This window comes from Luteimonas granuli (assembly GCF_007795095.1).
GTDB lineage: Bacteria > Pseudomonadota > Gammaproteobacteria > Xanthomonadales > Xanthomonadaceae > Luteimonas > Luteimonas granuli.
Window position 1 is genome coordinate 1,922,315 of record NZ_CP042218.1, and the last position, 100,186, is coordinate 2,022,500.

The window sequence follows — 100,186 nt, forward strand, 5'->3', positions numbered from 1 at the left end:
TCACGGAGGCCGCGTGATGGACACGATCGTCGATGCATCCGCCGCGCCTGCCGCCCACCCACGCTTCGCCCTGCGCAGCTACCTGCTGGAGGCGAAGTACGAGTTCCTGGGTCTGATGCGCACGCCGATGTTCGCCCTGCCCACGCTGTTGTTCCCGGTGATGTTCTACCTGCTGTTCGGCGTGGCCATGAACCGCGGCGGCGGCGCCAGCCAGTACCTGCTCGCGACCTATGGCGTGTTCGGGGTGATGGGCGCGGCGCTGTTCGGTTTCGGCGTGACCGTGGCCATGGATCGCGAACGCGGCCTGCTCGCGCTCAAGCGCGCGTTGCCGGTGCCGCCGGGCGCGTACCTGCTGGCGAAGATGGCGACGGCGCTGCTGTTCTCGGCCCTGGTCTGCCTGCTGCTGGCGACGATCGCGGCGACCCTGGCCCGGGTGGCGCTGTCTCCCTCGCAGTGGCTGCTGCTGTGGGCGGTGCACGTGGCCGGCGCGCTCCCGTTCTGCGCGCTGGGCCTGTATATCGGCAGCCTCGCCGGCGGCTCGGCCGCGCCGGTGGTGGTCAACCTGCTCTATCTGCCGATGTCATTCCTGTCCGGCCTGTGGCTGCCGCTGTCGGCGCTGCCCGATGCGCTGGCGCGGCTGGCGCCGGCGTGGCCGTCGTACCACCACGGGCAACTGGCGCTGAAGGTGGTGGACATGGATGCCGGACAGCCGGTGGCGATGCACGTGGGCGTACTGGCCGCGGTCACGCTCGGCTTCTTCGTCCTGGCGCGCGCCAGGCTGGCGCGGCGCGGTTGAGCCCACCACATGAACCGCTGGCCAGAGATCCTCGCCGCAAGTGCCATCGCTGCCGCCATCACCGGCGCCGTGGTGCTTGCACAGTCCCCGGCCCCGGCCCCGGCCGCCGCCGCGGCCGACCAGGCCATCGTCCTGCCTTCCGGAGGAGAGGGCGCGGCGTTCGCGCTCTCCGGCGTGCGCGTGTTCGACGGCGAGCGCGTGCTGCCCGTCGCCAACGTCATCGTCCGTGATGGACGCATCGAAGCAGTGGGCGCGGACGTCGCGATCCCCGAGGGCATCGACGTCGTCGACGGCAGTGGTCGCACCCTGTTGCCGGGCTTCATCGATGCGCATACCCACAGCTGGGGCGACGCGCAGCGCGATGCCCTGCGCTTCGGAGTCACCGCAGAGCTGGACATGTTCGGCGACTGGAACCGGATCCCGGAGCTTCGTGCGCAGCGCGAGTCCCTGGCCGCGACCACGCAGGCGGACCTGTGGACCGCGGGCGCCACCGTCACCACCGAGGGCGGGCACGGCACCCAGTTCGGAATCGCGGTGCCCACGCTGCCTGTCGACGGAGACGCCGCCGCCTTCGTCGCCGCACGCGTGGCCGAGGGCTCCGACTACATCAAGCTGATCGTCGAGGACTTCAGCACGCACTCCGGGACGCGGCGGCTGCCGACGATCACCCCGGCGCAGGTGGGAGAGGCGATCGCCGCCGCGCAGGCGGGTGGGCGCCTGGCTCTGGTCCACGCCGCGTCGCAGGCCGATGCCCTGCACGCAGTGGCGTCCGGCGCCGATGGCCTGGTGCATGTCTTCCATGACGTCCCGGCCTCGCCGGCGTTCGTCGCCGCGGCGCGGGACGCGGGCAGTTTCGTGGTGCCGACGCTGTCGGTGATCGCCGGCTTCGCCCGGGACGACAGCGGTGCCACGCTCGCCGGCGACGCGCGCCTGGCTCCCTGGGTCGGTGCCGACCAGCGCGCGACGCTCTCCGCCACTTTCCCGGGTCCGGCGCGTCCGCAGGCGCTGGCCAGCGCACTGCGCAGCGTCGGTGCCCTGCATGCCGCCGGCGTGGACGTGCTTGCGGGCACGGATGCCGGGAATCCGGGGACGGCCCACGGCGCCAGCATGCACGGCGAACTCGCGCTTCTGGTGCGCGCCGGGCTGTCGCCGACCGACGCCCTCGCCGCCGCGACTTCGGTCCCCGCGCGCCGCTTCGGTCTCGGCGACCGCGGCCGCATCGCGCCCGGACTGCGCGCCGATCTGCTGCTGGTCGAGGGCGATCCGACCGCCGACATCACCGTCACCCGCGCCATCGCCGGCGTCTGGAAGAACGGCCACGCCGTCGCGCGCCCGCGCATGGACCGTGTCCTGGCCGTGCCCATGATCCCGGAAGGCGCGTTGGTGGCGGACTTCGAGGACGGCGGCACGAGCGTCCGCTTCGGCCACGGCTGGCAGCTCACCACCGACGCCATCGTCGGTGGCACGTCCATCGCCGACCAGGCCTGGACCGGAGGCGGCGCGGCCGGCTCGCACGGCGCGCTGCGCGTGCACGGTGAGATCCGCCCTGGCTTCGCCTTCCCCTGGGCCGGCACCATGTTCCATCCCGGCGCGGAACCGATGCAGCCGGTCGACGCCTCGGCGCGCACCGAGCTGGTCTTCCAGGCGCGCGGCGACGGCCGCGTCTACCAGGCGATGCTGTTCTCGGGCCCTTCGATGCAGTCGATGCCGGCCATGCAGTCCTTCACCGCCGGCCCCGCGTGGAGCGAAGTGCGCATCCCGCTGTCGACCTTCGCCGGCGCGGATCCCGCGACCCTGCGCGCGGTGGCGATCGCCGCCGGTCTTCCCGAAGGCGGCTTCGAACTGTTCATCGACCGGGTCGAGCTGCGCTGAGTGGTGCATCATCGCGCCATGCTGCAGGAAGGTACTCCAGGCAGGGCGAAGCCGGGCTGGCGCGCGTGGTTCGCGCCGGCGCCGGATTCGCTGATGGCGGCGACCCTGCGCCAGGGTCGACCGCAGTGGGTGGAATGGGTGCACCTGATCTGGTCGGCCTGGGTGTTCATCACCCCGCTGTTCACGCCGGCGGGCCACAGCCTCCGATGGCTGCTGCTGACACTGGCGTCGTATCCCCTGTTCCTCTGGCTGTATGCCATGGCACTGCTGCGCCCGCAGCGCGTCGCGCCCCGCCATGCGCTGGCGATGGTCGCGCTGGGCATGATGCTCCTGCCGTGGTACCCGTCGGGGATGAGCTACTTCATCTTCGGCTGCGTGATGCTGCGGACCTGGCGCAGCGCTTCGCTGCGCGACTACATGCTGGTTCTGGCCGCGCTGGTCGCGGTGTTCATGGGGCTGGCGCTGGCGATCGGCTATCCGTGGCAGGCGGTGGTGTGGCTGCCGATGGTGACCATGACGGTCGCCCTGCTGGTCCACGCCGACCACGTCGCCCAGCGCAAGGATGCCGCGCTCCGGCTGTCGCATGACGAAGTGCGCAGGCTCGCCGGGCTTGCCGAGCGCGAGCGCATCGGACGCGACCTGCACGACCTGCTCGGGCACACGCTGTCTCTGGTGGCGCTGAAGTCGGACCTTGCCGCGCGCCTGGTGGAGCGCGATCCCGCTGCCGCGCGCTGCGAGATCGACGCCGTCAGCCGGGTCGCGCGCGATGCGTTGGCGCAGGTGCGGTCGGCGGTCAGCGGCATCCGCGCCGCGGGCATCGCCGCCGAGCTGGCCTCCGCGAAGCTGCTGCTGGAGTGCGAGGGCGTGGTCCTGCGGCACGACTGGGAAGAGGGCGGGCCGGGCGGCGGTGCGTTGCCGGCGGAGGTCGAGACGGCGCTGGCACTGGTCGTGCGCGAAGCGGTCACCAACATCCAGCGGCATGCCGGCGCCGCCAGCGCCGAGGTGGCGCTGCGCAGCGGTGAGGGATGCGTGGTGCTGCGCGTCAGCGACGACGGTCGAGGTGGAACGATCGCACCCGGAAACGGCCTGGTCGGCATGCGCGAACGCGTGGAATCACTCGGCGGGCGGCTGGCGGTGGAGTCCGACCCTGGCCGGGGCACCGTGGTCGAGGCCTGGCTGCCGCTGGATGGCGACCCGGACGATGGCATCGCGGGAGCCGATGGCGATCCACCGGCGGCGGCAGCCCGATGATCCGCATCGTCCTTGCCGAAGACCAGGCCATGCTGCGTGGCGCGCTGGCAGCGCTGCTGGGCATGGAGCGGGACATCGAAGTCGTGGGCGTGGCCGGCGACGGTGAAGAAGCATGGCGGGAACTGCAGCGCGCCACCCCGGATCTTCTGGTCACCGACATCGAGATGCCCGGCCTGACCGGCCTCGAGCTCGCGCAGCGCATCCAGCGCCACGGCCTGGCGACGAAGGTGGTCATCGTCACCACCTTCGCCCGCGCCGGCTACCTGCGCCGCGCGCTCGACGCGGGGGTGCTGGGCTACCTGCTGAAGGACGCGCCTGTCGAGCAGCTCGCGGGCGCGCTGCGCACGGTGCACGGCGGCGGCCGCGCGATCGATCCGCAGCTGGCGCTCGAAGCCTGGTCGGACGCCGATCCGCTCAACGAACGCGAACGCCAGGTGCTGCGCCTGGCCGGCGAAGGCCGCTCCTCCGGCGACATCGCCGTCGCGCTGAATCTCTCGCAGGGCACCGTGCGCAACTATCTGTCGGAAGCCATCGGCAAGCTCGGCGTCGGCAACCGCATCGAGGCCGCGCGCCTGGCCCGGCAGAAAGGCTGGCTGTAGGAACGGCTTGCAGGAGCGGCCATAGCCGCGATAGCCGACCCTGCGCCGGTCCATTCGCGGCTGTAGCCGCTCCTGCAGGGTTGCGGGGGCGGTCAGCGGCCGGCGCGGGCCTTCAGCATCGCGTACGCGGCGCGCAGGCCCAGGGCCTCGCCGCCGGCCGGACGGCCGGGGCGGTCGGTGTCGTTCCAGGCATAGGTGTCCAGGTGCGCCCAGGGCAGGCCCTCGGGCACGAAGCGCTCCAGGTACAGCGCCGCGGTGACGCTGCCGGCCATCTTCGATCCGGCGTTGGCGAGGTCGGCGACCTTGCTGGTCAGGTAGCGCAGGTACGGCCGCCACAGCGGCATCCGCCACAGCGGGTCGCGCACCTCCATGCCGGCGTCCAGCCATGCTTGCGCCAGCGCATCATCGTTGCTGAAGAGCGCCGGCAGGTCCGGGCCGAGTGCGATGCGCGCGGCGCCGGTGAGGGTGGCGAAGTCGAGGATGAAGTCCGGCGTGTGCTCGGCGGCGTAGGCCAGCGCGTCGCCGAGGATCACCCGGCCCTCGGCGTCGGTGTTGTCGATTTCGACACTGACGCCGGTGCGGGTGGAGATGACCTCGCCGGGGCGGAAGGCCTCGGGACCGATCGCGTTCTCCACCGCCGGCACCAGCAGGGTGATGCGCAGCGGCAGCTTCCGCGCCATCACCAGTTCCGCGAGCGCAATCGCGTGCGCGGCGCCGCCCATGTCCTTCTTCATGTTGCGCATGCCGTCGGCGGGCTTGAGGTCCAGGCCGCCGGTATCGAAGCACACGCCCTTGCCGACGATGGCCACGTGCGGGTGCGCGGCGTCGCCCCAGCGCAGCACCAGCAGGCGCGGCGCGCGGTGCGAGGCGCGGCCCACGGCGTGGATCGCGGGGAAATTGCGCTCCAGCAGGACGCCGCCGGTGATCGCGACGAACTCGGCCCCGTGCGCCCGGGCGATGTCGCCCGCGACGTCCTCGAGCTGTTCCGGACCCATGTCCTGGGTGGGCGTGTTGACCAGGTCGCGGACGCGCGCGGTGGCGGCGAGCAGGTCGACGGTCTCGGGGTCGGCTTCGGACAGCACCAGCCGCGCGCGCGGCGGCTTCGGCGTGCGGTAGCGGTCGAAGGTGTAGCTGCCCAGGCCCCAGCCGAGCTGCAGCGCGCGCAGTGTGTCCGCGGCCGGGTCGCCTGCGGGCGACCAGTCACCGGCGGCCAGTGCGCGCGGCGCGTGCGCATACGCGCAGGGATCCAGCCGGTCGCCGACGCCGAGCACGGCGGCTCCCGGGCCGCCGTCGTCGCCGGGCAGCACCAGGCTGCTGGCAGGCGCGGCGTCGAAGCCGTGCGCGTCCAGCCAGGCCACGACGCGGGCGGGCTGCGCGGTGCGCCAGGCGGCGTACCCGTCGCGGTCGACGATGTGCAGCGGCCGCGTCTGCCCGGCGTCGGCGGCAGCGAGGTAACAGGCGGGAAGCTTCATGCGCGGGAACTCCGGAGGCGGTCGCCCGGCGCGGCGGGCGCCGCGTCGAGCCAGTCGGCCAATGCGGCCAGGGAATCGAAGTGGAGGTCGGGCACGACCTCGGCGTGGCGCCATTCCGCGCGGCGGCCGTCGTCGCCGGCGCGATTGATCCAGCAGCTGCGCAGGCCCGCGCGCGCGGCGCCCGCGACGTCCGCCTCGGGATGGTCGCCGACGTGCAGCACCTGCGCCGGCGGCACGTCCAGCCGCGTGCAGGCGGCAAGGAAGATGGCGGGATCGGGTTTGGCGGCGCCGAAGCTGCAGGCGCTGAGCTGCACGGTGAACAGATGGTCCAGCCCGATGCGCGCGAGATCGGCGTTGCCGTTGCTGAGCGCCGCAACCGGCAGCCGGGCACTGATGCGCTCGAGCGCGTGGATCGCGTCCGGATAGCACTCGACCCGGTTGCGCTCGGCGAAGAAGGCGTCGTAGGCGGCGTCCACCAGAGCCACGTCGCCGCCGCTCTCGCGCAGCGCCGCTTCCAGGGTCAGCCGCCGCAGCGCCGACATGTCGTGCGCCAGCGCCGGGTTTTCGGCGCTCACGCGCGCGCGCAGCGCGCGCATCGCCTCCACGGGGAACATGTCCGCGGTCGCCGGGCTGTGGGTGCGCATCCACGCGTCGAGCACGCGCTCGATGCGCGCGCCGATCGGGGCGAACGGCCACACGGTGTCGTCGAGGTCGAGGGTGATGGCGCGGACGGTGAAAGCCATGCGCTCATTGTACGGCGCGCTACTCCAGCAGCCGCGCCCAGCCTTCCAGGCCCTCGATGCGCGCCAGCACACGCTTGACGCAGACCAGCAGGGGGACCGCCAGCAGCAGCCCGACGATGCCCCACAGCCAGCCGAACACCAGCAGGGCAAGGATCAGCACCAGCGGCGAAAGCTGCATGCGCTGGCCCAGCACCAGCGGCGTGACCAGCTGGCCCTCGAGCGTGTGCAGGCCGAGGTAGATCGCAGCGGGGAGCAGCGCGGGCCCGACCCCGTCCCAGGTCACGAAGCCCATCAGCAGCATCGCGGTGACGCCGATCGCCGGGCCCACGTAGGGCGCGAAGTTGAGCAGGGTCGCGATCGTGCCCCAGAGCAGCGCCTCCGGCAGGTCCAGGCCCAGGCCCCAGTGCAGGATGGCCGCCAGCAGCACGCCCACGCCGACGTTGATCAGGGTGATCGTGAATACGTAGCGCGAGAGGTCGCGCTCGATCGACTGCATGATCTCCACGGTGACCCGCTGCCGCTGGCGGGTCGGCAGCAAGGCGATGGCGCGCTTCTGCAGGTCCTCGCCGAAGACCATGAAGAAGAACGTCAGCAGCACCACTGCGAGGATGCCGCCCGCCACCCGCGGCGCCGTGGCCAGGGCGGCATAGGGGTCGTCGACCTGGGTGCGGACCACCTCGACCCCGCCGTCGCCCTCGCCGCTGGCCTGGCGGGCGATGTCCTCCGCGGCGCGGTTGGCCTGTCGCACCGGTTCGGCGAGCCTGCCCAGTTCCCGGCCGAGCTGGCGCATCTGCCGCGGCGCCTCCTGCATCCAGTCCACCGCCGGCGCCAGCAGCTGCTTGCCCAGCATCGCGGTGCCGGCGATGCCCACGGACAGCACCAGCAGCGCGGCGAGGAAGCGGGGCAGGTGCAGCCGGCGCAGCGCGCGGATCACCGGGTTGCCGACCAGGGCGAAGAACATCGCCAGCAGCACGGGCAGGATCACGCCCTGGGCCGCCCACAGCGTGTAGCCGACCGCGAGCACCGCCAGCACCAGCATGGCCAGCGAGGCACGCGGTCGCTGTCCAGGGGCGGGCCCGTCTGCGGCGGGGGCGTCCACGCCATCGGGGGCGGGGGTCCGGTGGTCGCCATGGACCGACGGGGCCTCAGCGGTGTTCCGACAGTTCGGTCGCCGCTTCGGCGGGGCGGGGAGGCGCGTCCCAGGCGGGATCCTGCCGGCGGGCGCGGTCCGCGGCGGCCGGGGGCCTCGCGGCCGTCGCGGCCGCAGGGGCCTGGCCGACAGTGGCACCGGGAGCGCGGGCGGCATCACCGGCGTCCGCGGCCGCCTCCTGCGCCTGGCCGGCGGCGAACGCCGCCTGCACGGAGCCGACGAGTCCCGCGATGCTGCCCATCAGCTGCAGCCAGCGCGCCGGCTCCGCTCCGGCGATGGTCCTCCCGGGGCGCAGCCAGCCCATGAGGAAGCCGCCGGCCAGGCCGGCCACGATGATGCGTGGCGGGGTCCATCCATCGCGCCAGATCCCGCCGAACACGCGGAAGTCGGCAGCGGTCTCGCGTTCGCGCGCCTCCAGCGCGGCCTCGGCCCGCGCCACCTTCGCCTGGAGTTCTTCGAAGCTCATGCGTCGACTCTCATGGCGGGGTCACGCCCGCGGCGGTGGAGTCCCCCGGCACGCCTTCGCCGCGCGGCTTCGCCCGCTCTTCGGCGCTGTGGGCGCTTTCCGCCGAGCCCGGGCCCGGCATGAAGTCCGCCAGCTCGCCGATGCCCAGGCGGGCCAGCTGTCGCCGCGTCGCCTTCATCCGGGTGTGTTCGAAGGAGGCCGTGGCGCGGTGCAGCGCCAGCCATGCGGCCAGGGCACTCGCGCCACCGCAGATGGCGAGCGACACCGACCAGGGCAGTCCGGCCCGGATGCTCAGCACGACCACCAGCGCGGTCATCAGCAGGAGCCAGGCCGAAGCCCCGAAGACCACCGCCACGCAGGCGAGCACCACGGCGCGTCCGGCGGCGCTGCGCGCCAGCGAGAGGTCGGCGCTGACCAGGGTGCGCAGCGCGCCCGCGGCTTCGCGCGCCGCGCCCAGGCCCGCCAGGCCGCTGTCGCGCAGCTCGCGGACCGTTTCGGCGACGCCCGGCGACGCGTCCGCTTCGGTGGGCGGCTGACCCTGCACGCTCAGCGGTCGCTGCCGCGGGCCAGCCTGGCGATGATCCAGCCCGCCGCGAAGGCCACGCCGAACGAGGCGATCGGGCGCTCACGGATCAGGTCGGCGGCGCTGTCGATCAGGTCGCGGCCCTTGTCGAGCAGCACGTCGACCTGTTCGCTGCCGGCGCCTGCGGCTTCTTCCAGCGCGGACAGGCCGGCGTGTGCGGTATCGGCCAGGTCGGCCTTCAGGTTGGCGCGGCCCAGCCGCATCTCTTCGCCCGCGGCCGCCGCGGCGCCACGAACGGCGTCGGCGGTATCGGCGGCGGCCTGCTTCCAGGTGGCCGCCGGCCTGGGACAGGTTGGCTTTCAGGTTGTCGGTATGGGTCGGGCTCATCACGGTCTCCTTCGGGGGGCGGGGCGGATCATTCCAGAACCAGGCTGCCCTGGCCGCGCCCGCGCTGGATGTGCAGCACCAGCCGGCGGGGCGGATCGGACAGCGCCGCGCGCAGCGCGGCGAGGTCGGCGGCGCGCGTGTTGCCCGCGCCCAGCACGATGTCGCCAGCGCGCAGGCCGCCGCGTGCGGCGCGGCTGGACGGTTCGACGGCTTCCACCAGCACGCCCGAGACTCCGCCGCGGCGCAGGGCCTCGGGCAGCTCGGCCAGGCTGGCGCCGGCCAGGCGCGGATCCAGCTGCTGCCCGGCGAGCGTGCGCGGCTGCTCGCGCAGGGTGGCCTGGATCTGCATCGCGCGGCCGTCGCGGCGCAGGTCGAGGGTGATGCGCGCATCGGGCGCCTGCAGGCCCTGGAAGTTGCGCAGCGATTCGCCGTCGGCGATGCGCTCTCCGTTGGCGGCCACGATCACGTCGCCCGGCCGCAGGCCGGCGGCCGCACCCGCGGAATCGGCGTGCACGCGCGTGACCACGGCACCGCGCGTGCCGGCGGCCAGGCCAAGGGTGGCCGCCAGGCGGTCGTCGAGGTCCTGGGTGTCGATGCCGAGGGAGCCGCGACGCACTTCGCCGGTGGACGCCAGCTGCTGCATCACGTTGCGCGCCAGGTTGGCGGGAATGGCGAAGCCCAGGCCGATGTTGCCGGCCATGCTGCCGCGCGGATTGAAGCTCGCGGTGTTGATGCCGACCAGCTCGCCGCGCAGGTTGACCAGGGCGCCGCCGGAGTTGCCGGGATTGATGCTGGCGTCGGTCTGGATGAAGTTCTGGTAGCCCACCCCGGGCACGTTGGCACGACCGACCGCGGACACGATGCCCGAGGTCACGGTCTGCCCGACGCCGAACGGATTGCCCACCGCGACCACGAAGTCGCCCACCTGCAGCGTGCTGCTGTCTGCCAGCGCGATCGCCTGCAGCGGCGCGCCGCTGTCCGGGACCGGGATGCGCATCAGCGCGACGTCGGTGTCCGCGTCGGAGCCGACGAACTCCGCGGACAGGGTGCGGCCGTCGGCCAGCGTCACCGAGACCTCGTCGGCGCCCTCGATCACGTGGTGGTTGGTGAGCACGTAGCCACGGGTCGCGTCCACGATCACGCCGGAGCCCAGGGACTCGTTGATGCGTTCCTCGGGGATGTCGGGAAACATGCGCCGGAAGAAGGGGTCGCCCGCAAACGGGTTGTTGATGCGCACCCGCTGCCTGGAGTGCACGCTGACGACCGCCGGGGTGACTCGGCGCAGCATCGGGGCGAGCGAGGGCAGCGCCTGGCCGTCCACGGTGACCGGGAGGGACGCGGCCATCGGCACGGACACCGCCGGCACCGGTTCGGCGCGGGCAGGCGCCTCCAGGGCGTCCCGGATGAGCGTCGCTGAGAAACCGCCGAAGGCGGCGGCCGCGACGAGGGCGAGGAGGGTGGTGCGGGTGGAGGCGCGCATGTCCGATCGTTTATCCCGTTTCCGCGGTGGCTGATACGTGAAGCCGGACCGGTGCGAACGGCGCCGCGCGCCCACCGGCCGGCCATTCATCCTAGCAACCGGAACCCGAACGGGAACCGGAACCGGCACAGTGCCTGCGCATGCGTCGAGGCCGGTTGACATCGCTCCGGGCCGCGCGTAGCGTCAACGTCCGCTTTCCACTACATCTTGGGTGGGTAAAGTGGAAATGGCCCAAATGGTGGGGATTGGACCATTCAAGGCACCCGGCGCCGCGGGTGTCTCCGGCGCAGGCCGGGGGTGATCGGCGACACAGACCAGACGGAGGCAAGGTCGCGACGTGCGCGGGCGCGCGGCCGGGCTTTGCCGTCGGTGCGGATGCCCCAGGGCCCGCGCCGGCACCAGGACAGACAACAACCGGTTCGCGCGCGGCCGGGCAGGATCAAGGAGATGGAAGCAGCATGAGCACGGTTCGCCTGGAGGCTGTGAGGAACACGATGGCTGGCACCGAGCGGGAAATCCCGATGCAGCCTGCGTCGGTCGACATCTGGGACAAGAAGTACCGGCTGAAGACCAAGCAGGGCGAAGCGCTGGACGCCGATATCGACGGCACCTGCCAGCGCGTCGCGCGCGCCCTGGCCGACGCCGAGCCGACGGCCGAGGCGCGGCGCTACTGGAACGAGCGCTTCCTGTGGGCGCTGCGCCGCGGCGCGATCCCGGCCGGCCGCATCACCTCCAATGCCGGCGCGCTCGAGCACAAGCCGGCCACCAGCACCATCAACTGCACCGTGTCGGGCACCATCGAGGATTCGATGGACGGCATCCTGCAGAAGGTCCACGAGGCCGGGCTGACGCTGAAGGCCGGCTGCGGCATCGGCTACGAGTTCAGCACCCTGCGGCCGCGCGGCGCCTTCGTCGCCGGCGCCGGCGCCTACACCTCGGGCCCGATGTCCTTCATGGACATCTACGACAGGATGTGCTTCACGGTGTCTTCGGCCGGCGGTCGCCGCGGCGCGCAGATGGGCACCTTCGACGTCAGCCACCCCGACGTGCGCGACTTCATCCGCGCCAAGCGCGAGGACGGGCGCCTGCGCCAGTTCAACCTCAGCCTGCTGATCACCGACGGCTTCATGGAAGCGGTCAAGGCCGACGCCGACTGGCCGCTGGTGTTCCCCTGCGCCGACAAGGAGGTGGACGGCGTCGACCTGGCCGACCCGGCGCAGGTGGTGTGGCGCGAGTGGCCGCAGCACGAGGGCTACGTGGTGCGCGACGACGGCCTGGTGGCCTGCCGTGTGTACGGCAAGGTCAAGGCCCGGCATCTCTGGGACATGATCATGGTCTCGACGTACGACTACGCCGAGCCGGGCTTCCATCCTCATCGACCGCGTCAACGAAATGAACAACAACTGGTGGTGCGAGAACATCCGCGCCACCAATCCCTGCGGCGAGCAGCCGCTGCCGCCCTACGGCGCCTGCCTGCTGGGTTCGATCAACCTGACCAAGTTCGTGCGCGACCCGTTCACCGACCGCGCCGAGTTCGACTGGGAGGAATACAAGGAGGTCGTGCGCGTGTTCACGCGCATGCTCGACAACGTGGTCGAGGTCAACGGACTGCCGCTGCAGCAGCAGCGCGACGAGATCATGCGCAAGCGCCGGCACGGCATGGGCTTCCTCGGCCTGGGCAGCACCATGACCATGCTGCGGATGAAGTACGGTTCGAAGGAGAGCTGCGAGTTCACCGAGCGCATCGCCCGCGACATGGCCGTCGCCGGCTGGGAAACCGGCCTTGCCCTGGCCCGGGAAAAGGGCCCGGCGCCGATCATGGAAGAGCGCTTCACGGTCACGGCCGAGATGCTTCGCAAGCGTCCGGAGATGGCCGCCGACGGCTGGAAGCCCGGCCAGGAGATCCCCGGCAAGGTGCTGCACGCGCGCTACTCGCGCTACATGCAGCAGATCGCCGGGGTCGCCCCGGAGCTGGTCGAGCAGCTCGCCGAGCACGGTGCGCGCTTCACCCACCACAGTTCGATCGCGCCCACCGGCACCATCAGCCTGTCGCTGGCCAACAACGCCTCGAACGGCATCGAGCCTTCGTTCGCGCACCACTACAGCCGCAACGTGATCCGCGAGGGCAGGAAGTCGAAGGAGAAGGTGGACGTGTTCTCCTTCGAGCTGCTGGCCTACCGCCACCTGGTCAACGCCGGCGCGATGCCGTTCAGCGACGACCCGGCCACGGCACTGCCCGACTACTTCATCAGCGCCGACGACATCACGCCGAAGGAGCACGTCGACGTCCAGGCCGCGGCGCAGAAGTGGGTCGACTCCTCGATCTCCAAGACCGCCAACGTCCCGACCGACTATCCGTACGAGGACTTCAAGGACATCTACATGTACGCCCACGCGCAGGGGCTGAAGGGCTGCACCACCTTCCGCTTCAACCCGGCCGCGTTCCAGGGCGTGCTGGTGAAGGACTCCGACCTCGCCAACACCACCTACCGCTTCGAGCTCGAGGACGGCAGCACGGTGGAGGTCAAGGGCAACGAGGAGATCGAGTACGACGGCGAGACCCACACCGCCGCCAACCTGTTCGACGCCCTGAAGGAGGGCTACTACGGCAAGTTCTGAGCGCGCTACATTCCGCCTGCGGGCGCCCCGCCCGCGACCATGACGACGAGGGACCAACGATGAGCAACGGCAATGGGGTCGCGGCGACCCTCGGCACGGCCGTCGAGGCAGTGGCCGACACGGCAAAGGCGGTTGGTGGCGCGGTGTCCAGGCGTGCGTCCACCGCGGTGAAGCAGGCGAAGCAGGCCGCCGGCGACACCGGGAAGGCGGTGGCGAAGACCGCCGTCAAGGCGAAAAAGGTGGCGGGCAGGGCGAAGAAGGCCGTAGGCAAGGCGAAGAAGGCCGTGGCGAAGCGCGTCGCGGGGGCCAAGGAAACCCTGGCCGCCACCAGCGCCAGCGCCCGGGCCGAAGCCGCCGCGCTCAAGCGCAAGCGCGCGGCGAAGAAGGTCGCCAAAAAGGCCGCGAAGAAGGCCACCGCGAAGAAGGCGGTGGCGAAGAAGGCCGGCACCCGGCCATCGGTGGCGAAGAAGACGGTGTCGAAGAAGGCCGTCGTCAGGACGTCCGCGGCGAAGAAGGCGACCGCGAAGAAGGCGCCGGTGAAGAAGGTCGCCGCGAAGAAGGTCGCCACGAAGAAGGCCCCGGCAGGAAAGGCGGCCGGCGCGAAGTCGACCGCCCGCAGGGCGGCGCCGCGCAAGCCCGCCGGAAACTAGCAACCGGCCCGGCCTCCCCGCCCCGCGGACAGGGGGAGGCCGGGCACCCACGAACACCAGGAAAACGCGTCATGGCCGTCAGGATCGAGAAGAAAATCACCGGTTACTCCGTCGCCACCGAAGGCGACAGGCCCGCGCCCGCGCCGGCCGCGGACAGCGCCCAGCAGGCTGCCCCGGGGCGCCCGAAGGCTGAAGTCATCCAGATGCACGAGCGCATCGAGCGCCCCGAGGTGCTGATCGGCAGCACCTACAAGATCAAGTCGCCGCTGGTGGAGCACGCCATGTACGTGACCATCAACGACATCGTGCTCAATGCCGGCACCGAGCACGAGTCGCGGCGCCCGTTCGAGATCTTCGTCAACTCCAAGTCGATGGAGCACTTCCAGTGGATCGTCGCGCTCACCCGGATCATGTCGGCCGTGTTCCGCAAGGGCGGCGACGTGACCTTCCTGGTCGAGGAGATGAAGGCGGTGTTCGACCCGCGCGGCGGCTACTTCAAGGCCGGCGGCGTGTACATGCCCTCGCTGGTGGCCGAGCTCGGCGCGATCGTCGAGGAACACCTGAAGTCGATCGGCATGATCCACGACCCGGAGCTGAGCCCGGCGCAGCGCGCGCTGATCGACGAGAAGCGCCGCCAGTACGAAGCCCGCTCGAAAAAAACAGTGACGCCGGCGTAGCCGCGGCCGACGCCGGTCCGGTGGGGGCACTGCTCGCCGACCAGGGCGCCGACCGCAGCGGCGAGGACGTCGCGGTGACCGGCGAAGGCACCAGCTTCCCGCCCTCGGCCACCATGTGCCACAAGTGCAGCACCAAGGCCGTGGTGATCATGGATGGATGCGCGACCTGCCTGAACTGCGGCTATTCGAAGTGCGGATGAGGACCGCCGCGAGCCAGCTCGCAGCGTAGTACTCCGCTCCAGCGCGGGCGGCTCAGGCCGCCCGCGCTTCCTGCGCCAGCGCCGCGCCCACCAGCCGCTCCAGGTAGTCGAAGTACCCGCGCAGATAGCCGCCGCCGGCGCCGCCTGCATCGAGCAGGAAGGGGTTCATCAGGGTGTGTCGCAGGACCACGATGCGGTCGCGGTCCTCGCCGCCGTCGTCGAGCGCGTCCGCCTCCAGTCCCAGCGCGGCGAGCACGCGCGCGGTGTCCTCCGCGCCCATGGCCTCCGGGCGCAGCGTGGTCATCGAGCCGAAATATTCGCCGCGCTGCAGCGGCTGTTCCGGGCTGGCGCGCAGCGCGTCGTGCAGGCCGCGCATGAAACGGTTCATCCGCGCCACGTCGCGGTTGCCCTGTGGATTCATCGCCAGGCAGACCAGGTTGCAGTCGGGCGCGAACGGCACCGCCACCGTGGCCAGCGGCGCGATGCGCGCGATGAAGCCGCGGGCCTCGTCCATGAACGCTTCGGCGGCCAGGATGCCCTGCGCCTGCAGGCGGCCGAAGTTCCCGTGGTCGAGCGGCAGCACGCGGTGGGTGACGTAGACCGCCGCCGCGTTCGCGCCGGGCTTCGAGCCTTCCGGGATGTAGCGGCCGAGCTGGCGGTGGCGCTGGAAGAAGTCCGTGGCCGGTGCGCCGTCGAAGACATAGTCGGCGTCCTCGGCCAGCAGGCCGATCGCGCGCTGGTCGCGGCACAGGAAGGCGCCCGAGCCGTAGGGCAGGTAGCCCAGCTTGTGCGGGTCGATGGTGACCGAGTCCATGCGCGGGATCGCGGCGAAGGCGCGGTGCACCTCGGGCCGCGGGAACTCGCGGAAGCCGGCGCCGACCTCGTCGCGTGTGCGCAGCCCGCCGTCGGCATTGCGGAACAGCGACGCCAGGTAGCCGCCCCAGGCCGCGTCCAGGTGCAGCGAGAAGCCGAGCCCCCGCGCCTGCATGCCGTCACGCGCGTCGGCGAGGCGGTCGAGCGGGTCGATGGTTCCGAACTCGGTGCTGCCTAGCACGCCGACCGCCATCAGCACCGGCTGCCGCAGGCGCAGGCAGTCGTCGAGCGCCTCCTGCAGCGCGTCCACGTCCAGGCGCATGGCCTGGCCGGGGATCAGGGCCAGCTGGGCGCGCCCGAGGCCCAGCATCTTCATGCCCTTGCTCCAGGAATAGTGGGCGGTGGCAGGTGCGAAGACGCAGGGCGTGGAGAGCTGTGGATGGCGGTCGAGGAAGTCGGACAGGCCCAGGGTTTCGATGCGCTGTGCGTCCACCCGGCGTTGCCATCCTTGTCGCTCCCGCGGTGCGAGCGCGTCGCGCCAGTCGCACCAGGCGGCGAACAGGGCGGTGGCGACGGCGGGACCGGTGTTGAACGCCTCCCAGTCCTCGTCGGGCACGCCGGGCAGGGGCACGCCGGCCGCGCGCAGTGCCACCGGGAAGGCCTTCAGCGCCAGCGCCAGGCGCAGGCCCTGCAGGTTGGCCAGGGTCCCGCCCGAAGTGAGGTGGCCGAAGGCGCAGTCGTCGTGCGCCGGATCGGCCGGCCAGCCGAGCATGGCCGCCAGCTGCAGCCCGGCCTTGAGCTCCAGGTCGATGGTGATGGGCGCGGCGTCGGCGCTGACGTTGTTGGGGTTGTAGGGCAGGGCCAGCATCTGCGCCGCCAGCCCCGGGATCAGCAGGTCGCTGACCATGTGTCCGAGGTAGCGCGGGCTGTGGAAGGGCACGCTGCGCTTGAGCGCCGCCGACAGCAGGTGGAGTTCGCGCCGCAGGCGCGACTCGAACTCGATGTAGTCGGGGCGCCGGTTGGCGCCGGTGGGGATCGCCGGCAGGTCCTCGGGATGCAGATTGCGCCGCCAGTAGACGTGATCGCGCAGGAACTCGACCACGAGCGATTCGAGCAGCTGGTCGTTCTCGCCGTAGGGACCGAGGAAGCAGGGGTAAAGGGCAGGCTGGTTCATGGCGGCGGCCCCGCGGCCGTGACTGGAGCGCCCAGCTTGGCGTCCCGTCGCGGACCCCGCCTTGAGCGGGATCAAGTGCGGGGCGTACGCCGGATCTCGCGCGACGCGACGCTCAGCCCGGCGGCAGGGCCGGGAACTGCGTGGTCATGCGCGGGCCGTCGGCCAGGCCCCAGCGGATGGCGATGCGGCGCAGTCGCGCCTCGGTCTCGTCGCGCAGGCCCGCCGGAGCCAGCCGCATGATCGCGTCGTGCCGCTCGGCCCAGGCGTTGGCATGGGCGAACAGGTCCCGGTGCCTGAGCTGCAGGTCCGCCATCTCGTCCTCGAGTTCGGCGATGGCCTGTTCGAGCACGGGATCGGTGGGGGTGGCGGACGGGGAGCCGGTCATCGCGGTGCTTCGGGATAAAACGAGTGAATGTGCCTGCCGACGGATGCATCGCCCATGAACATCACCCCTCGGCCGCTGGCGGGACGAGCTTCAGCAGACGGCCCTGCCCGCCCTCGCCGCCGCCGTCCTCCAGCAGCCACAGGCCGCCCTCCGGGCCCTGTCGGACCGCGCGGATGCGGTGTCCCATGTCGAAGCGCTCGGCCTCGCGCGCCGCCGTGCCGTCGAACTCGATCCGCACCAGCGACCGCGAGGACAGACCGCCGACGAACGCATCGCCCTTCCATTCCGGGAACACCTCGCCGTCGTAGATCACCAGGCTCGAGGGCGAGATCACCGGCGTCCAGCTGATCGTCGGCGCGATGAACTCGGGGCGCGTCGCATGGTCCGGGATCGAGCGGCCATCGTAGTGGTCGCCTTCGGACACGATCGGATAGCCGTAGTTGCCGCCCCGTTCCACCAGGTTGAGCTCGTCGCCGCCGGCGGGGCCCATCTCCACCTCCCACAGCCGCCCCTCGGCGTCGAAGGCCATGCCGAGCACGTTGCGGTGGCCCAGCGACCACACCTCGGCGGCCACGCCGCCATCGGCCTCGAAGGGGTTGCCCGCGGCGGGGCGGCCGTCGTCCTCGAGACGCAGGATCTTGCCCATGTTCGAAGTCATGTCCTGGGCGGGGTCGAACTTCTGCCTCTCGCTCGAACTCAGCCACAGCCGGCCCTCGTCGTCGAAGGCGATGCGATGGCCGTAGTGGCCGCGGCCGTTGACCTTGGGCACCTGGCGCCAGATCACTTCCAGGCCTTCCAGGCGCCCGCCACCGGCCTCGTCCGGCACGAGCCTGGCGCGCGCCAGCGCCGCGCCGCGGGTGTCGTTTTCGCCGGCTTCGGCATAGCTGAGGTAGACTAGGCCGTTCTCGGCGAAACGCGGATGCGGAAGGACGTCGCCGAGGCCGCCCTGGCCGCCGTAGGCGACCGCAGGCACGCCGGACACCTCGCGGGTGGCGCCGCTTTCGACGTCGACCAGCTGCAGCCGGCCCTTCTTCTCGGTCACCAGAAGGCGGCCGTCGGGAAGGAAGGCCATCGCCCAGGGCTCTTCGAACACGGCGATGACATCGACTTCGAAGGGGCGACCGTCGGCCGTGGAGGCGTCGCCGTTGGCTGCGATGCTCACGGTGGAGCCTCCTGCGGCTGGAGCTTCCGCTGCCGGGTCGACCCCCGGACGCGCGCCACAGGCGGTGGCGGCCAGGGCAAGCGCGGAAGCGGCGGCAAGGGCATGCAGTTTCATCGTGGTCTCCGGACAGGGCAGCCGCCAGTATCCGGCAGGCGGCGGCCGTGCGCACGCCCTGGCAGGCAGGACCCGCACAGCCGCGGAAGCGATGCCGCCGCCGTGCCGTTTCCCGGATAATCGCCCGATGGCCAGTATCAAGATGGTCGGCTTCGACGCCGACGACACCCTCTGGCGCAGCCAGGACTATTTCGACCGGGCGCAGCGCGATTTCGAAGGCATCATCGCCGCTTACGTCAATGGAGATGCCCGCACCGCCGAGCGCCTGTACGCGGTGGAGAAGGCCAACCTCGCCGTGTTCGGCTATGGCGTGAAGGGCATGGCACTGTCGATGATCGAGGCCGCGATCGACATCACCGGTGGCCGCATCAGCGCCGCCGACGTGCACCGCATCGTCAGCCTCGCGAAGGACATGTTGCGTCACCCGGTGGAGCTGCTGCCCGGCGTGCGCGAGGCGGTCGAGGCCGTGGCCGCCGAGCTGCCGGTGGTGATGATCACCAAGGGCGACCTGTTCCACCAGGAGGCGAAGGTGCGCGATTCGGGGATGTCGTCCCTGTTCAGGCGCATCGAGATCGTCAGCGAGAAGGACGTGCCGACCTACCGCCGGCTGCTGGAAGAGTTCGCGATCGCCCCGTCGGAATTCGTGATGGTGGGCAACTCGCTGCGTTCCGACATCGCGCCGGTGCTGGAGATCGGCGGCTGGGGCATGCATCTGCCCTACCACCTGACCTGGGAACACGAGCGCGAGGCGGTGGTCAGCGCCGCCGATGGCACGCGCCTGCGCACGCTGGAGTCCGCGGCGGAGCTGCCCGCCGCACTGCGTTCGGTGGCGGCCGCCTGATCCGCCCGCGGCCATGTGCATCACGCCCGGCTGCGGCACAATCGGGCGATGCCCCGCCTCCCTGTCATCGCGCTCGCACTGCTGCTGGCCGCACTCGCCGCCGGCTGCGGGCGCGGCCAGGATGCGGACGGCGCGCACCCGGACATGGACGCGGCCGGGAGCGTGCTGGAATGGCGCGGCAGCCTGCCCTGCGCGGACTGCGAGGCGATCGACACCCGGTTGCTGCTCGAGCGCCGCGGCGACGAGCGCGTGTACGAGCTGATGGAGGTGTACGTGGCCGTGGACGGGGACATGAGCTTCGAGGAATCCGGTCGATGGAGCCTCGACGACGGGCTGCTGGACCTCGAGGCGGCCGGCGGCGGAGTGCGCCGCTACGGGCTGGTGCAAGGGGGCGCGCTGCAGGTGCGCGATCCGCGCGGGCGCACCTATCCCGGCCGCGAACACGATCTGCTGCTGCCCGCGGGCCATCACCCGTGAATGGAGACCCCATGATTCCCCGCCTGTCCCTGCTGCTCGCCGGCCTGCTGTGGCTGCCGGCCTCCATCGCCGCCCCGGTGCGGGACCAGGCCGCCGGCCCGGTGCCGGTCGCGGGCCAGGCCAGGGACCAGGATCCGGACCAGGGCCAGGGCCAGGGCCAGGGCCGGCCGGCACCCTGGGCGCCGCGCACCGGCGACGCCGTGGTCGATGCCCGGCTTGCGGACATCAACCTGTACGCGCAACGTTTCCCCGACGCCTTCGTCGACGAACTGGTGCGTTATTTCGACGCGCCGCGGCCGCTCATGGAGGAGCTGCTCGGCAAGGGCACTCCCGGCGGCGACCTCTACTACGCCTGCGCCCTGGCCAGGGTGACCGGGCGGCCCTGCCGCGGAGTGATCGAGGGCTGGCAGGCGGACGGTGACCAGGGCTGGGAGGCGGTGGCGCGCCGTTTCGGCGTCGAGCCCGGCGACGAGCGCGCGCGGCGCCTGCGTGCGGGCATCGGCCAGAGCTACGCGCGCTGGGGGCGGCCCCTGCCCGGAGGCTGAACCGGAGCGGCGGTCGGGCGGGCTTGACCTTCCCATGATGGGAAGGTCTAGGCTTGTCACCGGTTTCTCTCCTTGAAGGATGGCCGGGCGATGGCGCATCGGGACATCGAACTCGCGGTCGAAGGCATGAGCTGCGCTTCCTGCGTCGGCCGCGTGGAGCGGGCGCTGCAGGCGGTGCCGGGAGTCTCGGGCGCCAGCGTCAATCTCGCGACCGAGCGCGCGACGGTCCAGGGCGCCGTGCCGGCGCAGGCCCTGGTCGAGGCGATCGGCAAGGCCGGCTACCGCGCCACCCCCATCGACCGCGCCGCCCCCGTGGGCGAAGACGAGGGCGCCGCCCGGCGCGAGGCCGAACGCATGGCGCTCGGCCGCGACGTGCTGCTGGCCGCCGCGCTGGCGCTGCCGGTATTCGTCCTCGAGATGGGCACGCACCTGGTGCCGGCGATGCACGATTGGGTGACCCAGCACATCGGCATGCAGCGCAGCTGGTTGCTGCAGTTCGTGCTCACGACCCTGGTGCTGCTGTTCCCGGGCCGCCGCTTCCACGCCGCCGGTTTCCCCGCGCTGCTGCGCGGGGCGCCGGACATGAATTCGCTGGTGGCGGTCGGCACCCTGGCGGCCTGGGCCTATTCGGTGGTCGCCACCTTCGCGCCGGGCCTGCTGCCGGCCGGCACCGTCAACGTGTACTACGAGGCCGCCGCGGTGATCGTGGTGCTGGTGCTGCTCGGTCGCTACCTCGAGGCCCGCGCCAAGGGCCGCACTTCGGAGGCGATCAAGCGCCTGGTGGGCCTGCAGGCGACAGTGGCCCGCGTGGTACGCGACGGCCGCGCAGTCGACATCCCGATCGCCGAGGTCGCGGTGGGCGACCGGGTCGAAGTGCGCCCCGGCGAGCGCGTGCCGGTCGATGGCGAAGTGATCGACGGCCGCAGCTGGGTGGACGAATCGATGATCACCGGCGAACCGGTGCCGGTGGAGAAGTCTCCCGGCAGCGAAGCCGTCGGCGGCACCGTGAACCAGAAGGGCGCCTTCACTCTGCGGGCCACCGCCGTGGGCGGGCGGACGGTGCTGGCGCAGATCATCCGCCTGGTCGAACAGGCGCAGGGCTCCAAGCTCCCGATCCAGGCGATGGTCGACCGGGTCACGATGTGGTTCGTACCCGCGGTGATGGTCGCGGCGCTGCTGACCTTCGTCGTCTGGCTGCTGCTCGGCCCCGAGCCCGCGCTCACCTTCGGCCTGGTCAACGCGGTGGCGGTGCTGATCATCGCCTGCCCCTGCGCCATGGGCCTGGCCACGCCGACCTCGATCATGGTCGGCACCGGCCGCGGCGCCGAACTCGGCGTGCTGTTCCGCAAGGGCGAGGCGCTGCAACTGCTCAGGGACGCGCGCGTGGTCGCGGTGGACAAGACCGGCACCCTCACCGAGGGACGCCCGGCGCTGACCGACCTGGACGTGGCGGACGGCTTCGAGCGCGGCGACGTGCTGCGGCTGGTGGCGGCGGTGGAGTCCAGCTCGGAGCATCCCATCGCGCGCGCGATCGTCGATGCGGCCGAAGCCGAAGGCATCGAGGTGCCGCGACCCGGGGGCTTCGAATCGATCACCGGCATGGGCGTGCGTGCGATGGTCGACGGCCGTCGCGTGGAGGTCGGCGCCGACCGCCACATGCGCTCGCTCGGCCTCGACGTCGCCGGCTTCTCACCCGTCGCGGAACGGCTGGGCAGGGAAGGAAAATCGCCCCTGTACGCGGCCATCGATGGCCGTCTGGCGGCGATCATCGCGGTCGCCGATCCCGTCAAGCCCGACACCCCCGCCGCCATCGCGGCCCTGCACGGGCTGGGCCTGAAGGTCGCGATGATCACGGGCGACAACGCCCGCACCGCGCAGGCCATCGCCGACCGCCTGGGCATCGACGAAGTGGTCGCCGAGGTGCTGCCCGAGGGCAAGGTCGAGGCGGTGCGCCGGCTCAAGGGGGCGCACGGCCGCCTGGCCTTCGTCGGCGACGGCATCAACGACGCGCCGGCGCTGGCCGAGGCCGACGTCGGCATCGCCATCGGCACGGGAACCGACATCGCGATGGAGGCGGCCGACGTGGTGCTGATGTCGGGCAGCCTGCACGGCGTGCCGACCGCGATCGCGCTGTCGAAGGCGACCATCGGCAACATCCGCCAGAACCTGTTCTGGGCCTTCGCCTACAACACCGCGCTGATCCCGGTCGCGGCGGGGGTGCTGTACCCGGCCTTCGGCATCCTGCTGTCGCCGATCCTGGCGGCTGGCGCGATGTCGCTGTCGAGCGTCTTCGTGCTCGGCAACGCGCTGCGGCTGCGGCGGTTCCGGCCGCCGGGGATGGCGGGATGAAGCGCGCGGATCCGCCGCGCGGGACGGGCCGCGCATGAACATCGGCGAGGCCGCACGCGCCTCCGGCGTGTCGGCGAAGATGATCCGCTACTACGAACAGGCCGGCCTCGTTCCCGAGGCCGATCGCAGCGAGGGCGGCTACCGCATCTACGGCCCTTCGGACGTGCACCGGCTGCGCTTCATCCGCCGCGCCCGCGACCTCGGCTTCCAGGTGGCCGAGATCGCCGAGCTCCTCGACCTGTGGGACGACCGTTCGCGCCGCAGCGCGGACGTCAAGCGGCTGGCGCAGGCGCACATCGACGACCTCGAAGGCCGGATCGCGAAGCTGCGGCAGATGGCGGACACGCTGCGCACGCTGGCCGACTGCTGCGCGGGCGACAGCCGGCCGGACTGCCCGATCCTCGCCGGGCTGGAGGACGGTGAAGCCCCCCTGGCTGGCGACGCCCCGTGAACGCGTCCCGCAGCCTGTCAGGGATCCCGGGCCGGCTGCGGCGGAAAGCCGGCGTCGACCAGCGCGGCCTCGATCTCCTCGCGCGTGGCGGTCGAGGTGACCTCGACGGTGCGGGTGGGCGGGTCGGCCTCGATCACGGCATCGGGATCCACCGCGTGGATCGCAAGGGTCACGCCGCGGACGCAGCCGCCGCAGGTCATGTCTTCGAGATGGAAGCGCATGGGAGTCTCCTTGGGGGATGAGGGCACCAGTCTGCGGCCTGCCACGGTGGCAAGGTCAAGGCGAGGCCCGCGCCGACCCTTTGCCGGCAGGACGGCGGACTAGAATGTGCGCATGACCCCCGTCGATCCGCGACCGGGCGACCCCGTCCCGGTGGAGTCGCCCTACGCCGCCTCCATCCGCCTCTCCGTCGCGCCGATGATGGACTGGACGGACAGCCACTGCCGCGTCTTCCACCGCCTGCTCGCGCCGCATGCGCGGCTCTATACCGAGATGGTCCACGCCAACGCGGTGATCCACGGCGACCGGGCGAAGCTGCTGGCGAGGGATCCCTCCGAGCATCCCGTGGCCCTGCAGCTCGGCGGCAGCGAGCCGGCGCTGCTGGCTGAGGCCGCGCGCATCGGCGCGGACCACGGATTCGACGAGGTCAACCTCAACTGCGGCTGTCCTTCCGACCGCGTGCAGGCCGGCCGCTTCGGCGCCTGCCTGATGCGCGAGCCGGCGCTGGTCGCCGACAGCGTCGCGGCGATGATCGCCGCATGCGACGTGCCGGTGACGGTGAAGTGCCGCCTGGGCGTGGACGACGACCACGACTACGGCCGCTTCCTCGACTTCGTCGACACGGTGGCGTCCGCCGGCTGCGGCATGTTCGTCGTCCACGCCCGCAACGCCTGGCTGAAGGGCCTGTCGCCGAAGGAGAACCGCGAGATCCCGCCGCTGCGCTACGACTGGGCCTACGCGCTCAAGCGCGACCGGCCGGGGCTCACGGTCGTGGTCAACGGTGGCATCGCGGACGCGGCCGAGGCCACCGCGCACCTCGACCATGTCGACGGCGCCATGCTCGGCCGTGCCGCCTACCACGACCCCTGGCTGCTGCACCGGCTCGACGTGGCCTTGTACGGCGGCGAGCTGTCCACGCGCGCCGACGTGCTGCGCTCGATGCGTCCCTACGTGGAAGACCAGCTGGCGCGCGGAGCGCAGCTCAAGCACATCAGCCGCCACCTGCTCGGGCTGTTCCACGGCGAGCGCGGCGGCCGCGCCTTCCGCCAGGTGCTGAGCGAAGGCGCGCACCGGCCGGGCGCCGGCTGGGCGCTGCTGGAGGAGGCGATCTCCCTGACCGCCCTGTTGCCCGCGCCCACGGCCGAGTGACCCGCGCGGATGCCTTGCCGAGGACTCTTCCCATGCTGACCCGCGACATCGGAACCTTCCTGGCCTTCGCGCGCGATTGCGCGCCGGACTTCGGTCCGGCCACCGCGCGAGCCGCGTTCCTGGTCGCACCGGATGGCTTCGGCCGGGCCGAAGAGTCGGCCACCGACAACCTCTACATGGCATCGGCCGGTTTCGACGCAACGCGCGCCTCGGCCCAGCACCGCGAGCTGCAGCGGGCACTGTCGGCGGTGGTGCCGACGCTCTGTTTCCCGGGCGATCCGCACGCGCCGGACGCGCTGTTCCCGAACAACGTCTTCGCCACCGCGCCGGGCGTGCTGGTGGTCGGCCGCATGCGTCATCCGGTGCGCCGGCGGGAGGCCGAGCGGCCCGACATCCGCGGCTTCTTCCGCGACGTGCTGGGCTATGCGGTGCGCGACCTGTCCACCCAGCCGCATCCCTGCGAGCTGACCGGGGCCCTCGTCATCGATCGCGCGCGCGGACTCGGCTTCTGCGGGCTGTCCGAGCGCTGCGATGAAGAAGGGGCACGCCTGATGCACGAGGCGCTCGGCCTGCGCGCCACGCTGGTCTTCGACCTCGCGCCCGGCGAGTACCACACCAATGTCCTCCTGGCCGTGCTGGCGGGGCGTGCCGCGCTGGTCTGTCCTGCCGGCTTCGCCGACCCCGCGGTGGCCGCGGCGGTGGCGAGCCTGTACGCGCCGCATGCGATCGAACTGTCGGTCGAGGAGCAGGCCGCCTTCGCGGGCAATGCCATCAGCCTGTCGAGCGACGTCGTCTGGATGAGCGAGCGCGCGTCGAAGGCCCTGTGTCCGGGCGGCCGCGGGGCGCTGGCGGCGGCAGGCTTCGAACTTCGGGCGCCGGCGCTGGATGCGATCGAAGCCGCGGGGGGTTCACTGCGCTGCTGCGTGGCCGAGATCTTCTGAGGGAGGGCGCTCCGGACCAGCCTGCCTGAACGGGGCGGGACCGCATCCGGAAAAGTTAAGGGGTAATTCACCGCCTGCTTCCGAGAATCATCCACTGCTTCCGCGATCCCGGCTGCCCGGGCTCGTAACTTTCTGTATTCTTTCGGAAATGGCCGTCATGACCCCTCGTCCACTGCTGCCGGCACTGTGCCTTGCGGCCGCATTCACGCTGGCGGCAGGTGCGCATGCCGACGACGGCCGCCGCCAGGGCCGCGGCAACGGTCCTGGAGCGCAGTCCGCCGAGGCTCCCCGCATGCGCGCGGCGCGTCATGACGCACTCGCCGACTCGGTGCGCCGCGTGCAGAGCCGCACCGGCGGCCAGGTGCTGAGCGCCGAGCGCGTGCCCTTCGACGGTCGCGACATCAACCGCGTCAAGGTGGTCGACGAACGCGGGCGGGTGCGGGTCTACATGGACGATCCCGCCTCACGCCGCCCGCCGCGCCCTACACGTGGCGACGACGACTGAATGCGGCACCCTGTCAGCAATCCAACTCCCGGCGGCGGCGCGTCCGCCGCGGGACATACCGGAGAAATCGATGCGCATCCTGCTGGTTGAAGACGAAGCCCCGCTGCGGGAGACCCTGGCCGCCCGCCTGAAGCGCGAGGGCTTCGCCGTCGACGCCGCGCAGGACGGCGAAGAGGGCCTGTACATGGGCCGCGAGGTGCCCTTCGACGTCGGCATCATCGACCTCGGCCTGCCGAAGATGTCGGGCATGGAGCTGGTCAAGGCGCTGCGCGACGAAGGCAAGCAGTTCCCCGTGCTGATCCTTACCGCGCGCTCGAGCTGGCAGGACAAGGTGGATGGCCTCAAGCAGGGCGCCGACGACTACCTGGTGAAGCCCTTCCACGTCGAGGAGCTGCTGGCGCGGATCAACGCGCTGGTCCGCCGCGCCGCGGGCTGGAGCAAGCCGACGCTGGAATGCGGTGCGGTGGTGCTCGACCTGGCCGCGCAGACGGTCAGCGTGCACGGCCAGAACGTCGACCTCACCAGCTACGAGTACAAGGTGCTCGAGTACCTGATGATGCACGCCGGCGAGCTGGTCTCGAAGGCCGACCTGACCGAGCACATCTACCAGCAGGACTTCGATCGCGACTCCAATGTGCTCGAGGTCTTCATCGGCCGGCTGCGCAAGAAGCTCGATCCGGACGGCACGCTGAAGCCCATCGAGACCGTGCGCGGCCGCGGCTACCGCTTCGCGATCCCGCGCAGCAACGAAGGCTGAGCCCGGAGGGCGCGCCGCGCGCGCGCCCGACGTGCGTGGAGGCGGCGTGGGGCAGGCGCGCAGGGAACGGACACTGGGGTGGCGGCCGCGCTCGCTGCAGGCGCGACAGCTGCTGGCCGCGAGCCTGGGTCTGCTGGCCTTCCTGGCCGCGGCCGGCTACGCCCTGGACCGCGCCTTCGTCGACGTCGCCAGCCAGCTCCAGCGCGACCGGCTCCGCAGCTATGCATCGGCCTACGCCGGTGACATCGAGTTCGATCGCGGCGGCAACCTGATCCCGCCCTACACCCAGCCCGACGAGCGTTTCGACCGCCCCGGAAGCGGCCTGTACGCCGAGGTGGTGCTGCCCGGAGGCGGCTGGTCCTCGGAATCCACGCGTGGCCCGCAGCTGCCCGAGGCGGAACTGCTGGAAGGCGGCGCGGAGAAGTTCGAGGGGCCGCTGCCCATCACCCGCGCCGACGGCACCTATGGCGAGGTGCTGCGCTACGGCAAGGGCTTTGTGTGGGACCTCGAGCAGCGACCCGAGGCCGAGTTCCCGTACACCATCTACATCATGGAGGACGCCGGCACGCTGCCGCAGCAGGTGCGCGTGTTCCGCGCCGCCCTCTGGGGCTACCTCGGCATCGCCGGCCTGGTGCTGCTGCTGGTGCAGGCGCTGGTGCTGCGCTGGAGCCTGCTGCCGCTGCGGCGCGTGGTGGCCGAGCTCAAGCGCGTGCAGGCCGGCCAGGCCAACCGCATGAGCGAACTGCATCCGCGCGAGCTCGAGCCGCTCACGGAGAGCATCAACGCGCTCGTCGAGAGCGAGCGCCAGAACCTCGAACACCAGCGCAACACCATGGCCGACCTTGCGCACAGCCTGAAGACGCCGCTGGCGGTGCTCCGCACGCGCCTGGAAAGCGACGCCACCGAGGCCGAGTTGCGCGAGGAGGTCGCGACGCAGGTGCAGCGCATGAACGAACTGGTCGGCTACCAGCTCGGGCGCGCGGCCTCGACCGGGCACGCCCTGTTCGCCGCCCCGGTCGAGATCGAGCCCCATGCCGAGCAGATCGTGCGCGGCCTGGAGAAGATCTACGCGGACAAGGGCGCGGTGTGCGAGTTCGAGATCGATCCCGCGGCGCGCTTCCACGGCGAACCCGGCGACCTGCAGGAGCTGCTGGGCAACCTGCTCGAGAACGCCTTCAAGTGGGCGCATTCGCGCGTCCTGCTGACCGCGGAAGTCGGAGAGTGCGCGCCGCGGCGGCCGGGGCTGGTGCTCGCGGTCGACGACGACGGCCCGGGCATCCCGCCCGAGCGCATCGCACACGTGCTGCAGCGCGGAGTGCGAGGCGACGAGCGCGTGCAGGGCCATGGCATCGGGCTGTCGATCGTGCAGGACATCGTGCGCGGCTACCGCGGCGAACTCGAGGTCGGCGCATCGCCGGAGCTCGGTGGCGCGCGCTTCCTGGTGCGGCTGCCTCCGGGGCTGTAGCGGTCAGGCGGTCGCGAATGGCGACCGGCCATAGAGCCGCCGCAGGTGCGCCGCGACCACGGGCTGCTCGCGTTCAAGCAGCGCCGGGTCGCTGAAGTGGTATTCGCTGCAGACCGCGAAGAACTCCTCCGGGGCCTCGGCGGCGTAAGGGTCCAGTGCGGTGTGCAGACCGCGGTCGACGCGCGCGGCGAAGGCGTCGTAGGCCCGCTGGAAATCCCGCGCCCACTCGCGCTGCCAGGCGCGCGGCAGGGGCGGGGTGCCGTCGAGCACGCCGTCGAGCGCGTCGAGCTTGTGCACCATCTCGTGCACCGCCACGCAACAGCCGTCGCGGGGGCTCTCGAGGTCGGCGGCCACATCCGCCCAGGACAGCACCAGCGGCCCGCGCTCCCATGCCTCGCCGGCCAGATCGTCCTCCCACTCATGCATCACGCCGGCGGCGTCGACGTGGCTGCGGTCGACGCGGAACGCGTCCGGGTACACCAGCAGCTGCGACCAGCCGTGCAGGCCTTCGGCGCCGAACTCCAGCAGCGGCAGGCAGCACAGCGCGGCGAGCGTGGTGCGCTCCACGTCGCCGAGCGCGAGTTCGCCGAGCGGAGTGATCTCCTTGTCGCGCAGGAAGCGGGCGGCCAGTGCGCGCAGGCGCGCGGAGCGGGCTTCGTCGAGCGCGGCCACCCATGGGACGCCGGCGCGGAGGGACTGCCAGATGTCCGGGGCGACGTCAGGGGGCGGGCGCCGGAACAGGCGCCTGATCATGCCGCGCTCCTAGCGGAACATCCCCGGCAGGAAGCTGTGCCAGCGCGGCGGGCGAGACGCTTCGGAGTCCGCGCCGCGCGGTGACACCGGCTTCTCGGGTTCGATGCGCCGGGTGGTGCGGACCGGGTCGACGTCGGGTTCGGCGCCGGTCGCGTAGTCGGTGCTGCAGCTCGAGCCGTCGCCGCCGGGCCCGGCCATGCGTGCTTCGCGGGCCTCGGCCGGAACGGCGAGGGAGAGCAGGGTCATGGCGATGAGGGCGCGGACGAACATGGCGTGGGCCTGTACGGTGACCGGGTCAACTCCCCGATCATACATGGACTGCGGTGGCGCCATGCGCCGGCACCGGGGCCGGCGGCCAGGTGCGACAATCGCTCGATGTCCGCCCACGCCGACGTCGATCCGCCCAGCGAAAGTGCCGCCGCCGAGAAGGCGCTGCTGCTGCGCCTGCGTGCCGGCCCGGTGTCGGGCGATGCGCTCGCCCGCGAGGTGGGACTGACCCGGGCGGCGGTGTGGAAGCGGATCCAGGCCCTGCGCGCGGCCGGAGTCGCCATCGCGGCGCAGCCGGGACGCGGCTACGCGCTCGAGGTGCCGCTGGACCTGCTCGATGCCGGCGGCATTGCCGCCGCCCTGCCGGCCGCCCTGCGCGCGGCCGTGCACGGGCCGGAGGTCGCCTGGAGCATCGACTCCACCAACAGCGCGCTGATGCGCCGGCGTACGCCGCCACGCGGGGTCGAAGTGCTGCTGGCCGAGCGCCAGTCCGGCGGTCGGGGGCGGTTGGGGCGCGACTGGGCCTCGCCGCTGGCGGCCAACCTCTACCTCTCGCTGGCGCGCGCCTTCGAAGGCGGTCTCGCGCGGCTCGGTGGCCTGGGCCTCGTGGCCGGCGTCGCCACGGCGGAGGCGCTGCATGGACTGGGCTACGGCGCGGTGCGGCTGAAGTGGCCCAACGACCTGGTGGTGATGGATCCCGCCCGCGGTGCCCTGCGCAAGCTCGGCGGCCTGCTGGTGGAGGGCGGCGGGGAGCAGGGCGGCCCGGTGCGGGCGGTGGTCGGCATCGGCCTGAACGTGCGCATGCCGGCCACGGCGGCCGCGACGATCACCCAGCCCTGGTGCGACCTCGCGGCGCTGCCGCATCCCGCGCCGCCCTCGCGCAACGCCATCGCCGCCGCGCTCGTCGCCGGCCTTGTGCCGGCGCTGGACCTGTTCGACCGCGAAGGACTGGCGCCGTTCCTGTCGCGCTATGCGGGGCTGGATGCGCTGGAAGGGTGCGACGTGGAGGTGCGGGCCGGAACCATGGCCTGTGCGGGAACGGCGCTGGGCGTGGCGGGCGACGGCGCGCTCCGCGTCCGGATCGACGGCGTCGAACGCCTGTTCCACGCCGGCGAGGCCAGCCTGCGCGTGCGAGCGGAGACGACATGAGCGACTGGCTGTTCGATCTGGGCAATACACGGCTGAAGCTGGCGCCGTTCGATGGGGACGGCCCCGGCGCCGTGGTCGCACATGCACACGTGCACGAGGGCCTCGACCCGGCCTGGACCTCGACCCTGCCGCCGCGAATCGAGATCGCCTGGCTGGCCAGCGTCGGCCCGCCGGCGCTGCGCGCCGCGCTGCTGCAGGCGCTGGTGCCACGCGCCGCACGCGTGGTCGAGGTGCGGGTGGAGCGGCGGATGGCGGATGTGGTGATCGGCTACGCCGAGCCGACGCGACTGGGCGTCGATCGTGCGCTGGCGCTGGTGGGTGCGCGCGGGCGCACGCCCGGCTGGGCGCTGGTGGTCGGCGTCGGCACCGCACTGACCGTCGATCTGCTCGATGCCGGAGGACGCCATCACGGCGGCAGCATCGCGCCGTCGCCGACGCTGATGCGCGCGGCGCTGCACGCGCGGGCGCCGCAGCTGCCGCCCGCGGGCGGCGTCGACGGCATCTTCGGCACCGATACCGCGGACGCCCTGGCCGCGGGCTGCACGGGCGCGGCGCTCGGCCTGATCGAGCGCAGCCGGGCCGCGGCCGCCCGGCTTGCGGGGACGACGCCCGCGGTGCTGATGCACGGAGGTGGCGCCGCCGCGCTGTTGGACGGGGTGGACGCCGCGGTGCACGCACCGTCGCTGGTGCTCGAGGGCCTGGCGCGGCTGGCCCGGCAGCCGGCGGCCGCGGGCTAGAATCCGCGGATGCCTGCGCGCGCGCTGCTCGTCCTCCTGGTCATGCTCAACATCGGCATCGCCCTCTGGTGGGTGCTTCGTCCGGCCGCGGAACCGTCCGGGTCCTGGTCGCCCCCGGCCGGGGTGCCGCGGCTGCGCCTGTTGGGCGAACAGGAGGGCGCGATGGTGGATGTGGCGCGGCAGGTCGAGGCTGAGTCTGTCGCTTCCGCTTCCGCTGTCGCTGGCGCCGGGCTGCGCTGCGTGACCTTCGGTCCGTTCGACGGCGCGGTCGCGGCGACCGGTGCGCGCGAGGCGCTGCAATCCCTGGGCGCGTCACATATGCGCGTGCGCGAGGTGCCCGGGACACCGCGGGGCTGGCGCGTGCTGATTCCGCCGCAGGCCGACCGTGCGCAGGCGGACGCGCTGGCCGCGCGGATCCGGCAGGCAGGCTTCGACGATCTGATGGTCATGTCCTCGGGCGAGGACGCCAACGGTATCGCGCTCGGGCTCTACCGCAGCGAGTCCGCTGCCGGGAGACGCGAAGCGAACCTGCGCGCCGCCGGCTTCTCCGCGCAGACGCAGCGCTGGGGTGACGCGGCGACCACGCACTGGCTGGACGTGGCCGCGGCCCCCGGCTTCGATGCCGACGCGGCCCGCCGCGCCGCCTCCGCACCACGGCTGCAGGAGATCGAGTGCGCCGGCGTCGTGGAGTCCGCCGCCGCGCGCTAGAATGCCGCAGGTTGCCCGCGGCGCATCGGGCCGGCATAGCTCAGCTGGTAGAGCAACCGCCTTGTAAGCGGTAGGTCGTCCGTTCGATCCGGACTGCCGGCACCACTCGTCCTGCACGCCACACCGGAGGCATCCATGTCCCTGAAGCCGCAGCCCGTTTCCGTGTTCGGCGCGCCCACCGACGTCGGCGCCGGCCGGCGCGGTGCGTCGATGGGGCCGGAAGCGCTGCGCGTGGCGGGTCTGGTGGAAGCACTGGTCAGGCGCGGCGTGGATGCGGTGGACCGCGGCGACGTCGCCGGGCCGCGCAATCCCTGGCAGAAGCCGGTGGACGGCTACCGCCATCTCGACGAGGTCGTCGCCTGGAACCGCGCCGTCATGGCGCTGGCCAGCGCCGAACTCGAGGCCGGGCGCATGCCGGTGATGCTCGGCGGCGACCACTGCCTGGCGGTGGGCTCGATCGCCGCGGTCGCCCGCCACTGTCGCGCCACGGGCAAGCGCCTGCGGGTCCTGTGGCTCGACGCGCACGCGGACTTCAACACGTCGGCGATCACGCCCTCGGGCAACGTCCACGGCATGCCCGTGGCCTGCCTGTGCGGCCTGGGCCCCGACGCGCTGGTCCATCTCGGGGGGCCGGGGCCGGCGATCTCGCCTTCCGAGGTGCGGCAGATCGGCATCCGCTCGGTGGACGCCCAGGAGAAGCGCCTGGTCCGCGAGCACGGGCTGGACATCTACGACATGCGCTACATCGACGAAGTCGGCATGAAGCAGGTGATGGAAGAGGCGCTCGCCGGCCTCGACGCCAACACCCATCTGCATGTGAGCTTCGACGTCGACGTGCTCGATCCCGCCATCGCGCCGGGCACCGGCACACGCGTGCCCGGCGGACTCGACTACCGCGAGGCGCAGCTGATGATGGAGATGATCGCCGACGCCGGCGGCGCCGATTCGCTTGACCTGGTCGAAGTGAACCCTGCGCTGGACAAGCGCAACCGCACCGCGCGCCTGGCGGTGGACCTGGTGGAAAGCCTGTTCGGAAAATCCACGCTGATGCGCGACTGAATCCGCGCCTGAATGGATGCCCGGACGCGGGTGCCACCGCGTATCGTCCTCAACGCGGATTTCACCGATGGCTGCGTCTCATGGCGTTACCGCGGGCGCCGCCCGGCGGATCCTACGAGGAGACTCCCATGAAGCGCATTGCAATCCTGATCCTGGCTTCGATCTTTTCCGCCGGCATGCTCGGAGCCTGCAACACCGTCGCGGGTGCGGGCAAGGACGTACAGAAGGTGGGCGAGAAGGTCGAAGAGGCCGCCGACGAGACCGGTGCCACCGATCCGCTGTAAGCGCGGTCATGGAAGTGAAGGCCGGGGCAACGAATCCTTGATCCGATCGATATGGCGCCCTACCCGATGATGAACGTCGATCCACCGCAAGGCGGAGATCGATCCCCCAACACGAAGAGGTGACACCATGAACAAGGACATCATTGCCGGCAAGTGGACGCAGCTGAAGGGCCAGGCGCAGGCCAGGTGGGGCGACCTGACGGATGACGTGTTCGACGTCGCCGAGGGCAACAGCGAGTACCTGGCGGGCAAGCTGCAGGAGCAGTACGGCTGGGAACGCGACCGGGCCGAACGCGAGGTCCGCGAGTTCGAGAAGACCCTCCACTGAGCGTCACCGCGACGCGTCCGCACCAATATGCGAAGGGCCGGCAAACGCCGGCCCTTCGCATGTCCAGGGGCACCGGCGCTCGCACCGCGGGCTAAAATGTGGCCATTCCCCTCTTTCCGGCCACTGAATGAGCCTGCGCGTCCTCACCGGCATCAAGCCCACCGGCGTCCCCCACCTGGGCAACTACGTGGGCGCGATCCGCCCGGCGGTCGCGGCCAGCGCGGCGCCCGGCGTGGAGAGCTTCTTCTTCCTGGCCGACTACCACGCCCTGATCAGCACCCAGGATCCGCAGCGCGTGCAGCGCTCGACCCTGGAGATCGCCGCCAGCTGGCTGGCCTGCGGGCTGGATCCGGAGCGGGTCGCGTTCTACCGCCAGTCCGACGTCCCCGAGACCACCGAGCTGACCTGGCTGCTCTCATGCGTGGCCGGCAAGGGCCTGCTCAACCGCGCCCATGCGTACAAGGCGGCCGTGGACCGCAACCGCGCCGAAGGCGCCGACGACGATGCCGGCATCACCGCCGGCCTGTACATGTACCCGGTGCTGATGGCCGCCGACATCCTGCTGTTCAATGCGCACAGGGTGCCGGTGGGGCGCGACCAGGTGCAGCACATCGAGATGGCGCGCGACTTCGCGCAGCGCTTCAACCATCTTTACGGCGAGCACTTCACCCTGCCGGAGGCGGCGATCGAAGAGCAGGTGGCCACGCTGCCGGGTCTCGACGGACGCAAGATGTCGAAGAGCTACGACAACGTGATCCCGCTGTTCGCGCCGCGCGAGCAGCTGCGCAGGCTGGTCTTCTCGATCGTCACCGACTCGCGCGTTCCCGGTGAGCCCAAGGACGTCGAAGGCTCGCCGCTGTTCCAGCTCTACCAGGCCTTCGCGTCCGCGGACGAAACTGCGGCCATGCGCGCTGCGTATGCCGACGGCATCGGCTGGGGCGAAGCCAAGGAGCGTCTGTTCGAGCGCATCGACACCGAGCTGGCGCCGCTGCGCGGGCGTTACGACGCACTGGTGGCCGATCCCGCCGCGATCGAGCGTGTGTTGCGCGCCGGCGGCGAGCGCCTGCGGGACGAGCAGGCGCGGCCGCTGCTTGCCAGGCTGCGCGAGGCGGTCGGGCTGCGCGACCTCGGTGCGCGCGCCGCGGCGGCGGCGGAAGGCGAGGCCGCGCAGGCGGCACCGCCGGTATTCAAGCAGTACCGCGAGGCCGACGGTCGCTTCCGGTTCAAGCTGGCCGATGGCGAGCGCCTGCTGCTGCAGGGCGAGGACTTCGATTCGCCGCGCGACTGCGGTCGCGTCGTGGCTGCGCTGAAGTCCGGTGCCGCCGTTCCGCGGATCGACGCGGACGGCCGTGCATGGCTGGAGGATGCGCCCATCGGCGCGCTGGGCGAGGGCGTCGACGCGCCGGAGCTGCTGCAGGCGCTGCGGCGGTTCGCGGAGGACGCTGCGTGAGTGCCCTGGTCGAAGTCAACTTCACCTTGATCCTGTTCCTGCCCTGGTTCCTGATCCTCGCGACGCTGTTCTGGGTCTATCCGCGGCAGCCGCGCGGCCTCCCGCGCCGGCTCTACGACCTGGCCGCGATCCTGGCGTCGCTGGCGCTGTTCGTGGCCAGCCTGTACTGGTCGCACGACATCGCCGATCCTGCACACGGACGGATGTGGAAGCAGATCCTGTCGACCGCGCTCGGGTACGGCGTCTTCCTGGGCGCGATGCTGGTCGCGCTCATGCTGCGGACGATGGCGTTCCGCCGCCGCTGAGCGGCGACTACGGCCAGGCCGCAGCGGACTGCCGATCGCCGGCCACCGGACTGCGGCATGGTCCGCAAAGGGAAGGAAGGACGTGCAGGCGAACGACGGCATCACCATTATCGACACCGGTTTCGGCGACCGGCCGGCCTTCTGTGCCGCCTACCTCCTGGTCGAGGCCGGGCGCGCGGCATTCATCGACTGCGGCACCCTGCACAGCGTGCCGGTCATGCTGGCGGCGCTGGACAGGGCCGGGCTGGCGCGCGAGGCGGTCGATCACGTCATCGCCACCCACGTGCACCTGGACCATGCGGGCGGAGCCGGTGCGCTGCTGCGTGAGCTGCCGTCGGCGACGCTGGTCGTGCACCCGCGCGGCGCACAGCACCTGGTCGATCCGGCGAAGCTGATCGGGAGCGCGCGCGGGGTGTACGGGGACGCGCTGTTCGAGCAGACCTATGGAGGCATGGTGCCGGCGCCCGCCGAGCGGGTCGTCGAGGCCGCGGACGGGCAGGTCCTGGACCTTGCCGGCCGGCCGCTCCTGCTCGCGCATACGCCGGGCCATGCGCTGCACCACCTCTCGGTCTGGGACGAACGGACGCGCGCCTGGTTCACCGGCGACAGCTTCGGCATCTCCTACCGCGAGTTCGACGCCGGCGGCCGGCCGTTCGCGATCCCGAGCACTTCGCCGGTGCAGTTCGATCCGGTGCAGATGAAGGATTCGGTGCGACGCCTGCTGGCCGCGGAACCGGAAACCTGCTACGTGACGCACTACGGTGGCGTGCGCGACGTCCGGCGCGTGGGCCTGCGGCTGATCGAGCAGGTGGATGCGATGGTCGCGCTGGCGCAGTTCCTGGACGAGGCGCCGGGGCGCCACGAGGCCTTGAAGCAGGCGCTGACGAAGCTCTACGTCGATCGCGCGCGCATCCACGGCGTGGCCGAGCCGGAGCGGGTGGTGCCGGAGCTTCTGGAGATGGATATCGAACTCAATGCCCAGGGGCTGGCCGCCTGGCTGGAGCGCGAAAGGAAGAGGGCGGGCGAAGGAGCCTGACCGCGCCCCGCCGGCGCCGGGCGCGGCCCGGCGGAGCCGCGAGTGTCCCGTGGTCCGATCAGTCCCAGACGTTCGGCTCGGCGCGCGCGCCGGGGTCGTCCATCGGCACCACGCAGAAGCGTTGGCCGTCGGGCGCTTCCATCACCCACCAGCGCTTGACGAAGGCGATCCGGATCGCGCCCAGGGCCTCCAGGCGCGCGACTTCGGCGTCGATGTCGTCGGTCTCGATGTCCAGGTGCACCCGCGACGGGTGCTCGACCTTCTGCACTTCGATGTGCAGGTTTCCCGGCGTGCCGCCGAGCTCCGCGTAGCGGCCCGTTCCGCCCGAGTCCGGGTCGGCGATGGCCAGGCCCAGGGCCCGGCTCCAGAAACCGGCGGACGAGGCGAGGTCATCGCCCTGCGAATCGATGATGAAACCGGCGAGGCGACTGCGATGGGCCATGTCGATGCTCCGGGCGAGGTGGTGGTCCCTCAGTGGGCGAGCGCCAGGTCGTCGAGGATCGCCTTCAGGAAGCGCGCGGCCTCGCCGCCCGTGGCGGCTCGATGGTCGAAGGTCAGCGAGATCGGCATCCGGCGGTGGACCTCGATGCCGCCGATGACCGCGACCACGTCCTGGCTCAGCTTGCCTGCGCCGACGATGGCCACGCACGGCGGCACCACCACCGGCGTGGCGTAGCGGCCGGCGAACATGCCGAAGTTGGACAGGCTGATCGTGTAGCCGGAGAGCTCGCTGGCCGGGATGCTGCGGTCCTCGACCTGCGCGCGCAGGCGCTGGATGCCGGCACGCACGCCGGCCGCGTCGAGCACGTCGGCGTTGCGCAGGGCCGGCACGAACAGGCCGTCGTCGGTGTCCACGGCGATGCCGATGTCGACCTGCGGATGCAGGGTGCGGGTCAGGCTGTCGCCGTCGAACCATGCGTTCAGCGCCGGCACGGCCTTCGCCGCGGTGCAGATCGCGCGGATCAGGCGGGCGGTGATGTCCTGCTTGCCGATCCAGGCGTGCAGGTCGGCGTCGTCGACCAGGGTGGTCGGCACGACCTTGCTGTGCGCATCGGCCATGACGCGCGCCATGTTCCGCCGCACGCCCTTGAGCTGCTCCGGCTGGCCGCTGGCGGTGACCGACGGCGGCTGGGTGCGCATCGGCCTGCCGGAGGCGGATAGGGCGGTGCGGTCGGTCGCGGCGCGCGCGCCTGCGGCGGAGCCTGCTCCAGTGGGAGCGGCTACAGCCGCGATCGGCGCTGCGGGCATCGCGGCTGTAGCCGCTCCCACAGGCGCGCTGCCTTCAGCCGCCGCGCGCTTCACGTCGGCCATGGTCACGGTGCCGTCGGGGCCGGTGCCGCGCACCCGGGTGATGTCGACCTTGAGCTTGCGGGCCTGCGCGCGCACGGCGGGCATGGCGCGCACGCCGCCCACGGCCACGGCCTGTTCGGTATGCACGGCGTCGGAGGACTGCATCGCGCCGACCACGGTGCCGCTGTCGGCGCGCTCGCCGGCGGCGGCGGCGCCCTTCGGCGCGGGCTCGCCGCTCTCCTCGATCGCGCCGCCCTCGTCGGAGGCGACGACGCGGTGGTCCGGCGCGGGGTCCTGGCTGCCGACACCGTGGCCGCCGCCGTGGTGGTGGCCGGTGTCCTGGCCCTCGGCGCGCTGCGGCAGGCTCGGGTCGATCTCGAACTCGGCCAGCATCGCGCCGGTGATGACCACGTCACCGGCGGCACCGGCCAGCTTCAGCACCTTGCCCGAGACCGGCGAGGGCACCTCGACCACGGCCTTGGCGGTCTCCATCGACACCAGGTTCTCGTCCAGGCGGATGGTATCGCCCACCTTCACGAACCATTCGACGATGGTCGCGTCGGGCAGGCCTTCGCCGAGGTCGGGAAGGTGGAAGGTCTTCTTGTCGGCCATGGTGTCCTCGGAAATCTGTGCTCTGTCGAGCGGTTGCGTGCTGTGCGCGGGCGTTGCCTGGTCGACGGGCCTCAGCCCGCGGCCACCGCCCGCTTCGCCGCGGCGACGATCTTCTCGACGCTGGGCAGGTACTTCATCTCGAGCCGGAACAGCGGGATGTGCGTGTCGTAGCCGGTGACGCGCTCGACCGGCGCCAGCAGGTCGTACATGCATTCCTCGGCCAGGCGCGCGGCGATCTCGCCGCCGAAGCCGGCGGTCCTGGGCGCCTCGTGCACGATCACGCAGCGGCCGGTCCTGGCGACGGATTCCGCGATGGTCGCGAAGTCCAGCGGCTTGAGCGTGGCGACGTCGATGACTTCGGCGCTGATGCCGTCCTTCGCCAGCGCGTCGGCGGCTTCCAGCGTTTCCTTCACCTGCGCGCCCCAGGTCACCAGGGTCACGTCGGTGCCGTCGCGCAGCACGAAGCACACGTCCAGCGGCAGCGCCTCGCCGTCGTCGGGCACCACTTCCTTGTACTGGCGATAGATGCGCTTGGGCTCCATGAAGATGACCGGATCCTCTTCGCGGATCGCCGCCAGGAGCAGGCCGTAGGCGCGGGCCGGCGACGACGGCAGGACCACGCGCAGGCCGGGCACGTTGGTGAACAGCGCCTCGTTGGCCTCGCTGTGGTGCTCCGGCGCGCGGATGCCGCCGCCCCACGGCACGCGCAGCACCATCGGGCAGGTGAGCCGCCCGCGGGTGCGGTAGCGGAAGCGCGCGGCGTGGCAGATGATGTGGTCGAGCATCGGGTAGACGAAGCCGTCGAACTGCGCTTCGGCCACCGGCTTCATGCCCTGCGCGGCCATGCCCACGGTGAGGCCGGCGATGGTGGTTTCATCCAGCGGGGTGTCGATCACGCGCAGGTCGCCGAACTCGGCGTGCAGCCCTGCGGTGGCGCGGAACACGCCGCCATTGACGCCCACGTCCTCGCCCAGCACGACGACCGAGTCGTCGGCGCGCATCCGTAGGCGAGCGCCTGGGTGATGGCCTCGATCAGGGTGATGGGGGCGGGCGCCGCGTCCTTGGCCGCGGCGCTCACGGACGCTTCTCCGCGGCGATGGCGGCGGCGCGCTGCTCGAGCAGGTCGGCCGGCGGATCGGCGTAGAGGTAGTCGAACATGGCTTCCACGGGTTGCACCTTGCTCTCCAGGTAGGCGTTGATTTCCACGTCGACCATGCGGCCGCACTCCTCGACCCAGGCCTTTTCCTGCGCCTCGTCCCACACGCCCTGGGCGGTGAGCCAGGTGCGCAGGCGGGTCATCGGATCGCGGGTCCAGGCGTCCTTGACCTCGGCCTCGTCGCGGTAGCGGCGCGCGTCGTCGGCGGTGGTGTGGTCGTGCAGGCGGTAGGTCATGAACTCGATCACGCTGCCGCCGCCGCCGGAGCGCGCCCGCTCCATGGCTCGGCGCATGCCCTCGAGCACGGCGAACAGGTCGTTGCCGTCCACCTGCAGGCAGTGCAGGCCGCCGGCCAGGCCCTTCTGCGCCAGGGTCTTCGCGCCCGTCTGGGCGGAGCGCGGCACGGAAATCGCCCAGCCGTTGTTGATGATGCACTGGATGAAGGGCAGCGCGTAGGCGCCGGCCGAGTTGATCGCGGCGTAGGTGTCGGTCTTCGACGAGCCGCCGTCGCCGCAGCAGGTCACGGCCACGCGGTCCTCGCCGCGGAGCTTGAACGCCAGGGCCGCGCCGGCGGCGTGCAGGCACTGGGTCGCGATCGGCACGCACCAGGGAAAGTCGTGCTTCGGACCGGAGAAATCGTTGCCGCGCTCGTCGCCGCCCCAGTACATCAGTACGTCGCGCGGCTTGACGCCCCTCATGAACTGGGCGCCGTACTCGCGGTAGCTGGGCGCGAACACGTCCTCGGGGCGCATCGAGGCGCCGATGCCGACGTGGGTGGCCTCGTGGCCCAGGCAGGCGGCGTAGGTGCCGAGCTTGCCGGTGCGCTGCAGCGCGATGGCCTTGGCGTCGAAGGTGCGCACCAGCAGCATCTGCCTGAACAGCGGCAGGATGTCCCTGGCGGACGGGGCCTCCGGCGGCAGCTCGGCCACCAGGGTGCCGTCCGGGCCAAGGTACTGGAGGTACTCGATTTCGAAGGTCGCGGCAACGCTCATGAAGTCACGGACTCGGTCATCCACGGGAGCCGGCCATGATACCCGGAGGCCGTTCCGGGGCCGTTGCGCGGTGCGGCAACGTCCGTCTGCGCTACCCTTCGCCCATGGGCAACGACCACAACGAGCGCGCGCTGGAAGCCGGCATCCATACCGAACTGTCCGGCCGGATGACCTATGGCGGCTACCTGCAGCTCGAGCGCCTGCTGTCGGCGCAGCGGCCGGTCTCCGAGCCGCCGCACCACGACGAGATGCTGTTCATCATCCAGCACCAGGTCTCGGAGCTGTGGCTGAAGCTGCTGGTCCACGAGCTGCGGGCCGCGCTCGGGCACCTGCGCGCCGGTCGGCTCGACCCCTGCCAGAAGATCTTCGCGCGCTGCAAGAGCGTGCTGCGCCAGTTGACCGCGATGTGGTCGGTGCTGGAGACGCTGACGCCGTCGGAGTACGCCGAGTTCAGGGACCTGCTGGGGCCGTCGTCGGGCTTCCAGTCCGCGCAGTACCGCACGGTGGAATTCCTGCTGGGCAACAAGAACGCCGGCATGCTCAAGGTCTTCGCGCACGACCCCGCGGCCCAGGCCATGCTGCGCGACGCGCTGGAGGCGCCCAGCCTGTACGACGAGGCGCTGCGCTACCTGGCCCGGACCGGGTACGCAGTGCCCGCGCGCCATCTCGATCGCGACTGGACCCGCGCGCACGCGATGGATCCGGACCTGGTGACGGTGTTCGAACACATCTACAGCGATACCGCCGCCCACTGGGAGGCCTACCACCTGTGCGAGGACCTGGTGGACCTCGAGAGCGAGTTCCAGCTGTGGCGCTTCCGCCACATGCGCACGGTGATGCGGATCATCGGTTTCAAGCGCGGCACCGGCGGCTCCAGCGGCGTGGGCTTCCTGAAGCAGGCGCTGGACCTGAGCTTCTTCCCGGAGCTGTTCGAGGTGCGCACGCGCATCGGCGGAGCGCCCGGCGACGCGTCGTACTGAGGGCGCGGTGGGCGCCCCCGCCGGACTTCCCGCCTGGGCTCCGCCGGTGGCATGGGCGCTGGCGCTGGCGGTGCTGGCGGCGTCGGTCCGCGGAATCCGGCTCGAACACTGGCGCGGCAGCGGCGAAGCGCGCGGTGTGTTGCTGGGGGCCACGCTGGCGATCGTGGCGCTGCGCTGGATCAATACTGCCGCGCTGCAGGGCGTGGTCCTGCATTTCCTGGGCGCCACCATCGCCACGCTGATGTTCGGTGGCCGCATCGCCTGCTGGGTGATGGCGCTGGCGAGCCTCGCGGGCGTTCTGCTCGGAGTGGTCTGGCAGGGCGGCTGGGCGGCGGATTTCCTGCTGTCGGGAGCGCTGCCGGTAGGAGTGACGGTGGCGGTCGGTGCCGCGGCGACGCGCTGGGTGCCGCCCAATGTCTTCACCTACGTCATGGTGAACGCCTTCGCCGCGGCCGCGCTGGCGATGGCCGCGTCGTCGCTGGCCAAGGCGGCGGTGGCCGCCGCGCTGGGGGGGCCGGAGACGGTGTTCGGCGGCCCGGCAACGGCCTACCTCGCGGCCACGCCGCTGCTGATGTTCGGCGAGGCCTTCCTGAGCGGCGGCGTGATGGTGCTGGTGGTCGTCTACCGGCCGCAATGGTGCGCGAGTTTCGACGACCGCACCTACCTCGGGCCCGGCCGGAAGATGTAACCGCGCGGGGCGTCCCGCGCGCGGCGGGATTCCCAAAGCCGCCCGCGCCGGGATAAGGTTCCGCCCGGACGACCGGCGAACGCGCGGCCGTGGCGCCGCCGGACCCCGTGTGGGAAGGCGGCAGACCGAACCATCCTCGGGGGAGTGCAATCCATGAGTTCGAACCGCGTCGAGCCCGCAGGGCCTGGCATGGAGCAGCCGGCGGACGCAACCGCCATTCCGGAATTCGCCCAGGTCATGGGCCACCCGCGTCCCTTGTGGATGCTGTTCATGACCGAGTTCTGGGAGCGCTTCGCGTTCTACGGCATGCGCTGGGCGCTGGTGCTGTACATCGTGGCCCAGTTCCACGGCGGCGACGCCTCGGGCGAAGCGCCGGCCAGCGAGCTCTACGGCGCGTACCTCGCGCTGGTCTATGCGGCGGCGATCTTCGGCGGCTACGTCGCGGACAAGCTGATCGGCTACCAGCGGGCGATCCTGCTCGGCGCCGTGTTCATGGCCACCGGCCTGTTCCTGATCACGGTGCCCAGCGATGCCTGGCTCAAGCTCGGCCTGGCCACGGTCATCGTCGGCAACGGCCTGTTCAAGCCGATCATCTCGACCATGGTCGGCAAGCTCTACGCCACCGGCGACGAGCGCCGCGATTCCGGGTTCACCATCTTCTACATGGGCATCAACATGGGTGCCTTCATCGCGCCGATCCTGACCGGCTGGCTGGCCGAGAAGGTGTTCGGCAGCGACGGCATGCCGGCCTACAAGGTGGTGTTCATCGCCTCGGGCATCGGCATGGTGGCCAGCCTGCTGTGGTTCTGGTTCGGGCGCGCCCAGCTCAAGGGCATCGGCGCCGCGCCGGCGGAGGCGCCCGGCCTCGGCCGGGTGCTGGCGGTGGCCGTGGGCGCGCTGGTCGCGATCCCGGCCTTCTACGCCCTGCTGACGATCGAGGCGGGCGTGCTCAACTGGATCCTGCTCGCGCTGTTCGTGGTGCCGGCCTTCATGCTGCTGGTCGAAGGCATCCGCGAGGGCTCGCGGCAGCGCGACATGGTGATCGCGATGCTGATCATCTTCGGCTTCAACGTGCTGTTCTGGATGTTCTTCGAGCAGGCCGGCAGTTCGTTCAACTTCCTGGCGCAGAACATCGTGGACCGCGACCTGGGCGGCTGGATCTTCCCGGTGGGCTGGTTCCAGTCGGTGAACTCGATCGCGATCATCACCCTGGCGCCGGTCATCGCGTGGCTGTGGGTGAAGATGGGCAGCGCCAATCCGTCGATCCCGCGCAAGTTCGGCCTCGGCCTGATCTTCAACGGCCTCGCCTTCCTGCTGCTGATGTTCGCGCTGTCCAGCCTGGTCGATCCGGCCACGCTCAAGATCCCGTTCTGGACGCTGTTCATGGTCTACGTCATCCAGTCGGTGGGCGAGCTGTGCCTGTCGCCGATCGGGCTTTCGATGACCACCAAGCTGGCGCCGTCGAAGCTCACGGGCCTGGCGATGGGCGGCTGGTTCCTGTCGATCGCGATCGGCAACAACCTGTCGGGCATGTTCGCCTCCAGCGTCAGCGGCGAGGGCGGCATGACCGTCGCATCCGCGCATGCGGGCTACACCTTCGGCTTCTGGGCGTTGCTCGGCGCAGGCGTGCTGCTGTTCCTGATCGCGCCGCTGATCCAGAGACTGATGCATGGCGTGAAGTGAGCGACGCGGCGCCGCGCGCGCCCGTCAGTGCGTTCGCAGCGGCGGCCAATGGCCGCCGCTTGCGTTTTCCGTGCCCCGTTCAGCTTCCCTCGAAGGTGCGCACGCGTTAACTTCGCGGATTCGGCCCGGGAAATGCGGGCGCAATCACGGAGCATCGAGTGTCCCATCCAGACCACGCCGTCGAGGCGCAGAAGACCCTGCTGGGCCATCCGCGCGGCCTGTTCGTGCTGTTCTTCGCCGAGATGTGGGAGCGCTTCTCCTACTACGGCATGCGCGCCCTGCTGATCTTCTACCTCGTCCAGCACTGGATGTTCTCGGACTCCGAGGCCTCGGTGATCTACGGCGCCTACACCGCGCTGGTCTACATCGCCCCGGTGGTCGGCGGCTACCTCGCCGACCGCTACCTCGGGCAGCGCAAGGCGGTGCTGTTCGGCGCGGTGCTGCTGACCTTCGGCCATTTCCTGATGGCCTTCGAGGGCGACGGCGGCCAGGGCGCGGCCGAGATCAACATCTTCTGGCTCGCGCTGTCCTTCATCATCGTCGGCTCGGGCTTCCTGAAGGCCAACATCTCGGTGATGGTCGGCCAGCTGTACCCGCGCACCGACATCCGCCGCGACCCGGCGTACACGATCTTCTACATGGGCATCAACCTGGGCGCGATGCTCGGGTCGCTCATCGCCGGCTACCTGGGCCAGACCTACGGCTGGAAGTACGGCTTCGGCGCCGCCGGCATCGGCATGCTGCTGGGCCTGGTGGTGTTCGTCGCCGGCAAGCCGATGCTGATGGGCCGCGGCGAGTCGCGCGTGCCGGAACGCCTGGCGAAGCCGGTGCTGGGCGGCATCACCTTCGAGTGGGTGCTGTACGCGCTGGCCTTCCTGTCGGTGGGCCTGGTGTGGTGGCTGATCCAGCACCAGTCGATGGTCGGCTACCTGCTCGGTGGCGCGGGACTGGTCCTGGTGCTGTACGTGCTGTTCACGGCGGTGTTCCGCCTCGGCCGCGAGGAGCGCAACCGGATCATCGCCGCGCTGTACCTGATCGTCGGCTCGATCCTGTTCTGGGCCCTCTTCGAACAGGCCGGCGCCTCGCTGAACCTGTTCACCGACCGCTCCGTCGATCGCCACATCTTCGGCTGGGAGGTCCCGGCCTCGATGTTCCAGTCGCTGAACTCGATGTACATCATCGCGCTGGCGCCGCTGTTCGCGATGTTCTGGCTGTGGCTGGCCAGACGCGGCTGGGAGCCGTCGGCGCCCGCCAAGTTCGCGCTCGGCGTGGTGCTGGTGGGCGCGGGCTTCCTGGTGCTGGTGGCCGGCGCCGCCGCGGCGGGCGCGGGCGCGACGCCGGTGGTCTACATCTTCCTGATCTACCTGATCCACACCATGGGCGAGCTCTGCCTGTCGCCGGTGGGCCTGTCGGCGATGAACCGGCTGGCGCCGGCGCAGATGGCCAGCCTGATCATGGGCGCGTGGTTCTTCGCCTCGGCCACGGGCAACTTCGCCGCGGGCCTGATCTCGGCCGCCACTGGCGGCGAGGGCGGAGGCGTGGAGCGGGTGATGAGCGTCTATTCCAACGTCGGCTGGCTGGCCGTGGGCGTGGGCGCGGCGATGCTGGTGATCTCGCCGCTGATCCGCCGCCTGATGCACCTGGACACGCTGCGCGACGACGACCTCGCAGGACAGAAGGAGCTGGCCGAGGCCCAGGCCGCGGGTATCGACATCACCGAAGAGCGCCGCTGACCGGCGCGGGACCGCCCGGCGCCGATGCCGGGCGGCCTACAGGCCGTAGCGTTCGCCCAGCCGTTGCAGCATGCGCATGAACTGCGCGCGCTCGTCCTCGTCCAGCGGTGCCAGCAGCTCGCGCTCGTAGGCCAGGGCCAGCGGCGCGACCTGGGCGTGGACCGCGCGCCCGGCGTCGCTGAGTTCCAGCACCGAGCGGCGGCGGTCGTCACCGTGCACTTCCCGATGCAGCAGGCCGCGCTCGAGCAGACGCGCCACCGCGCGGCTGACCGCGACCTTGTCCATGGCGCTGCGCTCGGCCACGCCGACCGCCGAGAGCCCCGGAAAGCGCCCGAGCACGGCGATGACCCGCCATTCGGTGACCGCCAGGCCGAAGCGTTCGCCGTAGGCCTGCGCGATCTCCTGGCTGACCACGTTGGACAGCACGCTGAGCTGGTAGGGGACGAAGCGCTCCAGGTCGAGGCCGGCGGCGGCGTCCCCGTCGTGGACGGGAGTCACGGGAGAAGGGCTCATTGCTGCGCTGCGCCTTGCAACTGGTTTCATCTGAAACTATAACAACAGGCCTCTCCCGTCCACTGCAGGAGCCGCCATGAGCGCACGGACCCAGGCCAGCACCCAGCCCAACCTCGGCATGGAGGTCACCACGTTCGAGAATCCGATGGGCATCAACGGCTTCGAGTTCGTCGAATTCGCCGCGCCCGTGGGCCAGGGTGCGCGCATGCGCGAATACCTGGAGAAGCTCGGCTTCTCGGCGGTCGCGAAGCACCGCCAGCGTGCGATCACCCTGTTCCGCCAGGGCACGATCAATTTCCTGCTCAACGAGGAGCCGGATTCCTTCGCCTCCGACTTCGCGGCCAGCCACGGCCCCTCGGCCTGCGGCTTCGCGATCCGCTTCCGGAAGGACCCCTCCGAGGTTCTCGAGCACGTGCTCGCCAGCGGCGGCGAGAAGATGGAGCACCTGGCCGACACCCGCGCCGTCGACTTCCCGGTGATCAAGGGCATCGGCGACTGCATGCTGTACCTGGTCGACGATTCGGCCGACAACGTCTACGCGGACTACGAGCCACTGCCGGGCGTGGACCAGAACCCGAAAGGCTTCGGCCTGACCTTCATCGACCACCTCACGCACAACCTGTTCCTCGGGAACATGCAGAAGTGGTCGGACTACTACGAGAAGCTGTTCAACTTCCGCGAGATCCGCTACTTCGACATCAAGGGCGCGAAGACCGGCCTGCTGTCGAAGGCGATGACCGCGCCGGACGGCGTCGTGCGCATCCCGCTCAACGAGTCCTCGGACGAGAAGAGCCAGATCAACGAATACCTGCGCGACTACAAGGGCGAGGGCATCCAGCACATCGCGCTGTTCACCGACGACATCTACGAGTCGGTGGAGAAGATGCGCGAAGCGGGCATCGATTTCCTCGATACGCCCGACACCTACTTCGACGTCATCGACCAGCGCGTGCCCGACCACGGCGAGGACGTCGAGCGGCTGCGCCGCAACGCGATCCTCATCGACGCCGATCCCGAGACCAAGCAGCGCAAGCTGCTGCAGATCTTCGGCAAGAACGCCTTCGGCCCGATCTTCTTCGAGATCATCCAGCGCAAGGGCAACGAAGGCTTCGGCGAGGGCAACTTCCAGGCGCTGTTCGAGTCGATCGAGCGCGACCAGATGAAGCGCGGCGTGCTCTAGGGCGAACGAGTACTTCTCTATCCGTGTGAATCCGCGCCCATCCGCGTAGATCCGTGGCAACAGTTTTCAGGGTCGGGAGAGAGCCATGAATACCGGGTACATGTCGGGGTTCGGGAACGAGTTCGCCACCGAGGCGGTCGCCGGCACGCTGCCCGTGGGGCGCAATTCGCCGCAGAAGGTGGCGCACGGTCTGTACGCGGAGCAACTCACGGGCACGGCGTTCACCGCGCCGCGACACGCCAACCGCCGCAGCTGGCTGTACAGGATCCGGCCGGCGGCGATGCATGGCGCGTTCGAACCGTATGCCCCGGGGAGTGCGGAAGCGCCCACCTTCCATGAGGATTTCGGCGACGGTCCGGTGACGCCGGACCAGCTGCGCTGGGATCCGCTGCCGATGCCGTCCGGCGACGCGCAGGTCGACTTCGTCGACGGTCTGTTCACCATGGCGGGCAACGGCGGGTCAGCGGCCGGTACCGGCGTCGGAATCCACATGTACGCGGCCAATGCGTCGATGCGGGGCCGCTTCTTCTACAGCGCCGACGGCGAGCTGCTCATCGTCCCGCAGCAGGGCCGGCTGCGGCTGGCGACCGAGCTGGGCGTACTCGACCTCGAGCCGCAGGAGATCGCGGTGGTCCCGCGCGGCGTGCGCTTCCGCGTCGAGCTTCCCGATGGCGTCGCGCGCGGCTACGTCTGCGAGAACTACGGCGCCCTGCTGAAGCTGCCCGACCTGGGGCCGATCGGCTCCAACGGCCTGGCCAACCCGCGCGACTTCCTCACCCCCGTCGCCGCCTGGGAGGACGCGGAGGGCGACTTCTGAACTCATCGCCAAGTTCCAGGGCCACCTGTGGCGCGCCGGCATCGGCCATTCGCCGCTGGACGTGGTCGCCTGGCACGGCAACTACGCGCCGTACAAGTACGACCTGCGCCGCTTCAACGCCATCGGCTCGATCAGCTACGACCATCCCGACCCGTCGATCTTCCTGGTGCTGCATTCGCCCAGCGACACGCCCGGCACCAGCAACATGGACTTCGCGATCTTCCCGCCGCGCTGGCTGGTGGCGCAGGACACGTTCCGCCCGCCGTGGTTCCACCGCAACGTGGCCAGCGAGTTCATGGGCCTGGTGCACGGCGCCTACGACGCCAAGGCCGAGGGCTTCGCGCCCGGCGGCTGCAGCCTGCACAACTGCATGACCGGGCACGGCCCCGACGCGGCCACGTTCGAGAAGGCGTCCGCCGCCGACCTGTCGAAGCCCGACGTGATCGTCGACACCATGGCCTTCATGTTCGAGACCCGCGCGGTGATCCGGCCGACCCGCCAGGCCATCGATGCGGCGCACCGGCAGCGCGGCTACCAGGCCTGCTGGGCGGGGTTGCGCCGGCACTTCCGGGCCGGCGGCTGAGTCCGCGCCCGCCTCCACACCGCCTCTGCACGGACCTGTCGTAGCCTTCCGGAAGACACACCGGAGTCCGTCCATGCGCGCTGCCGATTCCATCGCATCGCTGGCCCTCGTCCTGCTCCTGGCGAGCGTCCCGGCCTGCGATGCCGAACGCACGGCCGAGGCCGGCGCGACGGCGGCGGCCGACGCCATCGAGGCGATCGAGCCGGCGACCGAACCGGCCGCAGCGGCCGCGGCCATCCCCGCCTCGGGCCTCGCGCGGATGGACGGCTACGGCAACCTCCGCTTCGGCATGTCGGCCGCCCAGGCCCGCGCGGCCTGGAACGGCAATCCTCTGCAGCCGCCGGCCGGCGGGGACGACGTCATGGCCTGCCATCACCTGTCGCCGGAGGGACAGGCGACGCCGGCGGAGCTCGCCTTCATGTTCGAGGACGATGCCTTCGTGCGCTACAGCGTGGAGTCCGCGGAGCTCACCGCCCCCGGCGGCGGCCGCGTGGGGATGGACGAAGCCACGCTGCAGGGTCTGTATGGCGACCGCCTGGTGCCTTGGCCTCACAAGTACGTGGAAGGCGGCAAGGTCCTGTCGAGCCCCGAGGACGACGGAGCCGTGCCCTCGCGACTGATCTTCGAACTCGACGCCGACGGGCTGGTCACGGAGTGGCGTGTCGGGCTGGCCCCGCAGGTCGCCTACGTCGAGGGCTGCGGCTGAGGTCGCGGCAGGCTGTGATCGCTCCGCGCCGCCGGCAGCGGCGCGGCCCGTGGGACGCGTGCGATGGAGGTGCGGATGCTCGAGTCGATCGGATGGGCCCTGCTCGGTCTGGTGCTGCTCGCGCTGGGAGGCGATTCACTGGTCAAGGGCGCGGCGGGACTGGGCGAGCGCCTGCGCATACCGCGGTTCACCGTCGGCCTGGGCCTGGTCGCGGTGGCGACCTCGCTGCCGGAGCTCGCGGTCAATGCCCGCGCCGTGCTTGCCGGCGACCGCGCGCTCGCGCTCGGCAACGCGGTCGGCAGCAACATCGCCAACATCGGGCTGACCCTGGGCGCCGCCGCGGTGGCGGCACCGCTGGTGTTGCGCTGGCGCGCGCTGTCGCCGCTGCTGGCGGCGCTGCTGCTGGCCACGGTGGCCGTCGTCGTGTTCAGCCTGGACGGAGGGCTGTCACGCCTGGAAGGCATCCTCCTGCTGCTGGCGTTCGTCGCGGTGGCGGTCTTCACCGCGCTGCGCGCCGACGACGAATCACCCGCGGTGCGGGCGGAAGTCGATGCCTTCGCAAGCGCCCGTGGCGGAGCCGGCCTGCACCTGCTGCGGCTGCTGCTCGCCGCGGTGCTGATGTGGCTGGGCGCGGGCCAGGTGGTGGCCCATCTGCCCGTGATCGGCCACGCGCTGGGCATGGATTCGCTGGTCGCGGGCCTGCTGCTGGTGGCGATCGGCACGGCGCTGCCCGAAATGGCGGCGGCGGTCGCCGCCGCGCGGCGCGGGCAGGGCGACATCGTCGCCGGCCATGTGATCGGTTCCAGCCTGTTCAACCTGCTGGTGGTGCTGGGCGGCATGGCCGCGATCGGCGGCGCGGTGCCGGTGCCCGCCTCGTTCGTCCGCCTGGAGCTGCCGATCGCCTTCCTGTTCGCCCTGCTGCTGGTGCCGCTGCTGCGCGGCACGACCACCGTCAGCCGGGGCGAGGGCGGGTTGCTGCTGGGCGCGCTGCTGGCCTGGGTGGTACTCGAGTCCGCGCTGCTCGGCTGAGCCGCGTCCGCGTCCGCGCCTGCGCCGCGCCGCGCCCTGCTCGCGGCGCGCTCAGTAGCCTTCGTCGTCGCCGCCGTCGGGGCGCGGCGGAACGTGGGTGTCCTCGTCGGACTTGCCCGGCAGCTGCGGCCATTCGTCCATGCGCAGCGACAGCGCCGCCTTCGACATCAGGTGCGCGCTGATCGGCGCGGTGATCAGCAGGAAGGCGACGATCAGCAGCTCGCGCGGCTGCGGGTCGCTGCCGACGAACAGGTGGTAGCCGACCGATGCGGTCAGCACGCAGCCCACGCCCAGGGTGCTGGCCTTGGTCGGTGCGTGCAGGCGCTTGAAGAATTCCGACAGCTTCACCAGGCCGATGCCGCCCATGAGGACGAAGAAGCTGCCGACCAGCAGCAGCGCGACCAGCAGCAGTTCCCAGACGACGCTCATTCGACGATGTCCCTCCGGATCACGTATTTGCTGAGCACCACGGTGCTGACGAAGCCGAGCATGGCGATGATCAGCGCCGCCTCGAAGTAGATCGCGCTCTGCAGGTGCATGCCCAGCAGCATCAGTTCGGCGATGGCGGTGACGTTGAGCGTGTCCAGCGCCAGGATGCGGTCGGGCACGGTAGGGCCGCGCAGCAGCCGCCACAGCGCCAGCAGCATGGCGATGCCGACCACGTACATGGCGATGCCGATGGTGGTCTCGATCAGGCCGAAGCCGAAGATCTGGATGCCGGCGAGCTCGGGCGTGTTCACGGGAAGATCTCCATCAGCGGGCACTCGTAGCGGCGCTTGATGTCGGCGACGAGGGCGGCCTCGTCCGCGAGGTCGAGCACGTGCACGAGCAGGTAGCGGCGGTCGTCGGACAGCGCCGCGGTGACCGTGCCCGGGGTGAGCGTGATGCAGCACGCCAGCGCGGTGATGCCGTGGATGTTGCCGATCTCCAGCGGATACCAGATGAAGCTGGAGTGGATCCGCTCCTCGCGCGAGAGCACCTGCCTGGCCACGCGGACATTGGACATCAGGATGTCCCATAGCAGGACCACCAGCAGTTTCGGCAGCGGGCGCAGCGAGCCGAAGCGGGCGAACTCGCGGTCGATTCGGGTCGCGTACAGGGGGATGACGAGCCCCAGCAGCGCCGCCATGGCCAGCTGCGCGGCGTTGAGCTCGGACACCATCAGCAGCCAGAACACGATGATCGCCAGCGTGAGCGGCAGCGAGGGCAGGAAGCGACGGCGCCATCTCATGGCCGCCTCCCCTGTGGCATGGCCGCGCGCACCTGGTCGATGTAGGTGGAGGGTGCCAGCAACTGCTCCGCGGCGGCGCGGGTGTAGGCGGTCACCGGGCCAGGCGCCACCGACATCGCGACTCCCAGCGCCAGCAGCACCATCGTGGCGATGGTCTCCGGCAGCCGCAGCTGCCCGCGCACCGGGCGCGGGCCGTCGGGGAGTGCCGGCAGTACCGGGACCGGCTTCCAGAAGATGCGCGTGCCGGCGCGGGTCAGCCCCACGATCACCAGCATGCTGCTGCCGAGGAGGGCCGGCCAGGCCCATCGGATGTCCGCCTCGGGGATCGCCTGCAGCAGCATGGTCTTGCCGATGAAGCCCGACAGCGGCGGCAGGCCGGCGACGGAGACCGCTCCGACCAGGAACATCGCGCCCGCCACCACCCGCACGCCGGGGGCCGGCGGGAACGCGCGCAGCACGTCGCCTGCGTCGCCGCGTCCGCGGCGCACCAGGTCGGCGATCAGGAACAGCGCCGCGGCGACGAAGGTGCTGTGCACCAGGTAGTAGAGTCCCGCGGCGATGGTGCCCGCCGAACGCAGCCCGAAGGCGATGAACAGCGTCGTCGCCGACACCAGCACCACGTAGGCGACCAGCACTCGCAGCCGTGAGGCCGCCAGGACGCCGAGGGTGGCCAGCGCCAGCCCGGCCACGGCCGCCGGCAGCATCCAGTCCCAGCCGTAGCCGGCAAGCGGGCCCGCGTCCTCGCCCAGCATCAGCGAGCCCACGCGGAGCACGGAGTAGATGCCGACCTTGGTCATGATCACGAACAGCGCGGCGACCGCGGCCGGCGCGCGGGTGTAGGCCTCGGGGAGCCAGAGGTACAGCGGCATCAGGGCCGCCTTGGCGCAGAACACCACCAGCAGCAGGCCGATGGTCGCCTTGGCCAGGGGCAGGGAGCCCGCCGGGATGCCGGCCACGCGGGTCGCGATCTCGACCATGTTGAGGGTGCCGAACACGCCGTAGACCATGCCCAGCGCGATCAGGAACAGGGTCGAGGCGGCGACGTTGAAGGCCACGTAGTGCAGGCCCGCGCTCATCCGTACGCCGCGGCCGCCGGACAGCAGCAGGCCGTAGGAGGCGATCAGCATCACTTCGAAGAACACGAACAGGTTGAAGATGTCGCCGGTGAGGAAGGCGCCGTTGAGGCCCATCAGCTGCAGCTGGAAGAGGGCGTGGAAGTGCGGCGCGCGCCGGTCCCAGCCGGAGCAGGCATGCAGCAGGCAGGCGCCGGCCAGCAGCGAGGTGGTCAGTACCATCAGCGCCGAGAGCCGGTCGACCATCAGCGCGATGCCGATGCGCGCCGGCCAGTCGCCCAGCAGGTAGACCAGCACCGGACCCTCGTGCGCGCGCAGCGCCAGCAGGATCGAGGCTGCGAGGGTGGCGAGCATGAAGACCCAGGCCACCGAACGCTGGACCACGGTGCCGATGCGCCGGTGCTCGACGAACAGCGACAGCGCGCCGCCCAGCAGCGGGATCAGGATCGGGAGGATGGGCAGGTGGCTCATCCGCGGTCCTCCCGGCCGTCGCGCACGTCGCCCGCGTCGACGTGGTCGCTGTCGTTGTCGGCGCGGCTGCGCATGGCGAGCACGATCGCGACCGCGGTCATCGCGAACGAGATCACGATCGCGGTCAGGACCAGCGCCTGCGGCACAGGGTCGGTGTGGTTGGCGAGCGTCGCCTCCATGCCCTCCTGCAGCACCGGGGGCTTGCCCACCACCAGCCGGCCGCTGGAGAAGATCAGCAGGTTGGTCGCGTAGGACAGCAGGGTGAGTCCGAGGATCACGTCGAAGCTGCGCGCGCGCAGCACCAAGTACACGCCGGCGAAGACCAGCACGCCGATGCCGCTGGCGATGGCCATTTCCATCAGCTGGCCTCCCCGGTGAGGGCCGAGCGCGTGGCCGGGTCGATGGTGCCGCGGTGGGCGATCATCGTCTTGGAGGGCTTCAGCGTGCCCATCATCGACAGGATCAGCATGGTGCTCCCGAACACGACCAGGTAGACACCGAGGTCGAAGGCGGCGGCGCTGGCCAGCGGGATGGTACCCAGCACCGGCAGCACGAGGTCGTAGTGGCCGCTGGCCAGGAAGGGCCGGTCGAACAGCATCGCCGCGGCGCCGGTGCCGAGCGCGATCAGCAGCCCGGCGCCGATGGCGCGGATGTAGTCGAAGCCGAAGCGCGTCTCCACCGAAGCGGCCCCTTGGATCACGTACTGGATCAGCAGCGGCACCGCCAGCGTCAGGCCGGCGATGAAGCCGCCGCCGGGCGAGTTGTGGCCGCGCAGGAACAGGAAGATCGAGACCACCAGCGTCAGCGGGAACATCATCTGCGCCAGGTCGGCCGGCACCGGCAGCTTGATCGGCGGTCCCGGCATGACCTTCTCCGGCGCCATCCGCGCGCGGCGCAGCATGGCGTGCACCGCCAGGCCCGCGATGCCGAACACCGTGATCTCGCCCAGGGTGTCGAAGCCGCGGAAGTCGACCAGGATCACGTTGACGACGTTGCTGCCCCACGCTTCGGGCAGCGAGCGCGCGGTGATCTCGGCGGCGGCGGCGTTCGCCGGCGGCCGGGTCATCATCGCCCAGGCCAGGCCGGCGGTGCCGGCGCCGGCCGCCAGCGCCACCGCGCAGTCGCGCAGGCGCCGGGGCAGCGAGCGCAGCCGCGGGGAATCCTTGGGCAGGTAGTGCAGGCCCAGCAGCATCAGCGACACCGTCACCAGCTCGACCAGCAGCTGGGTCAGCGCGAGGTCCGGCGCCGACAGCGCCACGAAGGTCATGCTGACCGCCAGCCCGCAGCCGCCCATCACCAGCACCGCCAGCAAGCGGTAGCGGTACAGCGCCAGGGTGCCGAGCGCGCACGTGACCAGCAGCCACCACAGCACCCAGGCCAGGCGCACCATCGGCTGCGAGACGAAGGCCACCGGTTCGCGCGGCTCGCCCCATGCGGCGACGAAGGGCGCGGCCCCGGCCGCGATCGCCACCAGCACAAGCCACAGCAGGCTGCGCTGCATGCTGCCGTTCGCGACGGCATGGGTGAAGCGGCGGCCGAGGCGGAACAGCGCCTCGATGTTCAGGTGGAACAGCATGCGGCCCTGCGACTGGCGGACGATGGCGTGCAGGTCGAGTACGCGTTTGAGCCCGAGATACAGCAGCACGCCGCAGAGCACGCCACCGAAGCTCATCAGCAGGGGGGTGTTGACGCCGTGCCACACCGCCAGGCTGTACTCCGGCAGGGCGTCGCCGAGCACGCCGCGCGCCGCGGTTTCCAGGAACGGGCCGATGGTCCACTGCGGCGCGATGCCCACCGCGACGCAGGCCACGACCAGGATCGCCACCGGCACCTGCATGAAGCGCGGCGGTTCGTGGACGTCCTGGTCGACCGCGCGCGGGCCGCGGCCGAAGAAGGTGTCGTGCACGAAGCGCAGGCTGTAGGCGACGCCGAAGGTCGCGAACAGGAAGGCGGCGATGGTGACGAACCAGCGCATCTCCTCGTGGCCCTCGATCTCAAGCGCCTGGGCGAAGAACATCTCCTTGGACAGGAAGCCGTTGAGCAGCGGGATGCCGGCCATCGCCAGCGAAGCGATGATCGCCAGTGCGCTGGTGTAGGGCATCAGCCGGCGCAGGCCGCCCAGCCGTCGCATGTCGCGAGTGCCGGTCTCGTGGTCGATGATGCCCGCGGCCATGAACAGCGAGGCCTTGAAGGTGGCGTGGTTGAGGATGTGGAACAGCGCCGCGACCACCGCCATCGGCGTCGACAGGCCGAGCAGCAGGGTGATCAGGCCCAGGTGCGAGATGGTCGAGTAGGCCAGCACCCCCTTCATGTCGTGCTGGAAGATGGCGTTCCATGCGCCGACCAGGAGCGTCAGTGCGCCCACCGTACTGACCACGTAGAAGAACAGGTCGGTGCCCGCCAGCGACGGATGCAGCCGCGCCAGCAGGAACACGCCGGCCTTCACCATGGTCGCCGAGTGCAGGTAGGCCGACACCGGGGTCGGCGCCGCCATCGCGTGCGGCAGCCAGAAGTGCACCGGGAACTGCGCGCTCTTGGTGAACACACCGGCCAGCACCAGGCCGAGGATCCAGGGGTAGAGCTCGTGCGCACGGATCGTCTCGCCCGCCGCCAGCACCGCGTCGAGCTCGTAGCTGCCGACCACGCGGCCGATCAGCACCACGCCGCCCAGCAGCGCCAGGCCGCCGGCGGCGGTGATGGTCAAGGCCATGCGCGCGCCCTCGCGGGCATCGTCGCGATGAAACCAGAAGCCGATCAGCAGGAAGGAGCTGATCGAGGTGAGTTCCCAGAACACCACCGTCAGCAGCAGGTTTCCCGACAGCACCATGCCCAGCATGGAGCCCATGAACAGGAGCAGGAAACAGAAGAATCGCCGGTACTTTTCCCGTGGGCCGAGGTAGTAGTAGGCGTACAGCACCACCAGGGCGCCGATGCCCAGCACCATCAGCGAGAACATCCAGCCCAGGCCGTCCAGGCGCAGGCTGAAGGCCAGCCCCGCCTGCGGCAACCACTCGTGCATCGTCCGCGGGATCTGTCCGTCCATCACCGCCGGCGTCAGCCAGGCCAGCACCGCCAGCGCCAGCACCGGGGCCAGGCCTGCCAGCCATGCGACCGCTTTGGCGGGTGCGTCGCGCAGGATCGCGAGCACCAGCGCCAGCACGAAGGGCAGGGCCAGCATGAGTTCGAGCATCGGGGTCCTTTCTTGCCGGGGGAACCGCGCTCCGCGCGGCGAGCACCGGATTCTAGCAGCGCCCGGCGTCGCTCCCGGCGTCGCCTGGCCTATCCTTTGCCCATGCGTGCCGTCTCTTTTCGTGTCGCCATGCCGCCGCGACCGGTCCCGTCGCGATGACCCGCGGCGCGGGCCGCGTGCTCGTGTTCGGCGGCAGCGGGCAGATCGGGGAGGCCGTGCTCGCGCGCCTGCTGCGGGCGGGCTGGGACGTGGACGCGGTGTCGCGCACGGCGCAGTCGGCATCGCCGGGACTGCGCTGGCTGCGCGGCGGATTTCAGGAGATGCCGCCGCTGGCCCGCGGTTACGACGCGATCCTGAGCTGCGGGCCGCTGGACCACTTCGCCCGCTGGCAAGCCGGCGGCAGCGTCGCCTCGCCGTGCGTGGTCGCGTTCGGCTCCACCAGCCTGGCGGCCAAGCACGCCTCGGCCGACCCCGCCGAGCGCGATCTGGCCGCGCGCCTCGAGGCCGCCGAGGACGCGCTGTTCGCTTCGTCGGCGACACGGGGCAGCCGGGCGATCGTGCTGCGCCCGACCCTGGTCTATGGAGCCGGACGCGACCGGACCCTGACCCGCATGGCCGCGCTGGCACGGCGGTCCGGCCTGTTCGTGCTGCCGCGCGGCGCGACCGGCCTGCGCCAGCCGGTGCACGTGGACGATCTCGCCGCCACCGCGGTCGCGGCCCTGACCGCGAATGGCGCCGGCGGTCGCGGCTACGACCTCCCCGGCGGGGAGACCCTGGCCTACCGCGACATGGTCGCGCGCGTGCTCGCTGCGCTGCGGCCACCGGCGCGGCTGCTGGAGCTGCCGCCGCCGCTGTTCTCGATGCTCGCGGCGACGCTCCGAGCGACCGGGCGTCTGCAGGGCTTCGGAGCCCAGGCGCAGGCGCGCCTGCGCGAGGACCTGGTGTTCGACGCCGCGCCGGCGGCCACGGCGCTGGGCCATGCGCCGCGCGCGTTCCATCCGGAGGCGGCGATGTTCGCGCCGCGCTGAGTCAGATTTCGCGCGCGGGTGGCAGCGGCCGCGCCCTGGCCTTCGCCCGCAGCGCGATCGTGGCGACGCCGCCGAGAACCAGCGCACCACCGACCCACAGCTGCGTGCCGGGGCTGTCGCCCCAGAACACGATGCCCAGCACGACCGCCAGCAGGGGCGTCAACAGCAGCCAGGGCGTGAGTTCCGCCACCGGATGGCGCTGCAGCAGCAGGAAGTACACGCCATGGCCGAGCAGCGAGGCCACCAGCGCCGAGTAGGACACGCCGATCCACGCCCGGGGAGAGGCCGCAGGCAGCGCGGCCAGGCCCCCGGGCTCGAGCAGCAGGCTGATCGCCAGCAGCGGCAGCACCGCGACCAGCGCGCTCCAGCCCTGCTGGGTGACCATGCCGATTCCGCCCAGTCGGCGCATCAGCACGGTGCCCACCGCGAGGAAGGCGGCCGATACCAGCATCGCCAGCATGGCCGAAGGCCTGTCGACGATCGAGGGGTCGAAGCCGATCACCAGCACGCCGGCGAAGCTCACCGCGATCGCGGTGCCGGTGCGCCAGGCGAAGCGCTCGCCCAGGACCGCCCAGGCCAGAAGCGCCGACATCGGCACGTAGCTCTGCATCACGATCGCCACCGCCGACAGCTCGCCGGCCAGGCGCAGGGCCCAGAAGCTCAGCCCGAAGTGGAACACGTTCATGCACAGCGCTACCGCGAGCAGCCGCGGCCACTGCGCCCGCGGCACCGGCTTCACGAACGGAAGCAGCACCAGGGCCACGATCGCCATGCGCAGCGCCGTGTACAGGAAGGCGGGGATCTCGAGCAGGGCATAGGCCGAGAACAGGAAGTTGCCGGCCCAGGCCAGGCAGATGGCCAGGATCAGGGTGAGGTCGCGCGGGGACATGCGCCATTGTCGCCCGGCCGCCGCCCTGGTGGCCCACGTCGCGCGGCCGCCGGGCCGGCACGCAGCGTCCCACCGCACACCCGGGACACCCCGGGGTCACATCGGCCTGCTACCAGCGCCACCCCATCCGCCGATAGAGCTTCGCCAGCACCCACGAAGGCCCGATGAGCAGGTACACCAGGTCGGTGAAGAAGCTCGGCTTGCGCCCCTCGAGCCTGTGGCCGATGAACTGCGCGATCCAGGCGAAGACGAAGACCGCGATCGCGAGTTTCAGCAGGCCGCCGCGTCCGAGCGCCCCGAACAGCCACCAGGTCAGCGCCGACAGCGCCACGAACACCAGCAGCATGCCGACGCCCAGCCGGCGCGAGCTGCGCTGGTAGAACAGCCAGGCCGCGAACATCGGCAGCGCGGCCCAGATCCCGGGCTGGAACAGCGTGCCCGGCGCCGGGATGCACCACAGCAGCGCGATCACGCTCCACAGGATCGCCGGCACGGCGACCACGTGGATCGCCTGGTTGGTGTCATTGCGGTGGTCGCCCGAATAGCTGGCGAACCAGCGGTCGATCGGACGGCCTGCGTGACCGGTGTCCGCCATGATGGAGCCCTCGACGCGTCGTTCCGGAAGCATAGGGCAATCCACCCGCCGCCGCGCGCGACCGCTCAGGGAAGGCCGAGGCGCGCACGCACCTCCGCGGCCACGCGCGCGGTCTCGCGCAGCGGTCGCGCATCGAAGCCGGCCGCCGTCCCGTCGAGCGGGCGCACCCGGCCGCGGGCCAGCAGCTCCTCGACGAAGGCGCGCGGCCGCCCGCGCACGGCGTCCGGACGATGCACATGCACCGGTGCCGCGGTGGCGCAGGCTTCCGAGAGCATGTTCACCGAGTCGGCGGAACAGACGATGCGGTCGGCCCAGCCGAGCAGGCCCGCATAGGGATTGTCGCCGTCGTCGGCTCCGGTCCAGGTCCGGACAGGCACTGCCCATGGCCGCGCGCGCAGCGCGTCGCGCACCGGCGCCGGCGTGCGTCGCGAGGCCGTGAGCATCAGGCTGCCGCCTTCGCGGAGGGCCATCGCTTCGGCGGCGGCGGCCAGCGCGTCGAAATCGCCGATGTCGAAGGCCGCGTGTGCGCTCGGGCCGCCGACCAGCACCGCGATCCGCGGCGCCGGCAGCGTGGCGAGGTCCGCGAACGCCGCGCGCCCGCGGGCCAGCCAGGCATCGTCGACCGGATGCAGGCTGCCGGCCAGGGTGATGACGTTGTCGCCGCGCAGGCCATCGTGCGCCGGCGCCACCACCAGGTCCCAGTGCCGTGGCGGCAGTCTCGGATCCAGTACCTGCACCACGCGCGCACCGCGCGCGCAGCAGGCGCATGGCCAGCGCGGCCTGGCGCCCGCAGCCCACGGCCAGCCGGGGAGGCGCCGCCAGCGCGTCCGCGAACGCCGCACCGAAGGCGTGGCGATCGCCGGGCAGCCTCCGCGGTGCCAGCCAGCGCCAGGGGGCCCGCGGTTCCAGCACCAGTTCCCGCGGCGCCGGCGCCAGCGCCGCGGCCAGGGCCTGCGCCTGGCGGGCGTTGCCGGCGCGGCCGTCGCTCACGGCGAGGACCTCGGCCGGTGCGCCGGTGGTGATGGCGTGCAGGACCATAGCGTTGCGTCGGAGGGTCGGTGGAATCTCCGACGGGACTCTACACTGCGCGATCCGTCACATGATCCACGAGGTTTCCCGATGCACGACGCGCTGCCCCAGGCCATGCTCGCCCGGCTGTTCCGCGAAGCCCGCACCCACAACGCCATTGGCGGCGACGTCGAAGACGACACGCTGCGCGCGCTCTACGACCTGGTGAAGTTCGGTCCCACCGAAGCCAACAGCTGCCCGGCGCGCTTCGTCTTCGTGCGCTCGCCGGAGGCCAAGGCCAGGCTGGCGCCGGCGCTGAGCGACGGCAACCGCGACAAGACCCTGGCCGCGCCGGTGACGGTGATCGTGGGCCACGACCTGGCGTTCTACGACAAGCTGCCGGTGCTGTTCCCGCACACCGACGCGCGCTCGTGGTTCGCCGGCTCGGACGAGGCCCGGCTGGAGCGCGTCGGCCTGCGCGGCTCGAGCATGCAGGCCGCCTACCTGATCCTGGCCGCGCGCGCGCTGGGCCTGGACTGCGGGCCGATGAGCGGTTTCGACAACGCGATGGTCGACGAGGCCTTCTTCAAGGGCACCGCGATCCGTTCCAACATCCTCGTCAACCTCGGCCATGGCGATCCGGCGCAGCTGTTCCCGCGCTCGCCGCGGCTGCCGTTCGACGAGGCCGCGCGCATCGAATGAGCGCCGCGGGAGACGGACCCGGCGCGCCGCGGCCGCGACCTGCGGCCGCGCGTTTCCATTCGCGCGCCGGCGGCATCGAGGCCGTGGAGGCGTTTTCCCGCGGCGATGCGTTCGACCGGGAATGGATGGGCTGGGGCGCACTGCGCGTCCTGTCGCGCCAGGACTGGGCGCCGGCTGCGGTGTGCGACGAGGGCAGGGTGGCCAACATGGAGCGCCTGCTGCTGGTCCTGGAGGGCGCGCTCGACGCCGACTGCGGCGACCTCGGCCGCGTCCGCGTCGACGCCGGCGGCGCGCTGTGGATCGGCGCCGGCCACGGCCTGGCCGTGCGTCTCGCCAATGCCTCGATCTCCGCGCGGCTGCGCCTGGTCGAGCTCTGGATGCGGCCGGAACACGTCAATGCCGTGCCGGCTGTGGCGGTGCCGGTGCCGGCGGCGGATCCGGGTGATGCCGCTGCGGGCGCCGGGGCCGCCTGGGCAGCGCTTCCCCTGCACCGGCGTGCGCGGGTGGCGCGCGCGCGACTGGCTCCAGGCCAGGCCCTCGACCTGCCCCCGTCCGAGGGCGCGCACTGCTGGCTGGAGGTGCTGGACGGCGAGGTCGCTGCGGACCCGCCCGGCCTTCGCCTGGGCCCCGGCGACGGCATCGCCTGGCGCGCCGGCGACGCGGATGTGCCCGCCACGCTCGCCAACCCCCGCGGTGCCGGCCATGCCGACGTCCTGCTGCTCGCGCTGCCGGCCTGAACCGAGCCACGCGCGCCCGGGCAGGCTAGACTGTCGCGGTCACAGCAAACCGGTCACTTCGCGATGTCCAGCCACCAGCCGCAGCCCGCCAACGCCCAGAAGCAGTACGAAGTGCGCCGCGCCGACCTGCCGCTGAGCTGCCCCTTGCCCTCGATGGCGCTGTGGAACTCGCATCCGCGGGTCTACCTGCCGATCGAGAGCGAAGGCGGGGAGTCCGACTGCCCCTACTGCGGCGCCCACTTCGTCCTGGTCGACTGAGCCCGGCGCCGCGCGCCGCCGGCGCATGCCCCGGCCGCTGACCGTCCTGCAGCTGCTTCCCGCCCTGGAATCGGGCGGCGTCGAACGTTCCACGCTGGAGATCGCCGAGGCTCTCTCCGACGCCGGGCACCGCGCGCTCGTGGCATCGGCGGGCGGCCGCCTGCTGCCGGCGCTGCGCGCCACCGGCGCGGAACACTTCGAACTGGACATCGGCCGCAAGTCGCTGCTCACCCTGCGCCTGGTGCGTCCGCTGCGCCGCTTGATGGCGGAGCAGGGCGTGGACATCGTGCACGCGCGTTCGCGGTTGCCGGCATGGATCGGCTGGCGTGCGTTGCACGGCCTGCCGACGGCGGCGCGGCCCCGCTTCGTGACCACCGTCCACGGCCTCAACACGCCCTCGCGCTACAGCCGGATCATGGCCCGCGGCGAGCGCGTGGTCTGCGTCTCGGACACGGTGCGCGAGCACGTGCTGCGGCATTACCCCCGCACCGATCCCGACCGTCTGCGCGTGATCCCGCGCGGCATCGATCCGGCCGCGTTCCCGCGCGCACCGTGGCCGGATCCTGCGGCACGCGCCGCGGCCGCGGGCGCCGAATCGGCGCTGGGCGGCAACGGCCCGCTTCTGCTGCTGCCGGGTCGCGGCACGCGCCTGAAGGGCCATGCCGACGCGATCGGCCTGCTTGCCGCGCTGCGCGCCGACGGCCTGGATGCGCGGCTGTGGATGCCAGGCGCCCGCGACCCGGCGCGCGCCGCCTATGTCGCCGAGCTGGAAGCGCTGGCGCGCACGCTCGGCGTCGACGCCGCGCTGGCGATCACGCCGCCCACCTCGACCATCGCCGCCGCCTATGCCGCCAGCGACCTGGTGCTGCAGCTCTCGCGCAAGCCGGAAGCCTTCGGCCGCACGGTGATCGAAGCCTTCGCCGTGGGTCGGCCGGTCCTGGGCTGGGACCATGGCGGCGTCGGCGAACTGCTGCGCGAGCTGCAGCCCGAGGGCGCCGTGCCGGTGTTCGACGCTGGCGCACTGCAGGCGCTCGCGGCCGCGCTGCTCGCGCGCGACCTGCGGCTTCGGGCTACGATTCCCGCCGTTCCCGTCCGCTACTCGCTCCGCTCGATGCAGGACGCCACGCTCTCGGTCTATGACGAACTCCGCTGACATCGCGCCGCAGGCGATGCCGCACGCCACCGCCGCCGGCTGGCGCTGGGCGCCGCACTGGGTGCTGGCCTTCGTGGCCCTGTGGCCGGCACCCGGCTATGCCGAGGCCGTCGTCGTGCTGGGTGCGCTGGCGGCCATCGTCAAGCTCGCGGCCAGCCGTTTCCGCGGCGGCGCACAGTTGCTCAGCGGCCCGGCCTGGGCGCTGACCAGCGTGCTGTTCTTCGCCTACTGGCTGCCCGAGCTGCTGTCGGCGGTGGGCGCCGTGGATCCCGGGCGCACCCTGCGCGAGGCCCTGGTCGACCTGCGCTACCTGCCCTTCCTGTGGCTGGTGGCGATCGCCGTTGCCGATGGCCGCGGCCGGCGGCTGACCTTCGGCGGACTGGCGGTGATCATGGGCATCTGGACGCTCGACGCGCTGGTCGAAGTGGTCTTCGATACCAGCCCGCTGTTCTGGGGCATCGACGCCGCGAAGCAGCTGATCAGCGGCCGGCCGATGTGCGACCTCGACGCGCTGGCACGCGCCGACCGCCTCGGTGGCGTGCTCGGGCCATGCAACCTCAAGCTCGGCCTGGTGCTGGCCAGCCTGTCGCCGTTCGTGCTCTATGCCGCGGGACGCCGTTGGCGTACGCCGGGCTGGGTGGTGGCGGCCGCGGCCGTCGGCATCGTGATCATATTCGCGGGCTCGCGCGCCTCCTGGCTGACCTATGCGCTGGTGCTGCTGCTGTCGGGCTGGCGACTGCTCGGGTGGAAGCGGCTGCTGGCCGTGTTCGGCGCCGGCATCGTGGTGATCATCGCCGTCAGCCTGGCCTCGCCGGAAGTGCGCGAGCGCCTGCAGCGCACCACCCAGGCCCTGCAGGCCGACCCGGCCGGCGTCGACGTCGCGCTGTCGGGCCGCACCCGCATCTGGGGCGCGGCGCTGTGCATGGTGCGCGAGCATCCGATCAACGGCGTCGGCGCACGCGGCTTCCGCGAGGCCTTCCCGGACTGCGATCCGGAAGCGGGCGCGGTGGCCGCCTGGGGCGAGGGGCCGGCGCTGCACGCGCATCAGATCGTGCTCGAAGTGCTCAGCGAGACCGGCATCGTCGGCCTGCTGCTGTGGCTGTCCGGCGTCGCGCTGGCGCTGCGGGCCTGGCGCTTCGCCGGGCCCTCGGCGCGCGAGCGGGCGCGGCCGGCAATGCTGGCGCTGGCGGTGACGGTGTTCCCGCTCAACACCCACCTGGCGTTCTATTCGACTTTCTGGGGCGCGCTGACCCTGATGCTGGCCGCGCTCTACGCCGGCAGCCTGCTGGCGCACGCACCTGCGCCGGCCGTGCGCACGGACTGAGTCCGCGGCGTCAGTACGCCGAGCTGCCGTCGGGACGCCGCTTGAAGCGGCGATGGATCCACAGGTACTGCTCGGGCGCCGCGCGCGCCATGGTCTCGATCGCCGCCATGACCTCGGCGGTGTCGGCGGTGGCGTCGGACGTGGGATAGCCCTCGCTGGCTGGGAACAGGCGCAGGGTATAGCCGCCGTCCTCGCGCCGCGCGTGCTGGTAGAACAGCACCGAGGCGCCGGACATGCGCGCCAGCTGGTGGGTCGAGGTCAGGCTGTGCGCCGGTTGGCCGAAGAACGGCACATACACGCTCTCGCCGCGGCTCGGATCCTGGTCGGGCGCATACCAGAGCAGGCCGCCGCGCTTGAGGTGGCGGACGCTGCCGCGCAGGTCCTGTTTGGGGAACATGGCCGCGGCGTAGCGCGCGCGGCCGCGGCGCACCGCCCACTCCATCGCCGGCTGCGCATGCGGGCGGTACATCCCCGCCAGCGGCGCGTGGTCGCACATCAGCCGGCCACAGACCTCCAGCGTGGTGAAGTGGCCGCTGACCACGATCACCCCGCGGCCGCCCGCGCGCGCGGCCTCCATGTGCTCCAGACCTTCCACCACCAGTCCGCGGCGCAGCGGCTCCACCGAGCCCCACCAGGCGCGGGCGAATTCGAACAGTCCGATGCCGATGGCCTCGAAATGGCGCCGCAGCAGTGCTTCGCGCGCGTCGGCGGACAGTTCCGGGAAGCAGAGTTCCAGATTGCGCGCGGCCACGCGCCGGCGCGCCGGCAGCGCGCGTCGCAGCAGGCGGCCGATCGTGCGGCCCAGCGCCCGCTGCACTGGCCAGGGCAGCCGCGCCAGCAGCGCCATCGCGCCGATGCCAAGCCATGCCGGCCAGTGGCGGGGCCCGAGTGGCGGCGTGTCGTCGTGGGGTCCGGCCATGCCGACGATTCTACCGGCGGCACGACCACACGCGCCCCCTCGCACGGCGGCTTCGCTATCCTTGACGCATGGCCGCATCCCGGGACCGCGCCGTCGAACGCCTGCTGCGCGGCCTGTATTCGGCCGTGCTGTACCTGCTCGTGCCGGTGACGGTCTATCACCTGATCTGGCGCGGCTTCCGCCAACCGGAATACCTCGAGCGCTGGGGCGAGCGCTACGCCGCCTACAGCACTCCGCCGCTGGACGACTGCGTCTGGGTGCATGCGGTCTCGGTGGGCGAGGTCAATGCCGCCGCGCCGCTGGTCAACGCCCTCCTCGAAAGCCGTCCGGACCTGCGGCTGCTGGTGACCACCATCACGCCAACCGGCTCGGCGCGCGTGCGTGCGCTGTGGGGCGAGCGCGTGGAGCATGTCTATCTGCCCTACGATCTGTCCGGCGCCGTGCGCCGCTTCCTCGCCCACTTCCGGCCTCGGCTGGCGCTGGTACTGGAAACCGAGCTCTGGCCCAACCTGCTGTTCTGCTGCCGCGACCATGGCGTGCCGGCTTACCTCGTCAACGCGCGCCTGTCCGAACGTTCGCTCCGCGGCTACGCCCTGCTGCGCCCGCTGATCGGCCGGGTGCTGCGCACGCTGGCCCGGGTCGCTGCGCAGTCGGAGGCTGATGGCGCGCGCTTCGTGCGCCTCGGCGCGGAGCCGGGTGCGGTCTCGGTGCTCGGCAACCTCAAGTTCGACGTGAAGGTCGGCGATGCTCCGCGCCGGGTCGCGGCCGCGTTCGCGGCGCACAGCGGCGGGCGCAAGGCCTGGATCGCCGCCAGCACGCATCCGGAAGAAGAAGCCGCGGTGATCGCCATCCACCGGCGCCTGCGCACGCGCTGGCCGGACCTGGTGCTGCTGTGGGCGCCGCGCCATCCCGAGCGCTTCCGGCCGGTGGCGCAGGCCTGCGTCGAAGCCGGCTGGCGGGTGGCCACGCGCGAACTCACGCGCTGGCCCGACCGCGAGGATGGTGTGTTCGTGATCGATACGCTGGGCGAGCTGGCCGACTTCTATGCCTGCGCGCAGGTGGCCTTCGTCGGCGGCAGCCTGCAGCCGGTGGGCGGACACAACCTGCTCGAACCCGCGGCGCTGGGCGTGGCCGTGGTCACGGGCCCGCATCTGCACAACTTCTCCGACATCGCGCGCCAGCTGGACGAGGCCGGCGCGCTGCGCATCGGTGCCGACGCCGAGTCCGTGGGCGCAGCGGTGGCGCGGCTGCTGGCCGACGCGGATGCGCGCGCAGCGATGGCCGCGCAAGGACTGCGCCTGGTGGCGGAGGGCCGCGGCGCACTCGCGCGGACAGTGGAAATGATCGCGCCGGAGCTGCCTCCGGCGTGATCTCCGCGGCGGCGGTCAGCCGCCGGCGCTGGTGTCGGGCGTGGCGGCCTCGACGGTGAGCAGGCGGTTGATCTCCTGCACGTCGGCAATGCCGAGGGTGCCCGCGGCCTGCGCCAGCAGCAGGCGGTTCTGCAGGAAGTTGTAGCGCGCCAGCGCGTATTCGCGTTCGGCGTTGAACAGGTTCTGCTGGTTGATCAGCACGTCGACCACGGTGCGGGTGCCGACCTCCAGGCCGACCTGCGAAGCCTCGTAGGCGCTGCGCGCCGAGACCAGCGCCTGGCGGCGGGCCTCGATCTCGCTGACGCCGGCGACCACGGTCTGGTAGGCGTTGCGGGTGTTGCGGTCGAGCGCGCGGCGGGCCTGCTCGAGCTGCTGCTCGGAGATGTCGCGGCTCGACAGTGCCTGGCGCACGCGGGACTGGGTGGCGCCGCCGGCGAAGATCGGCACGCTCAGGGTGAGGCCGATGCTGTGGCCCTCGCCGGTGGGCGTGCCGCCGGAGCCACCCGTGCCCAGGTCGCCCCAGGCGGCGCCATTGTCGTAGCCCGCCCCGAGGGTCAGCCGCGGCAGATGCCCCGCGCGCGCGGTGGTGACGCCATGCTCGGCGGCGCTCAGGCTGTATTCCGCGGCGCGCAGCGACGGGTTGTTCTCGATCGCGGTGGCCAGCCAGCGGTCCAGGCCGTCACCCACGGGTGCTTCGGGCTGGAAGTCCTCCGGAAGCGCGCGCAGGGTCCGCACCGGGCGGCCGGTGATCTCGGCCAGCGCCTGGTAGGCGTCCTCGAGCGCGTTGCGCGCCAGGATGGTGTTGGCGCGCGCGGCGTCGTACTGGGCGCGGGCCTCGTGCACGTCGGTAATGGGTGCCAGGCCGACCTCGAGGCGCTTGTCGGCGAAGTCGTACTGCTTCTGCAGCGCGGCCTCGGCGGCCTCGGCGGCGGCCAGGGTCTCGATCGCCACCAGCACGTTGAAATACGCGGCCGAGGTGCGGGTGATCAGCTGGTGGTTGGCGGCGTCGAGATCGAAGCCGGCGGCGGTGTCGAGGGCGCGCTGCGCGCGCAGGTTGGAGATCGCGCCGAGGTCGAACACCGTCTGGCTGAGATCGACGCCGACGCTGCGTCGGCGGGCGTCGCCGTCGACGCCTGCAGCATAGCTGCGGTTCAGCGACGCGCTGCCGCTGATCTGCGGCAGCAGCGCGGCACGTGCCTGCACGCGGCCTTCATGGCTGATGTCCCGGTTGGCCTCGGAAATCGCCAGCGCCGGATCGTTGCTGCGCGCCAGTTCGTAGGTCTGCAGCAGGTCTTCCGCCGATGCCGCGGCGGGCACCAGGGCGAGGAGGAGCGCGAGGGCGAGGGGTCGACGGGTCATCGGGGGGTCCTTGTGGTTCCGGCGGGTCAGCCGGCGGGTCAGAGCGCGAACGCCGGAACAGGCGCCGCGCCCGCCAGGTAGGCGAGGTCGGTTTCGAACAACGATTCGATGCGCGGGCCGTTGACGTCGGCGCGGATGAGCACCGCCTCCAGCGCCGGCAGCCGGCCGCGCACGATGAACATGCGGCCGCCGGGGCGCAGCCAGCCGAGGAAACGGTCGGGAACGGTGTCCACGGCGCCGGTCACGCAGATGGCGTCGAACTGGCGGTCCGGTTCCCACGAGAACGCATCGGCGTGCACGACCGAGACGTTGGTCGCGCCCTGGGCCAGCAGGGTCGCGCCCGCGGTCCCGGCGAGATCGGCGTGGCGCTCGACGGTGGTCACCGCCCGCGCCAGCCGGCCCAGGCAGGCGGCCATGAAGCCGCTGCCGGTGCCGATCTCCAGCACGTCCTCGGAGCCGTCCAGCGACAGCGCCTGCAGTGCGCGGCCTTCGACCACCGGCTTCATCATCGACTCGCCGTGGGCCAGCGGCAGCGCGACGTCCGCGTACGCCAGCGCGCGGTGCGCGGCGGGAACGTAGGCTTCGCGCGGCAGCCGCAGGAGTACGTTGAGGACGCGGGTGTCGAGCACCTCCCACGGGCGGATCTGCTGCTCGACCATGGCTTCACGGGCTTTGGCGAAATCGAGGGTCATGGTGGGGGGCCTGGCTGGTCTGGATGACCCGCCATTTTACGGTGTATTGGGGAGGGAAGGCGGAGACAGCATCGCCATGGCGGCGCTCGCCCTTTGAGTGCCGGAAGTCACCGGGACCGCCGGCTGCCGGGTTCCGCGGCTGCGCCGGGGCGGTACGCGCGCAGGAACAGGTCCACCGAGGCCTCGAGGTGGGCTTCGACGTCGAAGCCGCCCACGTCCTCGCATCCCAGCAGCAGGCGCGTATGGAATTCCCCCCTGAGCAGGGCGAAAAACTGGCCCGCGGCGCGCGCGGGATCGCCGACTTCCAGCTCGCCGGCGGCGGTCCGGCGGGCGAGCAGCGCCGCGAAGCCGGCCTGCAGCCGGCCGGCGCCCGCCTCCCAGAACATGGTCGAAAGCCGCGCGTCCAGCTGCTCGGGCGCGCACATCAGGCGGAAGCCCGCGACCGCCTCGGGCGAGAACATCAGTGCATGCAGCGCGCGCGCGATGCCGAGCAGGCGCGGCCGAAGCGTCGTGCCGGGCGCCGGCGTGAACAGCTCCGGCGGCACCTGCTGCTCGCAGTGGTGCGCGATCACCGCGGCGAACAGCGCCCCCTTGTCGCCGAAATGGCTGTACACGGTGAGCTTGGAGACCCCGGCCCGCGCCGCGATCTCGTCCATGCTGACGCCCTGGAAGCCGTGCTCGAGGAACATGGACTGCGCGGCCTCGAGGATGGCCGCGCGCTTGGCGGGATCCTTCGGGCGGCCCGGGGCCGGGCGCGGCGCTGCCTGGCTAGTGTCTGGCGTGGTCATCCGCGAATACTGGACCGTCGAGTTCGGTAACCATAGCATTGCGGCCTCTGGCGCGGATCGATGCAGGGAGCAACCCATGGCAGGCAGGCGCAGGATCCGCTGGACGGCCGGGGCCATGTTCGCGCTCGCCTTGTCCGCCTGTGGCGCGGGACAGCCGGAGCCCGCTCCGGCGCGGCCGGTGATGGTGGCGCGTCCGCAGCCGGCCCCGGGCGTCGCCCGCAGTTTCTCGGGTGAAGTGCGGGCCCGCGAGGAAAGTCCGCTGGCGTTCCGCGTCGGCGGGAAGCTGGTGCGGCGGGAGGTCGACGTCGGCGACCGCGTGGCCCGCGGCACCCTGCTCGCGGTGCTCGACCCTGGCGACCTGGACACCCAGGTCCGTGCCGCCGAAGCGCGGCTTTCCGCGGCCGAGGCCCAGCTCCGGCGCGCGGCCGCCGACCGTGCCCGCTATGCGACCCTGGCCGACGAACAGCTGGTCAGCCGCTCCGCGCTGGACGCCCAGGAGGCCGCCTGGCGCGCCGCGGACGGCGAGATGCGCGCCGCGCGCGCGGCCGCCGAGCTGGCTGCCAACCAGGCCGCGCACACCCGCCTGCTGGCGCCGGCCGACGGCGTGATCGCGAGCCGGCAGGCGGAAGCCGGGCAGGTGGTGGCGGCGGGGCAGGCGGTGTTCACCCTGGCCGCCGACGGTGGCCGCGAAGTCGCGATCGCGCTGCCGGAGTCGGTGGTGGGCGAGTACGCGGTCGGCCAGCCGGTCGAGGTCGAACTGTGGGCCGCACCGGGCGAGCGCCTGCGCGGCCGCTTCCGCGAGATCTCCCCGGCTGCCGACCCGGTGGCGCGCACCTATGCCGCGCGCGTGGCGCTCGACGGTGCCGACGCGTCGCGGGTCGCGCTGGGCCAGAGCGCGAAGGTGCTTGCCGCCGGCGGGGACGCGACCCTGACCGTGCCGCTGGCGGCGGTGCAACGCGGCGACGACGGCGCGCCCATGGTCTGGGTCCACGAGGACGGGCGGGTGCACGCAGCGGCGGTGCGGACGGGGCCGTTCGGCGCAGAGACGGTGCCGGTGACCGCCGGGCTGGAGCCGGAAGACTGGGTGGTGATCGCAGGCGGCCACCTGCTGCGCGAGGGACAGGAGGTCAGCGCGGTCGATCGGAACAACCGCCCCGTGCCCGGCGCCGCAGCGGTGCCGGCGCCGTGACCGCCCTCCGCAGGCACAGGGCGCCTCCGGCGGCGCGCATGGTGCCCGCATGACGCGCTCGCGCTTCAACCTGTCCGAGTGGGCGCTGCGCAACCGCGCCCTGGTGGTCTACGTGATGCTGGTCGCGGCCCTGGTCGGCGCCTGGTCGTACAGACAGCTCGGCCAGTCGGAGGATCCGCCCTTCACCTTCAAGGCCATGGTGGTGCGCACGGTATGGCCGGGCGCCACCGCCGACCAGGTCGCGCGCCAGGTCACGGATCGCGTCGAACGCGCGCTGATGGACACCGGCCGCTACGAGACGATCCGCTCGTACTCGCGCCCGGGCGAGTCGCAGGTGATCTTCATGGCAGCCGATTCGCTGCCTTCGCGCGACGTGCCGGAGCTCTGGTACCAGGTGCGCAAGAAGGTGGGCGACATCCGCGCCACCCTGCCGGCCGAAGTGGTCGGGCCGTTCTTCAACGACGAGTTCGGCGACACCTTCGGCAACATCTATGCGCTCACCGGCGAAGGCTTCGACTACGCGGTGCTCGAGGACTATGCGGAACGCATCCAGCTCGAGCTGCAGCGCCTGCCCGACGTCGGCAAGGTCGAGCTGATCGGACTGCAGGACGAGAAGGTCTTCGTGGAGGCCGGCAACACCCGCCTGGCCACGCTGGGCGTGCCCGTCGAAGCCCTGCAGCAGGCGCTGGCGCAGCAGAATGCCGTCGTGCCGGCGGGCTTCGTGGAAACCGCCAGCGACCGCGTGCAACTGCGCGTGGACGGCGCCTTCCGTTCGATCGACGAGATCCGGGCGCTGCCGGTGCGCGCGGGCGACCGCAGCCTGCGCCTGGGCGACATCGCCGAGGTCCGGCGCGGCTGGGCCGATCCCGCGGCGCCCCGGATGCGCTTCATGGGCGTGGATGCGATCGGCATCGGCGTGGCGCTGCGCAGGGACGGCGACATCCTGGCGCTTGGCGACGCCCTGTCCGCGGAGGCGGCACGGCTGCGCGACACGCTGCCGCTGGGCATGGAGCTGCGCAAGGTGTCCGACCAGCCGGCGGCGGTGCGCGAATCGGTGGGCGAGTTCGTGAAGGTGCTGGCCGAGGCGGTGGTGATCGTGCTCCTGGTCTGCTTCTTCTCGCTGGGCCTGCGCACCGGGCTGGTGGTCGGGGTGTCGATCCCGCTTGTGCTGGCGATGACCTTCGCGCTGATGCACTGGTTTGGAATCGGCCTGCACAAGGTGTCGCTGGGGGCGCTGGTGCTGGCGCTGGGCCTGCTGGTGGATGACGCGATCATCGCCGTGGAGATGATGGCCATCCGCATGGAGCAGGGCGACGACCGCCTGACGGCGGCGGGCTACGCCTGGTCGCACACCGCCTTCCCGATGCTGACGGGAACCCTGGTGACCGCGGCCGGATTCCTCCCGATCGCGACCGCGGCCTCCTCGGTGGGCGAGTACACGCGCTCGCTGTTCCAGGTGGTCACCATCGCGCTCGTCGTGTCCTGGGTGGCCGCGGTGCTGTTCATCCCGCTGCTGGGCGAGAGGATGCTCCCGGACTTCGCCAGTCCGCGGCCACCCCGCCCGGGTTCGCTGGCTGCGCGCCGCCGCGCCTGGCGCCTGCGCCTGGCCGACCGCTGGCCGCAGTACGCCTTCGTGCTGGCACCGGGCGGGGAGGTGGCGGGCGGAGAGGCGGCGGGCGGCCACGACCCGTACCAGCGGCCGTTCTACCGCGGGCTGCGGCGCGTCTTCGAATGGTGCCTCCTGCACCGCTGGCTGGTGATCCTCGTCACCGTCGCACTTCTGGTCCTGTCCGTCGCCGCCTTCCGCTTCGTGCCCAGGCAGTTCTTCCCCGACTCGCAGCGGCTGGAGCTGATGGTCGACCTGGAGCTGGCGGAGGGTGCTTCCCTGCGCGCGACCGAAGACGCGGTGCGGCACATGGAGGCCTTGCTGTCCGCGCGGGATGAAATCGACAACTTCGTCGCCTACGTCGGCAGCGGCTCGCCGCGCTTCTACCTGCCGCTGGACCAGCAGCTGCCGCAGACCAGCTTCGCCCAGTTCGTGGTGCTGGCGCGCGACGTCGAGGGCCGGGAAACCCTGCGCGACTGGCTGGTCGAAGACGCCGCCATCGACTTCCCCGGATTGCAGCTGCGCGTGACCCGGCTCGAAAACGGACCGCCGGTGGGCTACCCGGTGCAGTTCCGCGTCTCGGGCGAGCACGCCGACCGCGCGCGCGAGATCGCGCGCCGGGTCGCCGACGTGGTGCGCGCCAATCCGCATGTCGCCAACGTCAACCTCGACTGGGACGAGCCGAGCAAGGTGGTGCGGCTGGTGATCGACCAGGAGCGCGCGCGGGTGATGGGCGTGGATTCGCAGCGCCTCGCGCGCTTCCTCACGGCCTCGCTGTCCGGGCAGGCCGTGGGCGTCTACCGCGAAGGCAACGAACTGATCGAGGTGGTGATGCGCGGGCCGGCCGACGAGCGCATGGGCCTCGATCGGCTGGGCAGCCTCGCCGTGCACGGCGCCGACGGGAGGCCGGTGCCGCTGTCCCAGGTGGCGCGGCTGGAGTACGCCTTCGAGGACGGGATCATCTGGCATCGCGACCGGCTGCCGACGGTGATCGTGCGCGCCGACGTCCGCAACGGCGTGATGCCGGCATCGGTGGTGGACGCGCTGCTGCCGGAGCTCGAAGGCATCCGCGCGGCGCTTCCGTCGGGCTATCTGCTGGAGACCGGAGGCACCATGGAGGACTCCGCGCGCGGGCAGGACTCGATCCGCGCCGGCATGCCGCTGTTCCTGTTCGTGGTGGCGACGCTGCTGATGCTGCAGCTGCGCAGCTTCTCGCGCAGCGCGATGGTGCTGGCGACGGCGCCGCTGGGGCTGGTGGGGGCGGTGCTGTTCCTGCTGGTGTTCCGCGTGCCCTTCGGCTTCGTGGCGCTGCTGGGCACGATCGCGCTGGCCGGCATGGTGATGCGCAACTCGATCATCCTCGTCGACCAGATCCAGCAGGACATCGACGCCGGCCATGCGCGCTGGGACGCGGTGGTCGACGCCACCGTGCGCCGCTTCCGCCCCATCGTGCTGACCGCGCTGGCGGCGATCCTGGCGATGATCCCGCTGTCGCGCAGCGTGTTCTTCGGGCCGATGGCGGTGGCGATCATGGGCGGGCTGACGGTCGCGACCGTGCTCACCCTGGTGTTCGTGCCCGCTCTGTACGCCGCCTGGTTCCGCGTACGCCGCGACGAACCGGCGCCCGGACCCTCGCCGGATCCCTCGCGCAAAACCTCTCCACTGTAGGAGCGGCTATAGCCGCGACCGACGAAGCAGAAGAGAAACCGTCGTCAAAGGCATCGTGGCTGTAGCCCCTCCTGCAGCGCTGCGGCGGCGGGGGCGAGCAGTTCGGCACGCGGCCCCGCCACGGGCGAGACATGGGCGCGCGCGGCGCAGCCGGCGGCGTTGAAGCCACCCACCATGGCCGGCGCCGCCGCTGCGGCCTCGGCCCGCGACGCGAACCAGGCGAAGCACGCCGGCCCGCCGCCCGAGAGGCTCGCGCCCAGCGCCCCATGCGCCATCGCCGCCTGCTTCACCGCGGCGAATCCGGGGATCAGCGGCGCCCGCCGCGGCTCGACCAGCACGTCGCGCAGGCCCTCGCCGATCAGCGCCGCGTCGGCGCGCGCCAGGCCGGTGAGGAACAGCGCCAGGTGGGTGGAATGCGCGACGACCTGCGACAGGGGGTACGGCGCGGACAGCACCGCCCGTGCCTCGCGCGTCTCCAGCACCTGGTCGGGCTGCACGGCCACGCAGTGCAGCCACTCCGGAACGTCCAGGCGCAGCAGGCGCGTGGGCGTGGCCAGCGCCACGCCGCCGACCAGCATCGGCCCGACGTTGTCGCCCTGGCGGCTGTGGGTCGAGGCCCATTCACCCTCGAGCGCGAACGGGTACAGCGCCTCGCGCGACAGCGGCCGCTCGAGCAGGGCATTCGCAGCGACCAGGGCGGCCACGCAGGATGCCGCCGAGCCGCCGAGGCCGGAACCCAGCGGGATGCCCTTGTCGAGCTCGATCGCGAAGCCGTGGTCGATGCCGAGGGCCTCGCGCAGCGCCAGCAGGGCTCGACCCGCGGTGTTGGATCCGGCATCCAGCGGAATGTCCCCGGCGCCGCGGACGTCGCCGCGCACCGCGTCCACGCGCACCGTCGGCGCATCGATGCGGCGCACCGTCGCCACGTCGCCTGGACCCACCACGGTATGGCCCAGCAGGTCGAAGCCGACGCCGATGTTGCCGATGCCGGCGGGCGAGAATGCGCGGGCGAGGGTGGCCAGTGCCATGCGGAGGTCTGCCGCCTGACGCGCCGGCGGCGCGGAACCCGGATTGTCCCATGCTGCCGCGCGCGATGACGGAGGCCGGGATTGCGCCTAGACTCGGGCACGCGAGCGACGACCGGCGCGTCCGGCCAGCCAGCCATCGGGGATCGCCATGGATCCGACCGACATCCGCAATCCCGACACCTTCCACCGGGTCGTCGACTGCCAGTGGGCCTGCCCGGCGCACACGCCGGTTCCCGAATACATCCGCCTGATCGCCGCCGGCCGCCACGCCGACGCCTACATGGTCAACTGGCACAGCAACGTCTTCCCCGGGATCCTGGGCCGCACCTGCGACCGGCCCTGCGAACCGGCCTGCCGCCGCGGCCGGGTGGAGGAGAACAACGGTCCGCCGTCGATGCGCGACCGGCCCGAGCCGGTGGCGATCTGCCGCCTGAAGCGCGTCGCCGCCGACCACAAGGGCGATGTGCGCGCGCGCATGCCGAAGCCGGCGGCGCAGGGCAACGGCCGCCGCATCGCCTGCGTCGGCGCCGGACCATCGTCGCTGACCGTCGCCCGCGACCTTGCGCCCCTGGGCTATGCGGTGACCGTGTTCGAGGCCGATCCGAAGGCCGGCGGCTTCATGCGTACCCAGGTGCCGCGCTTCCGACTGCCGGAGCGGGTGATCGACGAGGAGACCGGCTACATCCTCGACATGGGCGTCGCGTTCGTCGGCGGCACCCGCATCGGATCCATGCGCGACCTGTTGGCGGAGGGCTACGACGCGGTCTTCGTCGGCAGCGGCGCGCCCCGCGGGCGCGATCTCGACCTCCCCGGGCGGCGCGAATGCGCGGCCAGCATCCATGTCGGCCTGGACTGGCTGGCGAACGTCCACTTCGGCCATGTCACCCGCGTCGGGCGCAGGGTGCTGGTGCTCGGCGGCGGCAATACGGCGATGGACTGCTGCCGCTCCGCGCGCAGGCTGGGAGGCGAGGACGTGAAGGTCGTGGTCCGCTCGGGCTTCGACGAGATGAAGGCCAGCCCCTGGGAGAAGGAGGACGCGATGCACGAGGGCATCCCGATCCTCGACTTCCGCGTGCCCAGGGCCTTCGAGCACGCCAGCGGCCGCCTGACCGGCATGCGCTTCGAGCGCGTGCGCGCCGAATACGACCCTGACGGCCGGCGCCGGCTGGTGCCGACCGGCGAGCCGGACGAGGTGATCCCCTGCGACGAGGTGCTGATCGCCGTGGGCCAGGAGAACGCCTTCCCCTGGATCGAGCGCGACCTCGGCATCGACTTCGACCAGTGGGGCATGCCGGTGGTCGACAGGGTGACGCACCAGTCGACCCTGCCGCACGTGCTGTTCGGCGGCGACGCCGCCTTCGGGCCGAAGAACATCATCTGGGCCGTCGCCCATGGCCACGCGGCGGCGATCTCGATCGACCGCCTGCTGGAGGGCGAAGACACCCGGGACCGCCCCGCGCCCGGCGTCACCCTGGAATCCCAGAAGATGGGCATCCACGAATGGCGCTACGACAACGCGGTCTCGGACGACGAGCGCTTCGCGGTGCCGTGGTCGGAGGCGGCGAAGAAGCTCGACAGCATGGACGTGGAAGTGGAGCTGGGCTTCGATGCGGCGACCGCCTGGAAGGAGACGCAGCGCTGCCTCAACTGCGACGTGCAGACGGTGTTCACCCGCGACAAGTGCATCGAATGCGACGCCTGCGTCGACATCTGCCCGACCGACTGCATCACTTTCACCGCCAACGGCGACGAGGCCGACCTGCGCACCCGCCTGACCGCGCCGGCGCTGAACGCCGACCAGCCGCTGTACGTCTCGGAACCGCTGAAGACGAGCCGGGTGATGGTCAAGGACGAGGACGTCTGCCTGCACTGCGGCCTGTGCGCGGAGCGCTGTCCGACCGGCGCCTGGGACATGCAGAAGTTCCTGCTGCTCGAGACCCGCGCGGGCGGCGACCGCCGCCCGGCGCGCGGTCGGGAGGCGGCATGACGTCGCCTTCGCCGCTGCGGGCGGTCAACGACTTCGTGGTCAAGTTCGCCAACGTCAACGGCTCGGGTTCCGCCTCGGCCAACGAGCTGTTCGCCAAGGCGATCCTGCGCATGGGCGTGCCGGTCGGCCCGCGCAACATCTTCCCCTCCAACATCCAGGGCCTGCCGACCTGGTACGAGGTCCGGGTCAGCGAGGCCGGATGGCTCGGCCGCCGCGGCGGGGTCGACCTGATGGTGGCGATGAACCCGCAGACCTGGGAGGCCGACGTCGCCGAGATCGAGCCCGGCGGCTACCTGTTGCACGACGGCAGCAAGCCGCTCCCGCCCTCGCGCCTGCGCGAGGACATCACCGCCATCGGCGTGCCGCTGACCGACCTGTGCAACGCCGCCTGGAGCGACCCGCGCCAGCGCCAGCTGTTCAAGAACATCATGTACGTCGGCGCGCTGTCGGCGCTGCTGGACATCGACCCGGAGGTCGTCGAGGCGCTGATCGGCGAGCAGTACCGTTCCAAGCCGAAGCTGGTGCCGCCCAACGTCCAGGCCATGCGCATCGGCCGCGACTGGGTGCGCGGACACCTGCCGCACCCGATCGGACTGCGCGTGCGGCGCGCCGACGCCGTGGGCGACCGGATCTTCGTCGAGGGCAACGAGGCCGCGGCGCTGGGCTGCGTCTACGGCGGCGCCACGGTCTGCGCCTGGTACCCGATCACGCCCTCGTCCTCGCTGGCGGAGGGCTTCCAGGCATACTGCCGGAAGTTCCGCATCGACGAGGACGGACGCGCGAAGTTCGCGATCATCCAGGCCGAGGACGAGATCGCGTCCATCGGCATGGTGGTCGGCGCCGGCTGGAACGGCGCGCGCGCCTTCACCACCACTTCGGGGCCGGGTGTGTCGCTGATGAACGAGTTCATCGGCCTGGCCTATTTCGCCGAGATCCCGGTGACCATCATCGACGTGCAGCGCGGAGGGCCGTCGACCGGCATGCCCACGCGCACCCAGCAGTCCGACGTGCTGGCCTGCGCGCATGCGTCCCACGGCGATACGAAGCATGTCCTCCTGTTCCCCGAGGATCCGCGCGAGTGCTTCGATTTCTCGGCCGCGGCGCTGGATCTCGCCGATCGCCTGCAGACGCCCGTGTTCGTGCTCACCGACCTCGACATCGGCATGAACCAGCGCCTGTGCGCGCCGTTCGAGTGGGACGACGCGCGCGTCTACGACCGCGGCAAGGTGATGACCGCCGAAGACCTGGAGTCCGGCCGCGAGTTCGCACGCTACAAGGACGTCGACGGGGACGGCATCCCCTGGCGGACCTGGCCGGGCACGCATCCCGACAGGGGCGCGTATTTCACCCGAGGCACCTCGCGCAACCCGCAGGCGCAGTATTCCGAACGCGGGCCGGACTACGTCTACAACATGCAGCGCTTGTTGCAGAAGTTCGAGACCGCCAAGGGCCTGGTGCCACAGCCGGTGGTCGGGCAGGCGATGCCACCGGCGCGCTTCGGCGCGATCTTCTACGGCTCGACCAGCCCGGCGATGGCGGAAGCCGTCGCACAGCTGCGCGCCGCGGGCATCGTGATCGACACACTGCGCGTGCGCGCATATCCGTTCCCGGACTCCGTGCGCGACTTCATCGACGCCCATGAGCAGGTGTTCGTGGTCGAGCAGAACCGGGACGCGCAGCTGCGGCTGCTGCTGATCGACGCCTTCGGCACGGATCCGGCGCGCCTGGCAGCGGTGCTTCACTACGATGGCACGCCGATCACCGCCCGTTTCATCACCGCCGCGATCCGGTCGCGGCTGGAGGCCGACCGCGGCCGGGAGAAGGTCGCATGACGTACCTCGCCAAGCCTCGCCTTCACCACCCGACCCTGCAGCGCAACGCGGTCGGCTTCACCCGCCGCGACTACGAGGGCAAGATCAGCACGCTCTGCGCCGGCTGCGGCCATGACTCGATCTCGGCGGCGATCATCCAGGCCTGCTGGGAGCTCGACATCCAGCCGCACCGGCTGGCCAAGCTTTCCGGCATCGGCTGCAGTTCGAAGACCCCGGACTACTTCCTCGGCCAGTCGCACGGCTTCAACACCGTGCACGGGCGCATGCCCAGCGTCCTGACCGGCGCCAACCTCGCCAACCGGTCACTGCTATACCTCGGTGTCTCCGGGGACGGCGACTCGGCCTCGATCGGCATCGGCCAGTTCGTGCACGCGATCCGCCGCGGGGTGGACATGGCCTACATCGTCGAGAACAACGGCGTCTACGGTCTCACCAAGGGCCAGTTCTCGGCCACCGCCGACCAGGGCTCGGTGTCCAGGCGCGGCGTGGCCAACACCGACAGTCCGCTGGACCTGGTGATGATGGCGCTGCAGCTCGGCGCCACCTATGTCGGCCGCGGCTTCTCCGGCGACAAGGGCCAGCTGGTGCCGCTCATCAAGGGCGCCCTGACCCATCGGGGCGCGGCCTTCATCGACGTGATCAGCCCCTGCGTCGCGTTCAACAACCACGCCGGCAGCACCCGCAGTTACGACCATGTCCGGCAGCACAACGAGGCGGTGAACCGGCTCGACGTGATCCCCGCACGCAAGGCGATCGAGGTGGAGCAGGCCGCGGGCGGCACGCTGGACGTGACCCAGCACGACGGCAGCGTCCTGCGCCTGCACCGGCTCGATGCCGGCTACGATCCGCGCGACCGCATCGCCGCGATGGAGGTGCTGCAGCAGCGCCAGGCGCGCGGCGAGGTGGTGACCGGGCTGCTCCATGTCGACCCGGCGGCGGATGACCTCCACGCGCACCTGGGCACGGTCGGGGAGCCACTCAACGCGCTCGACGCCACCCGCCTGTGTCCAGGAAGCGGGGCCCTCTCCGCCATCAACGCCTCGCTTCGCTGATCCGCAGGCGCCAGCGCGGGGCCGATGCCCGGCGCACGGGCGGGAAAGTGCAACATCCACTCCTTAGACTGGCCGGATGTGCGGGCACCTGCCGCATGCTCCGAGGATCCATCATGTTCCGACCGCGTCGTTACGCGACCATGCTTCCCGCCCTGCTTCTGGGCGCGCTCTTCAGCCTGCCGGCCCTGGCCTGGGCCGCCCTCGACCCGCACGGCCTGCTGCTGGCCTGGCAGCGCGATCCGACCACGACCATGACCATCGACTGGCACGTGGACGGGTCCGACCGGAATGTGCGCGTGGCCTACCGCGCGGTTGCCGGCGAAGAGGAATGGAGCGTGGCCACCGGCAGCCGCCAGTCGCTGCCGGCATCCGATCGCGTGATCCATCGCGTGGAGCTGACGGGCCTGGCGCCGGACACCGAATACCTGTTCAAGGTGGGCGGCTACGAGCGCGAGCGCCGCTTCCGCACCATGCCGGCGGAGAACATCAGCCGCCCGGTCCGCATCGCCGTGGGCGGCGACGTGCGCGGCAACGAAATCTCGCGCCGCGTCACGCGCCAGGCCATGCGCTTCGATCCCGACTTCGTGGTCTGGGGCGGCGACCTCGCCTACGCCAATGGCGACGAGCGCAACGTCGGCCGCTGGTACGAGTTCCTCGACGTGGTGATGCGCGAGATGGTCACCCCCGACGGACGCACGGTGCCCGTGGTCATGGGTATCGGCAACCACGAAGTGCGCGGCGGCTACCACGACCGCAACGACCACGAGCTGCGCAGGAACCTGCCTCCCTACGTGCAGGACGATGCTTCGCGGCTGCGCATCGCGCCCTACTACTACCGGCTGGCGGCGTTTCCGGGCCAGCCGGGCTACGGCGCGCTCGATTTCGGGGATTACCTGAGCCTGCTGCTGCTCGATACCGACCATTCCAATCCCATCGCCGGCGAGCAGACGCGCTGGCTGCGGAAGGCACTGGCCGATCGCGTCGGCCGCGTCACCCACGTGCTTCCGGTCTACCACGTCGGCGCCTGGCCGTCGGCGCGCCACTGGGACGGCGACGTGCACCGCCGTGTGCGCGAGCACTGGTCGCCGCTGTTCGAGCAGCACCGCATCCCGATGGTGTTCGAGCAGCACGACCACGCCTACAAGCGCACCTGGCCGATCCGCGACGGCCGCATCGACCCGCGCGGCGTGGTCTACATGGGCGACGGCGCCTGGGGCGTGGGCGTGCGCGAGACCGGCCGCAGCCACGAGGGCGTGAAGGCCTGGTACCTGGATCGCGTCGCCAGCCAGTCGCACGCGATCATGCTGACCCTGCAGGGCAACTACCAGAGCCTGGTGGTGGTGAACGAGCAGGGCCGGATCATCGACGAATATCCGCGCACCGGCCTGCGCGAAGGCCTGCTGCCCGAGGCCGAGCGGTGGAGCCTCCCGGCGCGGGCGGAATGACGCGTTCGAATGCCGCCACGCGTGCGGCGGCCCGCGACGCCGCCGGTCTCACGGACCGCCGGCGGCGACTGTGGTTTAATCTCCGTCTGAAGCGGGGGTACCGCGCCGGTATGGCGAGGTTGAGACAGTCCCTTCGAACCTGATCCGGCTCATACCGGCGTAGGGAAGCTTTGCAGGATGCACCGCACCGCCACCGCACGCCGGTGGCGGGCGGCACGCAGCATGCGCCGCCGCTTCGTCCCGCCCCACCACAGGACGATGCCGATGAACGCCATGCCCTCGCCCCTGCAGCAGCAGGCCCAGCAGCTTTCCGATTCCGTCACCCGGCCGATCCCGGGTTCGCGCAAGGTCTTCGTCGAAGGCTCGCGCCCGGACCTGCGCGTTGCCATGCGCGAGATCGTGCAGACGAAGACGCCGACCCTGTTCGGCGGCGAGGACAATCCGCCGATCACGGTCTACGACACCTCCGGGCCCTACACGGATCCGGATGCGCGCATCGACCTGTCAGCGGGGCTGCCGGCGCTGCGCGCGCGCTGGATCGAAGAGCGTGGCGACACGGTGCCGCTGCCGGCGCTGACGTCGGAGTTCGGCCGCGCGCGCGACGGCGACGCGAAGCTGGATGCGGTGCGGTTCCCGGCCCGCACGCTGCCGCGTCGGGCGAAAGAGGGTGCCAACGTCACCCAGATGCACTACGCGCGGCGCGGGATCGTGACGCCCGAGATGGAGTACGTGGCGATCCGCGAGAACCAGCGGCTCGAGCTGCTGGCGGCGGGCGGCCATCCGCTGCTCGCGCAGCATCCGGGGCAGTCCTTCGGCGCATCGATCCCGGCGCGCATCACCCCGGAGTTCGTCCGCGACGAGATCGCCCGCGGTCGCGCCATCCTGCCCTGCAACATCAACCATCCCGAGAGCGAGCCGATGATCATCGGCCGCAACTTCCTCACCAAGATCAACGCCAACATCGGCAACAGCGCGGTCAGCTCGGGCATCGCCGAGGAAGTGGAGAAGCTGGTGTGGGCGATCCGCTGGGGCGCCGACAACGTCATGGACCTCAGCACGGGGAAGCACATCCACGAGACCCGCGAGTGGATCATCCGCAACTCGCCGGTGCCGATCGGCACGGTGCCGATCTACCAGGCGCTGGAGAAGGTCGACGGCCGCGCCGAGGAGCTGACCTGGGAGATCTTCCGCGACACCCTGATCGAGCAGGCCGAGCAGGGCGTGGACTACTTCACCATCCACGCGGGCGTGCTGCTGCGCTACGTGCCGCTGACCGCGAAGCGGGTGACCGGCATCGTCAGCCGCGGCGGCTCGATCATGGCCAAGTGGTGCCTGGCCCACCATCGCGAGAACTTCCTCTACACGCACTTCGAGGACATCTGCGAGATCATGAAGGCCTATGACGTGGCCTTCTCGCTCGGCGACGGTCTCCGCCCGGGCTGCATCGCCGACGCCAACGACGCCGCCCAGTTCGGCGAGCTCGAGACCCTGGGCGAACTGACGAAGATCGCCTGGAAGCACGACGTCCAGACCATGGTCGAGGGCCCCGGCCACGTGCCGATGCACCTGATCAGGGAAAACATGGACAAGCAGCTGGCCGAGTGCGGCGAGGCGCCGTTCTACACCCTCGGTCCGCTGACGACCGACATCGCGCCCGGTTACGACCACATCACCAGCGCCATCGGCGCGGCCATGATCGGCTGGTTCGGCACCGCGATGCTCTGCTACGTCACGCCCAAGGAGCACCTGGGCCTGCCCAACCGCCAGGACGTGCGCGACGGGATCATGGCCTACCGGATCGCCGCCCATGCCGCCGACCTGGCCAAGGGCCATCCCGGCGCCCAGGTGCGCGACAACGCGCTCTCCAAGGCCCGCTTCGAGTTCCGCTGGGAGGACCAGTTCCACCTCGGGCTGGACCCGGAGAAGGCGAAGGAATTCCACGACGAGACGCTTCCGAAGGACGCGCACAAGCTGGCCCACTTCTGTTCCATGTGCGGTCCGCACTTCTGCTCGATGAAGATCACCCAGGACGTGCGCGACTTCGCGGCGGAGCATGGAATCGGCGAGGAGGCTGCGGCGCTGGAGGCCGGCATGGCGGAGAAGGCCGCCGAGTTCCGGGCCCAGGGCGCCGAGGTCTACCGCCGCGGCTGAGTTCCGTGGAGCGGCACGCGCGGCGGCGCCCGGACGGGCGCCCCGCGTCACGTGGATCCGCCCGCGGGCGTGATAGCGTCGACGCATCCACGATCGGAGACACGCCATGGCACGCTTCCACCTCCCGCCGTTCCGCTGGCTGCTGGCCGCGCTCCTGCTGGGGCTGCTCTCGGCTTGCGCCACCGGGCCGCGCATCAGCTCCGACTTCGACCCGCGCGCGGACTTCTCCGCCTACCGCACGTTCGCCTTCTATTCGCCCCTGGCGATCGAGCGCGAGGGCTACGCCAGCCTGGTCAGCGGCCGCATGAAGGCCGCCGCGCGCGCCGAGATGGAGGCCCGCGGCTACCGCTACAGCGAGTCCGACCCGGACCTGTGGCTCAACATCAATGCCTACATGCAGCCCCGCACCGACGTGAGCACCATCCCCGACGTCGACTATGCCTACTACTACAGCTACCGGCACCGCGGCTACCTGGCCGTCCCGTACTGGCACGACCGCACCACGGTCCACCGCTACACCGAGGGGACGATGAACATCGACCTCGTGGACGTGCGCCGCAATGCCCTGGTGTGGGAGGGCATCGCCGTGGGCCGGGTCGCCCGCAGGCAGGACCCCGCCGCGCGTGATGCCGCGATCGACAGCGCCATCGCCGACATCTTCGCGGCGTACCCGCACCGGGCCGGGACGCGGTAACACCCACGTGAGCGGCGGCCCGCACCTGCCGCTGCGCTGGTCCGCGATCGCGGCCCGGCATCCTTCCGCCCTCCTGCTCGCGGTGCAACTCGCGAGCCTGCTGGTCTACCCATTGGTGGACGGCCGCGACACGCGGGTCCTGTTCAGCGCGTTCACCCTGGTGGCGGTGCCGCTGGCGGTCTGGGTGGTGTTCCGCAGCCGCGCCGCGAACTGGTTCGCCTGGGCGCTGGCGGTGCCGGCGATGCTGCTGGCGGTGGCGGCGCTGGCGCTCGGCCTGCCGGCGCTGGCAGTGGCCTCGGCGGTGCTGGAATCGCTGCTGTACTTCTACGCCGCCGGCGCCCTGATCGTGTACATGCTTGAGGACCACACGGTGACGGTGGACGAGCTGTTCGCGGCGGCCGCGACGTTCACCCTGCTGGCCTGGGGCTTCGCCTATGCCTTCCTGGTCTGCCAGGCGCTGGCGCCGGGCGGCTTCACCGGCATGCTCGAACCCGAGCGCCCGCGGCGCTGGCTGGAACTGCTGTTCCTGAGTTTCTCGACGCTCTCGGGCACCGGAAACGGCGACGTGGTTCCACTGTCGCCGTATGCGCGGGTGCTGGTGATGCTGGAGCAGTTCGCCGGCGTGGGCTACATCGCCGCGGTGGTCTCGCGGCTGATCGCGCTCAGCATCGTGCGCCACCGCGGACGCGACCGCGGCTGAGGCACAGTCGGCGCCCGGCCGCGGCCGCGGTGCTGCCCGGCGGTGCTCAGGCCCCGTTCCTGTAGCGCTCGATCGCGTCGACGAGCAGCGCCTTGGCCTCGGTGGCGTCGCCCCAGCCCTCGAGCTTCACCCACTTGCCCTTCTCCAGGTCCTTGTAATGCTCGAAGAAGTGGCCGATGCGCTCGAGCCAGTGGCCGGAGACCTGCTTGATGTCGGTGATGTGCGCGTAGCCGGCGAACACTTTCGGTTCCGGCACCGCGAGCAGCTTCTCGTCGCTGCCCGCCTCGTCGGTCATCTTCAGCACGCCGACCGGGCGGCAGCGGATGACCGAGCCGGGCACCAGCGGCAGCGGCAGGATCACCATCACGTCGGCGGGGTCGCCGTCGCCGCAGACGGTCTCGGGCACATAGCCGTAGTTGCAGGGGTAGCGCATGGGCGTGGACAGCACGCGGTCCACGAAGATCGCCCCGGACTCCTTGTCGACCTCGTACTTGACGGGCTCGGCGTCCTTGGGGATCTCGATGATGACGTTGATCTCGTCCGGCGGGTTGTTGCCGGTTTTGACATGGTCCAGGCCCATGGTGGCTCCAGTGGTGCGTCAGGGCGTCGGGGCCCGGTCCGCAGGGGGTAGGGGCCGCCATTCTACGCGTCGCTGTTGCGACGCAGCAAAGCCTCACGGGAAAAGCGCGCGGTCGCCGACGTCGATGCACCTGAGCCGTCCGGCGGGAAGAAATGGCTCTTCCCCCGATCGAGGAGACGTTCCGGTGGAGTCCGGGCCGCCCGCCACGGACGCAGGGGGGATGCCCAGCCGGATTCTCCGCGTCCTGCTCCCAGATCCGGCCGCCGGCCATCCATGGCCGGCTCTGGGCATCCCCCCTGCATCCGCGGCGGGCACGACCTTTGGTCGCGGTCGGGAAGCGGGCCACGTCGACGTCCACGTGGAAACAGAGAGCGTCATGACCGGGAGCTGCCCGGTTCCGCCGCTTTGGATCTTCCGTCCCGAAGCCGCAGAACGTCGGAGCCCGTCCCGCGCACAGGGGGTGTGCGGACAGCCGGCCATGGATGGCCGGCGGCCGGCGGTGGGAGCAGGACGCGGAGACTGCCGGGGGAGCACACCCCCTGTGCGCGGGACGGGCTGCGCGGATCACAACGAAGCGGCTCTTCGCTCTTCCAGGCGCGACAACGAGCCAACTGCGCGCCAACTGCACGCCATCGCCCCGGAGTCTGGAGACGAACCAAAGAAAGCGGCCCCGAAGGGCCGCTTTCCGGGTGTCGCCGCGGGCGGGTCCTAGAGCAGAGGGACCAGCAGCAGGGCCACGATGTTCGTGACCTTGATCAGCGGATTCACGGCCGGGCCCGCCGTGTCCTTGTAGGGATCGCCCACGGTGTCGCCGGTAACCGCGGCCTTGTGGGCCTCGGAGCCCTTGCCCCCGTGATGGCCTTCCTCGATGTACTTCTTGGCGTTGTCCCAGGCACCGCCGCCGGTGCACATCGAGATCGCCAGGAACAGGCCGGTCACGATCGTGCCCATCAGCAGGCCGCCCAGCGCGTCCGCGCCAAGCGTGAGGCCGACGATGATCGGGATCACCAGCGGCAGCAGCGAGGGAATGACCATTTCCTTGATCGCCGACTTCGTCAGCAGGTCGACCGCGCGGTCGTACTGCGGCTTGCCGGTGCCTTCCATGATGCCGGGGATCTCGCGGAACTGGCGGCGCACCTCCTCCACCACGGCGCCCGCGGCTCCACGGCCTGCATCGCCAGCGCGCCGAACAGGTAGGGGATCATGCCGCCGATCAGCAGGCCGATGACGACGTTCGGGTTGTCGATGGAGAAGTTCACCGCGGTGCCCGAGTTCTCGAGCTTGTGCGCGTAGTCGGCGAACAGCACCAGCGCGGCGAGGCCGGCCGAACCGATCGCATAGCCCTTGGTCACCGCCTTGGTGGTGTTGCCCACGGCGTCGAGCGCGTCCGTGGTCTCACGGATCTCCGGGGGCAGGCCGCTCATCTCGGCGATGCCGCCGGCGTTGTCGGTGATCGGGCCGTAGGCGTCGAGCGCCACGATCATGCCGGCCATCGACAGCATCGCGGTGGCCGCGATCGCGAGGCCGTACAGGCCGGCGATGGCATAGCAGGTCCAGATCGCCGCGGCGACCACGATCACGGGCGCCGCGGTCGACTTCATCGACACCGCGAGTCCTGCGATCACGTTCGTGCCATGGCCGGTCTCCGAGGCGCGCGCCACTTCCTGCACCGGCGCATATTCGGTCGCGGTGTAGTACTCGGTGATGACCACCAGCAGCGCCGTCAGCACCAGGCCGACGATGGCGCACCAGAACAGCGGCATGGCGAGCGCGGGCTCGAACATGCTGTCGGTGATGAACCAGAACGCGATCGCGGCGAGCACGCCCGAGACCGCGAGGCCGCGATAGAGCGCGTTCATGATCTTTCCGCCCGGGCGCACCTTGACGAAGAAGGTGCCGATGATCGACGCGACGATGGACGCCGACCCCAGTACCAGCGGCAGCACCACGCCGGCCCAGCCATAGGTGGCGAAGGCGATGCCCGCGACCAGCATCGAGGCGATGATGGTGACCGCATAGGTCTCGAACAGGTCGGCGGCCATGCCCGCGCAGTCGCCGACGTTGTCGCCGACGTTGTCGGCGATCACCGCCGGGTTGCGCGGATCGTCCTCCGGGATGCCGGCCTCGACCTTGCCCACCAGGTCGGCGCCGACGTCGGCGCCCTTGGTGAAGATGCCGCCGCCGAGGCGCGCGAAGATCGAGATCAGGGACGAGCCGAAGGCCAGGCCGATCATGGGCTGCAGCGCCGCCGCGACGGAAGCCCCGTCGCGCCCGTCGCCGACCACGAACATGAAGTAGCCGGCCACGCCCAGCAGGCCCAGTCCGACCACCAGCAGGCCGGTGACCGCGCCGCCGCGGAAGCTGACCGCCAGCGCTTCGTTGAGGCCGACGGTGGCCGCCTGTGTGGTGCGCACGTTGGCGCGCACCGAGACGAACATGCCGATGAAGCCGGCCACGCCCGAGAGCACCGCGCCGATGGCGAAGCCGATCGCCGTCGGCCAGCCCAGCGCCGGCACGAAGCCGATCACCAGGAACAGCGCCACGCCGACGACGGCGATGGTGGAATACTGCCGCCGCAGGTAGGCGCTGGCGCCTTCCTGGATCGCCGCGGCGATGCGTTGCATGCGATCGTTGCCCGCGGGCCGCGCCAGGATCCAGCGCGCGGAAAAGACGCCGTAGACGATCGCCAGACCGGCACAGGCGAGTGCCAGCCACAATCCTTGCTGCTCGAGCATGAAAACCCCTCCCCAGGGTTGGACGGAATTAGCTGAGTGATGCCGTAACCGGCCGACTATGGCACAGCCTCCGGCGATGGTATTGCCGCGCTGCAACGCATGCCGCATGCCGCAGGCCGCGGCGATGGGATGTGGAGAGCCGATTCAGCGGGGGCGTGCGAGCCTGCCGGGGAAAAGAGCACCCCGCGGAGTTCCCATGCGCCTCGCCCTTGTTCTCCTTTCCGCCGTATTCGCAGCGCCGGCGCCGGCCGCCGGTGCGGAGCCGGAGATCGTCCGCGAAGCGGCGCAGCCCCCGACGATCGGCGCGGTGCATACGCTGCGCCAGATCCCCGAAGCCTGCGCCCGCATCGAAGGCGTCTTCACCGGGGACCCCGGTGCGCCATACCGCCACGCGGTGGTCCGCACCAGCGAACGCTGCCAGTCGCGCGCGCGCTTCGTCGACGCCGCGAAGGCCATGCCTTCGGTCGCGGGCGGCTGGGTGCTCAACGACCTGCTGCGGGTGCCGCGTGCGGGTTGCCCGTCGCAGCAGGCGGTGGTGAAGATCTGGCGCCGGCCTGCCGGCGAGGCGCCCGAGCGCGACGGTCAGGGCCGGCTGCGGGTCTACGTCGACGAATCCGCGCAGACGGCGGCTGGTCCGCGCATGGCGCCGGCCATGTACGCCGCCGAAGTGGCCGTCGAAGGCAAAGCCTGCGACTGAGGCCGCGCCTGGGCGGGTCGGCTTCTCAGCCCTCCCAGGCCGGCAGCTTCTTCGCCACCGGGGTGTTCTTCAGGGCGACGTACTTCGGCAGGCCGTCGCGGCCGTAGGGCGGGTAGGCCTCGCCGCGGATCAGCGGCTCGAGATACCTGCGCGCGGCGGCGGTGATCCCGTAGCCGTCGCGGCGGATGAAGCCCTTCGGCATCGTCTTCTCGCGGTTGGCGATCCGGTCCAGCGGCGCGGGTTCGATCTTCCAGCGGTAGGGTGCGTCGGAGGTGCGGATGATGGCCGGCATGACCGCGTTCCGGCCCTCCAGCGCGTAGCCCACCGCGGCCCTGCCCACGGCGATGGCCTGGTCGAGGTCGGTCTGCGAGGCGATGTGCCGCGCCGAGCGCTGCAGGTAGTCGGGCAGGGTCCAGTGCACCTTGAGGCCGAGGCGGTCCTTGACCCGTCCGGCGAGGTACGAGGCCACGCCGCCGAGCTGGGTATGGCCGAAGGAGTCCTTGCCGCCGCCGGCATCGGCGACGAAGCCGCCGTCGGCGGCGCGGATGCCCTCGCTGGCCACGACGACGCAGTAGCCGACGCGGTCGACCACCTGCTGCACGCGCGCCAGGAAGCCGGCCTCGTCGTAGGGACGTTCGGGAAACAGGATCAGGTGGGGCGCCGTGTCGGGGCCATCGCCCGCCAGGCCCGCGGCCGCGGCCAGCCAGCCTGCGTGCCGGCCCATGGCCTCATAGACGAAGACCTTCGTCGAGGTGTCGGCCATCGCCGCGACGTCCAGCGACGCTTCGCGCACCGAGACCGCGGTGTACTTCGCGGCCGATCCGAACCCGGGGCAGCAGTCCGTGACCACCAGGTCGTTGTCGACGGTCTTGGGCACACCGATGCAGGTCAACGGGTAGCCGAATTCCACGGCCAGCTTCGAGACCTTGTTGGCGGTGTCGGCCGAATCGTTGCCGCCGTTGTAGAGGAACCAGCGCACGTCGTGCGCGCGCAGTACTTCCAGCAGGCGCTCGTACTTCGCGCGATCCTCCTGGAGCGACTTCAGCTTGTAGCGGCAGGAACCGAAGGCGCCGCCAGGCGTATGCGCCAGGGCGCGCACGGCCGCGGCCGTCTCCTTCGAGGTGTCGAACAGCTCCTCGCGCAGGGCGCCGAGGATGCCGTTGTGCGCGGCGAGCACGCGCACTCCATGCGCGCGGGCTTCGGTGAGCACCGCCGAGGCGGTGGCGTTGATGACGGCGGTGACGCCGCCGGACTGGGCGTAGAGCAGGACGGGTCTGGGCATCGCGGGTCCGGAAAAAAGGGCTTCGGGCGTCGGGGGGATTACGGTAAGCTGGCGCGGTGGTGGCCACAGGCGCCGGATTCTACGCCCCGCTGTGTCCATGCCTCGCGATCAAAGGGAGCAAGCGATGCGACTGGTACTGCTGGGTGCGCCGGGTTCCGGCAAGGGGACGCAGGCCGCGCGCCTGAAGGAGCACCTGCAGGTGCCGCACGTGTCGACCGGCGACCTGCTGCGGGCGGAGGTGAAGGCCGGCAGCCCGCTGGGGCTGCAGGCGCAGGAGGTCATGGCCCGCGGCGAGCTGGTATCCGACGCGATCCTGCTGGGCATGCTCGAAGACCGGCTCTCGCGCGACGACATGGCCCGCGGCTTCATCCTCGACGGCTATCCGCGCAACCTCGCGCAGGCCGCCGCCCTCGACGCCCTGCTGGAGCGCATCGGCCAGCCGATCGACGCCGCGGTCCAGCTCGAGGTCGACAACGAACTGCTGATCGAACGTCTGGCCGGCCGCGCCCAGGCCGAAGGCCGCGCCGACGACAATCCGGAATCCGTGCGCAAGCGCCTGCAGGTCTATGACGAGCAGACCGCGCCGGTCATCGGCCATTACGGCGCGGCCGGCAAGCTGGGCGTGGTGGACGGCGTCGGCACGCTCGACGAGGTCTTCGGGCGCATCCTGGCGGCGATCGACCGGTCCTGACGCCTTGAAGCTGCATATCCTCGGCATCGCCGGCACCTTCATGGGCGGCGTTGCCGCCCTGGCGCGCGAGCTGGGCCACGAGGTGGAAGGAAGCGACCAGGCGGTGTACCCGCCCATGTCCACCCAGCTGGAGCGCCTGGGCATCGAACTGCGCCAGGGCTACGAACCCGCGAACATCTCGCCCGGTTGCGACTGCATCGTGATCGGCAACGCGCTCTCGCGCGGCAACGCCGCGGTGGAGCACGTGCTCGACCATGGGCCGGCGTATACCTCGGGCGCGGAGTGGCTGCGCGACAACGTGCTGCCGGGGCGCGACACCATCGCCGTGGCCGGCACCCACGGCAAGACCACCACCACCACGATCCTCGCCTGGCTGCTGCAGGCCGCCGGCCGCGACCCGGGCTTCCTGATCGGCGGCGTGGCCGAGGATTTCGGGGTGTCCGCGCGCATCGGGACGGGCCGCGAGTTCGTCGTCGAGGCCGACGAGTACGACACCGCTTTCTTCGACAAGCGCTCGAAGTTCGTCCACTACCGCCCGCTGGTGGCGGTGCTCAACAACCTCGAGTACGACCACGCCGACATCTTCCCGGACGTCGCCGCGATCCAGCGCCAGTTCCACCATTTCGTGCGCACCGTGCCGCGGCGCGGGACGCTCGTGGTCAACGGCGAGGATCCGCTGCTGGCCGAGGTGCTGGCGATGGGCTGCTGGACGCCGGTGCGCCGCTTCGGCATCGATGCCCGGCACGGCGTGCCGCTGGACTGGAGTGCGCGGCTGCTGTCCGGGGATGGCAGCGCCTTCGAGGTGCTGAGGGCGGGCGTGGCCGTCGGCGAAGTGCGCTGGCCGCTGCTGGGTCGGCACAACGTGATGAACGCGCTCGGCGCGCTGGCCGCCTGCGACGCGGTCGGTGTCGACGTGGCCCGCGTGCTGCCGGCACTGGCGGCCTTCCGCAGCGTCAAGCGGCGCATGGAACTGCTGGGCGAGGCGCGCGGGATCAGTGTCTATGACGACTTCGCCCACCATCCCACGGCGATCGCGACGACGCTCGAGGGCCTGCGCGCCAGGGTCGGCACCGGCGGCCGGGTCGTGGTGGCGATGGAGCCGCGCAGCAATTCCATGCGTCTGGGCGCGCACGCGGCGGCACTGGCGCCCTCGCTGATGGCGGCCGACGCCGTGGTCTTCCTGCATCGGCCCGGACTGGAGTGGGATGCCGGGGCGGTCATCGATGCGCTGGGCGGGCAGGGGGCGGCGGTGCCCGATGCGGAGGCCTTGCTCGCGAGCCTGCGGGTCCTGGTGCGCGCAGGCGACCACGTGGTGTTCATGTCCAACGGTGGCTTCGACGGTGCGCCGCGCCGGTTCCTGGCGATGCTCCGCGAGGCCTGACGCCCGCCCTTCGTCACCGCCTTGACGCGCGCTGCGTACACTGCGGCCGATGAGTGAGCACTCCATGCTTCCGCTGTTCCCGCTGCAGACCGTCCTCGTGCCCGGCGCGGTGCTCGGTCTGCGCGTGTTCGAGCCGCGCTACCTGGACATGGTGGGCGAATGCGGCCGCAGCGGCGCCGGCTTCGGCGTCTGCCTGATCGCCGAAGGCGGCGAAGTGGGCGTGCCCGCGGTGCCGGCGGAGTTCGGCACCGAGGCGTTGATCGAGGATTTCGGCACCGACGACGAAGGCCTGCTGACCCTGCAGGTGCGCGGCGCGCGCCGGTTCCGCGTCGCGCGCACGGTAGTGCGTGGCAACGGTCTGGTCGAGGCCGAGGTCGAATGGCGCGCGGACGATCCCGCCGGAGCCAGGCTGCGTCCGGAGCACGCGCTGCTGGGCACCCTGCTCGAGCGCATCTTCGACCAGGTGGGGCGCCCCGACGATCCGGGGGCCGGCTTCCAGGATGCCGCCTGGGTCGGCTGGCGCCTGCTCGAACTGCTGCCGATGCCCGAAGAACGCAGGGTGCAGCTGCTCGCCCTCGACGATCCCCGTGCGCGTCTGGAAAGCCTGCTGGCGCTGATCGGCTAGGGTTCCGTCGCACCCGCGTCCGGCAGCCGCATGCGCAGCACCGGTGCGGCCGAGACCGGGTGTGGATCTTCGCGCAGGTCGAGCCCGGCGAGATCCGCGCGCAGCAGTGCATAGGCACCATCGGTATCCGCCACTGGCGACCACAGCGCGAACAGGTCGAAGGGGCGGGCATGGGCGAGGGTCTGCACGGTGCCGATCCACAGCGGCGTGCCATCCCGGGGTTGTCGCGGGGCGCGCCAGAGGCGGAGGACGAGGATGCGGTCGTCTTCGAGGGTGCGGCGCATCAGCAGCGCTTCGGCGCTGGCATCGAGGGTGGCCGGCAGCACCTTCTGCGCCAGGGGCGGCGTGTCGTCGTCCAGCAGCAGCAGAGTGTCGCGCCAGTCCGCCTGCGGCTGGACCGTCCATCCGCGCGCTTCCAGATGCGCCTCCAGCGGTGCCAGCGGCCCGGCCATCTGCACGTCGAGCGGCCAGCGCCGGCTGGCGTCGCGTTCGTTGCGCTGCCAGGGGAAGGTCGCCCAACCATCCTCCCACCAGCTTGCGAGGTCGATGTTGGCCGGCGGCGCGAGCGGAGCGAAGCGTTCCAGGGTCGGATCCACGGCGCGCGGTGCGTGCCATAGCGCGGCCAGCAGGAAGGCGCCGTAGAACAGCGCCGCCAGCGGCCGCATCCAGAACGAGCGCGCGACGTGGCGCCGGTAGGCGATGCCCAGGGCCAGCAGCCAGGCGATGCCCAGCAACATGCCGCCGACCAGGTCGGTGAGCCAGTGTGCGCCGAGGTACAGGCGCGAGAAGCCCAGTACCGCGACCACCGCGCCGGACACCAGATAGGGCCAGACCCGCTGCCGCCCGGGCAGCTCGCGCGCGATCAGCACGGCGAAGAAGCCGAAGGTGATCGTGGCCATGGTCAGGCCCACCGAGGGGAATCCGAAGCCGCTGAGCGCGGTCGGCGGCCGTGGCATGTCGATCGCCGCCCCCAGCGCTGCAGTCAACACCAGGCCGAAGGCCAGTGCGGCCAGCCAGTGCGCGGCCGCCATCCAGCGCCGCCGCCACAGCAGCCACAGCGTGGACAGTGCGATCGGCAGGCCCAGCACCACGGGGTCGCCGATCGTGGCCAGCCCGGCCATCAGCCGGTCGGCCAGCGGGTTGCGCAGCGAATACATGGCGTCGTGGATGCGCAGGTCCAGGGCCAGCGGCGCGCCGCGTGCCAGCATCGTCGCCAGCAGCGTGAACCAGGCAACGCCGATGGCCAGCAGGCAGGCCGCCAGCAGGACCAGCGAGGCCGACTCCGGGCGATTGGGCGAGATCAGCGCCGCGGCGTAGCGTCCCAGGTGCGGATGGTCGCGGGTCCAGCGCAGCGCGCGTGCGAGCAGCTGGTCGGCATGCATGGCAAACCAGCGGTAGGTGTAGAGAACCAGCGCCCAGGCCAGCGCGATCGCCGCCAGCAGCGCACCGACCACCATCGCCAGCCGGTCGGCGACCGCGGCCACGGCGTCATAGGCCTCGCCGAGCAGCCAGCCTGGAGCGAGGAAGAGGACCGCCCACGACGCCGCGGCCACCAGGCTCGGCGGCACGTAGCGGCGCAGCGGCATCCGCGACATGCCGGCGATCGCGGGCACGAAGGGGCGCACGGGCCCGACATAGCGGGCGATGAAGATGCCCTTGATCTCGTTGCGGCGGAACAGCACCTCCGCGCGCTCGAGCAGCTGCGGGTACCTGCTGAAGGGCCAGGTGGCGCGGAGCTGCGGACCCCAGCGGTGGCCGATCCAGTAGCTGCTGGCGTCCCCGAGGAAGGCACCCAGGGCCGCGCAGGCCACCGCGTACGGCCCCGAGATCTCGCCGAAGCCGATCAGCACGCCGACCGCGAACAGCAGCGGCAGCGCCGGCACGATGGCCCCCAGGATGATGACCGCGTCGCAGAAGGCGATCAGGAAAATGGCCACGCCGGCGGCCACGGGATGGGCGCCGATCCAGGCAACGAGGCTGTCGAACCAGGCACTCACCGGTGGATTATGACAGTCGGAGATGACGATCCGCCGCCTACAATGCCGCGATGGACGATCGTGGTTCAGTCGAGATCCGTGCGCTGAAGGCGGACAGCTTCGGGCGCATCGTGCTGATGCGACGCGGCGACATGCTGTTCGTGCGCCGCGACCTGCGCCACGTGCCGGCATGGTTGCGTCTGCCTGCCAGGTGGCTGGCCCGTCGCGAAGCGCGGGGGCTGGAGGCCGTGGCCGGCATGGCCGACGTGCCGCAGCTGCTGGCCTGGGACGGACGCGTGCTCGACCGCAGCTACCTGGCGGGTCATGCCATGTATCAGCGCCCGCCCCGTGGCGACCTCGCATGGTTCCGGAACGCACGCCGGCTGCTGCGTGAGCTGCGCCGTCACGGCCTCGCCCACAACGATCTCGCCAAGGAAGCCAACTGGCTGGTGCTGGAAGACGGTCGCCCGGCGATCATCGACTTCCAGCTCGCCGTCCGCGGCCGCCCCGGCTCGCGCTGGATGCGCCTGCTCGCGCGCGAGGACCTGCGCCACCTGCTGAAGCACAAGCGCACCTACTGCCCCGACCGCATCACCCCGGTGGAGCGCCGCGTGCTGAAGCGCACCTCCTGGCTGCGCGACGCCTGGTTCGCCACCGGCAAGCCCGTCTACCGTTTCGTGACCCGCCGCCTCCTCAAATGGGAGGACAACGAAGGCCAGGGGCCGAAGCCCTGAGGCCTCCCGACCCGCCCCCACTTCCGACCAGGTGCCCTCCATGCCCAGTCTCGCCGGAAAGACCCTCTTCATCACCGGTGCCTCGCGCGGCATCGGCCTGGCCATCGCACTGCGTGCCGCGCGCGACGGTGCCAACGTCGCCATCGCCGCCAAGTCCGACGTGCCCAACCCGAAGCTGCCGGGCACGATCCACAGCGCCGCGCGCGCCGTGACCGAAGCCGGCGGCCAGGCCCTGGCCCTGAAATGCGACATCCGCGAAGAGGACCAGGTGCGCGCCGCGGTCGCGGCCACCGTGGACGCCTTCGGCGGCATCGACATCCTGGTCAACAACGCCAGCGCCATCTGGCTGCGCGGGGTGCTCGAGACGCCGATGAAGCGCTTCGACCTCATGCAGCAGGTCAATGCCCGCGGCAGCTTCCTGTGCGCGCAGGCCTGCCTGCCGCACCTGCTCGAGGCGCCCAGTCCGCACATCCTGACGCTCGCACCCCCACCCTCGCTGGACCCGAAGTGGTGGGGGCCGCACACCGGCTACACCCTGGCCAAGATGGGCATGAGCTTCGTGACCCTGGGCCTGGCGGCGGAGTTCGGCCCGCGCGGCGTGGCGGTCAATGCGCTGTGGCCGCGGACCATCATCGGCACCGACGCACTGAACATGATTCCGGGCGTGGAGCCCGGAAACGGCCGTTCGCCGGAGATCGTGGCCGACGCGGCCCACGCCGTGCTGGTGCGCCCCGCGAGCGGGTTCACCGGCAATTTCCTGATCGATGACGAGGTGCTGGCCGAGGCCGGGGTCACCGACCTGTCGGGCTACGCGGTGGATCCGTCGAAGCCGCTGTTCCCGGACCTGTTCCTCGACTGAGGCGTCCGCCGGAGCCCGGCGCGACCATGGTCCGGATGCGACAATGCGGCCCTTTCCCACGCGCGGCCGTTCCCATGTCCCTGCATGACCTCCTGGCCCTCGGCCGCGACCACTACCTGCCGGTCTATCGCCAGCGCGAACTGGTACTCGAGCGCGGCCAGGGCGCGCGCGTCTGGGACAGCGAAGGCCGCGAGTACATCGACTTCGCCGCCGGCATCGCGGTCTGCGGCCTGGGCCACAACGACCCCGACCTGGTGGCCGCGCTGGTCGGGCAGGCCGGGAAGCTCTGGCACACCAGCAACATCTTCCACAGCGAGCCGCCGCTGCGCCTGGCGCAGGAGCTGGTCGAGGCCTCGCGCTTCGCCGAGCGCGTGTTCCTGTGCAACTCCGGCGCCGAGGCCAACGAGGCCGCGATCAAGCTCGTGCGCAAATGGGCCACGGCGCAGGGCCGGGAACCCGCGCGGCGGGTGATCGTCACCTTCCGCGGCAGCTTCCACGGACGCACGCTGGCGGCCGTCACGGCGACCGCGCAACCGAAGTACCAGGAAGGCTGCGAACCGCTGCCGGGCGGCTTCCGCTACGTCGACTTCAACGACGAGGCCGCGCTCGAGGACGCCATGGCCGGCGGCGACGTGGCCGCGGTCATGCTCGAGCCGGTGCAGGGCGAGGGCGGCGTGGTGCCGGCGGCGCCGGGCTTCCTTCAGGCGGTGCGCGCGCTGTGCGACCGCCACGGCGCCCTGCTGGTGCTGGACGAGATCCAGAGCGGCATGGGGCGCACGGGGCGGCTGTTCGCGCACTGGCACGACGGCGTGGTGCCCGATGTCGTCACCCTGGCGAAGGCCCTCGGCGGGGGCTTCCCGATCGGTGCGATGCTCGTCGGGCCCAAGGCGTCCGGAGCGATGGGGTTCGGCGACCACGGCACGACGTTCGGCGGCAACCCACTGGCCGCGGCCGTCGCACGCGTGGCGCTGCGCAAGCTGTCGTCGCCTGCGATCGCCGCCAACGTCGCGCGGCAGGAATCGGCTCTGCGCGCGGGGCTCGATGCGATCGGCAAGGAGTCCGGCGTGTTCGCCGGCGTGCGCGGCCGGGGACTGATGCTGGGTGCGCTGCTTGCACCCGCGCATGCCGGCCGCGCGGGCGTGATCCTCGACCTGGCAGCCGCCGAGGGCCTGCTGCTTCTGCAGGCCGGTCCCGACGTGCTGCGCTTCGTGCCGGCGCTGAACATCGGCGACGCCGAAGTGGCGGAAGGCCTGGCGCGCCTGCGCCGGGCGGTGGCCGCCGCATCCGCGGGTCAGTCCGGGCCGTAGCGCGCCAGGACACCGTCGGGATCGAACGGCGCCTGGCGGGCCAGCGGTCTCACCCCGCCGCGACCACCCTGAAGGCGTCGCGCGCCGCAGAGAGCGTGGCTTCGACCATGTCCGCGTCATGGGCGCTGGACACGAAGCCGGCCTCGTAGGCCGACGGCGCCAGGAACACACCGCGGTCCAGCATCGCGTGGAAGAAGCGGTTGAAGGCGCCGGTGTCGCAGGCCGTGGCGCCGGCATAGGTGTCGACCTTCCGGTCGGTGAAGAACAAGCCGAACATGGCGCCGACGCGGTTGGTGGTCAGCGGCACGCCGGCCTCCCGCGCGGCCTGCTCGAAGCCGTCGCACAGCACGTTGGCCGTGGCCTCCAGGCGGTCGTGGAAGCCGGGTTCCTGGATCAGTCCGAGCATCGCCAGCCCGGCGGCCATCGCCACCGGGTTGCCGCTCAGGGTGCCGGCCTGGTAGATCGGGCCGGCCGGCGCGATCCGCTCCATCAGGTCGCGGCGGCCGCCATAGGCGCCCACCGGCATCCCGCCACCGATGATCTTGCCGAAGGTGGTGAGGTCCGGCGTCACGCCGTAACGGGCCTGGGCGCCGCCGAGCGCGACGCGGAAGCCGGTCATGACCTCGTCGAAGATCAGCAGTGCGCCGTGCTTCGTGCACAGCTCCCGCAGGTGGCCCAGGTAGCCCTCGCGCGGCGGCAGACAGTTCGCGTTGCCGACCACGGGCTCGATGATCACCGCGGCGATCTCGCCGCCGATGTCGTCGAACAGGGCGGTCGCCTCTTCGAAATCGTTGTAGCTGATGGTCGTGGTCAGCTCGCTCAGGCCGGCCGGAACGCCGGGCGAGGTCGGCACGCCCAGTGTCAGCATGCCGCTGCCTGCCTTCACCAGGAAGGAGTCGCCGTGGCCGTGGTAGCAGCCCTCGAACTTGACGATGCGCTGGCGCCCGGTGGCGCCGCGCGCGAGCCGGACCGCCGACAGCGTGGCCTCGGTCCCGGAATTGACCATGCGCACCATCTCGCAGGACGGCACCAGGCGGGTGATGGTCTCCGCCATGGTGACTTCCGCCGGGCAGGGCGCGCCATAGGACAGGCCGCTGCCGATCGCTTCCGCTACCGCGGCGCGAACGCCTGGATGGTTGTGGCCGACGATCATCGGCCCCCAGGAGCCGACGTAGTCGATGTAGCGGTTGCCGTCGACGTCGTACAGGAAGGCGCCGTCGGCGCGCTCGACGAAGAACGGCTCGCCGCCGACCGACCTGAACGCGCGTACCGGGGAATTCACGCCCCCGGGAATCAGTGCCTGCGCGCGGGCGAACAGGGCCCGTGACTTCTCATGCTTCATTTCAATTCGCTTCCTGTGTTTTCCGGAACGTCCGGTGGTACGCCTGCGCAGCCGCGACCGGATCCGGCGCATCGAACACGCCGCTGATCACCGCCACCAGGTCCGCGCCGGCTTCGACCACCATTCCGGCATTGTCCGGCGTGATGCCGCCGATCGCCACCAGCGGCAGCCCGAACTGCCGGGCTTCGCGCAGCAGCTCCGGCGTCGCCCTGCGCGCAAGCGGCTTGGTCGACGAAGGGAAGAAGGCGCCGAACGCGAGATAGTCCGCACCCGACGCCGCGGCCGCCCGCGCCCGCGGCAGGCTGTCGTAACAGGATGCGCCGAGGATCGCATCCGCTCCCAGCGCATCGCGCGCGGCACGCAGGTCCCCGTCGTCTTCGCCAAGATGGGCGCCATCGGCCCCGCAGGCGAGCGCAAGACGCCAGTCGTCGTTGACCAGCAGCGGCACGCCGCGCTCGCGGCACAGCGGCAGCAGCGCCGACACCTGCTCTCGCGCGAGCGCGCCCTGAGCGGCCTTGTTGCGGTACTGCAGTAGTGCGGCATGACCGACCACCGCTTCCACCCGGGCAAGCAGGCGCCCGGTGTCGGTCTCATCGGGTGTCAGCAGGTAGAGCCCGCGGCCCACGGAGCGCGCAGGGTGCATGGCGGCATCGGCTTGGCTCATCAGTGGTTTCCTGTCGACGGGCGGAGTGTGACAATGGCCGCCCGCGTCCACGACGCAGCAGCAGCGCATTATCCGATGAGCCAGACCGCTACCGCCTACCGGACATGGATGTGCGTCGTGTGTGGCTTCATCTACGACGAGGCCAGGGGACTGCCGGCGGAAGGCCTGGCGCCGGGAACGCGCTGGGAGGACGTCCCCGACACCTGGACCTGTCCGGACTGCGGCGTGACCAAGGACGACTTCGAGATGGTCGCAGTCTGACGCCTGTTCAGCGGGCGGGATCGATCGCAGGACCCAGCGCGAGTACGGTGCCCTCCTCGAGACCCAGCCTGCGGGCCTCGCCTGCGTTCAGTTCGAGTACGTATCGCGCCGGTCCCGAGCTCGGGTAGGGCGGACAGCGGTCTCCCGCGGAACATGGCGGCACATTCCGTTGTTGGCTGACCAGCCGCAACTCCGAATCGAAATACAGGATGTCCAGCGGAATGCGCGTGTTCTTCATCCAGTACGCCTGGCGTTCCTCGCGCTCGTGGATGAACAGCATGCCGTGGCCCTCGGCCAGCGAGTCGCGGAACATGAGGCCGCGAGCGCGCGCCTCGTCTGTCTCCGCGACCTCCACCGCATAGCGCTGCCCGGCCAGCTCCACCCAGCGCCCGTCACTGGCGCAGGCGGTCGCGGACACGCAGGCCCACCACAGCACGAACATCGAGAGGAAATTGCGCATCGTCGACCTGCAATGAATGGCGGGAACATGGACACTCCGCGAGGCGGCGCGACCGGTCAAGTCGGAAAAGAGCCGCGACCCCCTTCCCAAACCGGTCACGCCGGCGCACAATGCGCGCCCCGCCAAGCAGCGACCGGCACGCCGGAAGCCGCGAAGCGGAGAAGAACGAAAAAGACCGCTTCA

General features: G+C 71.4%; 91 protein-coding genes, 1 tRNA gene, 7 pseudogenes and 1 riboswitch (1 of these 100 only partly in view). Of the genes and pseudogenes, 60 read left to right on the forward strand and 39 right to left on the reverse strand.

The window, feature by feature from the left end:
- The 5 genes in view from FPZ22_RS08805 to FPZ22_RS08825 are tightly spaced (at most 18 nt apart) and all read left to right on the forward strand, a layout consistent with a single transcriptional unit that may run on beyond the window.
- Window positions 1-17: the 3' portion of an ABC transporter ATP-binding protein gene (locus FPZ22_RS08805; protein WP_144892236.1), read on the forward strand. 898 nt of this gene lie to the left of the window's left edge; 17 of the gene's 915 nt are visible here — the last part of the coding sequence; its start codon lies beyond the left edge, outside the window; the stop codon is at window positions 15-17.
- Window positions 17-796: an ABC transporter permease gene (locus FPZ22_RS08810; protein ID WP_144892238.1), complete on the forward strand. Its 780-nt coding sequence runs from the start codon at window positions 17-19 to the stop codon at window positions 794-796. Before FPZ22_RS08805 ends, FPZ22_RS08810 begins: the two co-directional genes overlap by 1 nt.
- Window positions 797-805: 9 nt before the next feature.
- A complete protein-coding gene (locus FPZ22_RS08815; RefSeq protein ID WP_144892240.1) occupies window positions 806-2,668 on the forward strand; it encodes a CIA30 family protein in 1,863 nt (620 codons plus the stop codon).
- An 18-nt stretch (window positions 2,669-2,686) separates the two neighbouring features.
- Window positions 2,687-3,919 (forward strand): sensor histidine kinase, encoded by a 1,233-nt coding sequence (locus tag FPZ22_RS08820; protein ID WP_144892242.1) that lies wholly within the window; start codon window positions 2,687-2,689, stop codon window positions 3,917-3,919.
- Window positions 3,916-4,518 carry a response regulator transcription factor gene (locus FPZ22_RS08825; RefSeq protein ID WP_144892244.1) on the forward strand — a complete coding sequence of 201 codons (603 nt, stop codon included), beginning with the start codon at window positions 3,916-3,918 and terminating at the stop codon, window positions 4,516-4,518. Before FPZ22_RS08820 ends, FPZ22_RS08825 begins: the two co-directional genes overlap by 4 nt.
- A 92-nt stretch (window positions 4,519-4,610) precedes the next feature.
- Here FPZ22_RS08825 and FPZ22_RS08830 read toward each other — a convergent pair whose 3' ends face one another.
- The 7 genes and pseudogenes from FPZ22_RS08830 to FPZ22_RS08860 all read right to left on the reverse strand — a co-directional run bounded on the left by FPZ22_RS08830 (window position 4,611) and on the right by FPZ22_RS08860 (window position 10,739).
- Window positions 4,611-5,990, reverse strand: coding sequence for a leucyl aminopeptidase family protein (locus FPZ22_RS08830; protein WP_144892246.1), 1,380 nt, complete (start codon window positions 5,988-5,990; stop codon window positions 4,611-4,613).
- On the reverse strand, window positions 5,987-6,733 hold the full coding sequence (locus FPZ22_RS08835) for an HAD family hydrolase (protein ID WP_144892248.1): 747 nt from the start codon (window positions 6,731-6,733) through the stop codon (window positions 5,987-5,989). The genes FPZ22_RS08830 and FPZ22_RS08835 overlap by 4 nt, the downstream gene beginning before the upstream one ends.
- Window positions 6,734-6,752: 19 nt before the next feature.
- Window positions 6,753-7,772 (reverse strand): AI-2E family transporter, encoded by a 1,020-nt coding sequence (locus tag FPZ22_RS08840; RefSeq protein ID WP_144894076.1) that lies wholly within the window; start codon window positions 7,770-7,772, stop codon window positions 6,753-6,755.
- Between the two features lie 106 nt (window positions 7,773-7,878).
- On the reverse strand, window positions 7,879-8,349 hold the full coding sequence (locus FPZ22_RS08845) for a protein sip-5 (protein WP_144892250.1): 471 nt from the start codon (window positions 8,347-8,349) through the stop codon (window positions 7,879-7,881).
- 10 nt (window positions 8,350-8,359) lie between these two features.
- A complete protein-coding gene (locus FPZ22_RS08850) occupies window positions 8,360-8,899 on the reverse strand; it encodes a phage holin family protein (protein ID WP_425463041.1) in 540 nt (179 codons plus the stop codon).
- Window positions 8,896-9,259 (reverse strand): annotated as a pseudogene (locus tag FPZ22_RS08855) (hypothetical protein). The gene FPZ22_RS08850 and the pseudogene FPZ22_RS08855 overlap by 4 nt, the downstream one beginning before the upstream one ends.
- 28 nt (window positions 9,260-9,287) lie before the next feature.
- On the reverse strand, window positions 9,288-10,739 hold the full coding sequence (locus FPZ22_RS08860; RefSeq protein ID WP_144892252.1) for a trypsin-like peptidase domain-containing protein: 1,452 nt from the start codon (window positions 10,737-10,739) through the stop codon (window positions 9,288-9,290).
- A 458-nt stretch (window positions 10,740-11,197) separates the two neighbouring features.
- Here FPZ22_RS08860 and FPZ22_RS08865 point away from each other — a divergent pair.
- From FPZ22_RS08865 to FPZ22_RS08875, 3 genes and pseudogenes are all read left to right on the forward strand, one after another.
- Window positions 11,198-13,358: pseudogene (locus tag FPZ22_RS08865) on the forward strand (adenosylcobalamin-dependent ribonucleoside-diphosphate reductase).
- Window positions 13,359-13,417: 59 nt separating this feature from the next.
- A complete protein-coding gene (locus tag FPZ22_RS08870; protein WP_144892254.1) occupies window positions 13,418-14,008 on the forward strand; it encodes a hypothetical protein in 591 nt (196 codons plus the stop codon).
- A gap of 71 nt (window positions 14,009-14,079) precedes the next feature.
- Window positions 14,080-14,885 (forward strand): annotated as a pseudogene (locus FPZ22_RS08875) (TSCPD domain-containing protein).
- A 52-nt stretch (window positions 14,886-14,937) separates the two neighbouring features.
- Here the strand turns inward: FPZ22_RS08875 and FPZ22_RS08880 are convergent.
- From FPZ22_RS08880 to FPZ22_RS08890, 3 genes are all read right to left on the reverse strand, one after another.
- Window positions 14,938-16,872 (reverse strand): pyridoxal phosphate-dependent decarboxylase family protein, encoded by a 1,935-nt coding sequence (locus FPZ22_RS08880; RefSeq protein WP_144892256.1) that lies wholly within the window; start codon window positions 16,870-16,872, stop codon window positions 14,938-14,940.
- Window positions 16,873-16,984: 112 nt separating this feature from the next.
- Entirely contained in the window at window positions 16,985-17,257 is a 273-nt protein-coding gene (locus FPZ22_RS08885) for a hypothetical protein (RefSeq protein WP_144892258.1), read from the reverse strand.
- Between the two features lie 61 nt (window positions 17,258-17,318).
- The gene (locus tag FPZ22_RS08890; protein ID WP_144892260.1) at window positions 17,319-18,533 is read right to left on the reverse strand and encodes a PQQ-dependent sugar dehydrogenase; all 1,215 of its coding nucleotides are present in this window, start codon (window positions 18,531-18,533) and stop codon (window positions 17,319-17,321) included.
- A gap of 127 nt (window positions 18,534-18,660) precedes the next feature.
- On the opposite strand from FPZ22_RS08890, the gene FPZ22_RS08895 reads away from it, so the two are divergent.
- The 5 genes from FPZ22_RS08895 to cueR all read left to right on the forward strand — a co-directional run bounded on the left by FPZ22_RS08895 (window position 18,661) and on the right by cueR (window position 23,196).
- Complete coding sequence (locus FPZ22_RS08895; RefSeq protein WP_144892262.1) at window positions 18,661-19,374, forward strand: HAD family hydrolase; 714 nt, start codon at window positions 18,661-18,663, stop codon at window positions 19,372-19,374.
- Between the two features lie 48 nt (window positions 19,375-19,422).
- On the forward strand, window positions 19,423-19,851 hold the full coding sequence (locus FPZ22_RS08900; protein ID WP_144892264.1) for a copper resistance protein NlpE N-terminal domain-containing protein: 429 nt from the start codon (window positions 19,423-19,425) through the stop codon (window positions 19,849-19,851).
- A gap of 11 nt (window positions 19,852-19,862) precedes the next feature.
- Window positions 19,863-20,396 (forward strand): hypothetical protein, encoded by a 534-nt coding sequence (locus FPZ22_RS13800; protein WP_210412661.1) that lies wholly within the window; start codon window positions 19,863-19,865, stop codon window positions 20,394-20,396.
- Window positions 20,397-20,486: 90 nt separating this feature from the next.
- Window positions 20,487-22,745, forward strand: coding sequence for a heavy metal translocating P-type ATPase (locus FPZ22_RS08910; protein WP_144892266.1), 2,259 nt, complete (start codon window positions 20,487-20,489; stop codon window positions 22,743-22,745).
- 34 nt (window positions 22,746-22,779) lie between these two features.
- Complete coding sequence (gene cueR, locus FPZ22_RS08915) at window positions 22,780-23,196, forward strand: Cu(I)-responsive transcriptional regulator (RefSeq protein ID WP_144892268.1); 417 nt, start codon at window positions 22,780-22,782, stop codon at window positions 23,194-23,196.
- Window positions 23,197-23,213: 17 nt separating this feature from the next.
- On the opposite strand, the gene FPZ22_RS08920 is transcribed toward cueR, so the two are convergent.
- Entirely contained in the window at window positions 23,214-23,417 is a 204-nt protein-coding gene (locus tag FPZ22_RS08920) for a heavy-metal-associated domain-containing protein (protein WP_144892270.1), read from the reverse strand.
- 112 nt (window positions 23,418-23,529) lie between these two features.
- Here FPZ22_RS08920 and dusA point away from each other — a divergent pair, with 112 nt between their 5' ends.
- The 5 genes from dusA (at window position 23,530) to FPZ22_RS08945 (ending at window position 28,232) form a co-directional block, all read left to right on the forward strand.
- A complete protein-coding gene (gene dusA, locus FPZ22_RS08925; RefSeq protein ID WP_144892272.1) occupies window positions 23,530-24,564 on the forward strand; it encodes a tRNA dihydrouridine(20/20a) synthase DusA in 1,035 nt (344 codons plus the stop codon).
- A gap of 32 nt (window positions 24,565-24,596) precedes the next feature.
- Window positions 24,597-25,505: an arginine deiminase-related protein gene (locus tag FPZ22_RS08930; RefSeq protein WP_144892274.1), complete on the forward strand. Its 909-nt coding sequence runs from the start codon at window positions 24,597-24,599 to the stop codon at window positions 25,503-25,505.
- Window positions 25,506-25,662: 157 nt separating this feature from the next.
- Window positions 25,663-26,010, forward strand: coding sequence for a hypothetical protein (locus tag FPZ22_RS14095; protein ID WP_246120677.1), 348 nt, complete (start codon window positions 25,663-25,665; stop codon window positions 26,008-26,010).
- A gap of 70 nt (window positions 26,011-26,080) precedes the next feature.
- A complete protein-coding gene (locus FPZ22_RS08940; RefSeq protein ID WP_144892276.1) occupies window positions 26,081-26,767 on the forward strand; it encodes a response regulator transcription factor in 687 nt (228 codons plus the stop codon).
- Window positions 26,768-26,813: 46 nt separating this feature from the next.
- Complete coding sequence (locus tag FPZ22_RS08945) at window positions 26,814-28,232, forward strand: ATP-binding protein (protein ID WP_246120678.1); 1,419 nt, start codon at window positions 26,814-26,816, stop codon at window positions 28,230-28,232.
- Window positions 28,233-28,235: 3 nt separating this feature from the next.
- Here FPZ22_RS08945 and FPZ22_RS08950 read toward each other — a convergent pair whose 3' ends face one another.
- A complete protein-coding gene (locus FPZ22_RS08950; RefSeq protein ID WP_210412746.1) occupies window positions 28,236-28,982 on the reverse strand; it encodes a M90 family metallopeptidase in 747 nt (248 codons plus the stop codon).
- Window positions 28,983-28,994: 12 nt separating this feature from the next.
- Window positions 28,995-29,255, reverse strand: a complete 261-nt coding sequence (locus FPZ22_RS08955; protein ID WP_144892280.1) for a hypothetical protein — start codon at window positions 29,253-29,255, stop codon at window positions 28,995-28,997.
- A gap of 105 nt (window positions 29,256-29,360) precedes the next feature.
- Here FPZ22_RS08955 and FPZ22_RS08960 point away from each other — a divergent pair, with 105 nt between their 5' ends.
- The 10 genes from FPZ22_RS08960 (at window position 29,361) to FPZ22_RS09005 (ending at window position 36,308) form a co-directional block, all read left to right on the forward strand.
- Entirely contained in the window at window positions 29,361-30,401 is a 1,041-nt protein-coding gene (locus FPZ22_RS08960; RefSeq protein ID WP_144892282.1) for a biotin--[acetyl-CoA-carboxylase] ligase, read from the forward strand.
- Window positions 30,398-31,138: a type III pantothenate kinase gene (locus tag FPZ22_RS08965; protein WP_144892284.1), complete on the forward strand. Its 741-nt coding sequence runs from the start codon at window positions 30,398-30,400 to the stop codon at window positions 31,136-31,138. The genes FPZ22_RS08960 and FPZ22_RS08965 overlap by 4 nt, the downstream gene beginning before the upstream one ends.
- Window positions 31,139-31,147: 9 nt before the next feature.
- The gene (locus FPZ22_RS08970) at window positions 31,148-31,846 is read left to right on the forward strand and encodes an SPOR domain-containing protein (RefSeq protein WP_144892286.1); all 699 of its coding nucleotides are present in this window, start codon (window positions 31,148-31,150) and stop codon (window positions 31,844-31,846) included.
- A gap of 29 nt (window positions 31,847-31,875) precedes the next feature.
- Window positions 31,876-31,951: transfer RNA gene (locus tag FPZ22_RS08975), tRNA-Thr, on the forward strand.
- Between the two features lie 30 nt (window positions 31,952-31,981).
- The gene (gene rocF / locus FPZ22_RS08980; RefSeq protein ID WP_144892288.1) at window positions 31,982-32,905 is read left to right on the forward strand and encodes an arginase; all 924 of its coding nucleotides are present in this window, start codon (window positions 31,982-31,984) and stop codon (window positions 32,903-32,905) included.
- 128 nt (window positions 32,906-33,033) lie between these two features.
- Window positions 33,034-33,189, forward strand: a complete 156-nt coding sequence (locus FPZ22_RS08985; RefSeq protein ID WP_144892290.1) for an entericidin A/B family lipoprotein — start codon at window positions 33,034-33,036, stop codon at window positions 33,187-33,189.
- 127 nt (window positions 33,190-33,316) lie between these two features.
- Complete coding sequence (locus FPZ22_RS08990) at window positions 33,317-33,517, forward strand: CsbD family protein (protein WP_144892292.1); 201 nt, start codon at window positions 33,317-33,319, stop codon at window positions 33,515-33,517.
- 127 nt (window positions 33,518-33,644) lie between these two features.
- Window positions 33,645-34,967 (forward strand): tryptophan--tRNA ligase, encoded by a 1,323-nt coding sequence (locus tag FPZ22_RS08995; protein ID WP_144892294.1) that lies wholly within the window; start codon window positions 33,645-33,647, stop codon window positions 34,965-34,967.
- Window positions 34,964-35,272: a hypothetical protein gene (locus FPZ22_RS09000; RefSeq protein WP_144892296.1), complete on the forward strand. Its 309-nt coding sequence runs from the start codon at window positions 34,964-34,966 to the stop codon at window positions 35,270-35,272. The genes FPZ22_RS08995 and FPZ22_RS09000 overlap by 4 nt, the downstream gene beginning before the upstream one ends.
- Before the next feature lie 82 nt (window positions 35,273-35,354).
- Window positions 35,355-36,308, forward strand: coding sequence for an MBL fold metallo-hydrolase (locus FPZ22_RS09005; protein ID WP_144892298.1), 954 nt, complete (start codon window positions 35,355-35,357; stop codon window positions 36,306-36,308).
- Between the two features lie 58 nt (window positions 36,309-36,366).
- On the opposite strand, the gene FPZ22_RS09010 is transcribed toward FPZ22_RS09005, so the two are convergent.
- From FPZ22_RS09010 to pdhA, 4 genes and pseudogenes are all read right to left on the reverse strand, one after another.
- On the reverse strand, window positions 36,367-36,750 hold the full coding sequence (locus FPZ22_RS09010) for a VOC family protein (protein ID WP_144892300.1): 384 nt from the start codon (window positions 36,748-36,750) through the stop codon (window positions 36,367-36,369).
- A 29-nt stretch (window positions 36,751-36,779) separates the two neighbouring features.
- Window positions 36,780-38,210, reverse strand: a complete 1,431-nt coding sequence (locus FPZ22_RS09015; protein ID WP_144892302.1) for a dihydrolipoamide acetyltransferase family protein — start codon at window positions 38,208-38,210, stop codon at window positions 36,780-36,782.
- 71 nt (window positions 38,211-38,281) lie between these two features.
- Window positions 38,282-39,288 (reverse strand): annotated as a pseudogene (locus FPZ22_RS09020) (alpha-ketoacid dehydrogenase subunit beta).
- Entirely contained in the window at window positions 39,285-40,358 is a 1,074-nt protein-coding gene (gene pdhA, locus FPZ22_RS09025) for a pyruvate dehydrogenase (acetyl-transferring) E1 component subunit alpha (RefSeq protein WP_144894081.1), read from the reverse strand. Before pdhA ends, FPZ22_RS09020 begins: the two are co-directional and overlap by 4 nt.
- A gap of 104 nt (window positions 40,359-40,462) precedes the next feature.
- On the opposite strand from pdhA, the gene FPZ22_RS09030 reads away from it, so the two are divergent.
- The 4 genes from FPZ22_RS09030 to FPZ22_RS09045 all read left to right on the forward strand — a co-directional run bounded on the left by FPZ22_RS09030 (window position 40,463) and on the right by FPZ22_RS09045 (window position 45,442).
- Window positions 40,463-41,338, forward strand: coding sequence for a tryptophan 2,3-dioxygenase (locus tag FPZ22_RS09030; protein WP_144892306.1), 876 nt, complete (start codon window positions 40,463-40,465; stop codon window positions 41,336-41,338).
- Between the two features lie 46 nt (window positions 41,339-41,384).
- Entirely contained in the window at window positions 41,385-42,026 is a 642-nt protein-coding gene (locus FPZ22_RS09035; protein ID WP_144892308.1) for an energy-coupling factor ABC transporter permease, read from the forward strand.
- 189 nt (window positions 42,027-42,215) lie between these two features.
- Entirely contained in the window at window positions 42,216-43,709 is a 1,494-nt protein-coding gene (locus FPZ22_RS09040; protein ID WP_168199030.1) for a peptide MFS transporter, read from the forward strand.
- A gap of 158 nt (window positions 43,710-43,867) precedes the next feature.
- Window positions 43,868-45,442, forward strand: a complete 1,575-nt coding sequence (locus FPZ22_RS09045) for a peptide MFS transporter (RefSeq protein ID WP_144892312.1) — start codon at window positions 43,868-43,870, stop codon at window positions 45,440-45,442.
- Between the two features lie 36 nt (window positions 45,443-45,478).
- Here FPZ22_RS09045 and FPZ22_RS09050 read toward each other — a convergent pair whose 3' ends face one another.
- On the reverse strand, window positions 45,479-45,955 hold the full coding sequence (locus tag FPZ22_RS09050; protein ID WP_144892314.1) for a MarR family winged helix-turn-helix transcriptional regulator: 477 nt from the start codon (window positions 45,953-45,955) through the stop codon (window positions 45,479-45,481).
- 76 nt (window positions 45,956-46,031) lie between these two features.
- Between FPZ22_RS09050 and hppD the strand changes: the two genes are divergently transcribed.
- The 4 genes and pseudogenes from hppD to FPZ22_RS09070 all read left to right on the forward strand — a co-directional run bounded on the left by hppD (window position 46,032) and on the right by FPZ22_RS09070 (window position 50,270).
- The gene (gene hppD, locus FPZ22_RS09055; protein WP_168198976.1) at window positions 46,032-47,135 is read left to right on the forward strand and encodes a 4-hydroxyphenylpyruvate dioxygenase; all 1,104 of its coding nucleotides are present in this window, start codon (window positions 46,032-46,034) and stop codon (window positions 47,133-47,135) included.
- 100 nt (window positions 47,136-47,235) lie between these two features.
- Window positions 47,236-48,535: pseudogene (gene hmgA / locus FPZ22_RS09060) on the forward strand (homogentisate 1,2-dioxygenase).
- 100 nt (window positions 48,536-48,635) lie between these two features.
- Window positions 48,636-49,241, forward strand: a complete 606-nt coding sequence (locus tag FPZ22_RS09065) for a lectin (RefSeq protein ID WP_425463042.1) — start codon at window positions 48,636-48,638, stop codon at window positions 49,239-49,241.
- 75 nt (window positions 49,242-49,316) lie between these two features.
- Window positions 49,317-50,270, forward strand: coding sequence for a sodium:calcium antiporter (locus FPZ22_RS09070; protein WP_144892318.1), 954 nt, complete (start codon window positions 49,317-49,319; stop codon window positions 50,268-50,270).
- A gap of 51 nt (window positions 50,271-50,321) precedes the next feature.
- On the opposite strand, the gene FPZ22_RS09075 is transcribed toward FPZ22_RS09070, so the two are convergent.
- The 6 genes from FPZ22_RS09075 to FPZ22_RS09100 form a co-directional block, all read right to left on the reverse strand.
- A complete protein-coding gene (locus FPZ22_RS09075; RefSeq protein WP_144892320.1) occupies window positions 50,322-50,699 on the reverse strand; it encodes a Na+/H+ antiporter subunit G in 378 nt (125 codons plus the stop codon).
- Window positions 50,696-50,938 carry a K+/H+ antiporter subunit F gene (locus FPZ22_RS09080; protein ID WP_246121023.1) on the reverse strand — a complete coding sequence of 81 codons (243 nt, stop codon included), beginning with the start codon at window positions 50,936-50,938 and terminating at the stop codon, window positions 50,696-50,698. Before FPZ22_RS09080 ends, FPZ22_RS09075 begins: the two co-directional genes overlap by 4 nt.
- A gap of 68 nt (window positions 50,939-51,006) precedes the next feature.
- On the reverse strand, window positions 51,007-51,501 hold the full coding sequence (locus FPZ22_RS09085) for a Na+/H+ antiporter subunit E (protein ID WP_144892322.1): 495 nt from the start codon (window positions 51,499-51,501) through the stop codon (window positions 51,007-51,009).
- Window positions 51,498-53,045: a monovalent cation/H+ antiporter subunit D gene (locus tag FPZ22_RS09090; protein WP_144892324.1), complete on the reverse strand. Its 1,548-nt coding sequence runs from the start codon at window positions 53,043-53,045 to the stop codon at window positions 51,498-51,500. The genes FPZ22_RS09085 and FPZ22_RS09090 overlap by 4 nt, the downstream gene beginning before the upstream one ends.
- Window positions 53,042-53,404 carry a Na+/H+ antiporter subunit C gene (locus FPZ22_RS09095; protein ID WP_144892326.1) on the reverse strand — a complete coding sequence of 121 codons (363 nt, stop codon included), beginning with the start codon at window positions 53,402-53,404 and terminating at the stop codon, window positions 53,042-53,044. The genes FPZ22_RS09090 and FPZ22_RS09095 overlap by 4 nt, the downstream gene beginning before the upstream one ends.
- Window positions 53,404-56,235, reverse strand: coding sequence for a monovalent cation/H+ antiporter subunit A (locus FPZ22_RS09100; protein WP_144892328.1), 2,832 nt, complete (start codon window positions 56,233-56,235; stop codon window positions 53,404-53,406). Before FPZ22_RS09100 ends, FPZ22_RS09095 begins: the two co-directional genes overlap by 1 nt.
- 155 nt (window positions 56,236-56,390) lie before the next feature.
- Between FPZ22_RS09100 and FPZ22_RS09105 the strand changes: the two genes are divergently transcribed.
- On the forward strand, window positions 56,391-57,263 hold the full coding sequence (locus FPZ22_RS09105) for an NAD-dependent epimerase/dehydratase family protein (RefSeq protein ID WP_144892330.1): 873 nt from the start codon (window positions 56,391-56,393) through the stop codon (window positions 57,261-57,263).
- Between the two features lies 1 nt (window position 57,264).
- Here FPZ22_RS09105 and FPZ22_RS09110 read toward each other — a convergent pair whose 3' ends face one another.
- From FPZ22_RS09110 to FPZ22_RS09120, 3 genes and pseudogenes are all read right to left on the reverse strand, one after another.
- Complete coding sequence (locus tag FPZ22_RS09110; protein WP_144892332.1) at window positions 57,265-58,152, reverse strand: DMT family transporter; 888 nt, start codon at window positions 58,150-58,152, stop codon at window positions 57,265-57,267.
- A gap of 109 nt (window positions 58,153-58,261) precedes the next feature.
- A complete protein-coding gene (locus FPZ22_RS09115) occupies window positions 58,262-58,747 on the reverse strand; it encodes an Mpo1 family 2-hydroxy fatty acid dioxygenase (RefSeq protein WP_144894088.1) in 486 nt (161 codons plus the stop codon).
- A 65-nt stretch (window positions 58,748-58,812) separates the two neighbouring features.
- Window positions 58,813-59,785: pseudogene (locus FPZ22_RS09120) on the reverse strand (mitochondrial fission ELM1 family protein).
- An 81-nt stretch (window positions 59,786-59,866) separates the two neighbouring features.
- Here FPZ22_RS09120 and FPZ22_RS09125 point away from each other — a divergent pair.
- The 5 genes from FPZ22_RS09125 (at window position 59,867) to FPZ22_RS09145 (ending at window position 63,929) form a co-directional block, all read left to right on the forward strand.
- Window positions 59,867-60,457 carry a malonic semialdehyde reductase gene (locus tag FPZ22_RS09125; RefSeq protein WP_144892334.1) on the forward strand — a complete coding sequence of 197 codons (591 nt, stop codon included), beginning with the start codon at window positions 59,867-59,869 and terminating at the stop codon, window positions 60,455-60,457.
- Window positions 60,454-61,194 carry a pirin family protein gene (locus FPZ22_RS09130; protein ID WP_144892336.1) on the forward strand — a complete coding sequence of 247 codons (741 nt, stop codon included), beginning with the start codon at window positions 60,454-60,456 and terminating at the stop codon, window positions 61,192-61,194. Before FPZ22_RS09125 ends, FPZ22_RS09130 begins: the two co-directional genes overlap by 4 nt.
- Before the next feature lie 63 nt (window positions 61,195-61,257).
- Window positions 61,258-61,452, forward strand: coding sequence for a zinc-finger domain-containing protein (locus FPZ22_RS09135; protein WP_144892338.1), 195 nt, complete (start codon window positions 61,258-61,260; stop codon window positions 61,450-61,452).
- Between the two features lie 25 nt (window positions 61,453-61,477).
- Window positions 61,478-62,605 (forward strand): glycosyltransferase, encoded by a 1,128-nt coding sequence (locus tag FPZ22_RS09140; RefSeq protein WP_144892340.1) that lies wholly within the window; start codon window positions 61,478-61,480, stop codon window positions 62,603-62,605.
- Window positions 62,589-63,929, forward strand: a complete 1,341-nt coding sequence (locus tag FPZ22_RS09145) for an O-antigen ligase family protein (RefSeq protein WP_144892342.1) — start codon at window positions 62,589-62,591, stop codon at window positions 63,927-63,929. Before FPZ22_RS09140 ends, FPZ22_RS09145 begins: the two co-directional genes overlap by 17 nt.
- A 10-nt stretch (window positions 63,930-63,939) precedes the next feature.
- Here FPZ22_RS09145 and lpxL read toward each other — a convergent pair whose 3' ends face one another.
- A complete protein-coding gene (gene lpxL, locus FPZ22_RS09150) occupies window positions 63,940-64,848 on the reverse strand; it encodes an LpxL/LpxP family Kdo(2)-lipid IV(A) lauroyl/palmitoleoyl acyltransferase (protein ID WP_144892344.1) in 909 nt (302 codons plus the stop codon).
- 68 nt (window positions 64,849-64,916) lie between these two features.
- Between lpxL and waaA the strand changes: the two genes are divergently transcribed.
- The gene (waaA, locus tag FPZ22_RS09155) at window positions 64,917-66,218 is read left to right on the forward strand and encodes a lipid IV(A) 3-deoxy-D-manno-octulosonic acid transferase (protein ID WP_144892346.1); all 1,302 of its coding nucleotides are present in this window, start codon (window positions 64,917-64,919) and stop codon (window positions 66,216-66,218) included.
- Window positions 66,219-66,233: 15 nt separating this feature from the next.
- On the opposite strand, the gene FPZ22_RS09160 is transcribed toward waaA, so the two are convergent.
- The 3 genes from FPZ22_RS09160 to FPZ22_RS09170 all read right to left on the reverse strand — a co-directional run bounded on the left by FPZ22_RS09160 (window position 66,234) and on the right by FPZ22_RS09170 (window position 69,057).
- Window positions 66,234-67,577, reverse strand: a complete 1,344-nt coding sequence (locus FPZ22_RS09160; RefSeq protein WP_144892348.1) for a TolC family outer membrane protein — start codon at window positions 67,575-67,577, stop codon at window positions 66,234-66,236.
- 38 nt (window positions 67,578-67,615) lie between these two features.
- Window positions 67,616-68,269 carry a protein-L-isoaspartate O-methyltransferase family protein gene (locus tag FPZ22_RS09165; RefSeq protein ID WP_144892350.1) on the reverse strand — a complete coding sequence of 218 codons (654 nt, stop codon included), beginning with the start codon at window positions 68,267-68,269 and terminating at the stop codon, window positions 67,616-67,618.
- A 107-nt stretch (window positions 68,270-68,376) separates the two neighbouring features.
- A complete protein-coding gene (locus FPZ22_RS09170; RefSeq protein ID WP_144892352.1) occupies window positions 68,377-69,057 on the reverse strand; it encodes a TetR/AcrR family transcriptional regulator in 681 nt (226 codons plus the stop codon).
- Between the two features lie 76 nt (window positions 69,058-69,133).
- Here FPZ22_RS09170 and FPZ22_RS09175 point away from each other — a divergent pair, with 76 nt between their 5' ends.
- Window positions 69,134-70,246 carry an efflux RND transporter periplasmic adaptor subunit gene (locus tag FPZ22_RS09175; protein WP_144892354.1) on the forward strand — a complete coding sequence of 371 codons (1,113 nt, stop codon included), beginning with the start codon at window positions 69,134-69,136 and terminating at the stop codon, window positions 70,244-70,246.
- Between the two features lie 49 nt (window positions 70,247-70,295).
- Complete coding sequence (locus FPZ22_RS09180; RefSeq protein WP_144892356.1) at window positions 70,296-73,520, forward strand: efflux RND transporter permease subunit; 3,225 nt, start codon at window positions 70,296-70,298, stop codon at window positions 73,518-73,520.
- 44 nt (window positions 73,521-73,564) lie between these two features.
- Here FPZ22_RS09180 and FPZ22_RS09185 read toward each other — a convergent pair whose 3' ends face one another.
- Window positions 73,565-74,548, reverse strand: coding sequence for a homoserine kinase (locus FPZ22_RS09185; protein WP_144892358.1), 984 nt, complete (start codon window positions 74,546-74,548; stop codon window positions 73,565-73,567).
- Between the two features lie 148 nt (window positions 74,549-74,696).
- On the opposite strand from FPZ22_RS09185, the gene FPZ22_RS09190 reads away from it, so the two are divergent.
- From FPZ22_RS09190 to FPZ22_RS09220, 7 genes are all read left to right on the forward strand, one after another.
- Entirely contained in the window at window positions 74,697-76,535 is a 1,839-nt protein-coding gene (locus tag FPZ22_RS09190) for an FAD-dependent oxidoreductase (RefSeq protein ID WP_144892360.1), read from the forward strand.
- Window positions 76,532-78,367 carry a 2-oxoacid:acceptor oxidoreductase subunit alpha gene (locus FPZ22_RS09195; protein WP_144892362.1) on the forward strand — a complete coding sequence of 612 codons (1,836 nt, stop codon included), beginning with the start codon at window positions 76,532-76,534 and terminating at the stop codon, window positions 78,365-78,367. The genes FPZ22_RS09190 and FPZ22_RS09195 overlap by 4 nt, the downstream gene beginning before the upstream one ends.
- A complete protein-coding gene (locus FPZ22_RS09200) occupies window positions 78,364-79,419 on the forward strand; it encodes a 2-oxoacid:ferredoxin oxidoreductase subunit beta (RefSeq protein ID WP_144892364.1) in 1,056 nt (351 codons plus the stop codon). The genes FPZ22_RS09195 and FPZ22_RS09200 overlap by 4 nt, the downstream gene beginning before the upstream one ends.
- 113 nt (window positions 79,420-79,532) lie before the next feature.
- The gene (locus FPZ22_RS09205; protein ID WP_168198977.1) at window positions 79,533-80,864 is read left to right on the forward strand and encodes a fibronectin type III domain-containing protein; all 1,332 of its coding nucleotides are present in this window, start codon (window positions 79,533-79,535) and stop codon (window positions 80,862-80,864) included.
- A gap of 83 nt (window positions 80,865-80,947) precedes the next feature.
- Window positions 80,948-81,048: riboswitch (TPP riboswitch) on the forward strand.
- Window positions 81,049-81,128: 80 nt separating this feature from the next.
- A complete protein-coding gene (gene thiC, locus FPZ22_RS09210) occupies window positions 81,129-83,015 on the forward strand; it encodes a phosphomethylpyrimidine synthase ThiC (RefSeq protein WP_144892368.1) in 1,887 nt (628 codons plus the stop codon).
- A 106-nt stretch (window positions 83,016-83,121) separates the two neighbouring features.
- Window positions 83,122-83,709 (forward strand): DUF4136 domain-containing protein, encoded by a 588-nt coding sequence (locus tag FPZ22_RS09215; RefSeq protein ID WP_144892370.1) that lies wholly within the window; start codon window positions 83,122-83,124, stop codon window positions 83,707-83,709.
- Window positions 83,710-83,716: 7 nt separating this feature from the next.
- The gene (locus FPZ22_RS09220) at window positions 83,717-84,409 is read left to right on the forward strand and encodes an ion channel (protein WP_246120679.1); all 693 of its coding nucleotides are present in this window, start codon (window positions 83,717-83,719) and stop codon (window positions 84,407-84,409) included.
- 46 nt (window positions 84,410-84,455) lie between these two features.
- On the opposite strand, the gene ppa is transcribed toward FPZ22_RS09220, so the two are convergent.
- The gene (ppa, locus tag FPZ22_RS09225) at window positions 84,456-84,989 is read right to left on the reverse strand and encodes an inorganic diphosphatase (RefSeq protein WP_144892374.1); all 534 of its coding nucleotides are present in this window, start codon (window positions 84,987-84,989) and stop codon (window positions 84,456-84,458) included.
- Between the two features lie 708 nt (window positions 84,990-85,697).
- Window positions 85,698-87,724, reverse strand: a pseudogene (locus tag FPZ22_RS09230) (sodium-translocating pyrophosphatase).
- A 196-nt stretch (window positions 87,725-87,920) separates the two neighbouring features.
- On the opposite strand from FPZ22_RS09230, the gene FPZ22_RS09235 reads away from it, so the two are divergent.
- The gene (locus FPZ22_RS09235) at window positions 87,921-88,421 is read left to right on the forward strand and encodes a hypothetical protein (protein WP_144892376.1); all 501 of its coding nucleotides are present in this window, start codon (window positions 87,921-87,923) and stop codon (window positions 88,419-88,421) included.
- A gap of 25 nt (window positions 88,422-88,446) precedes the next feature.
- Here FPZ22_RS09235 and FPZ22_RS09240 read toward each other — a convergent pair whose 3' ends face one another.
- Complete coding sequence (locus FPZ22_RS09240; protein ID WP_144892378.1) at window positions 88,447-89,703, reverse strand: 6-phosphofructokinase; 1,257 nt, start codon at window positions 89,701-89,703, stop codon at window positions 88,447-88,449.
- A gap of 124 nt (window positions 89,704-89,827) precedes the next feature.
- Between FPZ22_RS09240 and FPZ22_RS09245 the strand changes: the two genes are divergently transcribed.
- The 3 genes from FPZ22_RS09245 to FPZ22_RS09255 are packed head-to-tail and all read left to right on the forward strand — an operon-like array spanning window position 89,828 to window position 92,400.
- A complete protein-coding gene (locus tag FPZ22_RS09245) occupies window positions 89,828-90,394 on the forward strand; it encodes an adenylate kinase (RefSeq protein WP_144892380.1) in 567 nt (188 codons plus the stop codon).
- 40 nt (window positions 90,395-90,434) lie between these two features.
- The gene (gene mpl, locus FPZ22_RS09250) at window positions 90,435-91,775 is read left to right on the forward strand and encodes a UDP-N-acetylmuramate:L-alanyl-gamma-D-glutamyl-meso-diaminopimelate ligase (protein WP_144894090.1); all 1,341 of its coding nucleotides are present in this window, start codon (window positions 90,435-90,437) and stop codon (window positions 91,773-91,775) included.
- Between the two features lie 49 nt (window positions 91,776-91,824).
- Window positions 91,825-92,400, forward strand: coding sequence for an LON peptidase substrate-binding domain-containing protein (locus tag FPZ22_RS09255; protein ID WP_144892382.1), 576 nt, complete (start codon window positions 91,825-91,827; stop codon window positions 92,398-92,400).
- Here the strand turns inward: FPZ22_RS09255 and FPZ22_RS09260 are convergent.
- A complete protein-coding gene (locus FPZ22_RS09260; RefSeq protein ID WP_168198878.1) occupies window positions 92,397-94,397 on the reverse strand; it encodes a bifunctional DedA family/phosphatase PAP2 family protein in 2,001 nt (666 codons plus the stop codon). The two genes, FPZ22_RS09255 and FPZ22_RS09260, sit on opposite strands and share 4 nt — an antisense overlap.
- A gap of 50 nt (window positions 94,398-94,447) precedes the next feature.
- Here FPZ22_RS09260 and FPZ22_RS09265 point away from each other — a divergent pair, with 50 nt between their 5' ends.
- From FPZ22_RS09265 to FPZ22_RS09275, 3 genes are all read left to right on the forward strand, one after another.
- Complete coding sequence (locus FPZ22_RS09265; protein ID WP_144892386.1) at window positions 94,448-95,110, forward strand: protein kinase family protein; 663 nt, start codon at window positions 94,448-94,450, stop codon at window positions 95,108-95,110.
- Between the two features lie 40 nt (window positions 95,111-95,150).
- Window positions 95,151-95,969, forward strand: a complete 819-nt coding sequence (locus FPZ22_RS09270) for an SDR family oxidoreductase (RefSeq protein WP_144892388.1) — start codon at window positions 95,151-95,153, stop codon at window positions 95,967-95,969.
- A 74-nt stretch (window positions 95,970-96,043) separates the two neighbouring features.
- Window positions 96,044-97,276, forward strand: coding sequence for an acetylornithine transaminase (locus tag FPZ22_RS09275; RefSeq protein ID WP_144892390.1), 1,233 nt, complete (start codon window positions 96,044-96,046; stop codon window positions 97,274-97,276).
- A 49-nt stretch (window positions 97,277-97,325) separates the two neighbouring features.
- On the opposite strand, the gene hemL is transcribed toward FPZ22_RS09275, so the two are convergent.
- Complete coding sequence (gene hemL, locus FPZ22_RS09280) at window positions 97,326-98,618, reverse strand: glutamate-1-semialdehyde 2,1-aminomutase (protein ID WP_144892392.1); 1,293 nt, start codon at window positions 98,616-98,618, stop codon at window positions 97,326-97,328.
- A 1-nt stretch (window position 98,619) separates the two neighbouring features.
- A complete protein-coding gene (thiE, locus tag FPZ22_RS09285) occupies window positions 98,620-99,282 on the reverse strand; it encodes a thiamine phosphate synthase (protein ID WP_246120680.1) in 663 nt (220 codons plus the stop codon).
- Between the two features lie 33 nt (window positions 99,283-99,315).
- Between thiE and FPZ22_RS09290 the strand changes: the two genes are divergently transcribed.
- The gene (locus FPZ22_RS09290) at window positions 99,316-99,543 is read left to right on the forward strand and encodes a rubredoxin (RefSeq protein ID WP_144892394.1); all 228 of its coding nucleotides are present in this window, start codon (window positions 99,316-99,318) and stop codon (window positions 99,541-99,543) included.
- A 7-nt stretch (window positions 99,544-99,550) separates the two neighbouring features.
- Here the strand turns inward: FPZ22_RS09290 and FPZ22_RS09295 are convergent, their stop codons facing one another.
- On the reverse strand, window positions 99,551-99,985 hold the full coding sequence (locus FPZ22_RS09295) for a DUF192 domain-containing protein (protein ID WP_425463043.1): 435 nt from the start codon (window positions 99,983-99,985) through the stop codon (window positions 99,551-99,553).
- Window positions 99,986-100,186: the final 201 nt, after the last annotated feature.

Coding starts and splice junctions, on each gene's coding strand:
- FPZ22_RS09090 (WP_144892324.1), bottom strand. CDS start 53,045: ATGAGCCACCTGCCCATCCTCCCGATCCTGATCCCGCTGCTGGGCGGC.
- FPZ22_RS08810 (WP_144892238.1), top strand. CDS start 17: ATGGACACGATCGTCGATGCATCCGCCGCGCCTGCCGCCCACCCACGC.
- FPZ22_RS08900 (WP_144892264.1), top strand. CDS start 19,423: ATGCCCCGCCTCCCTGTCATCGCGCTCGCACTGCTGCTGGCCGCACTC.
- FPZ22_RS09075 (WP_144892320.1), bottom strand. CDS start 50,699: ATGAGCGTCGTCTGGGAACTGCTGCTGGTCGCGCTGCTGCTGGTCGGC.
- FPZ22_RS09105 (WP_144892330.1), top strand. CDS start 56,391: ATGACCCGCGGCGCGGGCCGCGTGCTCGTGTTCGGCGGCAGCGGGCAG.
- FPZ22_RS09095 (WP_144892326.1), bottom strand. CDS start 53,404: ATGGAAATGGCCATCGCCAGCGGCATCGGCGTGCTGGTCTTCGCCGGC.
- FPZ22_RS08895 (WP_144892262.1), top strand. CDS start 18,661: ATGGCCAGTATCAAGATGGTCGGCTTCGACGCCGACGACACCCTCTGG.
- FPZ22_RS09010 (WP_144892300.1), bottom strand. CDS start 36,750: ATGGCCCATCGCAGTCGCCTCGCCGGTTTCATCATCGATTCGCAGGGC.
- FPZ22_RS09030 (WP_144892306.1), top strand. CDS start 40,463: ATGGGCAACGACCACAACGAGCGCGCGCTGGAAGCCGGCATCCATACC.
- FPZ22_RS09130 (WP_144892336.1), top strand. CDS start 60,454: ATGAGCGCCGCGGGAGACGGACCCGGCGCGCCGCGGCCGCGACCTGCG.
- FPZ22_RS09200 (WP_144892364.1), top strand. CDS start 78,364: ATGACGTACCTCGCCAAGCCTCGCCTTCACCACCCGACCCTGCAGCGC.
- FPZ22_RS08840 (WP_144894076.1), bottom strand. CDS start 7,772: ATGCTGGTGCTGGCGGTGCTCGCGGTCGGCTACACGCTGTGGGCGGCC.
- FPZ22_RS09070 (WP_144892318.1), top strand. CDS start 49,317: ATGCTCGAGTCGATCGGATGGGCCCTGCTCGGTCTGGTGCTGCTCGCG.
- FPZ22_RS08910 (WP_144892266.1), top strand. CDS start 20,487: ATGGCGCATCGGGACATCGAACTCGCGGTCGAAGGCATGAGCTGCGCT.
- FPZ22_RS09180 (WP_144892356.1), top strand. CDS start 70,296: ATGACGCGCTCGCGCTTCAACCTGTCCGAGTGGGCGCTGCGCAACCGC.
- FPZ22_RS09085 (WP_144892322.1), bottom strand. CDS start 51,501: ATGAGATGGCGCCGTCGCTTCCTGCCCTCGCTGCCGCTCACGCTGGCG.
- FPZ22_RS08870 (WP_144892254.1), top strand. CDS start 13,418: ATGAGCAACGGCAATGGGGTCGCGGCGACCCTCGGCACGGCCGTCGAG.
- ppa (WP_144892374.1), bottom strand. CDS start 84,989: ATGGGCCTGGACCATGTCAAAACCGGCAACAACCCGCCGGACGAGATC.
- mpl (WP_144894090.1), top strand. CDS start 90,435: ATGGGCGGCGTTGCCGCCCTGGCGCGCGAGCTGGGCCACGAGGTGGAA.
- FPZ22_RS09040 (WP_168199030.1), top strand. CDS start 42,216: ATGGAGCAGCCGGCGGACGCAACCGCCATTCCGGAATTCGCCCAGGTC.
- FPZ22_RS08990 (WP_144892292.1), top strand. CDS start 33,317: ATGAACAAGGACATCATTGCCGGCAAGTGGACGCAGCTGAAGGGCCAG.
- FPZ22_RS09245 (WP_144892380.1), top strand. CDS start 89,828: ATGCGACTGGTACTGCTGGGTGCGCCGGGTTCCGGCAAGGGGACGCAG.
- FPZ22_RS14095 (WP_246120677.1), top strand. CDS start 25,663: ATGACCCCTCGTCCACTGCTGCCGGCACTGTGCCTTGCGGCCGCATTC.
- hemL (WP_144892392.1), bottom strand. CDS start 98,618: ATGAAGCATGAGAAGTCACGGGCCCTGTTCGCCCGCGCGCAGGCACTG.
- cueR (WP_144892268.1), top strand. CDS start 22,780: ATGAACATCGGCGAGGCCGCACGCGCCTCCGGCGTGTCGGCGAAGATG.
- FPZ22_RS09080 (WP_246121023.1), bottom strand. CDS start 50,938: ATGTACGTGGTCGGCATCGCCATGCTGCTGGCGCTGTGGCGGCTGCTG.
- FPZ22_RS09215 (WP_144892370.1), top strand. CDS start 83,122: ATGGCACGCTTCCACCTCCCGCCGTTCCGCTGGCTGCTGGCCGCGCTC.
- FPZ22_RS08860 (WP_144892252.1), bottom strand. CDS start 10,739: ATGCGCGCCTCCACCCGCACCACCCTCCTCGCCCTCGTCGCGGCCGCC.
- dusA (WP_144892272.1), top strand. CDS start 23,530: ATGACCCCCGTCGATCCGCGACCGGGCGACCCCGTCCCGGTGGAGTCG.
- FPZ22_RS09195 (WP_144892362.1), top strand. CDS start 76,532: ATGACGTCGCCTTCGCCGCTGCGGGCGGTCAACGACTTCGTGGTCAAG.
- FPZ22_RS09165 (WP_144892350.1), bottom strand. CDS start 68,269: ATGACCCTCGATTTCGCCAAAGCCCGTGAAGCCATGGTCGAGCAGCAG.
- FPZ22_RS09235 (WP_144892376.1), top strand. CDS start 87,921: ATGCGCCTCGCCCTTGTTCTCCTTTCCGCCGTATTCGCAGCGCCGGCG.
- FPZ22_RS09295 (WP_425463043.1), bottom strand. CDS start 99,985: ATGTTCGTGCTGTGGTGGGCCTGCGTGTCCGCGACCGCCTGCGCCAGT.
- thiE (WP_246120680.1), bottom strand. CDS start 99,282: ATGAGCCAAGCCGATGCCGCCATGCACCCTGCGCGCTCCGTGGGCCGC.
- hppD (WP_168198976.1), top strand. CDS start 46,032: ATGAGCGCACGGACCCAGGCCAGCACCCAGCCCAACCTCGGCATGGAG.
- FPZ22_RS09170 (WP_144892352.1), bottom strand. CDS start 69,057: ATGACCACGCCAGACACTAGCCAGGCAGCGCCGCGCCCGGCCCCGGGC.
- FPZ22_RS08955 (WP_144892280.1), bottom strand. CDS start 29,255: ATGTTCGTCCGCGCCCTCATCGCCATGACCCTGCTCTCCCTCGCCGTT.
- FPZ22_RS09270 (WP_144892388.1), top strand. CDS start 95,151: ATGCCCAGTCTCGCCGGAAAGACCCTCTTCATCACCGGTGCCTCGCGC.
- FPZ22_RS08970 (WP_144892286.1), top strand. CDS start 31,148: ATGCCTGCGCGCGCGCTGCTCGTCCTCCTGGTCATGCTCAACATCGGC.
- FPZ22_RS09175 (WP_144892354.1), top strand. CDS start 69,134: ATGGCAGGCAGGCGCAGGATCCGCTGGACGGCCGGGGCCATGTTCGCG.
- thiC (WP_144892368.1), top strand. CDS start 81,129: ATGAACGCCATGCCCTCGCCCCTGCAGCAGCAGGCCCAGCAGCTTTCC.
- FPZ22_RS08995 (WP_144892294.1), top strand. CDS start 33,645: ATGAGCCTGCGCGTCCTCACCGGCATCAAGCCCACCGGCGTCCCCCAC.
- FPZ22_RS09265 (WP_144892386.1), top strand. CDS start 94,448: ATGGACGATCGTGGTTCAGTCGAGATCCGTGCGCTGAAGGCGGACAGC.
- waaA (WP_144892346.1), top strand. CDS start 64,917: ATGGCCGCATCCCGGGACCGCGCCGTCGAACGCCTGCTGCGCGGCCTG.
- FPZ22_RS08985 (WP_144892290.1), top strand. CDS start 33,034: ATGAAGCGCATTGCAATCCTGATCCTGGCTTCGATCTTTTCCGCCGGC.
- FPZ22_RS09145 (WP_144892342.1), top strand. CDS start 62,589: ATGACGAACTCCGCTGACATCGCGCCGCAGGCGATGCCGCACGCCACC.
- FPZ22_RS08960 (WP_144892282.1), top strand. CDS start 29,361: ATGTCCGCCCACGCCGACGTCGATCCGCCCAGCGAAAGTGCCGCCGCC.
- FPZ22_RS08890 (WP_144892260.1), bottom strand. CDS start 18,533: ATGAAACTGCATGCCCTTGCCGCCGCTTCCGCGCTTGCCCTGGCCGCC.
- FPZ22_RS08920 (WP_144892270.1), bottom strand. CDS start 23,417: ATGCGCTTCCATCTCGAAGACATGACCTGCGGCGGCTGCGTCCGCGGC.
- FPZ22_RS09110 (WP_144892332.1), bottom strand. CDS start 58,152: ATGTCCCCGCGCGACCTCACCCTGATCCTGGCCATCTGCCTGGCCTGG.
- FPZ22_RS09275 (WP_144892390.1), top strand. CDS start 96,044: ATGTCCCTGCATGACCTCCTGGCCCTCGGCCGCGACCACTACCTGCCG.
- FPZ22_RS08885 (WP_144892258.1), bottom strand. CDS start 17,257: ATGACCGGCTCCCCGTCCGCCACCCCCACCGATCCCGTGCTCGAACAG.
- FPZ22_RS09190 (WP_144892360.1), top strand. CDS start 74,697: ATGGATCCGACCGACATCCGCAATCCCGACACCTTCCACCGGGTCGTC.
- FPZ22_RS09255 (WP_144892382.1), top strand. CDS start 91,825: ATGAGTGAGCACTCCATGCTTCCGCTGTTCCCGCTGCAGACCGTCCTC.
- FPZ22_RS09050 (WP_144892314.1), bottom strand. CDS start 45,955: ATGAGCCCTTCTCCCGTGACTCCCGTCCACGACGGGGACGCCGCCGCC.
- FPZ22_RS09160 (WP_144892348.1), bottom strand. CDS start 67,577: ATGACCCGTCGACCCCTCGCCCTCGCGCTCCTCCTCGCCCTGGTGCCC.
- FPZ22_RS09015 (WP_144892302.1), bottom strand. CDS start 38,210: ATGGCCGACAAGAAGACCTTCCACCTTCCCGACCTCGGCGAAGGCCTG.
- FPZ22_RS09115 (WP_144894088.1), bottom strand. CDS start 58,747: ATGGCGGACACCGGTCACGCAGGCCGTCCGATCGACCGCTGGTTCGCC.
- lpxL (WP_144892344.1), bottom strand. CDS start 64,848: ATGGCCGGACCCCACGACGACACGCCGCCACTCGGGCCCCGCCACTGG.
- FPZ22_RS08825 (WP_144892244.1), top strand. CDS start 3,916: ATGATCCGCATCGTCCTTGCCGAAGACCAGGCCATGCTGCGTGGCGCG.
- FPZ22_RS08835 (WP_144892248.1), bottom strand. CDS start 6,733: ATGGCTTTCACCGTCCGCGCCATCACCCTCGACCTCGACGACACCGTG.
- FPZ22_RS08815 (WP_144892240.1), top strand. CDS start 806: ATGAACCGCTGGCCAGAGATCCTCGCCGCAAGTGCCATCGCTGCCGCC.
- FPZ22_RS08830 (WP_144892246.1), bottom strand. CDS start 5,990: ATGAAGCTTCCCGCCTGTTACCTCGCTGCCGCCGACGCCGGGCAGACG.
- FPZ22_RS09240 (WP_144892378.1), bottom strand. CDS start 89,703: ATGCCCAGACCCGTCCTGCTCTACGCCCAGTCCGGCGGCGTCACCGCC.
- FPZ22_RS09185 (WP_144892358.1), bottom strand. CDS start 74,548: ATGGCACTGGCCACCCTCGCCCGCGCATTCTCGCCCGCCGGCATCGGC.
- rocF (WP_144892288.1), top strand. CDS start 31,982: ATGTCCCTGAAGCCGCAGCCCGTTTCCGTGTTCGGCGCGCCCACCGAC.
- FPZ22_RS08965 (WP_144892284.1), top strand. CDS start 30,398: ATGAGCGACTGGCTGTTCGATCTGGGCAATACACGGCTGAAGCTGGCG.
- FPZ22_RS09290 (WP_144892394.1), top strand. CDS start 99,316: ATGGCCGCCCGCGTCCACGACGCAGCAGCAGCGCATTATCCGATGAGC.
- FPZ22_RS08880 (WP_144892256.1), bottom strand. CDS start 16,872: ATGAACCAGCCTGCCCTTTACCCCTGCTTCCTCGGTCCCTACGGCGAG.
- FPZ22_RS09135 (WP_144892338.1), top strand. CDS start 61,258: ATGTCCAGCCACCAGCCGCAGCCCGCCAACGCCCAGAAGCAGTACGAA.
- pdhA (WP_144894081.1), bottom strand. CDS start 40,358: ATGAGCGTTGCCGCGACCTTCGAAATCGAGTACCTCCAGTACCTTGGC.
- FPZ22_RS08930 (WP_144892274.1), top strand. CDS start 24,597: ATGCTGACCCGCGACATCGGAACCTTCCTGGCCTTCGCGCGCGATTGC.
- FPZ22_RS09140 (WP_144892340.1), top strand. CDS start 61,478: ATGCCCCGGCCGCTGACCGTCCTGCAGCTGCTTCCCGCCCTGGAATCG.
- FPZ22_RS08940 (WP_144892276.1), top strand. CDS start 26,081: ATGCGCATCCTGCTGGTTGAAGACGAAGCCCCGCTGCGGGAGACCCTG.
- FPZ22_RS09100 (WP_144892328.1), bottom strand. CDS start 56,235: ATGCTCGAACTCATGCTGGCCCTGCCCTTCGTGCTGGCGCTGGTGCTC.
- FPZ22_RS09125 (WP_144892334.1), top strand. CDS start 59,867: ATGCACGACGCGCTGCCCCAGGCCATGCTCGCCCGGCTGTTCCGCGAA.
- FPZ22_RS08845 (WP_144892250.1), bottom strand. CDS start 8,349: ATGAGCTTCGAAGAACTCCAGGCGAAGGTGGCGCGGGCCGAGGCCGCG.
- FPZ22_RS08820 (WP_144892242.1), top strand. CDS start 2,687: ATGCTGCAGGAAGGTACTCCAGGCAGGGCGAAGCCGGGCTGGCGCGCG.
- FPZ22_RS13800 (WP_210412661.1), top strand. CDS start 19,863: ATGATTCCCCGCCTGTCCCTGCTGCTCGCCGGCCTGCTGTGGCTGCCG.
- FPZ22_RS09205 (WP_168198977.1), top strand. CDS start 79,533: ATGTTCCGACCGCGTCGTTACGCGACCATGCTTCCCGCCCTGCTTCTG.